This window comes from Bradyrhizobium sp. 17 (assembly GCF_023073515.1).
In the GTDB taxonomy this organism is placed as follows: domain Bacteria; phylum Pseudomonadota; class Alphaproteobacteria; order Rhizobiales; family Xanthobacteraceae; genus Bradyrhizobium; species Bradyrhizobium canariense_D.
On sequence record NZ_JADPJQ010000106.1, the window covers coordinates 86780 to 178378 of the forward strand.

85 protein-coding genes and 1 pseudogene (1 of these 86 running past the window's edge) are annotated in these 91599 nt (G+C 64.9%); 42 read left to right on the forward strand and 44 right to left on the reverse strand.

Going from position 1 to position 91599, the window contains the following annotated elements; genetic code table 11:
• Positions 1 to 654, reverse strand: partial view of a lytic murein transglycosylase gene (locus IVB13_RS21280; RefSeq protein WP_247490331.1) — the 5' portion only. 648 nt of this gene lie to the left of the window's left edge; only the first 654 of its 1302 coding nucleotides appear in the window; it begins with the start codon at positions 652 to 654; its stop codon lies off the left edge, out of view.
• A gap of 186 nt (positions 655 to 840) precedes the next feature.
• Here IVB13_RS21280 and htpX point away from each other — a divergent pair, with 186 nt between their 5' ends.
• Together htpX and IVB13_RS21290 are read left to right on the forward strand one after the other, a co-directional pair.
• Positions 841 to 1773: a zinc metalloprotease HtpX gene (gene htpX / locus IVB13_RS21285; protein WP_247490332.1), complete on the forward strand. Its 933-nt coding sequence runs from the start codon at positions 841 to 843 to the stop codon at positions 1771 to 1773.
• 134 nt (positions 1774 to 1907) lie between these two features.
• Complete coding sequence (locus IVB13_RS21290) at positions 1908 to 2549, forward strand: tetratricopeptide repeat protein (protein WP_026232851.1); 642 nt, start codon at positions 1908 to 1910, stop codon at positions 2547 to 2549.
• Positions 2550 to 2743: 194 nt separating this feature from the next.
• On the opposite strand, the gene IVB13_RS21295 is transcribed toward IVB13_RS21290, so the two are convergent.
• Positions 2744 to 3085, reverse strand: coding sequence for a hypothetical protein (locus tag IVB13_RS21295; RefSeq protein WP_018454971.1), 342 nt, complete (start codon positions 3083 to 3085; stop codon positions 2744 to 2746).
• A 164-nt stretch (positions 3086 to 3249) separates the two neighbouring features.
• Positions 3250 to 4056 (reverse strand): hypothetical protein, encoded by an 807-nt coding sequence (locus IVB13_RS21300; protein WP_247490334.1) that lies wholly within the window; start codon positions 4054 to 4056, stop codon positions 3250 to 3252.
• A gap of 229 nt (positions 4057 to 4285) precedes the next feature.
• Between IVB13_RS21300 and IVB13_RS21305 the strand changes: the two genes are divergently transcribed.
• The gene (locus IVB13_RS21305; RefSeq protein ID WP_247475148.1) at positions 4286 to 4579 is read left to right on the forward strand and encodes an antibiotic biosynthesis monooxygenase; all 294 of its coding nucleotides are present in this window, start codon (positions 4286 to 4288) and stop codon (positions 4577 to 4579) included.
• Positions 4580 to 4717: 138 nt separating this feature from the next.
• Here the strand turns inward: IVB13_RS21305 and IVB13_RS21310 are convergent, their stop codons facing one another.
• The gene (locus tag IVB13_RS21310; protein WP_018454969.1) at positions 4718 to 6163 is read right to left on the reverse strand and encodes a short-chain fatty acyl-CoA regulator family protein; all 1446 of its coding nucleotides are present in this window, start codon (positions 6161 to 6163) and stop codon (positions 4718 to 4720) included.
• A 222-nt stretch (positions 6164 to 6385) separates the two neighbouring features.
• Here IVB13_RS21310 and IVB13_RS21315 point away from each other — a divergent pair, with 222 nt between their 5' ends.
• The 3 genes from IVB13_RS21315 to IVB13_RS21325 all read left to right on the forward strand — a co-directional run bounded on the left by IVB13_RS21315 (position 6386) and on the right by IVB13_RS21325 (position 9008).
• Complete coding sequence (locus IVB13_RS21315; RefSeq protein ID WP_247490336.1) at positions 6386 to 8017, forward strand: isocitrate lyase; 1632 nt, start codon at positions 6386 to 6388, stop codon at positions 8015 to 8017.
• A gap of 30 nt (positions 8018 to 8047) precedes the next feature.
• Positions 8048 to 8254: a hypothetical protein gene (locus tag IVB13_RS21320; RefSeq protein ID WP_007595122.1), complete on the forward strand. Its 207-nt coding sequence runs from the start codon at positions 8048 to 8050 to the stop codon at positions 8252 to 8254.
• Positions 8255 to 8453: 199 nt separating this feature from the next.
• Positions 8454 to 9008 carry a hypothetical protein gene (locus IVB13_RS21325; protein WP_247490339.1) on the forward strand — a complete coding sequence of 185 codons (555 nt, stop codon included), beginning with the start codon at positions 8454 to 8456 and terminating at the stop codon, positions 9006 to 9008.
• A gap of 39 nt (positions 9009 to 9047) precedes the next feature.
• Here the strand turns inward: IVB13_RS21325 and IVB13_RS21330 are convergent, their stop codons facing one another.
• Positions 9048 to 9929, reverse strand: coding sequence for a metallophosphoesterase (locus IVB13_RS21330; RefSeq protein WP_247490340.1), 882 nt, complete (start codon positions 9927 to 9929; stop codon positions 9048 to 9050).
• An 80-nt stretch (positions 9930 to 10009) separates the two neighbouring features.
• Between IVB13_RS21330 and IVB13_RS21335 the strand changes: the two genes are divergently transcribed.
• From IVB13_RS21335 to IVB13_RS21355, 5 genes are all read left to right on the forward strand, one after another.
• Positions 10010 to 10501, forward strand: a complete 492-nt coding sequence (locus tag IVB13_RS21335; protein ID WP_085352656.1) for an NUDIX domain-containing protein — start codon at positions 10010 to 10012, stop codon at positions 10499 to 10501.
• 62 nt (positions 10502 to 10563) lie between these two features.
• Entirely contained in the window at positions 10564 to 11511 is a 948-nt protein-coding gene (locus IVB13_RS21340; protein ID WP_085352655.1) for a glycosyltransferase family 2 protein, read from the forward strand.
• Positions 11512 to 11577: 66 nt separating this feature from the next.
• Entirely contained in the window at positions 11578 to 12093 is a 516-nt protein-coding gene (locus IVB13_RS21345) for an N-acetyltransferase (protein ID WP_018454963.1), read from the forward strand.
• Positions 12094 to 12130: 37 nt separating this feature from the next.
• Positions 12131 to 12832: a methyltransferase domain-containing protein gene (locus tag IVB13_RS21350; protein ID WP_247490343.1), complete on the forward strand. Its 702-nt coding sequence runs from the start codon at positions 12131 to 12133 to the stop codon at positions 12830 to 12832.
• Between the two features lie 30 nt (positions 12833 to 12862).
• Positions 12863 to 14020 (forward strand): hypothetical protein, encoded by a 1158-nt coding sequence (locus IVB13_RS21355; RefSeq protein ID WP_240543335.1) that lies wholly within the window; start codon positions 12863 to 12865, stop codon positions 14018 to 14020.
• A gap of 22 nt (positions 14021 to 14042) precedes the next feature.
• Here IVB13_RS21355 and IVB13_RS21360 read toward each other — a convergent pair whose 3' ends face one another.
• The 7 genes from IVB13_RS21360 to IVB13_RS21390 all read right to left on the reverse strand — a co-directional run bounded on the left by IVB13_RS21360 (position 14043) and on the right by IVB13_RS21390 (position 25271).
• Entirely contained in the window at positions 14043 to 16400 is a 2358-nt protein-coding gene (locus tag IVB13_RS21360; protein WP_247490345.1) for a TonB-dependent receptor, read from the reverse strand.
• A gap of 147 nt (positions 16401 to 16547) precedes the next feature.
• The gene (locus IVB13_RS21365; RefSeq protein WP_247490347.1) at positions 16548 to 16952 is read right to left on the reverse strand and encodes a DUF2946 family protein; all 405 of its coding nucleotides are present in this window, start codon (positions 16950 to 16952) and stop codon (positions 16548 to 16550) included.
• A gap of 221 nt (positions 16953 to 17173) precedes the next feature.
• Positions 17174 to 18187 carry an alpha/beta hydrolase gene (locus IVB13_RS21370; protein ID WP_247490349.1) on the reverse strand — a complete coding sequence of 338 codons (1014 nt, stop codon included), beginning with the start codon at positions 18185 to 18187 and terminating at the stop codon, positions 17174 to 17176.
• 260 nt (positions 18188 to 18447) lie between these two features.
• Positions 18448 to 20511 carry a hypothetical protein gene (locus tag IVB13_RS21375; RefSeq protein ID WP_247490350.1) on the reverse strand — a complete coding sequence of 688 codons (2064 nt, stop codon included), beginning with the start codon at positions 20509 to 20511 and terminating at the stop codon, positions 18448 to 18450.
• Positions 20512 to 20518: 7 nt separating this feature from the next.
• A complete protein-coding gene (locus IVB13_RS21380; RefSeq protein WP_247490351.1) occupies positions 20519 to 23332 on the reverse strand; it encodes a DUF4159 domain-containing protein in 2814 nt (937 codons plus the stop codon).
• Positions 23329 to 24273 (reverse strand): DUF58 domain-containing protein, encoded by a 945-nt coding sequence (locus IVB13_RS21385; RefSeq protein ID WP_018454955.1) that lies wholly within the window; start codon positions 24271 to 24273, stop codon positions 23329 to 23331. Before IVB13_RS21385 ends, IVB13_RS21380 begins: the two co-directional genes overlap by 4 nt.
• Positions 24273 to 25271: a MoxR family ATPase gene (locus IVB13_RS21390; RefSeq protein ID WP_018454954.1), complete on the reverse strand. Its 999-nt coding sequence runs from the start codon at positions 25269 to 25271 to the stop codon at positions 24273 to 24275. The genes IVB13_RS21385 and IVB13_RS21390 overlap by 1 nt, the downstream gene beginning before the upstream one ends.
• A 280-nt stretch (positions 25272 to 25551) precedes the next feature.
• Between IVB13_RS21390 and IVB13_RS21395 the strand changes: the two genes are divergently transcribed.
• From IVB13_RS21395 to IVB13_RS21415, 5 genes are read left to right on the forward strand one after another with little or no spacing between them, the layout of a single operon-like run.
• The gene (locus tag IVB13_RS21395) at positions 25552 to 26163 is read left to right on the forward strand and encodes a DUF1285 domain-containing protein (RefSeq protein WP_247490353.1); all 612 of its coding nucleotides are present in this window, start codon (positions 25552 to 25554) and stop codon (positions 26161 to 26163) included.
• Complete coding sequence (locus IVB13_RS21400; RefSeq protein ID WP_027568565.1) at positions 26160 to 26831, forward strand: CoA pyrophosphatase; 672 nt, start codon at positions 26160 to 26162, stop codon at positions 26829 to 26831. The genes IVB13_RS21395 and IVB13_RS21400 overlap by 4 nt, the downstream gene beginning before the upstream one ends.
• The gene (locus IVB13_RS21405; RefSeq protein ID WP_018454951.1) at positions 26828 to 27091 is read left to right on the forward strand and encodes a DUF6111 family protein; all 264 of its coding nucleotides are present in this window, start codon (positions 26828 to 26830) and stop codon (positions 27089 to 27091) included. The genes IVB13_RS21400 and IVB13_RS21405 overlap by 4 nt, the downstream gene beginning before the upstream one ends.
• 9 nt (positions 27092 to 27100) lie before the next feature.
• Entirely contained in the window at positions 27101 to 28357 is a 1257-nt protein-coding gene (locus IVB13_RS21410; protein ID WP_085352647.1) for a CCA tRNA nucleotidyltransferase, read from the forward strand.
• Positions 28354 to 29121, forward strand: coding sequence for a sulfite exporter TauE/SafE family protein (locus IVB13_RS21415; RefSeq protein WP_247299576.1), 768 nt, complete (start codon positions 28354 to 28356; stop codon positions 29119 to 29121). Before IVB13_RS21410 ends, IVB13_RS21415 begins: the two co-directional genes overlap by 4 nt.
• Before the next feature lie 50 nt (positions 29122 to 29171).
• On the opposite strand, the gene IVB13_RS21420 is transcribed toward IVB13_RS21415, so the two are convergent.
• A complete protein-coding gene (locus tag IVB13_RS21420; RefSeq protein ID WP_240543334.1) occupies positions 29172 to 29591 on the reverse strand; it encodes a nuclear transport factor 2 family protein in 420 nt (139 codons plus the stop codon).
• A 41-nt stretch (positions 29592 to 29632) separates the two neighbouring features.
• Between IVB13_RS21420 and IVB13_RS21425 the strand changes: the two genes are divergently transcribed.
• Positions 29633 to 33382, forward strand: a complete 3750-nt coding sequence (locus IVB13_RS21425; protein WP_247490355.1) for a LuxR C-terminal-related transcriptional regulator — start codon at positions 29633 to 29635, stop codon at positions 33380 to 33382.
• 99 nt (positions 33383 to 33481) lie between these two features.
• Here the strand turns inward: IVB13_RS21425 and IVB13_RS21430 are convergent, their stop codons facing one another.
• Complete coding sequence (locus tag IVB13_RS21430) at positions 33482 to 33697, reverse strand: hypothetical protein (RefSeq protein WP_018454947.1); 216 nt, start codon at positions 33695 to 33697, stop codon at positions 33482 to 33484.
• A gap of 471 nt (positions 33698 to 34168) precedes the next feature.
• On the opposite strand from IVB13_RS21430, the pseudogene IVB13_RS40050 reads away from it, so the two are divergent.
• Together IVB13_RS40050 and IVB13_RS40055 are read left to right on the forward strand one after the other, a co-directional pair.
• Positions 34169 to 34519 (forward strand): annotated as a pseudogene (locus IVB13_RS40050) (TauD/TfdA family dioxygenase); the annotation flags it as partial.
• Positions 34520 to 34590: 71 nt separating this feature from the next.
• Complete coding sequence (locus IVB13_RS40055; RefSeq protein WP_253075498.1) at positions 34591 to 35160, forward strand: TauD/TfdA family dioxygenase; 570 nt, start codon at positions 34591 to 34593, stop codon at positions 35158 to 35160.
• A gap of 112 nt (positions 35161 to 35272) precedes the next feature.
• Here IVB13_RS40055 and IVB13_RS21440 read toward each other — a convergent pair whose 3' ends face one another.
• From IVB13_RS21440 to IVB13_RS21465, 6 genes are all read right to left on the reverse strand, one after another.
• Positions 35273 to 35479 carry a DUF2158 domain-containing protein gene (locus IVB13_RS21440; protein WP_018454945.1) on the reverse strand — a complete coding sequence of 69 codons (207 nt, stop codon included), beginning with the start codon at positions 35477 to 35479 and terminating at the stop codon, positions 35273 to 35275.
• A gap of 371 nt (positions 35480 to 35850) precedes the next feature.
• Positions 35851 to 36603 carry an HAD family hydrolase gene (locus IVB13_RS21445; protein ID WP_085352642.1) on the reverse strand — a complete coding sequence of 251 codons (753 nt, stop codon included), beginning with the start codon at positions 36601 to 36603 and terminating at the stop codon, positions 35851 to 35853.
• Entirely contained in the window at positions 36594 to 37493 is a 900-nt protein-coding gene (hemF, locus tag IVB13_RS21450) for an oxygen-dependent coproporphyrinogen oxidase (RefSeq protein ID WP_204513834.1), read from the reverse strand. Before hemF ends, IVB13_RS21445 begins: the two co-directional genes overlap by 10 nt.
• A gap of 4 nt (positions 37494 to 37497) precedes the next feature.
• A complete protein-coding gene (locus IVB13_RS21455; protein WP_085352700.1) occupies positions 37498 to 37863 on the reverse strand; it encodes a 6-carboxytetrahydropterin synthase in 366 nt (121 codons plus the stop codon).
• A gap of 17 nt (positions 37864 to 37880) precedes the next feature.
• Positions 37881 to 38513, reverse strand: coding sequence for a 7-carboxy-7-deazaguanine synthase (gene queE / locus IVB13_RS21460; protein ID WP_085352640.1), 633 nt, complete (start codon positions 38511 to 38513; stop codon positions 37881 to 37883).
• A gap of 18 nt (positions 38514 to 38531) precedes the next feature.
• Positions 38532 to 38990, reverse strand: a complete 459-nt coding sequence (locus IVB13_RS21465) for a tRNA (cytidine(34)-2'-O)-methyltransferase (RefSeq protein ID WP_018454940.1) — start codon at positions 38988 to 38990, stop codon at positions 38532 to 38534.
• A gap of 278 nt (positions 38991 to 39268) precedes the next feature.
• Between IVB13_RS21465 and petA the strand changes: the two genes are divergently transcribed.
• The 5 genes from petA (at position 39269) to IVB13_RS21490 (ending at position 45782) form a co-directional block, all read left to right on the forward strand.
• A complete protein-coding gene (gene petA, locus IVB13_RS21470) occupies positions 39269 to 39799 on the forward strand; it encodes a ubiquinol-cytochrome c reductase iron-sulfur subunit (protein ID WP_026232845.1) in 531 nt (176 codons plus the stop codon).
• A 62-nt stretch (positions 39800 to 39861) separates the two neighbouring features.
• Entirely contained in the window at positions 39862 to 41934 is a 2073-nt protein-coding gene (gene fbcH, locus IVB13_RS21475) for a cytochrome b/c1 (RefSeq protein ID WP_247490357.1), read from the forward strand.
• A 144-nt stretch (positions 41935 to 42078) separates the two neighbouring features.
• Entirely contained in the window at positions 42079 to 42753 is a 675-nt protein-coding gene (locus IVB13_RS21480) for a dienelactone hydrolase family protein (RefSeq protein WP_008134159.1), read from the forward strand.
• A gap of 314 nt (positions 42754 to 43067) precedes the next feature.
• Positions 43068 to 45230 (forward strand): anthranilate synthase component I, encoded by a 2163-nt coding sequence (locus tag IVB13_RS21485; protein WP_018454937.1) that lies wholly within the window; start codon positions 43068 to 43070, stop codon positions 45228 to 45230.
• A gap of 12 nt (positions 45231 to 45242) precedes the next feature.
• Positions 45243 to 45782 (forward strand): adenine phosphoribosyltransferase, encoded by a 540-nt coding sequence (locus tag IVB13_RS21490; protein ID WP_007595035.1) that lies wholly within the window; start codon positions 45243 to 45245, stop codon positions 45780 to 45782.
• 24 nt (positions 45783 to 45806) lie between these two features.
• Here the strand turns inward: IVB13_RS21490 and IVB13_RS21495 are convergent, their stop codons facing one another.
• From IVB13_RS21495 to IVB13_RS21535, 9 genes are all read right to left on the reverse strand, one after another.
• Positions 45807 to 46139, reverse strand: a complete 333-nt coding sequence (locus IVB13_RS21495) for a GIY-YIG nuclease family protein (RefSeq protein WP_247490359.1) — start codon at positions 46137 to 46139, stop codon at positions 45807 to 45809.
• Between the two features lie 83 nt (positions 46140 to 46222).
• Complete coding sequence (locus IVB13_RS21500; RefSeq protein WP_247490361.1) at positions 46223 to 46891, reverse strand: hypothetical protein; 669 nt, start codon at positions 46889 to 46891, stop codon at positions 46223 to 46225.
• A gap of 60 nt (positions 46892 to 46951) precedes the next feature.
• Entirely contained in the window at positions 46952 to 47707 is a 756-nt protein-coding gene (locus IVB13_RS21505) for a hypothetical protein (protein WP_106945140.1), read from the reverse strand.
• A gap of 205 nt (positions 47708 to 47912) precedes the next feature.
• The gene (locus IVB13_RS21510) at positions 47913 to 49157 is read right to left on the reverse strand and encodes a M48 family metallopeptidase (protein ID WP_247490363.1); all 1245 of its coding nucleotides are present in this window, start codon (positions 49155 to 49157) and stop codon (positions 47913 to 47915) included.
• A 32-nt stretch (positions 49158 to 49189) separates the two neighbouring features.
• Positions 49190 to 49750 carry a LemA family protein gene (locus tag IVB13_RS21515; protein ID WP_085352637.1) on the reverse strand — a complete coding sequence of 187 codons (561 nt, stop codon included), beginning with the start codon at positions 49748 to 49750 and terminating at the stop codon, positions 49190 to 49192.
• 138 nt (positions 49751 to 49888) lie between these two features.
• The gene (locus tag IVB13_RS21520) at positions 49889 to 50869 is read right to left on the reverse strand and encodes a small ribosomal subunit Rsm22 family protein (protein WP_247490365.1); all 981 of its coding nucleotides are present in this window, start codon (positions 50867 to 50869) and stop codon (positions 49889 to 49891) included.
• Positions 50870 to 50929: 60 nt separating this feature from the next.
• Positions 50930 to 54394, reverse strand: a complete 3465-nt coding sequence (smc, locus tag IVB13_RS21525) for a chromosome segregation protein SMC (RefSeq protein ID WP_204513841.1) — start codon at positions 54392 to 54394, stop codon at positions 50930 to 50932.
• A 217-nt stretch (positions 54395 to 54611) separates the two neighbouring features.
• Positions 54612 to 55286, reverse strand: coding sequence for a DsbA family protein (locus IVB13_RS21530; RefSeq protein WP_018454930.1), 675 nt, complete (start codon positions 55284 to 55286; stop codon positions 54612 to 54614).
• Positions 55287 to 55412: 126 nt separating this feature from the next.
• Positions 55413 to 55907, reverse strand: coding sequence for a DciA family protein (locus tag IVB13_RS21535; RefSeq protein ID WP_247475161.1), 495 nt, complete (start codon positions 55905 to 55907; stop codon positions 55413 to 55415).
• A gap of 122 nt (positions 55908 to 56029) precedes the next feature.
• Here IVB13_RS21535 and mutY point away from each other — a divergent pair, with 122 nt between their 5' ends.
• Both mutY and IVB13_RS21545 read left to right on the forward strand, forming a co-directional pair.
• Positions 56030 to 57145, forward strand: a complete 1116-nt coding sequence (gene mutY / locus IVB13_RS21540; protein ID WP_094183442.1) for an A/G-specific adenine glycosylase — start codon at positions 56030 to 56032, stop codon at positions 57143 to 57145.
• A 52-nt stretch (positions 57146 to 57197) separates the two neighbouring features.
• Entirely contained in the window at positions 57198 to 57620 is a 423-nt protein-coding gene (locus IVB13_RS21545) for a PaaI family thioesterase (protein WP_085352631.1), read from the forward strand.
• A 206-nt stretch (positions 57621 to 57826) separates the two neighbouring features.
• On the opposite strand, the gene IVB13_RS21550 is transcribed toward IVB13_RS21545, so the two are convergent.
• A complete protein-coding gene (locus IVB13_RS21550; RefSeq protein ID WP_204513843.1) occupies positions 57827 to 59104 on the reverse strand; it encodes a flavin-dependent oxidoreductase in 1278 nt (425 codons plus the stop codon).
• 128 nt (positions 59105 to 59232) lie between these two features.
• On the opposite strand from IVB13_RS21550, the gene IVB13_RS21555 reads away from it, so the two are divergent.
• Positions 59233 to 59853, forward strand: coding sequence for a glutathione S-transferase family protein (locus IVB13_RS21555; RefSeq protein ID WP_026232844.1), 621 nt, complete (start codon positions 59233 to 59235; stop codon positions 59851 to 59853).
• A gap of 125 nt (positions 59854 to 59978) precedes the next feature.
• Here IVB13_RS21555 and IVB13_RS21560 read toward each other — a convergent pair whose 3' ends face one another.
• Positions 59979 to 60896 (reverse strand): LysR family transcriptional regulator, encoded by a 918-nt coding sequence (locus IVB13_RS21560; RefSeq protein WP_247490367.1) that lies wholly within the window; start codon positions 60894 to 60896, stop codon positions 59979 to 59981.
• 90 nt (positions 60897 to 60986) lie between these two features.
• Between IVB13_RS21560 and IVB13_RS21565 the strand changes: the two genes are divergently transcribed.
• Positions 60987 to 61430, forward strand: coding sequence for a nuclear transport factor 2 family protein (locus tag IVB13_RS21565; protein ID WP_018454923.1), 444 nt, complete (start codon positions 60987 to 60989; stop codon positions 61428 to 61430).
• Positions 61431 to 61770: 340 nt separating this feature from the next.
• Positions 61771 to 63780 (forward strand): methyl-accepting chemotaxis protein, encoded by a 2010-nt coding sequence (locus IVB13_RS21570; RefSeq protein WP_247490369.1) that lies wholly within the window; start codon positions 61771 to 61773, stop codon positions 63778 to 63780.
• Positions 63781 to 63839: 59 nt separating this feature from the next.
• Here the strand turns inward: IVB13_RS21570 and IVB13_RS21575 are convergent, their stop codons facing one another.
• From IVB13_RS21575 to IVB13_RS21585, 3 genes are all read right to left on the reverse strand, one after another.
• Positions 63840 to 64526 (reverse strand): glutathione S-transferase family protein, encoded by a 687-nt coding sequence (locus tag IVB13_RS21575; protein ID WP_085352625.1) that lies wholly within the window; start codon positions 64524 to 64526, stop codon positions 63840 to 63842.
• Between the two features lie 132 nt (positions 64527 to 64658).
• Complete coding sequence (locus IVB13_RS21580; RefSeq protein WP_018454920.1) at positions 64659 to 64985, reverse strand: hypothetical protein; 327 nt, start codon at positions 64983 to 64985, stop codon at positions 64659 to 64661.
• Positions 64986 to 65106: 121 nt separating this feature from the next.
• Entirely contained in the window at positions 65107 to 66237 is a 1131-nt protein-coding gene (locus tag IVB13_RS21585; RefSeq protein WP_085352624.1) for a site-specific DNA-methyltransferase, read from the reverse strand.
• Positions 66238 to 66637: 400 nt separating this feature from the next.
• Here IVB13_RS21585 and IVB13_RS21590 point away from each other — a divergent pair, with 400 nt between their 5' ends.
• Positions 66638 to 67573 carry a neutral zinc metallopeptidase gene (locus IVB13_RS21590; protein WP_085352623.1) on the forward strand — a complete coding sequence of 312 codons (936 nt, stop codon included), beginning with the start codon at positions 66638 to 66640 and terminating at the stop codon, positions 67571 to 67573.
• A gap of 134 nt (positions 67574 to 67707) precedes the next feature.
• Positions 67708 to 68271 carry a molybdenum cofactor biosynthesis protein B gene (gene moaB, locus IVB13_RS21595; protein ID WP_018454917.1) on the forward strand — a complete coding sequence of 188 codons (564 nt, stop codon included), beginning with the start codon at positions 67708 to 67710 and terminating at the stop codon, positions 68269 to 68271.
• 244 nt (positions 68272 to 68515) lie between these two features.
• Here moaB and IVB13_RS21600 read toward each other — a convergent pair whose 3' ends face one another.
• The 4 genes from IVB13_RS21600 to IVB13_RS21615 all read right to left on the reverse strand — a co-directional run bounded on the left by IVB13_RS21600 (position 68516) and on the right by IVB13_RS21615 (position 74027).
• On the reverse strand, positions 68516 to 69442 hold the full coding sequence (locus tag IVB13_RS21600) for a helix-turn-helix domain-containing GNAT family N-acetyltransferase (RefSeq protein WP_085352622.1): 927 nt from the start codon (positions 69440 to 69442) through the stop codon (positions 68516 to 68518).
• A gap of 63 nt (positions 69443 to 69505) precedes the next feature.
• Complete coding sequence (locus tag IVB13_RS21605) at positions 69506 to 70081, reverse strand: glycosyl transferase (RefSeq protein WP_204513849.1); 576 nt, start codon at positions 70079 to 70081, stop codon at positions 69506 to 69508.
• Between the two features lie 338 nt (positions 70082 to 70419).
• Positions 70420 to 71604: an acetate/propionate family kinase gene (locus IVB13_RS21610; protein ID WP_018454914.1), complete on the reverse strand. Its 1185-nt coding sequence runs from the start codon at positions 71602 to 71604 to the stop codon at positions 70420 to 70422.
• A gap of 8 nt (positions 71605 to 71612) precedes the next feature.
• Positions 71613 to 74027: a phosphoketolase family protein gene (locus IVB13_RS21615; protein ID WP_247490451.1), complete on the reverse strand. Its 2415-nt coding sequence runs from the start codon at positions 74025 to 74027 to the stop codon at positions 71613 to 71615.
• A 211-nt stretch (positions 74028 to 74238) separates the two neighbouring features.
• Between IVB13_RS21615 and IVB13_RS21620 the strand changes: the two genes are divergently transcribed.
• From IVB13_RS21620 to IVB13_RS21635, 4 genes are all read left to right on the forward strand, one after another.
• Entirely contained in the window at positions 74239 to 75402 is a 1164-nt protein-coding gene (locus IVB13_RS21620) for a PA0069 family radical SAM protein (RefSeq protein WP_018454912.1), read from the forward strand.
• A gap of 23 nt (positions 75403 to 75425) precedes the next feature.
• Positions 75426 to 75881, forward strand: a complete 456-nt coding sequence (locus IVB13_RS21625; RefSeq protein ID WP_018454911.1) for a VOC family protein — start codon at positions 75426 to 75428, stop codon at positions 75879 to 75881.
• A 77-nt stretch (positions 75882 to 75958) separates the two neighbouring features.
• On the forward strand, positions 75959 to 76816 hold the full coding sequence (locus tag IVB13_RS21630; protein WP_204513850.1) for a ribonuclease HII: 858 nt from the start codon (positions 75959 to 75961) through the stop codon (positions 76814 to 76816).
• A gap of 98 nt (positions 76817 to 76914) precedes the next feature.
• Positions 76915 to 78423, forward strand: a complete 1509-nt coding sequence (locus IVB13_RS21635; protein ID WP_018454909.1) for a glycosyltransferase family 39 protein — start codon at positions 76915 to 76917, stop codon at positions 78421 to 78423.
• A 124-nt stretch (positions 78424 to 78547) separates the two neighbouring features.
• On the opposite strand, the gene IVB13_RS21640 is transcribed toward IVB13_RS21635, so the two are convergent.
• Entirely contained in the window at positions 78548 to 79357 is an 810-nt protein-coding gene (locus IVB13_RS21640; RefSeq protein ID WP_018454908.1) for a uracil-DNA glycosylase, read from the reverse strand.
• Between the two features lie 135 nt (positions 79358 to 79492).
• Here IVB13_RS21640 and IVB13_RS21645 point away from each other — a divergent pair, with 135 nt between their 5' ends.
• From IVB13_RS21645 to IVB13_RS21655, 3 genes are all read left to right on the forward strand, one after another.
• The gene (locus tag IVB13_RS21645; protein ID WP_018454907.1) at positions 79493 to 81154 is read left to right on the forward strand and encodes an electron transfer flavoprotein-ubiquinone oxidoreductase; all 1662 of its coding nucleotides are present in this window, start codon (positions 79493 to 79495) and stop codon (positions 81152 to 81154) included.
• Between the two features lie 331 nt (positions 81155 to 81485).
• On the forward strand, positions 81486 to 83288 hold the full coding sequence (locus IVB13_RS21650) for a tetratricopeptide repeat protein (protein ID WP_026232840.1): 1803 nt from the start codon (positions 81486 to 81488) through the stop codon (positions 83286 to 83288).
• A gap of 28 nt (positions 83289 to 83316) precedes the next feature.
• Positions 83317 to 84201 (forward strand): 4-(cytidine 5'-diphospho)-2-C-methyl-D-erythritol kinase, encoded by an 885-nt coding sequence (locus tag IVB13_RS21655; RefSeq protein WP_018454905.1) that lies wholly within the window; start codon positions 83317 to 83319, stop codon positions 84199 to 84201.
• 27 nt (positions 84202 to 84228) lie between these two features.
• Here the strand turns inward: IVB13_RS21655 and IVB13_RS21660 are convergent, their stop codons facing one another.
• The 5 genes from IVB13_RS21660 to IVB13_RS21680 form a co-directional block, all read right to left on the reverse strand.
• Entirely contained in the window at positions 84229 to 85104 is an 876-nt protein-coding gene (locus IVB13_RS21660) for an alpha/beta hydrolase (RefSeq protein ID WP_247299542.1), read from the reverse strand.
• 7 nt (positions 85105 to 85111) lie between these two features.
• Positions 85112 to 85744 (reverse strand): LysE family translocator, encoded by a 633-nt coding sequence (locus IVB13_RS21665; protein ID WP_247490371.1) that lies wholly within the window; start codon positions 85742 to 85744, stop codon positions 85112 to 85114.
• A gap of 58 nt (positions 85745 to 85802) precedes the next feature.
• On the reverse strand, positions 85803 to 87059 hold the full coding sequence (gene fabF, locus IVB13_RS21670; protein WP_247490373.1) for a beta-ketoacyl-ACP synthase II: 1257 nt from the start codon (positions 87057 to 87059) through the stop codon (positions 85803 to 85805).
• Position 87060: 1 nt separating this feature from the next.
• The gene (locus tag IVB13_RS21675; RefSeq protein WP_018454901.1) at positions 87061 to 87576 is read right to left on the reverse strand and encodes a helix-turn-helix domain-containing protein; all 516 of its coding nucleotides are present in this window, start codon (positions 87574 to 87576) and stop codon (positions 87061 to 87063) included.
• Between the two features lie 411 nt (positions 87577 to 87987).
• Positions 87988 to 88995: a polyprenyl synthetase family protein gene (locus IVB13_RS21680; RefSeq protein ID WP_007594965.1), complete on the reverse strand. Its 1008-nt coding sequence runs from the start codon at positions 88993 to 88995 to the stop codon at positions 87988 to 87990.
• Positions 88996 to 89126: 131 nt separating this feature from the next.
• On the opposite strand from IVB13_RS21680, the gene IVB13_RS21685 reads away from it, so the two are divergent.
• The 4 genes from IVB13_RS21685 to IVB13_RS21700 all read left to right on the forward strand — a co-directional run bounded on the left by IVB13_RS21685 (position 89127) and on the right by IVB13_RS21700 (position 91540).
• On the forward strand, positions 89127 to 89354 hold the full coding sequence (locus IVB13_RS21685; RefSeq protein WP_007607161.1) for a DUF2007 domain-containing protein: 228 nt from the start codon (positions 89127 to 89129) through the stop codon (positions 89352 to 89354).
• Positions 89347 to 90117 (forward strand): methyltransferase, encoded by a 771-nt coding sequence (locus IVB13_RS21690; RefSeq protein ID WP_247490375.1) that lies wholly within the window; start codon positions 89347 to 89349, stop codon positions 90115 to 90117. The genes IVB13_RS21685 and IVB13_RS21690 overlap by 8 nt, the downstream gene beginning before the upstream one ends.
• A 204-nt stretch (positions 90118 to 90321) precedes the next feature.
• Entirely contained in the window at positions 90322 to 91230 is a 909-nt protein-coding gene (locus tag IVB13_RS21695; RefSeq protein ID WP_247490378.1) for a S49 family peptidase, read from the forward strand.
• A 118-nt stretch (positions 91231 to 91348) separates the two neighbouring features.
• Complete coding sequence (locus IVB13_RS21700; protein WP_085352613.1) at positions 91349 to 91540, forward strand: hypothetical protein; 192 nt, start codon at positions 91349 to 91351, stop codon at positions 91538 to 91540.
• Positions 91541 to 91599: the final 59 nt, after the last annotated feature.

Below are 91599 nucleotides of genomic sequence, written 5' to 3' on the forward strand. Positions count from 1 at the left end.
GTTGACGTAATGCACGGGCAGGAACTGGGTCTGACCGAGCTCGCCGGCCCAGGAGCCGACCATCTCGTCCGGATGCAGGTCGCCCCGGTCGATGATCTTCAGCGCGGCGATGGTCTCGTTCACGAACATCTCCGAGCGGCGGCAATCATAGGCCAGCGACACCAGCGATTTCAGTGTCGGCAGATTACCCATGTTGACGCCGAAATCGCTCTCCAGTCCCCAGAACGCGGCGATCACTGCCGGCGGCACACCGTATTCCTTTTCCGCGCGCGCGAACGCGGCCGCATGTTGCTTGATATGTTGCTGGGCGTTCTGCATGCGATAGGGCGCGGCCATGCGGCCGGCAAATTCGGTGAAGAGCTGGCCGAACACGCGCTGGCCGCGGTCGCGATTGACGATGCCCTGGTCGTAGACGAGGTAAGGCGAGGCCGCCGCGATCGTCCGCTGCGACACGCCGGCGGCAACGGCCTGCTGTTTCACGTCGACCAGGAAGCGATCGAAGTTCGCCCCGTTATGGCACGACGCCGCGCGCGGCGAGGGCCCAGTGGCCCTGGGAGCCGCGGGCTTTGCCGGCGGCGGCGCGAACTGGGCAGAGGCGGGAAGGGCGAGCGTGAGCAGGGCGGCGGCCGCGATCGCAAATCGGGTCTGGAGCATGAGGTTTCCGCAAGGGGAGGAGACGCTTGGATTCTCGGCCAAGCTTAATGGAACGATTGACCTCAAACCAGTGCCGCGGCTCCGCGACGCACCTTGAAACCTTGCGGGCGGGCCGGGGTCATCCCTACCTCATGCTCGCCGGCCCGCAACGCCTCCAGCGGCTACGGCCGGCCTCGGGAGACGGCCATGAATTATCTTCGTACCGCAATGCTGCTCGCAGGCCTCACCGCCCTGTTCATGGGCGTCGGCTATCTGATCGGCGGTGCCGGCGGCGCCATGATTGCGCTCGTCATTGCCGCGGCGATCAATCTCTTCACCTACTGGAACTCCGACCGGATGGTGCTGTCCATGTATGGCGCCCATGAGGTCGACCGCAGCAGCGCACCGGAGCTGGTCGGGCTCGTGGCCGAGCTAGCGGCCCGCGCCGGCTTGCCGACGCCGCGCGTGTTCCTGATGGACGAGCCGCAGCCCAACGCGTTTGCGACCGGTCGCAATCCCGAGAATGCCGCGGTTGCGGTCACCACCGGGTTGATGCACCAGCTCAGCCGCGAGGAGCTTGCGGGCGTGATCGCGCACGAGCTCGCTCATATCAAGCACCACGACACGCTACTGATGACTGTGACCGCGACCATTGCCGGTGCGATCTCGATGCTGGCGCAGTTCGGCATGTTCTTCGGCGGCAACCGCGACAACAACGGCCCGGGCATCGTCGGCTCGATCCTGATGATGATCCTCGCCCCGATCGGCGCCATGCTGGTGCAGATGGCGATCAGCCGCACCCGCGAATACGCCGCGGACAATCTCGGCGCACGCATCGCCGGTCAGCCGATGTGGCTGGCATCGGCGCTGGTGAAGATCGAAGGCGCGGCGCATCAGGTCCCGAACGCCGAGGCGGAACGAAATCCCGCCACCGCGCACATGTTCATCATCAACCCGCTGTCGGGCCACGGCGTGGACAATCTGTTTGCCACCCATCCCTCGACGCAGAATCGCATCGCGGCGCTTCAGGAGCTCGCAGCCGAGCTCGGTGCGCAGGCGTCGCCGTCGGTCGGCGCCAATGAGAACTATCCGCCGCGGAGCCCGTGGGGCCGCTCCTCCTCGCGCGGGCCTTGGGGCTGACGCAGCAGCGGCTCTAATTTGCACGCTTTGTGACCTGTCGCACACAGGACGGTCCCGGCCGGTGTTAACACCCTGCCGTGAGAGTTCCTGCGAAAGGGGATGCGTGGCCGGCCCTCTGCCTGCCACCGTCGAAGATGACCAAAGCTGCAGTACCATTGTTGATCGTCGTGGGCGTGCTGATTGGCCTGTCCACGCACACCGTCGTCAATTGCGGAGACGAGGACGAGCCCGACATCTGTTCGGCTGTGATCGGCTTCTCGCCGCTGCGCGGCTCGCTGATCGCGTTCGCCTATGAGGGGCGCGGACGGATCGCGCTGCGCCACGGCGACTGGCGGCGGGCGATCGCGGATTTCGACGAGGCCATCCATCTCAATCCCAACCGTGCCTCGCTCTATCGCGATCGGGCGTTGGCGCGCCGGCAGAACGGCGACCTCGAACTTGCCATCGAGGATTACGACGAGGCGATCGCGCATGATCCCAGGCACGCCGCGCCCTATCACCAGCGCGGTCTCGCGCTCGCGGCCGCCGGCGATCTCGATCGCGCGATCCTGAGCTACAACACCGCGGTCCGCCTCGACCCCTCCGATGCGCAGCCTCGGCTCGATCGCGGCCTCGCCTTCCTGGCGCGTGGCCAGGCGAATGAAGCGCGCGCCGATTTCGAAGCCGCGCTGGCGCTGCCCGCCGGCAAGGATGCCCGCACCCGCGACGCGGCACGCGCAAAACTCGCTGAACTCGCGAGCGCCGAGCCGACCCGGCTCGCCGCGCCAGGGCGGTAGAGATATCTAGAGCTGCGTGCGCCGCTGCAACCCTCTCCCCTTGTGGGAGAGGGTGGCTCGCCGCGAAGCGGCGAGACGGGTGAGCGGTATCTCTCCGCGCGTGAGTCTGCTGCAGTTGAATTCGCGGAAACAACCCCTCATCCGGCGCTTCACGCCACCTTCTCCCACAAGGGGAGAAGGAAGAAAGTGCGCTCCTACTTCTTGGTTTTGGCCTTCTTCGCCTTCTTCACCGGCTTTTCCTTGGGCGCCTTCTTCTCCACCTTCACCGCGACCGGTGTGCTGGCGGCGATCCGCATCGACCGCGCGTAGCTGTCGGCGACGTTGTCGGCGGACATCTGCAGGCGCTTGGCGGCGGCAACGGCCTGCTCCATGGTGGCCTTGGCCATCATCTTGAAGCGGTCGCCGGTCTCCTTGCCCTTGGCCTTGGCCGCAAGGCCGTTGAATCGATCCCGGCGCTCCTTGGCGCGGGTCATCAGGCCCGTATGCAGCTGTCTGGCCAGTTGCCGGATCACGACATCCAGGTCGGCGTCCGCCATGTTGTTCTATCCTCTTCGAAAACGGTATCGATGCGGGCGGGACTATGCAGATCGGGCCCCACCTTGGCAATTCCCGGCCGCGCGTCATCCGCAGCTTCCGGTGACCAAAACAAAAAAGCCGCGCTGTGCGCGCGGCTCTCTGCCTTGGTTTTGCGCTGTCTGTCTTACTTCAGCGAGGCGACCGGGCCGCTCGCAGCTGCCGGATCGGGGTCGAAGCCGAACACCCCCACCAGATACTTGTAATAGTCCGGCAACTTCTCCTTGAGCGCCTCGCGCGACTTCGGGTCGTGGAATTCGCTCTTCCCGGCCAGGAAGATGCTGGCGGTCACCGCAAAGAATTCCATGTGATTCTTCAGCGCATAGGATTCCTTGGGCAGGAGATCCTTGGACTTGGCGTAGGCGTAATAGCCGATCACGCCCTTGTTGGCGTAGCCGTCCGGCAACAGCCGCGCATGGTAGGCGTGCAGCAGTTCGTGCAGCAGCACCGCTTCCTTTTCGTAACGCATCATGTCCGGCCGCAGCATGATCACGCCGAGGCCGGAATCGACCGCGAGGTCGACGGCGTTCGGATTGCTCCAGCGCTGCTTGTTGGGGTCCCAGACCGTCAGCGTGCGGGGAGCGGTGCGCTGGATGTCAGGCGTGACCCGGCCGTAGCACGCGGTCGCGGCGCCTTCGTCGAGGCAGGCCAGCTCGCTGGCGATGATCGGGACGGTGCGGAAGAAGCGCAGCACGCGCGGCGAGAGGCCGGCAGCCTCGACCACGTCGATCTGGCTCTTCACATTGTCGGTGAGCTTGTCGACATCCTTGCGGTCGGAATTCTCCGACAGGTCGAACATGTAGCCGCGGTAGCTCTGGAAGCCCGGCGGTAACGCCTGCGCTGCGCCGGAGGACGCATCCAGCGGTCCGGCATGGGATGGATTGGCAAAGAGCGCGCCGACAACGGTCGCGGTCAGCAGCAACGCAATGCGCATGATGAACCCCCTGATGTCACTTCACGCGGCAGAATAAGCCGCCGTTGTTTGCGAAAAGTGAGTGGGGCGAGACTAAGGCAGCGATGTTGAGGCGTGCTTAATCGATCGTTGCGGATCGCGGAACTGAATTAGCGCCGAGTTAACCAAGCGTGGATTGCCCGCGTGCTTCGGCGTAGCATGCGGTCCGGGCACCAAGCCCTCAAACCAGATAGCCGGAAGCGAGGATGCCATGTATGCCGCCATCCGTCAGGCCAAGGCAAAAAGCGGGAGCGCCGAAGAGCTGGCGCGCCGTATCAAGGAAGGCGCCGTTCCGATCATCAGCGACGTCGACGGCTTCCGCGCCTATTACGTCGTCTATGCCGGTGACGACACGGTCACGGCGATTTCGATCTTCGACAAATTCGAGCAGGCGGAGGAGGCGAACAGGCGTGCGATCGCCTGGATCGAGAAGGATCTGGGCCCGCTGCTTGCAGGCGACGCCCGCGCCGCCGCCGGGCCGGTGATCGTGCATACGCTGGCGTAGGGATTGGGTGCAGCCGCACATTCAACTGTCATCGCCCGGCTTGACCGGGCGTCCAGTACTCCGAGACGGCAGGGATTGAACCGATAGGCCGCGGCGTACTGGATGCCCCGCCTTCGCGGGGCATGACAGCGGTGTGCTTTACAGCTCCCTCGCATTCGAGAATGCAAAGCTCGACACCCGCCGCGTCGTCTCGTCCAGGATCAGGGTGCGCGTGATCGGCGGCTCGGCGCGCTGGGCGCAGTTTTCGCGCTCGCAGAGACGGCAGTTGACGCCGATCGGCGTGCCCTCCGTTTTCTCCAGATCGATGCCGGCAGCGTAGACGAGGCGCGCGGCGTGACGGATCTCGCAGCCGAGGCCAATGGCGAAGCGCGGCTGTGGCAGCGGGTGCGGCGCGACGGGGCGGCGCACCATCTGCGCGATCGAGAAATAGCGCGTACCGTCCGGCAGCTCGATCACCTGCTTCAGCAGGCGGTCAGGCGTGTCGAAGGTCGAGTGCACGTTCCACAACGGACACGTGCCGCCGAATTTCGAGAACGGGAACGTGCCCGACGAAAATCGCTTCGAGACATTGCCTGCATTGTCGACGCGCAAGAGGAAGAACGGGATGCCGCGCGCGTTCGGCCGCTGCAGGGTGGTGAGCCGATGGCAGACCTGCTCGAAGCCGGAATTGAAGCGCTGCGCCAGCAGATGGATGTCGTAGTTCAACGCTTCTGCCGCGGCCAGGAAGGCCGGGTAGGGCATCATCACCGCGGCCGCAAAGTAGTTGCCGAGCGTGATCCGGAATAGGCGGCGCGGTGTGTCGTCGAGCGCGCCGGCGCGGCCGATGATGGTCTCCAGATGCTGCGCGCATTCAACGAGGCCGAGCTGAAAGGCGAGCTGGAACGCGCGGCCGGGCGGGTCGACCAGTTCGGAGATCAGGAGCTGGCGCCGATGGCGGTCGAAGCGCCTCAGCGTCTCGCGCATCACGTCCACCGGCATGATGCGGGTCTGGATCGAATGCTTTTCGCGCAGCCGTGCCGCCAGTGCCGCATAAAGCTCTTCGGCCGGCACGTTCAGTCCGTCGCGCAGAGTCTCCGCGGCCTGCTCGAGTTCCGGAAAGTAGTTGCGGTTGGCCTCGATCAGCTCGCGGACGCGCTCGACCGGATTGGCCTCATAGCGGGTGCCGACGTCGCGGTCGGCCATTTGCGCCGCGGCCAGCGTCTCGCCCTGGCGGGCCTCGGTATAGGCGGCATAGAGCCGTTGCAGCGCATGGGTGACGCCGGGGCAAAGCTCGGCCAGATCGCGCAGTTCCTGCTTGGGAACGTCGATCTGGCGGAACAGCGGGTCGGAGAAGATCTCGTTGAGTTCGGCGAAGAAGCGGTCCTCGTCGGCGGTCGCGAGGTCGCGCAGGTCGAGGTCGTAGGTTTCGGCCAGCCGTAGCAGGATCTGCGCAGTCACCGGACGCTGGTTGCGCTCGATCAAGTTGACATAGCTCGGCGAGATCCCGAGCCCCTCGGCGATCTGAGTCTGCGACAGCCCCAATTGCTGCCGGATCCGCCGGAAGCGCGGGCCGACGAAGAGCTTCTTACCGGATCCGGCGGGCATTCTCAGGTCTCCAAAGTCGTAAGGCAGTCTTACTGACCTATATTCTTTACAAGTTTTACAAAGTGACATTTATTACAATCACCTATGTTACATGACATCACCATTCAAATACAAGACTACTATACGAGCTAGGCTTTCTCGCGTTTAGCTTCTGACACGCATCTCGCAATGCATTGTCAAGAATGTCGATGGCGGTGCCATCGTCGTGAAAGGATCAGGCACATGAATTACCAGCCCCGCGGCATCAGCACCTTCCAGGCCCCTGCCTCGTATCAGAGTGAGGTCGAGGCGGCCCGGTCGCTCCTTGAGACCCAGCCGACCTGGAACGGGGTGTCGGCCGAGGCCGTCGCCCGCATGCGCCTGCAGAATCGCTTCAAGACCGGCCTCGACGTCGCTCGCTACACCGCGGCGCTGATGCGGGCCGACATGGCCGCCTACGACGGCGACCCCACCAAGTACACGCAGTCGTTGGGCTGCTGGCACGGCTTCATCGCCCAGCAGAAGCTGATCTCGGTCAAGAAGCACTTTGGCAAGACCGATCGCACCTATCTGTACCTGTCCGGCTGGATGATCGCGGCGCTGCGCTCCGAGTTCGGCCCGCTGCCGGACCAGTCGATGCACGAGAAGACCTCGGTGCCGGCGCTGATCGAAGAGCTCTACACCTTCCTGCGTCAGGCCGATTCGCGCGAGCTGAACGATATCTTCCGCAACCTCGATAAGGCCCGCAAGGAAGGCGACAAGACCAGAGAGAAGGAGCTGATCGAGAAGATCGATAACTTCCAGACCCATGTCGTGCCCGTCATCGCCGACATCGACGCCGGCTTCGGCAATGCGGAGGCCACCTATCTGCTCGCCAAGAAGATGATCGAGGCGGGTGCCTGCGCGCTCCAGATCGAGAACCAGGTCTCGGACGAAAAGCAGTGCGGCCACCAGGACGGCAAGGTCACCGTGCCGCACGAGGTGTTCCTGGCCAAGATCCGGGCCTGCCGCCACGCCTTCCTCGAACTCGGCGTTGAAGACGGCATCGTCGTGACCCGCACCGACTCGCTCGGTGCCGGCCTGACCCAGCAGATCGCGGTCAGCCACAAGCCCGGCGACCTCGGCGACCAGTACAACAGCTTCCTGGATTGCGAGGAAGTGACGGCGGAGAACGCCCGCAACGGCGACGTCATCATCAACCGTAACGGCAAGTTGATGCGTCCGAAGCGCCTGCCCTCCAATCTCTATCAGTTCCGCCCGGGCACCGGCGAAGACCGCTGCGTGCTGGATTGCATCACCTCGCTGCAGAACGGCGCCGACCTGCTCTGGATCGAAACCGAGAAGCCGCATATCGAGCAGATCGCCAAGATGGTCGACCGGATCCGCAAGGTGGTTCCGAACGCGAAGCTGGCCTACAACAACTCGCCCTCGTTCAACTGGACCCTCAACTTCCGTTGGCAGGTCTACGACGCCATGAAGGAAGCCGGGAAGGACGTCAGCAAGTACAATCGTGCCGAGCTGATGAAGCCGGAATACGACGATACGCCGCTGGGGAAGGAAGCCGACGAGCGCATCCGTACCTTCCAGGCGGATTCGGCCAAGCGTGCCGGCATCTTCCACCACCTGATCACGTTGCCGACCTATCACACGGCGGCGCTATCGACGGACAATCTGGCGAAGGAATATTTCGGCGACCAGGGAATGCTCGGCTATGTCAAGAACGTCCAGCGCGCCGAGATCCGTCAGGGTATCGCGTGCGCCAAGCATCAGAACATGGCCGGCTCCGACATCGGCGACGACCACAAGGAATACTTCGCCGGCGAGGCTGCCCTGAAGGCGGGCGGTGCCCACAACACGATGAACCAGTTCGGCTAACGCATCACGCTAATCGACAGGAGACTGACAATGACCAACAGCAATTTCTGGGTGATCGGCGGCGAGTTCGGTTCGATGAACTTCCACAAGCTCGTGGAAGGTTCGGCCCAGGTGCAGGGTCCGTTCAAGACCCGCAAGGAGGCCGAGGACGCCTGGCGCTCGGTCTCGGAAGAGAACCGCCACAAGGCGGGCGTCCGCTTCTCGATCGTGGAAGAGCCGTCGCGAGTCTCGGCGTGACAATCTGAACTTGCATGCCAATCTGAATAAGAAGACGTCCAAGGACGGAGGGTCCCATCCGGCGCAAGCCGGGTGGGACCGTCTGTTTTTGGCACAGGTGAAAGATTTGTGGGCGTCGTAAGTCACTGGAATTGTAGGCCCTTTGCGGACACTTTGGTTGCTGATAGGTTAATCCCGCCAAGTGAGGACGAGGCCGCCAATGTCAGAGCCCGAGACCAGCGGGATCCATCCCGGCCAGCCGCGCCCGGTGCGGCTGCGTGATGCGTTGTTGCGAGCGCGAATCGAGGCCGCCGACCGGACCGGCGTCGTCGTCGATTTGCGCGATGCCGAGGTGGCGCGGCTCGAGATCCTCAACGATTCGCTCGATCCCCTGTTCGCGCAGGTGCCCGATCAGATCGACCTGTTCGACCGTGGCATCAGCCAGGGCGACACGCCCAGGCTCTGGATCGACGTCGTCGCGCATATCTTGATGGGGCGTGACAAGCGAATGTACCGCTTCGTGCAGGACACCCGCTTCGGCCGCATCGTGCTCGCCGAATCGCACGACACCGCTGTCATCGTCGAGGCCGTGACTGATTATGTCGCCCGCCGCATGATCGAACGCGAGCATGCGATGGTGGTCCCGCCCGAGCCGAAGCCCGAGCTAGCGCCGACGCGGCGCCGCTCGCGCGTCTGGCCGTTCGTGTTCGGATTTGTGCTCGGCGCCGCCGCGCTGTTCGGTGTTGCCGTGCTCGCGGCGCTGCGGAGCTGGTGAGACGTTCGCCGTCGTCATTGCGAGCAATGACGGGCGGCCTCAAATCAATCTCACATGCTTGATCTGTCCGATCTGGAGTCCAACCCCCAGGCTCCGCACCGTCTGCTCGCAACGCCAGCCGGCGTTGTCCTTCTCGATCGTGAACAGATTGTAGGCCGCAGCCGGGGTGCGGCCGTGCGCGAGCGCGGAGGCCGACGGCACGCCGAGGGCCGGAATATTGCCGTTGGGTCCCTCGAACCACATCGTCGAATGAATGTGGTCGTGTCCATGCAGGATCAACTCGACGCCGTGGCGTTTCAAAAGCGTCAGCAGCCCGGCGGAGTCAGTCATGCGCTTGTGGCGCGCGCCGGACTTCAGGGGATGATGCACCAGCAGCACGCGAAAGACGTCCTCGGTTGCGAGCCGCTCGAGCACCTCTTCGAGCGCCGCGAGCTGTTCGCGTCCGAGCGCGCCTGTCGCCATCAACGGCAAGGTGGGCACCGCCGTGGACAGGCTGATCAGTGCGAGCGGCCCGCGCCGGCGCAGGCTCGGAAAGCCGATACGGCCATCGTCGCCCGCAAGATAGGGCGCGAAGGTTTCGCCGAAGCGATGAAAGGTAGCGCGGACATAAGCGTCGTGATTGCCGGGAATCGTGGTGACGCGGTCGGGCGGACCGACGCCGTCGAGCCAGGCGCGCGCCGGCGCGAACTCCGCCTCCAGCGCCAGATTGACGAGATCGCCTGTGACCGCGATGTGGTCGGGACCTTGCGCCTTCACGTCGGCGACAAGGGCGTCGAGCACCTCGCGGCGCTGGTATTTGTGACGGTTGCGCGTCCAGTTGACATAGCCGAACCCGCGCTTGCCGGCGAGCTCGATCAGCCGCGGCTTCGGCAGCGGCGGCAGATGCGGGTCGGACAGATGGGCGAGCGTGAAGGGAGCCATGGGGGGCGATTGCCTCGCTATTCGTCCGCTGTAATGGCAAGGTCGCAGGCTAGGTGCAAGCGGGGCATCAAGGGAGCCCGATGGGGGAACGTCTGAACAGCGTCCGACGGAAATTCGAGCCGCTGCTGCGGCGAATCTTCCACGCCTATTTCCTGCTGGTCCGCGGGATGACGCTCGGCGTCCGCGCCGTGGTGGTGGATGCCGACACCAGGGTGTTCCTGGTCAGGCACAGCTACGTCACGGGCTGGTATCTGCCCGGCGGCGGCGTCGATCTCGGCGAGACCATGGAGCACGCGATGCGCCGCGAGCTCAAGGAGGAGGGGGATATCGATCTCACCGGCGACGCCGTGCTGCACGGCATCTTCCTCAACAGCCACGTCTCCCGCCGCGACCATGTCGCGGTCTACGTCGTCAGGCAGTTCAAGCAGGATCGCCTGCCCGCGCCCAACCGCGAGATCGCGGAGTGCGGATTCTTCGCGGTCACTGCGCTGCCCGAGGGGACCACGCCGGGCACGCGGTTGCGGATCGCCGAAGTCCTGCACGACAGGCCGCGGATTGCGACGTGGCGATGATGGCTGCCCGTGCTAGTAGATCGCCGCGCCTGCGGTGTCGGCGCATGGACGAGGGATGAAGATTGTCTGAATCGACGACGTCATGGCCATTTCGGGTCGCCGTGCTGGTGCCCTGCTACAATGAGGAAGCCGCCGTCGCGACGGTCGTCGCCGATTTCCGCAAGGCCCTGCCTGCGGCCGAGGTCTACGTGTACGACAACAATTCGACCGACCGTACCGCGGCGGTCGCGCGCGAGGCGGGAGCGATCGTGCGCAGCGAACGGCGCCAGGGCAAAGGCCACGTCGTTCGCCGCATGTTCGCAGACATCGAAGCCGACATCTACGTGCTCGTCGATGGCGATGCGACCTACGACGCGCCGAGCGCGTCGCGCATGATCGACCAGCTCCTCGACGAGCATCTGGATATGGTTGTCGGCCTGCGTGTCGATCAATCGCAAGCGGCCTACCGGCGCGGTCATCGCATCGGCAACCAGCTCTTCACTGGCTTCCTGGCATCGACCTTCGGTCACGCCTTCAAGGACATCTTGTCCGGTTACCGCGTGTTCTCCCGCCGCTTCGTCAAATCCTTTCCCGTCCTGTCCGGCGGTTTCGAGATCGAGACCGAGTTCGCGGTCTATGCGCTGGAATTGTCGCTGCCGGTCGCCGAGGTGGAGACGCCCTATTATGCGCGCCCGGAAGGCTCCTTCTCCAAGCTCAATACCTGGCAGGATGGGTTGCGCATCTTCAACACGATGCTGAAGCTCAACCGGTTGGAGCGGCCGCTGCGCTTCTTTTCGGCGATCGGCATCCTCTTCGCGCTGCTGTCGATCGCTTTCGGATTGCCCGTGGTGATCACCTTCCTCGAAACCGGCCTGGTACCGCGCCTGCCGACCGCCGTCCTCTCCATGGGCCTGATGATCATGGCGCTGCTTTCGGCTTCGTCGGGGCTCGTGCTCGACACCGTGACGCGTGGGCGGCGGGAAATGAAGATGCTCGCCTACCTGTCCCAACCACCGCTCGGGAGGAGCTGAAATGCCTCGGGGGCCGGGCGCAATCGTATAGACCGCTGCCCTCCAAGGTGATATCCCGCCGACGCGATGAACGATCTTTCCCTCACCATCCGGTCGGAAGCCGTCGGCGATGCTCAGGCGATCGAGCGGCTGCACGAACGCACCTTCGGACCGGGCCGCTTCGTGCTCAGCGCGTACCGCATCCGCGAGCACGTGGACCATGTGCTCGATCTATCCTTCACCGCCCGCGTCGGTACGTTGCTGGTCGGATCCGTCCGGCAATTGCCGATTTGCGTCGGCGACACGCCGGCGTTGCTGCTCGGGCCCCTGACGGTCGAGCCTCCGTTCCGCAGCCGCGGCGTCGGCCGGCTGCTGCTCGAGCGCGCGCTGAAGGATGCCAAGGCGCAGGGCCATCGCCTGGTGCTGCTGGTCGGCGACGAACCCTATTACAGCCGCGTCGGCTTCAAGCAAGTCCCCAAGGGACGCGTCACCATGCCGGGCCCGGTCGATTACAGCCGGCTCCTCGTCATCGAGCTGGTCGAGGGCGCGTTCGAAGGCGTATCGGGGCCGGTCGGTCCCGACTGGAGCAAGACGCGAACCTGACGCGCCCTCGCTTCGAAGCTCACATGAAGGTAGGGCAGTGCCGGTCGATCAGCAATATTACCGGGAAGTGGCGTCCGGGAGCACGGCGGAAAAGCTGCTGATCGCGGCGCGCGACCGCATCTACCAGGATTTCATCGCCCAGATGCAGCCGTGCGCGGCGGACGAGATCCTGGATGTCGGCGTGTCCGACGTGATCAACGACGGCGCCAACGTGCTGGAGCGAAGCTACCCGCATCAGCACAAGATCACGGCCTGCGGGCTCGGCGAAGGTATCGGATTCAAGGCGGCTTTTCCGCTTTGCCGTTACGTGCAGATTGAACCGAATACACGGCTGCCGTTTGACGACAATGCGTTCGACGTCGCGACGTCCAATGCCGTGCTCGAGCATGCCGGCAGCCATGAAAACCAAGTGCTCCTGGTCGAGGAGCTTGGCCGCGTCGCGCGGCGGGTCTTCATCACGGTGCCCAACAGGTTCTTTCCGGTCGAGCACCACACGGCCATCCCGCTGGCGCACTATCTGGACGGCACCTTCAGGATCGCCTGCATGATCGCCGGCAAGTCGGAATGGACCGAGGAGCAGAATCTGATCCTGATGACGCGAAAACGGCTGCTGGGGCTCGCCGCGCTGGTTGCCGAGTCTGCGAGTGCCAAGTCGTCCAACCCCATGTCCGCGGCTGTGGGCTACACCGGTTTGTCGCTCGGCCCGCTATCGTCCAATCTCTATCTTGCATTCCGCTGAAGCAGCGCCTCCCGCCCCAGCATGATCCCGATGAAGAAGATCCACACCAGCAAAGCCTTCTTCGTCGTGTTGTTTCTCGCGGTGCTGGTCGGCCATTTCTGGACCATGATGCGATGGAACGAGGCGCGCGGCGTCTATGACGACATCTGCTACCTGCGGCAGGCGCATCTGTTCCAGAGATTCGGGCTGGTGGAGGGATTCGACACCAGCCTCACCCGCGACGACGATGGCTATCAGAAAGCAAAGCTGAAGGAGATCGGCTACCCCGACTGGAACGATACGACCGCGGCGCCATGTCACAATCTGATGCCGGCCACGGGGAAGGTCGTCATTCAATACCCGCCGGGCGTCGGCCTCGTGTTGGCGTTGTTTCCGCCAGGGCACCAGGTCGCGCCCATGTACATGCTGGCGACCATTGTCGTCCTGGGCTTTGCGCTGTTTGCGCTTTCTCTCGCGCGCAGCATGAGGTTGGTCCTGATGGCCGGGACGTTCGGCTGTCTTGCGATCTACCTGATGGTCAATCCGGTCAAGGCGAGCTATTCGATGGCCCCGACGGTCGTCGTGTGCGCGCTCGTAGGATGTCTCACGGCGCGATGGCTGGCGGGCCCGCGATCTCAACCGAATATCTGGCTGCTGGCGCCAATCGGTTTCCTGCTCGGATTGACCGTCGACTTTCGATTGGCCAACCTTTTCCTGGCGTCGGGCTATGGTCTCTTTCTCCTCGTCGCGTTTCTTGCGAAGCGGACGATGTCCCGGTTCTTGCAGGGGCTTGTGTTCGGCGTCGCGTTGCTGGCCGGCGTGATCCCGACCATCGTCTCTTACGCCGTCAACGCCGGCAGTCCGTTCGCATCGACCTACGGCAACAATCCCGATGTCAGGCCACTGGATTTTTCGTTCGCGGTGGTCCGGGACTATCTGGCCGATCCGCTCCAGACCTTGCTGATCGTCATCGGAATCGCAGGCTCGATCTGGCTGTTGCGGCAGGCGAACGGCATTCGCCGCGTCGCGCTGCTCACGATCGCCAATCTGGCGCTCAACCTCGCCTTCTTCTTCACCTATCCGATCGCGACACCGTACTACACGATCCCTATTTCTCTCCTGACATTATGGACCCTGCTGTTTGCCGTGCTGTTTCAGGAGGCATCAGAGGGGGCCCCCGAAGCGGCCGCCTCAGCCACAGCACGATGAAGTCCGGCTAGCAATCGCGCTTTCAGAACTTGAAGTTCGCGAACGCCCGTACCCCGATGCCGGGCATCAACACCTCGTCCTTGGTGTAGGACACCGAGTTGCGGATGTTTTCGTTCAACAGATTGTTGCCGACGAGGCCGAGCAGCATCTCGCGCGCGCCGAATGCATTCGGGTTGAGCTTGGTCTTGTAGCTCACCTCGGCCTTCAAGAGATTGTAGCCCGGCGTCGGCGTCTCCGCGATCACCGCGACGTTGTTCTGAGCGAAGGCGTGCAACAGATTAACGCGCATCAGCCAGTTGTCGTCGCGCCAGAACACGCCGCCGCCCAGTCTCACCGGCGGAATGCGCGGCACATTGGTGCCGTCGGTGAAGGTGGCCCGGACCACGTCGAACTGGTTCTCGATGCCCCAGATGCCGCCCTGGAATGCACCGACGTCGAGCTGCGACTGGAATTCGCCGCCGCGGAAGTTCGCGTCCCGCTGCGAATAGACCGCCTGGTTCACCTCGGCGCCGGGCGTGCCGCACGAGGCAAAGTCGTCGTCGCACATCACGCCGGTGAGACGGCGATAGATGAAGTTGTTGAAATGCGTGTAGTAGACCGTCGCCTCGAAGCGGAACGGCCCCGTTGCCTTGCGCAGGCCGACCTCCACGGATTTCGCGGTCTCGATGGTGAGGTTGGGGTTGCCGATGTCGAAGGTCGCGGTCGCATCATGTGCGCCGCGCGAGAACAGCTCGGCGGCCTTCGGCGCGCGCTCGACATATTGCGCGGTGATGCTGCCGACCATGCCGCCTGGCAGGTCCTGCAACAGGCCGATGCTGCCGCTCTTCGGCGTGAAGGACGGATTACGGCCGATGCCCGCCTGCGGCGTGCCGTCGGGCAGGAAGTCCGCGGGAAAATCCGGCGTCGTCCCGTGCAGCTCGACATGCTCGATGCGGCCGGCGATCTGCGCCCGCGTCGCGTCCGTGAACTTGAACTCGTTGAACGCGTAACCGGCAACGCGCGTGCTGTTGTTCGGGTCCCACAGGCCGTTGAACAGCGTGCCCGGATTGTCCGGGCTCGGCGCGCTCAATTCCTGATGGCCGACCTGGAAGCCCAGCGCCGTCGTCACCTCGGCGAAGCGCGCGTTGAACGGCATCAGCTGCACCTCGGTGCGGATCTCTTGCTCCTTGTTGGTGAAGGTCTGCCGCACGCCGTCCGTGTTGGAATCGGCGGGATCGGCAAGCCCGATCTCGTTGTGCCGGTAATCGGTCGCGCCGGCCCAGAAGCGAACGACGTCGATCGCCGTAGCGTCGGGATGGTACTCGCCCTTGACGTTGATCTTGGTCTGATGGGCGTCGATCCGCGTGTTGTGGTCGGCGCCGTCGATGCCGGGGATGTGGTACAGGGAGTCGTTCTGCGTGATCGCCGCGCCGATATAGCCGCCCTGGAAAAAGTAGGAGCCGCCGATCGAGGCGCCGTCTGAGCGCGTCGCCGAGTTGGGCTGGCGTCCGTTGGCGACGGGCCGGGTCTGGTCGGCGAGGTACGGGTAGCTCGGGATGCTGTAGTCGGTGGTGTTGCGCCCGTAGACGTCGGCATGGAAGGCAAAATTGCCGCCGCCCGTGTCGAGCAGCACGCCGCTTTCGACGCCGCGGTCGACCGAACTGAACGCGCTGCGCGTCTGGGCGGTGACGCAAGGCGAAGTCGCGGCCGCTGCGAGCGGTGCCTTCGTCGGCATGCCGTAGGTCTGGAACGACGGAGCGCAGGTCGGCAGCGCGTCGGGAATCCGGTTGTTGGTGGCGCTGACGACGCCGCCGATCGAGGTCGAGCCATAGCGCAGCGCAGCCGGCCCGCGTACCACCTCGACCTGGTTGGTCGCGAGCGGATCAATTGGAACGAAGTGATCCTCGCCGAGATCGGAGGCGCCGCCGGCATTGGTGCCGTTCTCGACGATGCCGATGCGGTTGACGTCGAGTCCCCGGATGATCGGCCGGCTGGAGGCGCCGGGCGCGAAGCTCGATCCGGTGATGCCGGGTTTCGAGAACAGAAGGTCGCCGAGCTGGCCACCGCCCTCGCGGCGGATCTCTTCGTTCGGCACCACCGTGACCGTCGCGAACTGGTTGGTCACGATGGGCAGCACGCCCTGCTGAGGTGCGGCCGGCGTGGAGGTTGCCGGCGTGGCGTCCGCAGCGCGTTGGTGGCTGCGTGCCCGCGCGGTTCGGGTGGGACGACCGGGGTTGCGGGTCGGCACCACCGCCCTGCGCACGATGGGGCTCGGAGCCGTCACGGTGACGGCGGGGATCTCGGTCGATGACTTATCCTCGGCCAGCGCCGAGGTGGCGGCGCCGAGCAGGAGCAGGCTTGCTCCGCCAAGGCGCTGCGCGCGCCGCAATTTGAATGACATGGTCCTGATTCCAGTCAGGCGCCGTCCGCATGTTCGTCTGCTGATCGGAGGCGGCCTGCCGTCGCTGCGCGACGGAATTCGACTTCAGCTGCTCCCGGGAATGCGCCTGAAAGCGGCGAGCCCGGGCGTGATCAAGCGTTGTGGAAGTCAGGACGCGGGAGGGGCGCGGGGCTGGAATGCCGTACCGGCCGATTTCAGGTGGACGAATTCGGCGTCGGTGGTGCGGTAGAGCAGGTCGATCGCCTGCGGCAGCAGCAACACAGGCGGCGCCGCGAACAAGACGGTGCCCGCCATCGCGACCAATGCGCAGATCGCGCAATTGTCCTCGCCCGGTTGCTCCCTGTCGGGAGCCAATGGCGATTGCCTCTCGACCGCGGAACGGTCGATCCAAGCGGGAGCTTGGGCGCCGTCGGTCTGCTGCAGCGAGGACTGGGCGAGGGGAGCCGCCTGGGCGAACCAATGGCTGTGGCCGAACGTCAGCGCGAACTGCACCAGCATCGCGAAGATCGCGAGCCGGGCGCCGTGCCTGATATTCGACCGGAACCACTTCATCTGGAAACGCCACCCCACATCGCGAGGTATCATCCCCTGATCCCGCGATGTTATAATGTAACATCGCGCAATCCGTCAGCGGATGTCAACCGCTGTCGAGCCGACCCGAGCGGGCCGGCTCCTTGCCGTGTCGTGCAGGCAACTGAAAGCCTAGGCTGAGGACCTGTCAAACGGCTTACGCGGACGGCGATTGGACTCAGTGTCAGCGCGAGCAGGTGGCATCAGAGCTTTTTGCTCCGGAGCCAGGTGCGGATGGCCTCGATGTGTTCTGCCTTGCGCTCCAGCGGCAGCCAATGCCCTGCGGGCATGCTCGTTACGGTCAGGTCCGGGCAGGTGGCGCGCATCGGGTCACCTTGGCGATTTCCGGTGATGCTGCAGATCTGATCAAAGTCGCCGTTAACGAACAGCACCGGCTGCGACAGGCGGCCGCCATTGAGTGCCTTGCGCGCATAGGCGATGTTGGCGTCGTCGTTCATGTACCACGCGCAGGATGGGCGGAAGCCATGAGCCTTGAACGTCTGCACCAGCACGTCGAAGTCCGCCGGCGGCCAGAGAGCCGAATCGGGCTCAGTCGGCGGAGCGCGGTGCGCGGCGCCAAAGCGCCCTCCATTGCGCGTGACCATCGCATTCGGCGAAACCTTGCCGATGCCGGCGGGGTCGCCTGGCCGAAAGATCGACGCCAGCGATGCTGCCAAGTCTGCATCGAGGTCGGCGACTGCCGCCTCGAAGCGCGTGTTGTAGTAACGGTAGTAATCCCATTGGCCATCCGGATATTGGTCGACCGGATAAATCGTCCGGTCGACCAGCGGGACGACTGTGCGCAGGGCGTGCCCGTCGGGTTGATATGCCAGCGAGGTCAGCACGACTCCGCGGCTGCGCTTTGGCTGATGCGCGACCAACTCACCGACCACAACACAGCCCCAGTCGTGGCCAACCCAGATCGCAGGCTTGCCGCCCAGGTGATCATGGAGTTCGGCCATGTCCGTCACGATTTCCTCGATGGTATAGGCGTCGTTGGCTGCAGGCGTGGAAGAGCCGCCGTAGCCGCGCAGATCGGGAGCGACGCAGTGCCAACCGTCGGCGGCAAACGCTTCCATCTGCGCGCGCCACATCAAACTGATGCTCGGCCAGCCATGGACGAAAATCATCAACGGTCTGTCGACCGGCCCGCACTCGATATAGCGCGTTGTCTGACGAGGCGAGCTGAACGTGCGCTGGTGAAGTGGGTCTGTCATGGTCGAGTAACTCCGCTCTCATCGAACGCTCGCACTGTTTAAGTGCTGCGAAGGGCTGCGTTCAGAACTGCTCTTGTCCGCTGCGGGCGATGCCTGGACAGGGACACGCCTGCCCAGGGTCGAGGAAGAACCGCCTCCAGATTTCACAACGTGCTACATGCGACCGAGTTCGGGGTCGAAGGCGTTATGGAGCTTCCGGCGAAGAAGTGACGATGGGATTTATCCGACTAACGGGAAGCGAAGGGACGCGCGTAAGCCGCCTAGCGCCCCTCGCGCATCCACGTCGCAGCAAACGCGCCGAGCAGCAGCAACAGCCCGATCAGGCCGGCGAAGATCGGCAGCACGCCGACGCCCTTCACCACGCTGGCGTCGCGCATCCGCACGCCCATCCAGCCGTCGCCATGGAAGACGCTCGCCGAGCGGACCGGCAGGATGCGCGGCAGCTCGACGCTGGCGCCGTCGACCACGCGCACGGCGTCACCGCCGGTCGCCTGGGTCAGCGGCTTCAACGTTTCGGTGGTGGAGGTGACTTCCGAAAACTCCTTCGGATTGGTCGGGCCGACATTGATCAGCGCCTTCAGCGTGCCGTCGGTGGCCTGCCACAGCCCGAGCTCGCTCGCCGGCAGGCTGGCGCGCCATTCGCCGGGATCTCCGGCTGCAAGCGTCAGGTCGCGCGACACGCCCGACGGCGAGGTCACACTCACCGGCTGGACGCTGTCCGCCATGGTCTGGCGCACCACCACGAGATTCTTGCCCTGCACCTGCAGGCGCAACGCTTCCTCGTCCAGATCAGGCTGCTTCATCAGCCAGTGCGACATCCGCCGCAACAGGTCGAGATGCGGACCGCCGCCTTCATAGCCGCGCGCCCACAGCCAGATGTGGTCGGAGAGCAGCAGCGCGACGCGGCCCTCGCCGAAACGCGACAGGAACAGCAGCGGCTTGCCGTCGACGCCCGTCATGACGGGCGGGTTGACCGCATTGCGGGTATCGACGGTGCGGAAGAACCTGCTCCAGCGCGGCGGCTCGGAGGCGGAGCCCTCGAGGCCACGCGTGACGGGATGGCGTTTGCCGACGTCGGACAGATGCGCGTAGAACGGCTTTTCCGTCACCCCGACCGGTTCGGCGGGCAGCACCGAATCCAGCGGCGTGCGCCAGATGCTGGTGTTGGAGGCGTAGTCGGGGCCGGCCGAGACCAGCACCGCGCCGCCGGAACGCACGTAGCGTGCGATGTTGTCGAAATAAGCGATCGGCAGCACGCCTTGGCGGGCATAGCGGTCAAAGATGATCAGCTGGAATTCGTTGATCTTCTGCTGGAACAGCTCGCGGGTCGGAAACGCGATCAGCGACAATTCATTGATCGGTGTGCCGTCCTGCTTCTCCGGCGGCCGCAGAATGGTGAAGTGGACGAGATCGACGCTGGCATCGGACTTGAGCAGATTGCGCCAGGTGCGCTCGCCGGAATGCGGCTCGCCTGAGACCAGCAGCACGCGCAGCTTGTCGCGCACACCGTCGATGGCGACGACGGCGCGGTTGTTCACCGGCGTCAATTCCCGCTCGAGCGGCGAGGCCTCGATCTCGACGATGTTCGGCCCGGAATGCTTGATGTCGACGTCGACGCTTGCGGCTTGGCCGCTCGAAAGCGTGCGCTCGTTGATGACCTCGCCGTCCCTGCGGACGGTGACCTTGGCGCGCTCGCCGCTGACGCCCTGGTCGTCGAGGCGGTAGGTGATGGTCTGGGGCTGCCCGACGATGCCGAAGCGCGGCGCGGCGATGACCGCAATACGGCGGTCGCGCTCGTCCTTCTGCCCCGTGATCAGCGCGTGCACCGGCGCCTGGAAGCCGAGCCCGGCGGCGTTGGCCGGAATGTCGTGGACGCGGCCGTCGGTGATCAGGAACGCACCGGCGACGCGGTCGACCGGCACGTCCGACAAGGCCGAAGCCAGCGCCCCGAAAAGCTTGGTGCCGTCGGTCTCGCCGTCGGCCTGTCCGGCATCGACGACGCGGACCTCGAGTCCCTTGATCTTCTTCAGGCTGTCGACCAGCGCTTCGTGCGCCGTCGCTGCCTCGCGATTGCGGTTGCCGAAATTCTGGCTCGGGCTCTTGTCGACGACGATTGCGGCGACCGAGGTGAGGGGATCGCGGTCCTCGCGGGTAAAGGAGGGATTGGCGAGCGCCAGCAGGAACAGCGCCAGCGCGGCCACGCGCACGGCAGCGCCGCGCGCCCGCGCCAGCAGCAGCACGAGCGCGATGACGGCGATCGCGGCCAGCGCGAGCCACAGGACGATCGTGGGAACAAGCGGCGTGAATGCGATGCCGTAATTCATATCGATCCTACTGCCCCAGCCGTTCGATCAGGGCCGGTGCGTGCACCTGGTCGGCCTTGTAGTTGCCGGTCAGCGTGTACATCACGATGTTGGCGCCGGCGCGGTAGGCGAATTCGCGCTGGCGGGGGTCGGCGCCGATCACCGGCAGCATGGACTGGCCGTCGGGCCGCACGGCCCAGGCGCCGGCCAGGTCGTTCGAGGTGATGATGATCGGCGAGACGCCGTCGCCGCCGCGTGCCGGCCGCTGCGCGCTGTCCTCGTCGTCTTCGCGCGGCAAGGTCTCGACCCAGGTCTGGCCGGTGCTGAAGCGGCCGGGGAAGTCGCGCAACAGATAGAAGGTCTTGGTCAGCACGTGCTCCCGCGGCACCGGCTCCAGCTCGGGCACGTCGAGCGAGGACAGGATCTCGCGGAGCGTCTGCATGGCCGGGGTCTGCGCGGCGCCGTTCGCGCCGGGTGGCGCTTCGACCGCGTCGCGGGTGTCGAACAGCACGGTGCCGCCCTGCTTCATATAGGCGTCGATCTTGTTGATGGCGTCCCGCGACGGCTTGGGCGCGCCCGGCACGATCGGCCAGTAGATCAGCGGGAAGAAAGCGAGTTCGTCGCGCGCCGGGTCGATGCCGACGGGATCGCCGGCCTCGAGCGCGGTGCGCTGCGCCAGGAACAGCGTCAGTCCGGATAGCCCGGCCCTGACGATGGAATCGACGTCGGCATTGCCGGTCACGACATAGGCGAGGCGGGTCTGCGACACCGCCTTCATCGCGAACTCGTCGGACGCGCTGTCCGCATGCGACGGCGTCGGCACGAACGAGGCGAGACCTGCGAGCACCAGCCCAAAGACGATCATCGCGGGCGCGGCGCGGCGGCGCACCAGCGCGGCAAGGCCGCCGCCGAGTACCGCGACGATGATGGCGTCGATCAGGAACAGCGCGAGCGCCGTCGATAGCAGCCAACCGCGCAAGTCCTGCGGCTCGGCGTTGGTGTAGGTGGCATGCCGGGCGCGCAGGCTCGCGGTGTTCAGGGCTGCGATACGGTCGGCGCTGGCAAGCGTGTTCACGGCGAGCGGTCCTTCTGCCGGACCATAGAAGCCCGGCGGATGATCGGGTGTGGCGCGGTCGCGATAATCCGCGGGCAGCGGCTTTGCGGCGGCCGGCGGCGGGCCGAAGGCGCCAAAGCCATCGAGGATGTGCAACGGCGCCACCGTTTCGGCGCTCGCCTCAGTGGCAACGCCTGGGCCCGGCTTGGCGGTATAGCCGGACATGTCGACGACACGTCGCAGGATTTCGACAAAGGTCCCCGACATCGGCAGATCCGACCAGCGCATGTCGGCGCTGACGTGGAACAGGCTGACGACGCCCTTGCCGCGATGCTCGCCTGTTACCAGCGGCGTGCCGTCTTCCAGCGACGCCCAGCTTTTGGTGGCGAGCACGGCGTCGGGCTCGGCCAGCACCTGGCGGCTTATGGTGACGTCCTTGGGGACCACGACGCCGGCAAACGGACCATCGGCGGCAAAGGAGGCAAGATGTTGCGGCTTTTCCCAGGTCAGGCTGCCGCCGAGCGTCCGGCCGCCCTTGCGCAGCTTGACCGGGACGAGATCGTCCTCGGCCTGCGCCAGCCGCGGACCGGCGAACCGCACCAGCACGCCGCCCTGGTCGATCCAGGCATTGAGACGCTCGCGGATTTCAGGGGCGATGGTGCCGACATCGGCAAGGATGATCATCGGCAGCTTCTGATCGAGGAACTGCGTGATGCCCTGCTGCGGCGAGCCCTTGTCGGCAAGCCGCACGTCGGCGAACGGCGCCAGCGCACGGGTGAGATAGAAGGTCGGCGCCAGCAGCGGCTGCGCGGTCTCGCTGGTCGAGCCCGAGACGATGCCGATGGCGCGGCGGCGCCAGCGCTTGTCGAGCAGCTGCACTGCGCCGGCGGAGCGCTCACCGGCAATTTCCAGCCGCGTGATGTCGTTGCGCAGCTCGACCGGCAGATCGAACGACGCTTCGGTTTCCTTGTCCTGCGGGCCGAACGAATAACGCGCCTCGCCGATCGGCGAGGCCTTCTGGTCCAGCGCGCGCACGGTGCCGATGGCGATGCCGCCGTCGGTGCGCAGCACCTTCACCGTCATCCTGGCTGCGGCGTTCTCGGCCGCGACCAGGGCTAGGGCTGAGGAGGTGCCGCCTTCGAACACGGTCAGGCTGCGATCGCCGATGGTCTTGCCGAGGCCCGCCACGAATTCCTCGCCGCGACCGGTATCGACGCTGTCGGAGAGCCAGACGATCTCGCAGTCGCCGGTCGCCTTCAGGAAGCGATCGATTGCGGTCAGGGTCTCGACGCGCTCGATCGAATACGGCTTTGGCGTCAGCTGCCGCAGCGCGACGCGCGCGGCGCCCGCCGGCATCAGGGTGATATCGCGGTTCGGCTCGGACAGCGGCACCAGCGCGATCGCACGGCGGTCGTTCTCGGCACTGGCGATCAATTCGTCGGCGGCCCTGATCCGGATGTCCCAGTTCGAGGCCGCGCTCCAGCCGTCGTCGAACATGATCATCAGCGGCGCCTTGCTGGCGGCCGCGCCTGTTTGCGGATTCCAGATCGGACCGGCGGCGGCGAAAATGACCAGTGCCGCAGCCAGCAGCCGCAATGCGGTCAACCACCACGGCGTTCGCGACGGGGTCTCTTCGCGCGGTGCGATGTCGAACAGCAGGCGCGTCGGCGGAAACTCGATCCGGCGCGGCCGCGGCGGCATCACGCGCAACAGCCACCACAGCACCGGCAGGCTGACGAGGCCGATCAGGAGCAGCGGTTCGGTGAAGGCGAGCGGCAGTCCCATCATGCTGCCGGCCCCGCCTTGATCGTTGTGGTGCGCGCGCCCGATTTGCTCACCTGCATGCCGGCATGCAGGAACAGCAAGAGCTCGGCGGCCGAGCGGTCGGTCGCATGCGTCGTGAACAGCCAGTCGAGCTTGTTGGTCTCGGCGCGGATCTGATCGCGGTGCAGCGCGAGCCGGGCGGTGTAATCCTGCGCCCAGCTCTCGGCGCGGCCGGCGGTGATCACGCCGAACCCCTCGGGCTCGACGAACTCGACGCGGCCGGAATAGGGGAATGATTCCTCGGCGGGATCGACGACCTGCACCAGCGTGCCATGCGCGCCGGAGCCGGACAGGCCGGCGAGCGTGGTCCTGATCTCGGAGAGCGGCGACCAGAAGTCCGACAGCACGATCGTCTCGGCCAGCGCCGCGGGCACAAAGGAGGGCGGCAGGCTCAAGCGGTCGGCATCGTCATGCAGCATCGCCTGCGCCATCTTGTCGATGACGCTGCGGCTGGCGGTCGGTGCCATCAAACCGGGGATGCCGACGCGCTCGCCGCCGGAGACCAGCAGCTCGGCCAGCGCGAAGGCGACGATCAGCGTCCGCTCGAGCTTGGATTCACGCGCCTGCTTTGACGCGAACGCCATCGAGGGCGAACGATCGGGCCAGATCCAGACCGTATGCGAGGCTTCCCATTCGAGCTCGCGGACATAGAGGAGATCGTCGCGCGCCGAGCGCCGCCAGTCGACATTCTGCGACGGTTCGCCGGAGACGAAACGGCGGTATTGCCAGAAATTTTCGCCGGAGCCGGCGCGACGGCGACCGTGCAGGCCGTGGATGACGTTGGCGGCGATACGGCGGGCCTCGAGCACCAGGCGCGGCAGCGAAGCGGCGAGCGTGCGGCTTTCGCCATCGGCACGTCGGATCGCGATGACCTCCTTTGCTGTGTGCCCGTTCTCCGCCGCCATCAACCGATCCGTGTCTTCAATTGCCGGATCACGTCCGGAATCGTGCGGCCTTCGGCGCGCGCCTGGAACGTCAGCGCCATGCGGTGCTTCAGCACGGGCTCGGCGAGGTCGAGCACGTCGTCGATTGAGGGCGCGAGGCGGCCGTCGATCAGCGCGCGAGCGCGCACCGCGAGCATCAGCGATTGGCTGGCGCGCGGGCCCGGTCCCCAGGCGATGAACTTGCTGGTGTCGCCGCCGTCCGGACCCGGACGGGCCGAGCGCACCAGCGACAGGATCGCCTCGACCACGGAATCGCCGACCGGCAGGCGCCGGATCAGTCGCTGCGCGGTGATGAGTGCATCAGGTGTCATCGAGCCCTTCGCCAGCGTCTCGTCGGCGCCGGTGGTCTCGAACAGGATGCGGCGCTCGGCGTCGCGGTCGGGATAGTCGACGTCGATCTCCATCAGGAAACGGTCGAGCTGGGCTTCAGGCAGCGGATAGGTGCCTTCCTGCTCCAGCGGGTTTTGCGTGGCGAGCACGTGGAACGGCTTCGGCAGATCGTGACGCGCGCCGGCAACGGTGATGTGCTGCTCCTGCATCGCCTGCAGCAGCGCCGACTGCGTGCGCGGGCTGGCGCGGTTGATCTCGTCGGCCATCAGCAGTTGCGCGAACACGGGGCCGGAGATGAAGCGGAAGGCACGCTTGCCGGAGGTGCTCTCGTCCAGCACTTCGGCGCCGAGAATGTCCGACGGCATCAGATCGGGCGTGAACTGGATGCGCTTGGCATCGAGGCCGAGGGTGATGCCGAGCGTCTCGACCAGCTTGGTCTTGGCCAGACCGGGGACACCGATCAACAGCGCATGGCCGCCGGAGAGGATGGTGACCAGCGTGTTCTCGATCACGCGATCCTGGCCGAAGATGACGGACGCGATCGCATCCTTTGCCGCGCGAATCTGGCTCGACACCTGCTCGGCCGAACGGACTATCCCGTCTTCGAGCTTCTCGACACTCTCCGCCATCCGTTAGCTCCTTCAGCCTGCCATGCAGCTCGCTTGCGTCGTCATGTCATCACGTCCTCAACTCAAGACGTGGGCCCTATGCTAGACTTGCAGGAAGGCCATGTATTCGTTGAATTAACCTATCCCCACCTTATCGGCTTAGGGATATGTAGGGCATCACGAAGTGGCGACCTCCACACCGGATGGAAGCGGGGTGGAACCGAGTACCCGGATACAACGTAAACCTGCACCAATCGTGCCAAATGACCGATCGTGCCAAATGACAAAGTCAGGGCAAACCATGGCGAACCAAGGGCAGAGCGCCGATCGCGGTCTTGAGGGGCTGACTGCCGCTGCCAAAACTGCTGCCGATGCCGAAGGCGTCAAAAAGGGCCTGCCTCCGGTGCATTTGTGGAATCCGCCGTTTTGCGGCGATCTCGACATTCGAATCGCGTCGGATGGTACTTGGTTCTATTTGGGGACGCCAATCGGCCGTCATGCCTTGGTTCGCCTGTTCTCGACCATCCTCAAGCGCGAAGGCGACAAGCATTTCCTCGTCACGCCGGTGGAGAAGTTCGGCATTCGCGTCGACGACGCGCCGTTCATGGCGGTCGAGATGCAGAAGGACGGCGATGCCAACCATCGCGTGCTCCGCTTCCGCACCAATGTCGACGACTGGGTCACCTGCGATGCGGCGCACCGGCTGCGCTTCGAGCAGGCCAAGGACGGCGGGCTGACGCCCTATCTGCATATCCGCGCCGAGCTCTGGGCCAAGGTCACCCGCGCGCTCTATTACGATCTGGTTGACATGGGTGAGGAGCGGATGGTCGATGGCCAGCCGATGTTCGGTGTCGAGTCGGCCGGCGAGTTCTTCGCCATGGCCGATGCGGAGCAGGTGAGGGCCGCGCTTTGAACAAGCCTATCTCCAGGAACGATCCCGCCGTGATCGGTGCGGCGGATTTCTTCGCCCGCTCCGCCGCGCGGCTCGGCTTCGACGTTCCGCCCGGCCTCTACGATCCCAACATCATTCCGGCCTCGGGCGATCCCGGCACCGACAAGATGCTCGAGATCATCGCGCGCGAGCAGCCGGTGCGGCCGGCGGCGGTCTTGATCGCGGTGGTCGATCATCCCGAGCCGACCATTCTGCTGACGCAGCGTTCGGCGCATCTGAACGACCATGCCGGCCAGATCGCATTCCCCGGCGGCAAGATCGACGCAACCGACCGCTCGCCGCTCGATGCGGCGCTGCGCGAGGCCGAGGAGGAGGTCGGGCTGTCGCGCGACTTCGTCGAGCCGATCGGCTATCTCGATCTCTACGGCACCGGCTTCGGCTTCCGCATCCTGCCGACGGTGGCCAGGGTGCGCCCGGGCTTTGAGCTGACGATCAACCATTCCGAGGTTGATGATGCGTTCGAAGTGCCGCTATCCTTCCTGATGAACCCGGCCAACCACCAGGTGCACAGCAAGGAATTCCGCGGCATGGAGCGGTCCTACTACGCGATGCCGTTTGCCGAACGCTACATCTGGGGCGCGACGGCCGGCATGCTCCGTGTGCTCTATGAGCGGATCTATTCGTCATGATTCGGCCGATCCTGACCGAGATCGGAATCTTCCTCGTTCCCTTTGCCGTCTATGCGCTGTTCCTGGCCGCCACGCGTTCCGGCCTGTTCGTGCAATCGTCCTGGCCGATCACCATCGTCGCGCGTCTCATGCTGGCGGCGCTCGTGCTGGTGATCGCCGGGCTGATCGGCTTTGCGCATTTCTCCGGCGCCGCACCGGATTCGACCTATGTCCCCGCCCATGTCGAGAACGGCAAGCTCGTGCCGGGCGTGGAAAGATAGGGCCGGCCGATGAGCGCGGTGCCCATGCTCGCCGATGCGCCCTGGCTGATTTCGGGTGGCACCGCGCGCGTCCTGCAATTGCTCAATGCGGATGGCGAGGAGGCGCGGGTTGTCGGCGGCGCCGTGCGCAACGCGCTGCTCGGCCTCGTCCCCGGCGACATCGACATCGCGACCACGGCGCTCCCGCACGAGGTGATGCGGCGCGCCAAAGCTGCCGGCATCAAGGCTGTGCCGACCGGCATCGACCACGGCACCGTCACCCTCGTCATCGACGGGCAACCTTACGAAGTCACGACGTTGCGCGAGGATACCGAGACCTTCGGCCGCAAGGCCAAGGTCGCGTTCGGCCGCGACTGGGTGAAGGACGCCGAGCGCCGCGACTTCACGATGAACGGGCTCTCTGTCGATGCCGACGGCGTCGTCCACGATTACGTCGGAGGCATCGCGGATGCGGCCGCGCGGCGCGTGCGCTTCATCGGTGATCCCGACCAGCGCATCGCCGAGGATTTCCTGCGCATCCTGCGCTTCTTCCGCATCCACGCCGCCTTCGGCGCCGGCGATCCCGACCGCGACGGCTATCTCGCCTGCATCCGGGGACGCGCCGGCCTCGCGAGCCTCTCGGCCGAGCGGCTGCGCATGGAGACGCTGAAGCTTCTGGTCGCTCCCGGCGCGTCCGCCGCCGCGCTTGCGATGGCCGATGGCGGATTGCTGCAGGCGCTGACCGGCGGCGTGGTCTACACCGGACCGCTCGCGGCGATGATCGTGATCGAGCGCGAGCTCGGCCTCACCGCAAGCAGCACGCGGCGCCTCGCCGCGCTGGCGATCGCGGTGACTGAAGACGCCAAGCGCGTCGCCACGCGCCTGAGGCTCTCCAATGCGGAAACCAAGGCGCTGGATTCGATGGGGCACCGCTGGTGGCGCTTGGCCACCAAGGACGAAGCCGATGCGCGGCGGCTGCTCTACCGGCTCGGTGCGGATCGCTATCACGATCGCGTGTTGCTGGGCTGGGCGAGAGCCGGCGGTGACGTCGGCTCGTCGCGATGGCGTGCGCTCGCCGAGCTGCCGCAGCGCTGGACTGCGCCGAAATTTCCGCTTCGCGCCGCCGACTTCATCGCGCGCGGCATGGCGGAAGGACCCTCGCTCGGACATGTGTTGACGCTCGCGGAGGACGCTTGGCTTGCGGCGGATTTTCCCCTAGAGGAAGCCGCACTCGCTTCCATCGCCGATCAAGCTGCGGCACGCGTCAGCCGCGATGAGAGAACGTGACCATCGTCTCAGGCTTCGCCGACATCTCGATCTTTCAGCTCCTGCTGGTCGCGTTGATGGCGTTGTTTGCTTCGATTATCGGTGGTCTCGCCGGCTACGGCACCGGCGCCTTGATGCCGCTGGTGCTGGTGCCTCTCGTCGGCGCCGAACCGGTGGTGCCGATCATCGCGATCTCCGCGATCTTCACCAATTCCAGCCGCGCGCTCGCCTATCTCCGCTATGCCGATCGCCGCCGCGCGCTGATCGTGCTGGCCTGTGCCGCACTGACGACAGCGCTTGGTGCCTACGGCTACACACGGCTGACCAATGCGGGCGCGGCGCTGGTGATCGGCTCCATGCTGATCCTGAGCGTGCCGCCGCGCCGTGTGCTCCGCCGCCGCCAGGTCAAGATCGGCGACACTGGGCTTGCGGCCGGCTCGGTCGGCTATGGCGTGCTGGTCGGCGGCACCTCCGGCTCCGGCGTGATCCTGCTGTCGCTGCTGATGGCCGCGGGCCTGGAAGGCGCGGCCGTGATCGCGACCGATGCCATGATCTCGCTCGGCACCGGCCTCATCAAGATCTCGGTGTTCGGCCTCGCCGGCGCCGTGACCGCACAGGTGCTCGCCTTTGCGCTGCTGATCGGAGCAATCGCAATCCCCGGCGCGTTCCTGGCAAAAGCCTTCGTCGAGCGGATGCCGGTGCACATCCACACCGCGATCCTCGACGTCGCGGTGATCACCGGCGGCGTAGTGATGATCTCGGCTGCGGCGAGGCAGCTCATCTAATCAATCGGATGTGGCGCTGTCCCGCTGCCAGTTTGGTTCACGCCGCGGGTCTAGTGTGAGGGACTGCAGTCCAGTTCCTTGATCCTGCCGGCGGCGTCAAATGCCAAAAGTGCACTCATGACGCCAGCACTGGTGAGGTACGAGATAATGGTGCCGTCGTTGCGCCAGGGATTGAGATCATCCAACGTGCCTGCCGGATATTTCCGGAGGTGATCGACCCAATAGGCACGAAGTGCTTCGCGGCCGGTGATGGTTTGGCTGCCGGCGCAGCCGCAGTGGACCACGGCGTCCTCGGCATGAAGTTCCAAAATCGCTTCGATATCGCCCGCGCGATAGGCATCAAGCCAGTCGACCGCAACGGCCATCGGGTCAAAGGACATATTTTTCACTCGCATCGCGTCCAAATCTGGGTCAGGCTCTGGAACCGCCAGGCCTTTTTTGATTTTAATATCCCACCCGGGCACGGCCATATGGCGAACGACATAGGGGACCGGGCCGAGGGCCAAAGTCGATGTTGGACACGTCCGCCAGGCAGGGGATACTCAAGCCCATCCGGCTCGTGATCGTCGATCCACAGCCGATCGTTCTGCAGGGACTGAGGTCGGTCCTCGGGACGCAGCCGGACTTCGACGTTGTCGCATCGTCCAGCGATCGGACAAGCTGCCTCGAAGCAATTCGGAAGCTGACACCTGACGTCGCGCTTCTTGCCGACAAGGTGCCGGATCTGACGGTCTCCGAGATCCTCGCGATTGTGAAGGCGGAGAAGCTCTCCACGCGCCTGGTGTTCTTCACCGAGTCCGATACCGACCACGATCTGACTTCAGCCATCGCAGCCGGCGCCTGCAGCGCAATTTCGAAGTATGCCTCTCCCGCCACGATGCTGCGATCGCTGCGGCTGATGACGAAGAGCGGCGTGGCACTGGAGAAGTCCGATCTCTCCGCACCCGGCAAGGAGGCGGACGGCGATAGCAAAGTCGAAGGGATGCTGGAGCTGTTGACGCAACGGGAACGTCAAATCGCACGACTCGTGGCGGAAGGAATGTCGAACAAGGAGATCGCGCGTCAGCTCAACGTTTCCGACGGGACGGTCAAGGTCCACCTGTACAATATTTTCCAGAAGCTTGAGATCACCAACAGAACTGTGCTCGCGACCATCGCATTGCTGCAACGGCCCTCCGGCCTGGCCGCGCTCTCCCTGGCATTTCTGGCGCTCGCAATTGCGGACGAACTCAAGGCGTCGGAAGCGAACGACATCTTCCCGGATGAGAACGGCGTCGGCCACGTGGACGAGCACGCGGGGTACGAGCCCTGGAAAAAAGGGATTCTCCGGCACCTCGTCGTCTGGGAATCCGGCGAGCCGCCCACGCAGGCCCAGAGAGACTTGTTCGCCAAGGCCGCCCAAATCACCAACCCGGCGGCGGCAATGGAAGCGCTACGCGCGGCCGAGCAATCCGGGGGCGCGAAAGCGTGGACGCACCACGCTCCTGCTGGATCGGGCGCGCCCGATCTTCCCGTGCCCTTACTGCGAGGAGCAAACGACATACAGGTCGGAGTTGACCCGGCCCCGGAACATCAATTCCCGCGGCTTCTTTCCAATGCGATGTCGATGCATGGAGGGTATGGCAACTTTGCTATTCTCACCGGTGCGTTGATCTACGCACTGGAGGATCCCCATCTCGCCGCCCACGCGCATGACCTTCGTCAAGCGTCGATCGACAGCATCCTGGCCGTCACTGAAGAGAGTGCGACCACAAAACTGGCCGCGATCACCCATGCTGCCGCCAATCATGCCGACAATTCAGCCCCGGGTTTCCTTTCGCACGATGTCCGCCTGTCTTTCGCCGCTGTGACCACTGGAAACGGCAACCTCGCTGAAGGTGCTCTGGGCGAAAAGGGCCCGGGCGATGCGGGTGACAATCTCCATAAATTTGTTGGCGCGGACCCTGGTCACGATGCCGGTGTCGGCGGGGGCGGCGACGTTGAAAAAATTGTTTATCGCTCCCCGATTGACTCCGAGTCTAACCAGTTCAAGTCGACCTCTTCCGACGCCGTGTTCGATTTCGCATCTGGGCCGGGCAGGATCAATCTTGCGGCTTTCGGAGCGCTTGCCTGGCTGCACATGACGGCGGCAACCAAGTCTATACCGCCACATACACTCGCCTGGGTCTACGACTCCGCAAGCAACGAGACGATCGTCTATGTGAATGCGACCGATCATATCCTTGATATCGGCGATCGCGGCCTGCTGGAAATCCATCTCGAGGGGATCGTGGCCGTTGCGGAGGCGGATGTCGGCTCCGAGCCAGATGGCGCGGCTGTTGCGACCACCTTGGAGCAGCTCGAAGCCGCGCTGATACCGGCGATCGCAACCGATGAGGCCGCTCTGACGAAGGATCATGTCCAAACCAGTATCGAGGGGAGCGAGAGCTCGCTCGGGACGGCCGGAGCCTGGGCCCTTCTGGCCAACAACGGCTCGGGTTTCCATTTCGGGCAGACCCGGACCGGCTTGGGAGCGCCGACGAGGCTCAGAAGCTCCAGCGACGCGTCGGCGGATGCAACGGAAGAGAGCGATGCTGCATCTGCCGCGTCGGCTCACGCATCATCCATCGAGCTTGCTCATAGCGCGACGGCGCCGACAGTCGCAAATGTCGCATCGAACAGTGGTCCGATCAATGCGGGCAACGGCGTTTCGCCGACGGGGCCCAACGAGATCGGCCAACCCAGCGTCGTAACCGCCGACAGCGCGGGGCACGGCAACTCGCAGCACGCTTCGGACCCATCGACTGAAGCTGGCTCCAAACCGGACAACGGCGTCGGCCATGACGCCGAGCATCACGATAAGGCCTCGGACGCTCCAGGAGGGTCAGCGAAGAACGCAGAACCAGACGGCGCGGAACACGGCAAAGCCGGGCACTCAAATGCTGCAAAAGCACCGGACGCAGCCGAGACCGATCCGGACGTCGCAACGGCCGCCGACGCGGGTCACGGCAACTCGAAGCACGCTTCGGAGCCGGGGTCTGCAAAGGCGGCAGCCGACGAATCGACTGAAGCTGGCTCCAAAGCGGGCCACGGCGTCGGCAATGGCGCCGAGCATCACGCTTCAGCTTCGGAAGCTCCGGGAGGGCCAGCGAAGAAGGCCGACCCAGTCGGCGCCGAACACGGCAAATCCGGGCACTCCGCCGCCCCAAACGCACCAGACGCAGGCGAGATCGATCCGGGCGCCGCGATAGCCGCCGGTGCAGGCCACGGCAACCCGCAGCACGCATCGGAGCCAGGGTCCGCAAAGGCCGCAGCCACCGAATCGACTGAAGCTGGCTCCAAACCAGGCCACGGCGTCGGCAATGACGCCGAGCATCACGCTTCGGCTTCTGACGCTGCGCACGGACCAGCGAAGACGGCAGAACCAGGCGGCGCGGAACACGGCAAATCCGGACACTCAGCCGCCCCAAACGCACCGGCCGCAGCCGAGATCGATCAGGGCGCCGCAACGGTCGCCGGCGCGGGCCACGACAACCCGCAGCACGCATCGGAGCCAGGATCCGCAAAGGCGGCAAGCACGGGATCGACGGAAGATGGGGGCAAACCGGGCAACGGCGCCGGCGATGGCGCCGAGCATCACGCTTCGGCTTCGGAAGCTCCGGGAGGGTCAGCGCAGAAGGCAGAACCAGACGGCGCGGAACACGGAAAATCCGGGCACTCAGCCGCTGCAAGCCCGCCGGACGGAGCAGCGATCGATCCGGCCGCCGCAACGCCCGCCAGCGCGGGCCACGGCAACTCGCAACGCGCTTCGGAGCCAGGATCTGCAAAGGCGGCAAGCACGGAATCGACGGAACATGGAGGCAAACCGGGCAACGGCGCCGGCGATGGCGCCGAGCATCCCTCTTCGGCTTCGCAGGCTGCGGGGACCGTGAAGACAGCAGAACCAGCCACCGTGGACCACGGTAACTCGCAGCACGCTGCGCAATCTGCAGCAATCGCAGACGACGCACACACGGCCAAGGCTGCGTTCGAAACCGGCGGCGCAGACCAGGGACCGGTATTCCGGTTCGATAGCGGCGTAGCTCCTTCTGCTTTCGTCGAGATAGTCGGACTGAAAGAGTTCAATCATCCGCTGGATGCGCACGTTCCGCCCGGTCAGGAAGAAGGCCTCGGGTTCAACGTCAAGCTCGTCCCTCATGCACTGAACGGACACGCGGACGATCACGGCACCAACAGCCCGCACCAAGCGATTCTACCTGCGCATCATGATTTGCTGATCTGAACCGCTGCATCGTCATTGACCGAAAATGGCAACTGTCACCGTAGCCACGGCTCAGGAACGCGACGCCTTTGGCGGATCAGCCTGATGGGGAGCAGTTGTTCAGGGTTGCAGCCGTGAGAGCAGACGTTGCCGATCCTGATCGCGACCTCGCTGCTCCATGCGCATCCGTTCAAGTTCGCCTTCAGCTTTGGTTGTGTCCTCGTTCTGGCGCTTCATTTCGATGATCAGCGCCTCCTGCTCGGCGAGCCGGCGTTCTCCTTCGACGACGTCGCGCTCGATCTGCCTCAGCTCATCGTATATCGCCGTCGTGTACATCCCGATCCTCGCGCGGCCGTGCTGCGAAGCACGCCGCAGAGTAGGTTTCGCTTCGTGCAGGGCCTTTATCGGGCGCGCGGTGCGGCTATGACCACAGCGCGACGCGTATGGCTTTTAACTCAGCCAGCTTCGCGAACGTTCCGGCTGATGCCATTTTTTCCCGGGCTTTGATCGATCGCACGAGAGGCCATGTTGTTAACCGATCCCCTTGGCGGAAGCGGATCGCCAACTGCCCGGAACGGATCTCGTCAAGCGAGCGCACCCGTTGTCGGCGACAGTGCACTCGGCCCAGGGCTGCGCGTCAGCCAAGTTGCAAACAAGCGGTCGGCACAATATCGTCGATCGTCCGCGCCGATGTCTGACGTTCAATCTCCCTCAGGAACCAACCCTATGAATGTGGTCTCACTGCCCAGCGGGATCCATCGCCCTCCAGGGAAGGTCGATATCCCATCCGCCTGGGAGGGGGCTGAGATGAAAGCCAATCCTGATCGATGGTTGATATCGCTTGCTGCCGGCGAAATCGCCGAACTCGAGGGCGTGGCTGAAACATATCTTGGCAGAAACAAAAAAATCGCCGAGATCACGAAGGAAAGCTTTCCGCTTCCCCATCTCGGCGCGCACCTGGAAGATCTCAAGAAGAAGCTCCTGGTAGGCATTGGCTTCGAAGTGATCCGCGGCCTCCCGGTGGCAAAATACAGTCAGGAGTTTGCCGCTACGATCTTTTGCGGAGTGGGCGCCCATCTTGGATCGGCGCGGTCTCAGAATGCAGCGGGCCACATTCTCGGTCACGTCCGTGACACCGGCGCCGATGCTAAGGATCCGAACACCCGAATTTATCAAACCTCGGAACGGCAAACATTCCACACGGATTCGTCCGACGTGGTTGGATTGTTATGCATTCGCGAGGCGAGGAGGGAGGGGATTCTCTCCTTGTCAGTACGACGACAATCTACAACGAGATGTTTGACAGACGTCCCGACCTTGCCGCTCTCTTGTTTGATCCGATCGCGACGGACCGACGAGGCGAGGTGCCGGAGAACGAAAAGCCATATCTTGAAATCCCGGTGCTGAATTGGCATGCGGGGTTCCTGACCGGGTTTTATCAGCGCCAATATATCGATAGTGCGCAGCGCTTTCCCGATGCGCCGAGACTGACGCCGGCTCACGTCGAGGCGCTCGATCTTTTTGACGCGCTCGCAAATGATCCCGCGCTGCATTTCGGCATGCGGCTTCAGCCGGGCGACATGCAGTTCGTTTACAATCATGCCTTGCTGCATGACCGGACCGGATTCCGCGATTGGCCCGATGCAGGCCAGAAGCGTCATTTATTGCGCCTTTGGCTCAGCATGGAAGGCGACCGGCCGTTGCCCGATTGCTTCAAGCAGCGCTATGGCTCGATCGAGATCGGTAACCGTGGCGGCATCATCACCAAAGGGACCAGTTTGAACGTTCCGTTGGATTGACGTTCGAGCATCCAGCGATGTCCGCTCTCGTGCCGATATGGACAGAGGAGCGGACACCAAGTTGGGCGGAGCCGAGCACCCCGACCTAATGAGGACGCGGCCTCAGCCGCGCTTACTCCTCGTCTTCGTCGTCTTCATCCTCGTCTTCGTCGTCGAGCTCTTCCAGGTGCTCGAGCACCGCAAGCGGGAGCGTCTCGCGAAACAGATCGCCCTCCGCGCCCATCCAGAGACAGATCACGTCGTCGCCCTTCACGTCCGCGACGGTGAGCGGCTGCCCGCCGGATTTCAGCATGACGATATCGCCGGCTTTTAGTTCCATGGATGGTCCTTTCGGGTTGATTGACGGCGAAGCTAGCAAACCGGCATGACATGCCGATCACGGGCTACTCGGTCAGTGGATGTGTTGCGGTAGCGCGCATCCGCCGGCCAGACTGCTGAAACGTCGATCAGAGAGCTTTAGGCCGGAGCGATCCCATCACGAGAGGCAATGGTGCCTGTTCGATGGATGGCACAAGGGCTCTTCCGTCCCGTGCGTCGCGACCATGACACCATGCGCCTGTTTTGCCCGACGGCGCAAATGATTTCGTCAGATCCGCAGTTTGCGCTTGCCGCAAGTCCTTGATTTTGCTGCGGCCGTCTACTGTGCATGGGGTTGTTTTCGACGTTTTTGTTTGCGCACCCCGATTGCAGTCAGTCCGGCACCAGTTCTGTCAGCGAGCGGATGATGCGGTCGGGCTTGACGATCGTGCCTTCGGGCAGGCCGTCGCCATGCACGTCGATCCAGATCGCATAGATGCCGAGACGCTGCGGCGTCACGACTTCCCATTCCAGATTGTCGCCGATCATCCATGTGTCCTTGGCGGTGACGCCGAGCGCCTCCATCGCGTGCAGATAGGCACGCTCCTCGGGCTTGCCGAAACCGTGCTCGCCCTCGATCTGGATGTGGTGGAAGCGGTGCGCCAGCTCGAAGCGTTCGACCTTGGCGCGCTGGGTGTCCGCGGCGCCGTTGGTCACCAATGCGAGCTTGATGCCGAGCGCCTTGAGCCTGTCGATAGCGTCATGCGCGCCGGGGAAGACGAACATCTCCTCCTCGCGATAGGCGGTGAAGCGGTCGGCCAGGCGAATGGCGAGGTCGTCGGGCAGGGCGCGATGACCGGCGGCCGCGAGCGCGGTGAAACCGCCCTTGACGGTGAGATGCCGGGCCTCGGCGAGCTTCATCCGCCAGGAAGCGTCCGCATTGGCCCAGAAATTCTTCGCGAAGGCCAGGACGGTGCTCGCGACCAGTTGCGGCGGCAGCGGCGCGAGTTCCTCGGCGAACTCCGCTGTGATCGTGTTCCAGGCGATCTCGGGCCGCGCATAGGCCGACAGGATGGTGTCGTCCATGTCGATCAGCATGGCGCGCGGCAGCGGTCTCATCGCGGGCTTCATCGTCGTCATGGCCATTTCACCACCGGTGGCAGCGACGACAGGATCGAATCCACATTGCCGCCGGTCTTGAGACCGAAGATGGTGCCGCGGTCGTAGAGCAGGTTGAACTCGACATAGCGGCCGCGCCGGATCAATTGCTCCTCGCGATCCTCCGCGGTCCAGCTTGTCGCGAAATTGCGCCGCACGATGTCGGGATAGACCTTCAGGAAGGCGCGGCCGACATCCCGGGTGAAGGCGAGGTCGGCGTCCCAGTCGCCGCTGTCGTGCCAGTCGTAGAAGATGCCGCCGATGCCGCGCGCCTCTTTGCGGTGCGGCAGGTGGAAATACTCGTCGCACCACTTCTTGTACTTGTCGTAATCGGCGATGCCGTTCGGCTGCGTGCAGGCCTGTTTCATTGCGGCGTGGAAGGCGATGCTATCGGCATCGTCCTGCGTGCGCCGGCGGTCGAGCACCGGCGTAAGATCGGCGCCGCCGCCGAACCAGGCTTTGGTGGTGACGACGAAGCGCGTGTTCATGTGCACCGCCGGCACGTGCGGATTGCGCAGATGCGCAATCAGCGAGATGCCGGAGGCCCAGAACTTCGGGTCGTCCGCCGCGCCCGGAATTTGCGCGCGAAACTCTGGCGCGAATTCGCCGTGCACGGTGGAGCAATGCACGCCGACCTTCTCGAACAGGCGGCCTGACATCATCGACATCACGCCGCCGCCGCCGGCCGCGCCGGTATGATCGGTGCGCTGCCAGGGTGTGCGTTTGAAGCGGCCGGCCTCACCGGGATAAAGGCTCTCGGGGGCATCGTCCTCCAGCCGCTCGAAGCTCGCGCAGATGTCGTCGCGCAAGGCTTCGAACCAGGCGCGTGCGCGCGTCTTGCGGTCTTCGATCGAGCTCGGGTCCAATGTGGATGTCATTCCGTCAGCCCTGCGGACCGTAATAGGTGCAGCTCTCGTTGCAACTGTCGCGATGGATGCTGACGCGGGTGAGCTTGCCGATAGGGGCCAGCCGCTCCCAGACGAAGCGCGAGAGGTTTTCCAGCGTCGGTGTGCCCAGCGCCTCGATCTTGTTGAGGTACTTGTGATCAAGCGTCATCCGCACGTCATCGATGGCTCGCTGGACCAGGCCGAGATCGACCACCATGCCGGTTTTGGGATCGGGCGTGCCGCGCAGCGTCACCTCGGCGCGGAAGGAGTGGCCGTGGATCTCTTCGCTGGCCGCGCCGAACGTCGTTCCCGACAATGAGTGCGCCGCCTCGAAGCGAAACGATTTCGTCAATTCCCACATCTGTTCGAAAACCAATCCTATCTGATACCGAGCGACTTATGCGTCTGCACGCTGAGCCGCCATTGCGGATGATTGAGGCAATAGTCGATGGCGCCCGCGGTGTTTTGGGCGACCTCGGGCCCGTCCATCGGCTGCAACGAGAAGCGCTCGAAGGCGAGATCCGCGAAGGCCTCCGGCATGGCGAGCGGTTGTGGATAGACCAGCTTCAGCTCGTGGCCGCGCCGGATCACCAGATCGCTGCCGCCCTTTGGGCTGACGCAGATCCAGTCGAGCCCCTCGGGCGGGGCGATGGTGCCGTTGGTCTCGACGCCGATCTCGAAGCCGCGGGCATGGAGCGCGTCGACCAGCGCGGTATCGACCTGGAGCAGCGGCTCGCCGCCGGTGAGCACCACATAGCGGTTGTCGGTGGAGGCTGTCCATTGCGCGGCGATGGTGTCTGCGAGTTCCGCGGCCGAGCCATAGCGACCGCCGAGGGTGCCGTTGGTGCCGACGAAATCGGTGTCGCAGAATTTGCAAGTGGCCTCCTGACGGTCGGCCTCGCGCCCGCTCCAGAGATTGCAGCCGGCAAAACGGCAAAACACGGACGCGCGCCCGGCATGGGCGCCTTCGCCTTGCAAGGTCAGGAAGATTTCCTTGACCGCGTAACTCAACCGTCTCTCCTCAACATCTCAAACTTGCGGGTTCCGGAGCTGCCTTAGCGCTTCGCCTGCGGCCATCGCCGCGGTCATGGCGACATTGAGCGACCTCAGCCCCGGAGCGATCGGGATCACCAGCCGCGCGTCCGCCGCCTCGACCACCGCCTCGGTGACGCCGGCGCTCTCGCGCCCGAATAGCAGGATGTCCGCCGTCTGGTAACGGAAATCGCGGTAGTCGGTCGCCCCCTTGGTGGTGAACAGCAGCAGGCGAGCGCCTTGCGCCGCCCGCCATTGCTCGAACTTTGACCAGGAGTCATGCCTGACGATGCTGACCTGATCGAGGTAGTCCATTCCCGCCCTGCGGAAATGCCGGTCGGAGACCGGGAAGCCCGCCGGTTCGATGATATGGGCGGCCATGCCCAGACAGGCGCAGAGCCTGAGAATCGTGCCGGTGTTCTGGGGGATGTCGGGTTGGAAAAGCGCTATCTGCATGGGCGGTGCCGGGTTCGGTGCGGGCCGGAAATGTCTCAATAAAACATCGCTGGCCGCGGAATTCGTGCATTGCACGCTCCCGCGCCGATAGCGGGCTTGCGCTCGCCCGGCAAGGGTGCCAATAGAACGATTCTGGACTGCTGTTTTCGCCTTGTTTTGGTGGGGGCACGCGAAGTTCTGCCGCCGCGGGGGGCCGCGGGCGCCGGCAGGCTGTTCCGGGGACCTTGGGGGCTCCCGGAGCGGTTCCGCCGGCTGCATAAGAAGAAAGGGTTGGAATCGTGACGACAGCGTCTTCGGCGGACCATCCGACACGCCGTGATTTCTTATTCGTTGCAACGGGGGCAGCTGCAGCAGTAGGGGGCGCAGCCGCGCTCTGGCCCTTTATCTCCCAAATGAATCCTGATGCGTCGACCATCGCCGCTGGTGCGCCGATCGAGGTCGATCTCAGCCCGGTTGCCGAGGGGCAGGACATCAAGGTGTTCTGGCGCGGTAAGCCGATCTATATCAGCCACCGCACCAAGAAGCAGATCGACGAGGCGCGCGCCGTCAACGTGGCGAGCCTGCCCGATCCGCAGTCCGACGAGGCCCGGGTCAAGTCCGGCCATGAGCAGTGGCTGGTCGTGATCGGCATCTGCACCCATCTCGGCTGCATCCCGATCGCCCATGAAGGCAATTACGACGGGTTCTTCTGCCCCTGCCATGGTTCGCAGTACGATTCGTCCGGCCGCATCCGCCAGGGGCCCGCGCCCGCGAACCTGCCGGTGCCGCCGTACCAGTTCGTTTCCGACACCAAAATCCAGATCGGCTGAGCTTCGGGCCCTCGCCCGAAGCTTCGCGCCGTCTCGTCGTATTATTTCCTCAGGATCGCATCATGAGCGGACCATCCGACTACCAGCCGAGCAATCCGGCCCTGCAATGGATCGAGCGACGTCTGCCGATCCTCGGCCTCATGCACTCCTCCTTCGTGGTCTATCCCACCCCGCGCAACCTGAACTATTGGTGGACCTTCGGCGCCATCCTCTCCTTCATGCTGGGGATCCAGATCCTGACCGGCGTGATCCTGGCGATGCACTACACGCCGCATGCCGACCTCGCCTTCAAGTCGGTCGAGCTGCTCGTCCGTGACGTCAATTACGGCTGGCTGCTGCGCAACATGCATGCCGTCGGCGCCTCGATGTTCTTCGTCGCTGTCTACGTCCACATGCTGCGCGGCCTCTATTACGGCTCCTACAAGGAGCCGCGCGAGGTGCTGTGGATCCTTGGCGTCATCATCTACCTCCTGATGATGGCGACGGGCTTCATGGGCTACGTGCTGCCGTGGGGCCAGATGAGCTTCTGGGGCGCCACCGTCATCACCAATCTGTTCTCCGCCATCCCCTATGTCGGCGAGAGCATCGTGACGCTCTTGTGGGGCGGCTATTCGGTCGGCAACCCGACGCTGAACCGCTTCTTCTCGCTGCACTATCTACTGCCGTTCCTGATCGCGGGCGTCGTCGTGCTCCACGTCTGGGCGCTGCATGTCTCCGGCCAGAACAACCCTGATGGCGTCGAGCCCAAGACGGAAAAGGACACTGTTCCGTTCACGCCGCATGCAACCATCAAGGATATGTTCGGCGTCTCCTGCTTCATGCTGCTCTACGCCTGGTTCATCTTCTACATGCCGAATTATCTCGGCGACGCCGACAATTACATTCCGGCGAACCCGGGCGTGACGCCGCCGCACATCGTGCCGGAATGGTATTACCTGCCTTTCTACGCGATCCTGCGCTCGATCCCGAACAAGCTCGCGGGCGTGATCGGGATGTTCTCGGCGATCATCATCCTGTGCTTCCTGCCCTGGCTCGACGCCGCCAGGACGAAGTCGTCGAAGTACCGTCCGCTGGCCAAGCAGTTCTTCTGGATCTTCGTCGCGGTCTGCATCCTGCTCGGCTATCTCGGCGCGCAGCCGCCGGAAGGCATCTATGTGATCGCCGGCCGGGTCCTGACGTTCTGCTATTTCGCCTACTTCCTGATCGTGCTGCCGCTGCTCTCGCGGATCGAGAAGCCGCGTCCGGTGCCGAACTCGATCTCGGATGCCGTCCTGGCCAAAACCGGGAGCAGGTCGACGCCGATGGTGTCGAGCGCGATCGTGCTTGCGCTGGCGGGCGCGTTGTTTGCGGGCTCAGCCGACAGCGCGCGCGCCTCCGAAGGCAGCGACAAGCCGCCGGGCAACAAATGGTCGTTCGCCGGTCCGTTCGGCAAGTACGATCGCGGCGCATTGCAACGCGGCCTGAAGGTCTACAAGGAAGTCTGCGCCAACTGTCACGGCCTGTCCTACGTCGCCTTCCGCAATCTCGCGGAAGCCGGCGGTCCCGGCTATTCGGTCGCGCAGGCTGCAGCCTTCGCCTCCGACTACAAGGTCAAGGATGGTCCGAACGACGCCGGCGACATGTTCGAACGCGCGGGCCGGCCGGCGGATTATTTCCCCTCGCCATTCCCGAACGAGCAGGCGGCGCGTGCGGCGAACGGCGGCGCGGCGCCGCCGGATCTGTCGCTGATCACCAAGGCGCGTTCCTACGGCCGCGGCTTCCCGATCTTCATCGTCGACTTCTTCACCCAGTATCAGGAGCAGGGTCCGGACTACGTCTCGGCGCTGCTCCAGGGCTTTGAGGACAAGGCGCCCGAAGGTGTGACCATCCCGGAGGGCTCCTACTACAACAAGTACTTCCCGGGCCACGCCATCAAGATGCCGAAGCCGCTCAGCGACGGCCAGGTCACCTATGACGACGGCTCGCCGACCACGGTCGCGCAGTATTCCAAGGACGTCACCACGTTCCTGATGTGGACCGCCGAACCGCATATGGAAGCGCGCAAGCGCCTCGGTTTCCAGGTGTTCATCTTCCTGATCATCTTCGCCGGCCTGATGTACTTCACCAAGAAGAAGGTCTGGGCAGACTCGCACTGAGGGGCCCGAGGCGAGAATGAAGAGGCCCCCGCAAGGGGGCTTTTTTGTTGGGCACGAGAGTGTGTTGTCAGGCGCGATTGCCTATCGCCCGCTCAAACGCCAAAATGCCGCCAACCGCTCCCCAAAAACTCGTCGGAGGACACCATGGGAACCGCCATCACCTTCAAGCGCCCGGACGGCAAGGACGCATCGGGCTATCTCGCCAATGCCGCGCGCGGCAACGCGCCGGGCGTGGTGGTCATCCAGGAATGGTGGGGCCTGTCGGACCAAATCAAAGGCCTGTGCGATCGCTTCGCGCTCGCCGGTTTCGATGCGCTGGCGCCCGATCTCTACAAGGGCAAGGTGGTGCCGTATCACGACACCGACGCGGCTGGCAAAGAAATGAATTCGCTCGACTTCATGGACGCCACCACGCAGACCGTGCGCGGCGCCACGCAGTATCTGTCGCGCAACGGCGCCAAGGTGGGCCTGACTGGCTTCTGCCTCGGCGGCGCCGTCACCATCATCGGCGCGGTGCATGTGCCGGAGCTCGCCGCCGGTGTCGTGTTCTACGGCATTCCGCCAGAGCAGGCCGCCAAGCCGGCCGACGTCAAGATCCCGCTCCAGGCCCATTTCGCCAACAAGGACGATTGGTGCACGCCGGAGCTGGTCAACGGTTTCGAAAAGGCCATGAAGGCCGCCGGCAAGTCGCTGGAGCTGTTCCGCTATGACGCCGAGCACGCTTTCGTCAACGAGCAGCGCCAGGCCGTGCACGACCGGGAAGCCGCCGAGCTCGCCTGGGGCAGGGCGACGGAGTTTTTCAGGAAGCATCTGGGGTAGGTGTGCTGCGCCAGTCGCGCTACCATTTCAGTGTCGCCCCGGCCTGGTGCGCAATTGCCCGGCCTTCGCCGGGACGACTGTGGTGATCGGCGTTGAGCAGCCAGCCCAGCCAGCCTTGACGTCGTCCCCGCGCCATGGTGAGTATCCGCCCATGAGCACCGCCGTCCGCCCATCCCGTCTTTGGTGGCGCACCTCCTGAGAGGTGGCCGGTGCGATTTATTCTCCCAAAATCGTCTGAGGTCGCCCACGCAGTGCGGCGGCCTGATCGTTTGTCCTGTGTGGCGTTCCCTCGACAAGTTTCGTAAGAGGACCCCATGAACAGGACCGTCTTTGCCCTTCCGGCTCGAAGCGACTACGTGACCCGCGCAGGGCTTGCGATCACGCGCGTGGCGGAACAGTTTTCCGGCGGCGCCAACCGGCTCGACGATCTCGTCAGCCTGCTCGACCGTCGCCGCGGCGTGGTGCTGTCGTCGGGGACGACCGTGCCCGGCCGCTACGAGAGTTTTGACCTCGGCTTCTCCGATCCGCCGCTCAAGCTCGAGACCACCGGCGTCAATTTCAAGCTGGAAGCGCTGAACGCGCGCGGGGAGGTCCTGATCGCCTTCCTTGCGGATGTCTTGCGCGAGCCCTGCGTCGTGATCTCCGAGAAGACGCCCACGCGCCTTGCGGGTCATATCGTCCGCGGCGAAGCCCCGATCGACGAAGACCAGCGCACGCGGCGCGCCAGCGTGATGTCGCTGGTGCGCGATCTCGTCGCCGCTTTCTCCGCCAATGACGACGGCGTGCTCGGCCTGTTCGGCGCCTTCGCCTACGACCTCGTGTTCCAGATCGAGGACCTCGTGCAGAAGCGCGCGCGCGAGAGCGACCAGCGCGACATCGTGCTCTACGTCCCCGATCGCCTGCTCGCCTATGACCGCGCCACCGGCCGCGGCGTCGTGCTCACATACGATTTCGCGTGGAAGGGCAAGTCCACCGCGGGCCTGCCGCACGAGACCGCCGAGAGCCCCTACCTCAAGACACCGCGCCAGGGTTTTGCCGATCACGCCCCCGGCGAATATCAGGCCACTGTCGAGACCGCGCGCGCTGCCTTTGCGCGTGGCGATCTGTTCGAGGCGGTGCCGGGGCAGCTCTTCGCCGAGCCCTGCGACCGCTCGCCGGCGGAAGTGTTCCAGCGGCTCTGTGTCATCAATCCGTCGCCCTACGGCGCGCTGATGAATCTCGGCGAGGGCGAATTTCTCGTCTCGGCCTCTCCGGAAATGTTCGTGCGCTCGGACGGACGCCGGGTCGAGACCTGCCCGATCTCGGGGACGATCGCGCGCGGTACCGATGCGATCGGCGATGCCGAGCAGATCCGCCAGCTCCTGAACTCCGAGAAGGACGAGTTCGAGCTCAACATGTGCACCGACGTCGACCGCAACGACAAGGCGCGCGTCTGCGTTCCCGGCACCATCAAGGTGCTGGCGCGCCGGCAGATCGAGACCTATTCAAAACTGTTCCACACCGTCGACCATGTCGAAGGCATGCTGCGTCCCGGCTTCGATGCGCTCGACGCCTTTCTCACCCACGCCTGGGCCGTCACCGTCACTGGCGCACCAAAACTCTGGGCGATGCAGTTCGTCGAGGATCACGAGCGCTCGCCCCGCCGCTGGTATGCCGGCGCGATCGGGGCGGTGAATTTCGACGGCAGCATCAACACCGGCCTCACCATCCGGACCATCCGGATGAAGGAGGGCCTCGCGGAAGTGCGTGTCGGCGCCACCTGTCTGTTCGACTCCGATCCCGCCGCCGAGGACCGCGAATGCCAGGTCAAGGCCGCCGCCCTATTCCAGGCGCTGCGCGGTGATCCGCCGAAGCCGCTGTCGGCCTTTGCGCCCGATGCGACCGGAAGCGGCAAGAGGGTGCTGCTGATCGACCATGACGACAGCTTCGTCCATATGCTGGCCGATTACTTCCGCCAGGTCGGCGCCGACGTCACCGTGGTCCGCCATGTGCATGCGCTCGACATGCTCAAGCAGAAGCGGTGGGATTTGCTGGTGCTGTCGCCAGGGCCGGGCAGGCCCGAGGATTTTGGGATCAAGAAGACCATCGACGCGGCGCTGGAGGACAAGCTGCCGGTGTTCGGCGTCTGCCTCGGCGTCCAGGCGATCGGCGAGTATTTCGGCGGCGAGCTCGGGCAGCTCACGCATCCCGCCCATGGCCGGCCCTCGCGGGTTCAGGTACGTGGCGGGCGGCTGATGCGCAATCTGCCGAACGAGATCGTCATCGGCCGCTATCACTCGCTGTATGTCGAGCGCGACAGCATGCCGGAGGTGCTATCCGTCACCGCCAGCACCGAGGACGGCGTCGCCATGGCGCTCGAGCACAAGACCCTGCCGGTCGCCGGCGTGCAATTCCATCCGGAATCGCTGATGTCGCTGAGCGGCGAGGTGGGCTTACGAATTGTCGAGAACGCGTTCCGCCTGGATGCGTCGCGCTGATTGAGAGGCACCATGACTTTTGACCATGATCTGAAGGCGAGCGTCCGCACCATCCCGGACTATCCGAAACCCGGGATCTTGTTCCGCGACATCACCACGTTGCTCGCAGATGCGCGTGCGTTCCGCCGTGCGGTCGACGAACTCGTCAATCCCTGGGCCGGCAACAAGATCGACAAGGTCGCTGGCATGGAAGCGCGGGGCTTCATCATCGGTGGCGCGGTGGCGCACCAGGTTTCGGCCGGCTTCGTGCCGATCCGGAAAAAAGGCAAGCTGCCGCACACCACCGTGCGGATCGCTTACTCTCTCGAATACGGCATCGACGAGATGGAGATGCATGTCGACGCCATCCAGCCGGGTGAGCGCGTGATCCTGGTCGACGACCTCATCGCCACCGGCGGCACCGCGGAAGGCGCGGTGAAGCTGCTGCGCCAGATCGGCGCCAATGTGGTCGCCGCCTGCTTCATCATCGACCTGCCCGATCTCGGTGGCGCCGCCAAGCTGCGCGCGATGGACGTGCCGGTGCGCACGCTGATGACGTTCGAGGGGCACTGAGGGCAACGGCGCGGCTGGCGACGTTCAGATCGGCTCGGCCTTTAGCTCCGACAGCCAATGCAGCATGCGCTCTTTGAGGAGCGCATTCCGGACATAGTCGCTCGCCTCATCTTTCAGCCGCTCGCATTCGCCGAGCGTCAGGCCTGCCTCGCCATGCGTGTTCCACGCAGCCTGGAGGCTGCGGCAGGTGTGGCTACCCTGGCGCAGCGAGAACCAGATGCGGTTCTGGATCGTCTCGAGGTTCGGGGCTTGGCCGACCCAGGCCCCGCCCGTGGCCGCGCAGCGGACGACGTAGATGCCGGCAACGGTCTTCCGGTCCTTGTAGGCGGCGATCGCTGCTTTCCGGTCGATGGTCACGTGAGGGGCCTTGCTGAGGAACGCTTTGCGTGGACTCAGTAACCGCTGGGCCGCTCCGGGTCAATATCATCCGGGTAAAATATTCAGGACCGTTGCAGGATCAGGCTGAGCTCGAGCTCGCGGAAGGCGAGGTAATTGCGCCGGGTCCACTGGTGCAGCTCGGTCGAGGCATCCTTCTCCTGGCGCAGATAGCCGGTGAAGGAGAAGTTCAGGCGGCCGATATAGGTCTTCAGGAAGCCGGGCAGCGCCGGCAGGCGCAGCAGCCGGCCACCGGCCATCGCTTCCGGCAGCTCGCCGCGCACGATGTGCTCGTTGTCCACCGTGATCAGGTTGATCCGCGGGATCTGCTCGCGCAGCATCTCGTGGGCCCGGGCCGAGACGCGGTCGGTGTCAGCGACGAACAGGATCATCGGCGCGACGTGGCGGCGCGCCGCCTCTTTCAAGAGGCCGATCTCCTCGGTCATCTTGAAGAACTCGTCGAAGGCGTGGAAGCCGAGGTCGATCACCTTGGCAAGCCCGTCATCGACGATGACGCGATCCATCAGCTGCATCTTGCCATAGGTGTCGATCACGTCGGCGGTCTCGGTGATCGTTGGCAGATAGTCGAGCAGCGACGGCTCTTTGAGGTTGACGTCGAATGCCACGACGTTGCCGTTCTTGAGCAGCAAAAATTCGCTCAAAAGCCGCGCCAGCAGGGTCTTGCCGACCTGCGGGCGGGGCGAGCAAATGATGTAGAGGGGCGTCGCGGACATCGCTAGCTATATCAGTCGAACTTGGCGACCAATCCAGCCGTATCCGCCCGGCTTGCGCAACTATTTTTCGCTGTTGCGGGCTCCGGATTTCGTCGAGCCGACGATATCGGTCAGCCGGATCCGGTCGAATTCGCTCCAGACGTTCGCCAGCCAATGCCGGACATAACCGCGCAGCACGAAGGAGTAGTTGGCGGCTTCGTCGTTGACGCCCTTGTTGGCGACGAATTTCAGGAACGGGACGGAGGACACCTCGACCTGCTCATAGGCCATTTCGTTGAGCTTGGGGATGGTCAGCTCAGTCGCGTCCTTGATGCGGTTGAAATACGATTGGTAAGTCGCCTGATCCCACTGGAAGAACTGAGTATCGTTGATGAAGTTCTTCACCAGGAAATATTTCGCGCCGCCCATGAAGCCCGCGGTCTCGGCGATCTCGTCCAGCGAGGCGATCGAGGGTCCGAGGATGTGGAACACGGCGAAGGTGATCTGGCCGGCCTTGGCGGCGTCGAGGAATCCGATGTCGCGCAAGGAGGCGAGCGCCGGCGAGAGCAGGCCGGCCCGGACGTCGATCACGGTGACCGACGGGCTCGTCGCGTTGAGCGTATCGAAGATCTTCATCTGATCCGACGTCGTCGTCATGTCGACGATCTCGGTGATGTCAGGATGGAAGCGCTTCAGGGTTCCGCGCGGAGATTCGGTGTCGAAGGCGCGCGTCGGCACGTTGTTGGCGGAAAAATAATCGAGCAGGGTGCGCGACACCGTGGTCTTGCCGACCCCACCCTTGTCCGCGCCCACCACAACCACTGCCGGCTTTGCCATTGCTGTCCCCTAACGCGCGCCCCCGATCGCGAGGTTGCAATCGGACGGGCCCCAAATCGATGTCGCAGACATGTCCCAAGTCTGCTGTTGGGCGCGAACATGGCAGAAACAAGGGAGAATTCAATTCCGCAGGGCCCAGTTACGGCAATTCCCGACGTTTTTCCCAAGCACGACGAATCCTGCCGGGCATGGCGTCAAATCACGCTCAATGGCGGCCCCAAGGACCCAAGGAATTGCCCAAGGGATTGCTTCCTCGATTGCCTATCGGGTTGCTGCTGGCGGTTCCGGCGGAGCTGGGTGCGGGCAGGGGCGGCGGACTGGCCGCGCCGCCTACGTCGTTCCAGGGCCCCTGGCGCGGTGGCGGTCGGACGCCCTGCTGGTCGGCTTGCGTGTCTGGCTCCTCGGCCTCGTCGGCGGAAAGCGGCAGCGGGCCGGGATCATGGCCGCCGGCGAACTTGACCAACGCGTCGACCCGCGACTGCACCGAGGGGTGGGTCGCGAACAAATCGGCAAAACCCTCGCGCGGATTGTCGACGCAGAGCTCCATCACTGCCGAGGTTGCGCCCGGCAGCTCGCCGCGGTTCTCGATCTTGCGCAGTGCCGAGATCATGGCGTCCGGGTTTTTCGTCAGCTCGACGGAGCCTGCGTCCGCGAGATATTCGCGCGAGCGCGACAGCGCGAGCTTCACCACCTGAGACAACAGCCAGGCCACCACGATCAGCACGACCGCGATGATGATGACGATCACCGCGCCGCCGCCCGAACTCTTGCTGTCGCTCGACGACGAGGACGATCGTGACGAGGAGGAGCCCGACGACCACGAGCCGCCGGAGCCGGAGCTCCAGCTGAAATTCGTGAACAGGCGGAAGAACAGTTCGCCGAAGAATCCGACCACGCCCGCAATGATGACGGCGACCACCATGAGCTGCACGTCGCCGTTCTTGATATGGGTCAGCTCGTGACCCAGCACCGCCTCGATTTCCTGGTCGTCCAGCGCATTGAGGAGACCGGTGGTGACGGTGACCGAATATTGCCGCGGGTTGAGGCCGGTCGCGAACGCGTTCAGCGCCGGGCTTTCCATGATCTTCAGCTTCGGCATCGTGATGCCGCGCGAGATGCAGAGATTTTCAAGCAGATTATAGAGCCGCGGCTGCTCCTGCCGGGTGACGTCGTGGCCGCCGGTCACCGCATCGATCATCGACTGGTGGAAGAAATAGGCGATCACGATCCAGGTCGCTGCCACGACGGTCGCAACCGGTGCGGCGACTTTCAGATCATAGAAGGCGCGTCTCAGATAATGGAGGACGGTCTCGTCGCCATTGATGACGACTTCGGCGATCAGCGCGCCGGCATAGACCAGCACGTAGACCAGCGCGAACAGACCGGCGAGCAGGAGCATCGAACGAAACTTGTTCGAGGCGATGTGCGTGTAGAGACCATACGCGGCCATGACGCGATGCCCTGCCGGCCTATCGGCTCAACTCAGAATTTCACCTGCGGCGTGGCCTCGACCTCGGTGCGGCTGGCGCCGAGATCGAAGAAGTCCTTTTTGGTGAAGCCGAACATGCCGGCGAACAAGGCTGCCGGCATCTGCTGGATGCCGGTGTTGTATTCCTGGACCGCGCTGTTGAAGAAGCGTCGGCTGGCCGCGATCTTGTTCTCGAGATCGGACAGCTCGCTGGCGAGCTGCTGGAAATTGGCGTTGGCCTTGAGGTCGGGATAGGCCTCCGACAGCGCGATCAGTCGGCCGAGCGCGCCGGAGAGCTGGGTCTCGGCCGCGGACACCTGCGCCGGTCCCTGCGCCGACATCGCCGAATTGCGCGCCTTGATGACGTCGTCGAGCGTGCCGCGCTCATGCGAGGCATAGCCCTTCACCGTCTCGACCAGGTTCGGGATCAGATCGTGGCGCTGCTTGAGCTGCACGTCGACGTCGGCAAAGGCCTGGCCGACGCGCTGGCCCAGCGCCACCAGCCGATTGTAGGCGGCGAAGGCAAAGAACACGAGGACGACGATAACGCCGAGAACGATCCAGCCGGTCGACATGGAGAACTCCTGAAGGGGGAAGAAGGCGGGCGCTAGGGTAGACCAAATTGGCGCCGAGCGAGAGCCCGGTACAGAAGAGAGGTAAGACTTGGTCGGATGAGGGACTATCCGAGTTCAAGGCGAAAGCGCCGGAGCAGGTTAACTTTCGGACAGGATGGCATCACCCCAGCGCCAGCGGCGGGCGCTTGCATAGGCGACCTTGTCCCGCCGTGGGACCTTGGCGAGTTCGACGCCTTGCTCGGTGCAGAGCTTTGCCGTGATCTCGGCCTTGCCGAGATCCGGCGGCGCCAACACGCGCGCGGCGCGGGTGGCGGGAGGCCTACGGGTTAGCGCCACGTAGATGAATCGCTCGTCCTCGAACGGCACCTCGGCGCCCTTGATTTGGCGGTGAGCCTGCGAGCGCGGCAAGCGCTGGGAGAAATGGCACCAGTCGGGCGCCGTCAGCGGACACGGCTTTTCGTGCGGGCAGGGTGCGGCGACATAGGCGCCCGCCGCGATCAGTTGCTGGCGCAAGGTGAGGATGCGGGCGTAGCCGGCGGGCGTGCCGGGCTCGATCACGACCAGCACGTGGCGCGCTTTCGCCCACATCGCTTCCGCGAGCTTGCGTTGATCGCCCTCGCTGAGCTCGCCGATGACATAGCTCGCGACGACGAGATCGGCTTGCGAAACCTCAGCGAGGTTCGCGCCGGCATCGCCCGGCAGATAGCGGCAATTCGCCAGACGCGTGCTGTCGCGCGCCAGTTCGAGCGCGAGACGGCTCAGCGTGGCGTTGGCATCGAGCAGGGTGAAGGATTGCAGCGACGGAAAAGCTTCCGCAGCGGCCCAGCTCGCGGTGCCCGGACCTGCGCCGACGTCGAGCAGCGTTTCCGGACCGAGGTCCGGTGCGACCTCGGTCAGCGCATTCAGACTTGCCGCCACCGCAGCGTAGGTCGCCGGCATCCTCGCGAGCGCATAGGCGAGCGCATCGGCCTCGGATTTGATCGTGCCGGAGCCGCCCCCTGCACGATAGGTGGTCGAGATTTTCTGCGATCGCTGCGCAGCGTCGGCGCGCGAGAACCCCTGGAGCTTGCCGTCGAGGGCCGCTTTCAGTTCGGCGGGGAGGGTGGGTGAGATCATCATTCGTGGTCATCATCCGCTTGCGCGGATGACGACGTCAATAGGTGCGTGACGGGAGCGGACTCACGCCACGTTCTGGTCGAGAATGTCCACCGCCTCTTGCAGGTTCACCGACACCAGTTGCGAGACCCCGCGTTCGGCCATGGTGACGCCGAACAGGCGGTTCATCCGCGCCATCGTGATCGGGTTGTGGGTGATGATGATGAAGCGCGTGTCGGTCGAGGCGGTCATCTCGTGCAACAGGTTGCAATAGCGCTCGACGTTGTGGTCGTCGAGCGGCGCGTCGACTTCGTCCAGCACGCAGATCGGCGAGGGATTGGTGAGGAACACCGCGAAGATCAGCGCCATCGCGGTCAGCGCCTGCTCACCGCCGGAGAGCAGCGATAGCGTCTGCGGCTTCTTGCCCGGCGGCTTGGCGATGATTTCGAGGCCGGCTTCGAGCGGATCGTCGCTTTCGATCAAATGCAGCGCGGCTTCGCCGCCGCCGAACAGCTCGACGAACAGGCGCTTGAAGTGGTTGTTGACGACCTCGAACGAGGTGAGGAGCCGCTCGCGGGCCTCCTTGTTGAGGCTCTGGATGCCCTGGCGCAGCCGCTTGATGGCTTCGACGAGGTCATCGCGCTCGGTGACCAGACCGTTGTGCTGGGTCTCGACCTCGCGCAGCTCCTCTTCGGCGCGCAGGTTGACCGCACCCAGGCGCTCGCGGTCGCGGCGCATCTTTTCGAGGTCTTCCTCGATGTCGTGCAGCGGCGGCAACTCGGCGCCGGGCTCGATCTCGGCGAGCCCGGCAACGGCCTGCGGTTCGACTTCGAGCATGTCGCGGATCTCGCGCTCGATGTCATCGAGTCGGCGCCGCGCGCTTTCCATGCGCTCCTCGGCGCGGGCGGTGGCCTCGCGCGAGCTGGAGAGCGCCTCGAGCGTCAGCTTGGCGACGCGATCGGTTTCGGCCATCGCGGTTTCCGCGCTGGCGAGCGCATCGGCGGCCATGCGGCGGTCGTTTTCGGCGTATTCGATCTCGGTGATCAGCGCGCTGCGCTTCTCTGCGAACACGGCTGGCGCGTTCTCGAGATCGCTGCGCTCGATCGAGACTTCGGCGATACGGGCCTGGATGGTGTCGATGTGGGAGGCCGCGCTCTCCTTGCGGTTCTGCCACTCGGTTCGTTCGGCGAGGATCGCCTGCACGCGGCGGTCGGCCAGCTCGGCTTCGCGCGCCAGCGCCTGTGCCTCGGCGCGGACCTGAGCGGCCATGCGGCGATGGCCTTCGATGTCGCTGCGGACGGCGGCGAGACGGGTTTCGGTGTCCTCGCTCGACGGCAGCTCGGAGATCCCCGCTTCGGCGTATTCGTAGGCGGCTTCGGCCTCGGCGCGGTCGGCGGCCAGACGGCTGTGCGCTTCCGACAGCGTCGCCTTGCGCGCGGCATGGCGGCTGATCTCGCGTTCGACCGTAGCATGGCGTTCGCGCGCGACGTTGAGCTCGCGTTGCGCGGCGCGCCAGGCTTCGCGGCTCGCACCTTCGGTGCTGGCGGCCATCTGCAGCTCGGCCTCGGCGTTCTCCAGCGCCTGGCGCTTGATCTGCGCGTCGATGCGGGCCTGCTCCAGGTCGTTTTCGATATCGATGAGGCGGGCGCGCTCGGCAAGCCGCCGTGCTGCGCCGGTCGGCGCGTGGGCGGCTGCGACAAAACCATCCCAGCGCCAGACGTCGCCTTCGGGCGAGACCAGCCGCTGGCCGGTCTTGAGATGCGAGACCAACTCGGCGCCGCGCTCGCGCGGCACCACGCCGATCTGCGCCAGGCGGCGAGTCAGCTCGGCCGGGGCCTGCACGTGGTTGGCGAGCGGCACCACGCCTTCGGGCAGTTCCGGATCGCCGTCGGTGACGCCGGAATTGGTCCAGCGCATCGGCGCGGACGGATCGACCGGGGCGTCGAGATCGTCGCCGAGGGCTGCGCCGATCGCTTTTTCGAATCCCTTGTCGACGGTGATGCCGTCGATGATCGGCGGCCACAGATTCTTGGTCTCGCCGTTCAGGATCTTGGAGATCGTGCGCGCCTCGGTATCGAGCCGCTGCACGCGCTTGTCGGCTTCGACGAGCGGCGAGCGCGAGGATTCCAGCGTCTGCCGCGCGGCGACGTGCGCGGCTTCACTGGCCTGAGCGGCGGCTTCCGAGGCCGCCAGCGTCTGCTCGGCGCTCTCGACCGTCGCGGTCAGCTCGTCGAGATCGCCGAAGCCGCCGGTCTCCTCGGTGAGCTTCTGCTCTTCCGCCGCGACGTTCGAAATCTCCTGGTCGAGCCGGGCGAGCTTGTCGCGGTGGGTGCGAACGTTGGCTTCGAGTTGGTTGCGCTTGGCGGTGAGGTCTGCGAGCGCGGTGGTGAGCTCGGCGAACTGCTGCTCGGTTTCGGTCAGCACCGCCTCGGCTTCGGCGACACGCTCGTCGACGCCGGAGCGCTTCTCAACGCGCGACTTGATCTCTTCCTTCAGCTCGGCATCTTCGGCGTCGAGGCGCTGCAGCGCGATATCGGCGTCCATGGTCTGCTGCTGGGCGCGCGAGATGTCGCCTTCGAACTGCGCGAGGCGCCGCTCGAGTTCCGCGACGCGCTCCTTGGCGCGCTCTTCCTCGCGATCGAGCAGCTCGCGGGCGTTGGTCAGGCGCTGCAGCCCCGCTGCGGCGCGCGCTTCGGCATCGCGCAGCGCCGGCATTTCGGCGGCGCGAATCGCCTGGATGCGAGCGGCCTCGGCCTGGTGCTGGGTCCGCTCGGCCATCTCGCGAACCGCGAGATCGTGGGTCTGGCCGGATTCGTTGACGTCGGCATGGGCGCCGATCCAGCGCAGATGGAACAGGGTTGCCTCGGCCTTGCGGACCTTGGCCGCAACTTCGCGATAGCGCACGGCCTGGCGGGCCTGCTTCTTGAGGCCTTCCATTTGCCCCGCGAGCTGGCCGATCACGTCCTCGACGCGGGTGAGGTTTGTTTCAGCCGCTTTGAGCCGCAGCTCGGCTTCGTGGCGGCGGGCGTGCAGGCCGGCGACGCCGGCGGCGTCTTCCAGCACGCGGCGGCGCTGCTCGGGCTTGGCCTGAATGATCTCGCCGATCTTGCCCTGGTGGACCAGGGCCGGCGAGCGCGCGCCGGTGGCGGCGTCGGCGAACAGAATCTGCACGTCGCGGGCGCGCACGTCGCGGCCGTTGATGCGGTAGACCGAACCGGCTTCGCGCTCGATGCGGCGGGAAATTTCCAGAAGCTGGCTGTCGTTCATCGCCGCCGGCGCTGTGCGATCGGAATTGTCGATCGTCATCGTCACTTCGGCGTGGTTGCGCGCGGGGCGATTGCCGGAGCCGGCGAAGATCACCGCGTCCATGTCGGCGGCGCGCAGCGACTTGTAGGAGGTCTCGCCCATCGCCCAGCGCAGCGCCTCGACCAGATTCGACTTGCCGCAGCCGTTGGGCCCGACCACGCCGGTCAGGCCGGGCTCGATGACGAAGTCGGTGGCCTCAACGAAGGACTTGAAGCCGTGAAGGCGCAGGCGGGTGATTTTCATAAGCACGCATCTCTGTTGGCAGGCGCGAATCCCCCTGCCGGGACAATACCATGGAAGGCAATGTCGGTATCCGGGCGAGTCGCGCGAAGCGCCTCATGCGGCTGGACAATGGCCGCGGTGCGCTGCGAGGGCAACCGGCGAAAGCCTCTTTTCCCAAGGGATTTGTGCCGGGAAAGATACGGCTATCGAGATGCGAATCAGGATTGTGCCGTGCGAATCAGCTCTTCAGCAGCGGATTGATCTTCTTGGCGAATTCCTCGAACGAGGTCTCGCCCTTGATCTTCTCGCCGTTGACGAAGAACGTCGGCGTCGAATCGACCTTCAGAACGTCGCTGGCATATTTCTGGTCGGCGGCGATCTTGTCGAGCAGGGCCTGGTCCTTCAGGCAGGCCTCGACCTGCTGCTGCGTGAGACCGGCCTGCTTGCCGATCCGGGTCAGGGTCTCCGTGGTGTTCTTCACCACCCAATCGTTCTGCTGGCGGAACAGCATGTCGGTGACGGCAAAGTATTTCGGCGCGTCGCCATTGGCGATGCAGCGCGACAGCATCGAACCGGCGGCGGCTTTGATGTCGAGCGGGAACTCGCGGAAGACGTAACGCACCTTGCCGGTGTCGATGTATTCCGACTTGATCTTGGGAAACACTTGCTCATTGAAGGCCGCGCAATGCGGGCAGGTCATCGAGGCGTATTCGGTGATGGTGACGGCGGCGTCCTTCGGGCCCAGCGCCATGTCGGGCAGCGACACCGGTTTGGCCACGTCACCAGCCGCTGCCTGCGCCATGGCTTCAGGGATCATGGCATCGGAGATGAATCGCAGCGGAGAGAACCCGGCGAGCGCGGCAAGCCCGGTCAGCGACAGCATCGAGGTGAAGGCGCGGCGGGTGATGATCAAGGTCGGCTCCCGGATTGGCGTGGTCTCGCCCGAATTCCCATTCAGACGGCCTGTCGCTAGCTTGAAACGTCGTTTGAGGCAATGGCGAGCGGCAAGGACAGGTTCAGTTTGGCCGCAGAATAAGGCTCAATTTCGCTTGATGGCGGCCCCGAGGCGCGCCAGCGCCGACTTCAATTGTTCATCTTCGATATCGCCCAGGCGCTCAGCCACCTCGGCCACCAATTTGGCGTCCGGCGGGCCGGGCCGGGTCGGCCGGCGGGCGCGCGATAGCGGAGCCTGGCGGAAGGCCAGCTTGCCGACCGCGCTCCAGCCGAAGAAGCGATTGACCCGCTGCAGGATCACATCGGCGGAGTGCTGGATCTCGAGCGCCATCGGCCCCTCGACCCGCAGCACCAGCGTCGCCGGCTCCTGCGGCTGGCCCTCGACCGGCCGCGGCCATTGCATCTTCAGTGGCTCGGCGTGGGCCGCGATCTCCGGTCCGGCAATCTGCGCCCACCGCGTCACCAGCTCGCGCGCGGCAAAGCCCTGCTTGGCATAGGCCTCGGCGAAGACGTCGTTGAGCAGGAGCGACAGCGGCTTGGCGCTGAGGGGACCGGGTTTGATGGGGCGAAGCTTGGACATGGGACCTTATAGCACTCCGGGGCGTCGGCCGCAGGCTCTTCACCGCGAAGAAAAACGTGGATGCCCGCGACAAGCGTGGGCACGACGTGGAGAGATCGACGCATTGCCGTTACAGTGCGGACATGAGCCCCAAATCCGCCCTCAAGGCGAAATCGGAACCAGTTCCGCCGGAGACCCCATCGCGTCCGCTCGCGCTGCTCCAATGGTATGACCGCCACCGCCGCCGATTACCCTGGCGGGCTCCGCCCGGCGAAGCATCCGACCCTTACCGCGTCTGGCTGTCCGAGATCATGCTGCAGCAGACCACAGTGAAGGCGGTCGGGCCCTATTTCGAAAAATTCGTCTCGCGCTGGCCCGATGTCACCGCGCTCGGACGGGCCTCGCAGGAGGACGTGCTGCGGATGTGGGCCGGGCTGGGCTATTATTCTCGCGCCCGTAATCTCCATGCCTGCGCGGTCGGGGTGACGCGCGAGCATGGCGGCACCTTTCCCGACACCGAAGTAGGTCTGCGCGCGCTGCCGGGCGTCGGGCCCTATACGGCGGCAGCGATCGCGGCGATAGCGTTCGATCGACGCACCATGCCGGTCGACGGCAATATCGAGCGCGTGGTCTCGCGGCTCTTTGCAGTTGAGGAAGAGCTCCCGCAGGCCAAGCCGCTGATTCAGGAGTTGGCTGCGACGCTGCTTGCCGATTCTCGCGCCGGTGATAGCGCGCAGGCGCTGATGGATCTGGGCGCCTCGATCTGCACGCCGAAAAAGCCGGCCTGCTCGCTATGCCCGCTGAACGAGGGCTGCACGGCGCGCGCGCTGGGAACGCAGGACACGTTTCCGCGCAAGGCCGCGAAGAAGAGCGGCGCGCTACGGCGCGGCGCCGCTTTCGTTGTCACGCGCGGCGACGAGCTTCTCGTCCGCACCCGTCCCGAAAAGGGGTTGCTCGGCGGCATGACCGAAGTACCGGGGTCGGACTGGCTGGCCGGGCAGGACGACGCCAAGGCAAAACGGCAGGCGCCCGAGTTGAAGGGGCTGTCGCGCTGGCAGCGCAAGGTCGGCGTGGTCACCCACGTCTTCACGCATTTTCCGCTGGAACTGGTGGTCTACACGGCGAGGGTGGAAGCGCGGACGCGGGCACCCGCCAGCATGCGCTGGGTGCCAATCGCCACGCTCGCCGATGAAGCATTGCCCAACGTCATGCGCAAGGTGATTGCGCATGGATTGGACCCTAGCAGCCCATCCTGCTGACAAAATGCTGGCAGCAGGCCTGCGTTAGCTGTGGTAGGCAACGGAGGCTCGCATGATCAAGACCGCGCTCGACAACTTTCCCAGGCCGCCCTGTGCCGAGCTATTGGGGTGGCGCCTGCTCGATGCCCGACCCAGGGAAGGCTGGATCAAGCTCGCCTTCGACGGCAAGCCGGAGTTCTGCAATCCAGCCGGCTTCATCCAGGGCGGCATGCTCTCGGCCATGCTCGACGACACGATGGGCCCCGCCGTGCTGGTGATGAGCGAGGGCCGGCTCTACACCACCACCATCAGCATGACTGTGAATTTCCTGGCGCCCGCGAAGCCCGGACCGATCATCGGCGAGGCCAAGGTGACGCAGCTCGGCAGGACGATTGCGTTCGTCGAGGCAAGGCTGACGGCAGAGGACGGAACGCTGCTGGCGACGGCGACGGCGAGCGAGCGGTTGCTGGAGGCGGCGAGGGTGGTGGGCAAATAGCTGCCGCGCAGTCTTTTTTCCTTCTCCCCTTGCGGGAGAAGGTGGCGCGAAGCGCCGGATGAGGGGTTTGTCTCGGCGAGTTCAAATGAGAGTTAGACTCGCGGAGACAGACCCCTCACCCGAGTGAGCTTGCGTCTACCGGCGTCGCTGCCCTCTCCCGCAAGGGGCGAGGGCGCATCAACGTGCGTCTCGCTTCGTGCGAATACTCATTTCGTCGCGCGCGCGTCCTTGCTCACGATCGGCGGCTTCGCATTCAGCGCTTCCACCTGGAAGCCGGCGACGCGCTTGTAATTGGCGGCAACATCCTCGAGCTCCTGTTGCGACAGCACGTCAGTGACGACCTTGTAGCCGTCGGGCGCGCGCTCCTCGACCAGCTGCATCACCTGCTCCGGGCCGTTCTTGCGGTTGAGCAGGACGAGACTGGTGGTTGCGGGCCGCCGCTCGGCCTCATAGGCGAGCAGGGCCGCCTGCGTCGGGCCGTGCGCCAGGATCTCGCGCGTGATGGTGCGGGCATCGAGGATCGCCTGCGAGGCGCCGTTGGATCCGATCGGGTACATTGGATGTGCGGCGTCGCCCATCAGCGTGACGCGGCCGAAAGTCCATTGCGACACCGGATCGCGGTCGACCAGCGGATATTCATAGGCGTGCGGGCAGTTCTTGATCAGGCCGGGCACGTCGAGCCAGTCGAACTGCCAGCTCTCGAACCAGGGTAAGAACTCCTCCAGCCGCGCGGTGCGGTTATAGTCCTCGCGCCGCCATTGATAGGTCGGCGGCATGTGGCGCTCGGCAACCCAGTTGATCAGATGGTTGCCCGCGGCGTCCGGTTCCTTCGAGATCGGATAGCAGACGAATTTCAGGATCTCGTGACCGGCCATGATCATGGTGCGGCCGCTGAGGAAGGCTTTTGCGGGCGTGACGCCGCGCCAGAGGATGCGGCCGTTCCAGATCGGCGGGCCTTCGTCGGGATAGAGTTTTTCTCGCGCGGCGGAATGGATGCCGTCCGCGGCGATCAGGATCGTGCCGTCGTAAGTCCCCGCGGCCTTGCCGGTGGCCTTGTCGACGAAATCGGCGCGCACGCCGTCGGCGGTTTCGCTCCAGCCGGTAAGATGATGGCTGGTGAGGATGTTGTCGCGGCCGAGGCGCTCGATGGCGGTGTCGAGCAGCAATTGCTGGAGCGTGCCGCGATGGATCGAAAACTGCGGCCATTTATAGCCGGCCTCCAGCCCGCGCGGCTCGCTCCAGATCGGCTTGCCGTGCTTGGAGAAATAGGCAAGCTCGCGGGTGCGCACGCCGCTGGCATCGAGCTTGTCCATCAACCCGAGCTCGATCAGCTCGCGCACCGCATGCGGCAGCACGTTGATGCCGACGCCGAGCGGCCGCAGTTCGGCGACGCTCTCGAACACTTTTACGGGAATGCCGATTCCGTGCAGGCTGAGTGCAAGCGTCAGCCCGCCGATGCCGCCACCGGCGATGAGTACGGTCATGGGAAAGCCCCTCCAACTCGGGGCGTCTTGGCACAGCCGGGCGCCGGTGGGCAACTGCGAAGAGAGGTTCGTGCTATGGACCTCGGGGCCCGCAGCCGTTACCTTCCGGCTTTCCGATGAGGTCCGACATGCTCAAGCTCTACTACGCCACCGGCACCTGCGCGCTCGCCACCTACATCACCCTGGAAGAAGCCGGCGCCGACTACGCGGCGGAGCGGCTGAGCTTCAAGGACAACCAGCAGAACAGCGTGGAGTACCTCGCGATCAACCCGAAAGGCCGCGTGCCCGCGCTGGTGACCGATCGCGGCGTTTTGACCGAGACCCCGGCGATGCTCGCCTATCTCGCGCAGACCTTCCCCAAGGCGAAGCTCGCGCCGCTCGACGATCCCTTCGACTTCGCCCAGGTCCAGTCGTTCAACTCCTACCTCTGCTCGACCGTGCACATCAACCATGCCCACAAGATGCGCGGCGCACGCTGGGCGAGCGAAGAGAGCTCGTTCGCCGATATGAAGGCGATGATCCCGAAGACCATGGGCGCCTGCTTCGCCCTGATCGAGCAGAAGATGTACAAGGGCCCCTGGGTGATGGGTGAGCAATACACGATCTGCGATCCCTATCTTTACACCCTGTCGACCTGGCTCGAAGGCGACAGCGTCGACATCAACGCGACGCCCAAGATCGCCGACCATTTCAAGCGCATGTCCGACCGCCCCGCCGTGCGCAAGGTGATGGACGCGCAGAAGGCGTAGGGCTCTTCTTGTAGGGCGGGCAAAGGCGCGAAGCGCCGTGCCCATCATCTTCACTTCAAAAGGAGTGGTGGGCACGCTTCCGCCTTCGCTCTTCGAGCTACGGCGGACAAGTCGCTTTGCCCACCCTACGAAGCCTTCCGCTTCTCCAATTCCCGTCCCGTCTCCAGCATTAGCCGCCGCAACCAGATCGAGCCCGGATCCATCTGGGCGCGGGTCGGGTAGAACATGAACTGCTCGTCGATGCCGGGGTCGAGCGGCGGCGTCACCGTGACGAGACCGAGCTGCTTGGACAGCGCCGCGATCAGCCGGCGCGGCACGAAGGCGACGAGGTCGGTGCGGGCGGCGACGTGCATCGCTTCGAGATAACCCGGGACGACCAGAGCGATGTGCCGGTCGATGCCCTTGCTGCGCAGCCAAGTGTCGATCAGGTCCTCCGGCTGGCCCCGGATGATCACGCCGACATGGCGCGCGGCCAGGAACGTCTCGCGCCGCCTCAGCTTCGTGGCCATCGGATGGCCGCGCCGCACCGCCAGCGCGTCGCTGTCGGTGTAGAGCAACTGGCGGTGAAATCCCTTGAAGGCGTTGCCGATCGAGATCACGAGATCGATGGTGCGGGCGAACTCGGCGTGGAAAATCGCCGGTCCTCGCCACGGCACCACGTCGATGCGGACGTTGGGGGCGGCCTGCGTCACCTTTTCCATCAAGGGCGGCATCAACAGCTCGACCGCGAGGTCCGGCATCATCAGTCGGAATTGCCGCTCGCTGCGCGCCGCATCGAATTCATCCGATACGAACAGCCCGCGCACCTGGTCGAGCGCCTGCGCCAGCGGCGCGCGCAAGGCTTGCGCCCGCGGCGTCAACTCCATCCGCGCGCCTGTGCGTACCAAGAGCGGATCGCCAAGGATGTCGCGCAGACGCTGGAGCGCATGACTCGCCGCCGGCTGCGACAGCCCGATCCGCAATGCGGCGCGGCTGACGCTGGCCTCGCGCAGCAGCGCGTCGAGCGCGGTCAGGAGATTGAGGTCGAGCGAATTCAAATTCATGAGGCGAATAGATATCATATCCACTATCGATTTGAAGAATTTAGCACCGGCGGCGATGATTTCCGTGTTCTCACCAAAGGAGATGCCGCCATGAGCGCGAGCGCCAACAAGAAACTGATGCAGGATATCTTTGCAGCCGCCGCCAGCCCCGATCCGGCTGCGCGCGACCGTGGCTTGTTCACCGAAAGTCTTGCCGACGACGCCAAATGGATCGTGACCGGCCAGTATTCCTGGTCGCGCACCTTTTCGGGCAAACAGGCGATCCTCAACGATCTGCACGGCTATGTGCGGACCCGCCTTGTCGACCGGACGCGGACGGTCGCTCATCGCTTCATCGCCGACGGCGATATCGTCGTCATCGAAGCAAAGGGCGACAATGTCACGCCAGAAGGCGTGCGCTACGACAACGACTATTGTCTCGTGTTTCGTCTCGAGGACGGCAAGATCAAGGAGATCCGGGAATATTGCGACTCGGTGCTGACCGAGAAGGCCCTTGGTCCGTTTCCACAAACGGCCGTGAGGGCCGCGAGCTGAGCGGATCGAGCAGCGTCGCCTCCGTCGACCGGTGCCGTCCGCCGCGGTCGGCGAGGGGCGTGTTGGTCTGGCGCAGGCCGGACCAGCTGCAGCGGCCTGCATGCCGCTGCGGGCTTCTCGCTAAAACCTTGCTCACCTGCCGATAAAATCAGCAGATGTTGTACCATCCGACGGATGCGCGCGCGAAAAATTTGAAGGTTCAATTAACGAGTGTCCCCCATTGTGTCGCGGTGCAGCGTGGGTCGCGAACAACGCGACGCGCGGCTGCCAGAGTGGCCGGTGACGATCGCCGGATTAGGCCGGCCGCTCGAATTGACATGCATCTGGGTGGACAGTGGGAATGCCGAGTTTTCGTTTGCGGATCAGGGGACGCCTGTACGCAGGTTTCATGGCCTTGGTGGCGGTTGGTCTTGTGATGGCGGTGGTCGCCATCTGGAATTTGCGATCCGTCCAGGATCAGGTCGCAAAACTCTCCGCGTTGTCGGACAGCACGGCGCGCGTCCTGGAGATATCGACCCATCTTCAGGCCATCCAGCGGGCCAATCTGCGCTACATTTACGACGCCAACGAGCCTGCGATGCGGGAGGCTGCCGAGCGAGAGGCCGCGGCGACCGGGCTGTTGCAGCTGGGAGCAAAGGGCACCCTCTCGGAGGAGCGGCGGAAGCTCTACGACGATCTGATCGCCGACATCGCCAAAATGAAAAGCCTGCGCGACAGTCTCGGCGACGCCGTCAACGAGGCGCGGACCGGCAAGGCGACGCTGTTGCCGAGTGGCGAAGAGCTGACCGTCAAGATGGCCAAGCTGGTCGATGTGGCCCGTGCCGCCGCCGACGACGACACGGTGTCGCTCGTCGCGGACCTCGAGTCCCGGGTCCTGCTGGTTCGAATCGCGAACTGGCGCTTCCTCGCTCTGCGCGACGCCAACGGGCCCACCGCCTTCAGAACCAATGTCGACAGGGCGGTGCAGCGGCTGGCGGCCGTCGAAAGGAGCCCGCAGGCGGCGGACCTTCGCTCGTCTCTGACGCCTGTGAAGACCGCCCTTGGTATCTATAAATCCGCGTTTGAGACGACCTCTGCCGCGATGCTGCGGTCCGACGAGATCTACCACAAGGATCTCGCACCGCTCATCTCCGCGAGCATCGCCAAGCTCAAGGTCACGGAAACCGCCTTGAAGACCGATTACAAGGATTCGCGCACCGCGGCCGATGCTGTGATCGACGGCACGACCTCGCTGCAGGGGATCGCGGGCGGCCTCGCCGTCCTGTTCGGACTGATCGTCGCCTTCCTGACCGCCCGCAGCATCGTGGGGCCGCTGACCTCGATGACGCGTGCAATGGGGCTGCTTGCCGGCGGCAATCTCGCCGTCGAGATCCCCTCGCGCGGCAAGGTCGACGAGATCGGCGACATGGCCAAGGCGATCGACGTCTTCAAGACAAACATGATCGAGACCGAACGGCTGCGCCATGAGCAGACCGCAACCGAGGCCCGGCAGGCCGAGAGCCGCAAGGCCGACATGGCCCGGCTCGCCAGCCAGTTCGAGCAGGCGGTGGGCGAGATCGTCGATACCGTATCCTCGGCATCGCACGAGCTCGAGGGCTCGGCCGGCACCCTGACCGCGACCGCGAGGCGCGCTCAGGATCTCTCCACCGAAGTGCAATCCGCCTCCCAGGAAGCCTCGGCCAATGTGCAGGCGGTCGCCTCCGCGACCGAGGAGTTGTCCTCCTCGGTGACGGAGATCGCGCGCCAGGTGCAGGAATCGGCGCGCATAGCGGGCGAAGCCGTCGGTCAGGTGAGCAAGACCAACGCGCGCGTCAGCGAGCTCTCCAAGGCTGCAGCCCGCATCGGCGACGTGGTCGAGCTGATCAGCACCATCGCCGGCCAGACCAACCTCCTGGCGCTGAACGCCACCATCGAGGCGGCGCGCGCGGGTGAAGCCGGCCGCGGCTTCGCCGTAGTCGCCTCGGAGGTCAAGGCGCTCGCCGAGCAGACCGCGAGGGCCACCGGTGAGATCGCTCAGCAGGTCTCGGGCATCCAGACTGCGACGGAGGAGTCGGTCGGCTCGATCAGGGAAATCAGCGGCACCATCGAGCGGCTGTCGGATATCTCGTCGACGGTCGCCGCCGCCGTGGAGGAGCAGGGTGCGGCGACGCAGGAGATCTCCCGCAACGTCCAGCAGGCGGCCCAAGGCACGCAACTCGTGTCGTCCAACATCGGCGACGTGCAGCGCGGGGCGTCCGAGACCGGCTCGGCGTCTTCGCAGGTGCTCTCGGCGGCACGCTCGCTGTCGGCCGACAGCAATCGCTTGAAGCAGGAAGTCGCCAACTTCCTGAGCTCGGTCCACGCCGCCTGAGCCTCAAGAAGCAAAAGGCCACGCGCATGCGCGTGGCCTCGCATTGTGACCTGAGACGATCAGGCGACTTTCGTCGTCATGTGCTTGAACATGTTGCTGCGCGCCTCGTCGTCCATTTCCGCCTTGAAGGTGAACTTGTCCTTCAGCGCGATCGCGCGCGTCGCCGCAGGCCGCGCCGAGATCTCGTCCACCAGCCGCTTCACGTTCGGGTATCGCGCGAAGGCATCGTCGCCGAGCTTGAACGGCACCATCCGCGCCCACCCCCACAGCGCCATGTCGACGATCGAATAGCTGTCGCCGACCATATAGCGGCGGCCTTTGAGGTGGCCGTCGAGAATCTTGTAATGGCGATCGGTCTCGAACTGATAGCGGTTATGCGCGTAGTCGTGGTTCTGGTCTTTCGGCGCAAAATGCTTGAAGTGCACGGCCTGGCCCGAATACGGCCCGACGCCGGTGGCGACGAACATCAGCCATGACAGCATCTCGCCGCGAACATTGGCGGCCGGCAGGAATTTGCCGGTCTTCTCGGCGAGATACAGCAGGATGGCGTTGGAATCGAACACGATGGTGCCGTTGTCGTCGATCGCCGGCACCTTGCCGTTCGGATTGATCTTCAGGTAGTCCGGCGTGAACTGCTCGCCCGTGCGGGTGTCGATCTTCACCGGCTCGAAGGGCAGGCCGGCCTCTTCGAGATAAAGCGCGACCTTGGTCGGGTTCGGCGAACCGTTGAAATAGAATTTGAGCATCGGGCATCTCCCCTGTGTTTGTTTGCTGAGAGTGGAGTCAGCAACATGTCCGCAAGCTGCCTTGTCTTGCCTGAACCTTATCGGGGAGGGCAACCGGCGAGTTTGCCGGGCGGCGTCTGCGCGTCACGCAGATCAGCCGGCGTAACAAAGGCCGATCGCCGCCGTAATGACCATGGCCGCGCCCACGACCTCCAGGCGCAACCCGAGCCGGGTAGCGATATGCATGTCGGAGGCCCGCGCCGCGCGCTCCGATCCGCGCGCGTAGCCGTGAACGATGACGTCGTGATTGAAGCTGTCGTGGGCCTCGTTGCTGCTGGCGAGCCCGACACAGACCACGAGCACGCCGAACAAGGCGAGGCCGAAAAATCCCAGCAGCGCGATCAGGAACATCGGAAACATGCCGACCAGAAAGATCGGCAGCAGCGGCACCAGCAGCAATGTCTCGGACTGTCGTCGCATGGCTCGACCGGTCAAGACGGGGCGTAGGCGGTCAATCTAGTCCCGCCGGCCGCTGTATTCAACCAGTCTCGTCATTCCGGGGCCGCGCCAGGAGGCGCGCTCCGGGACGACGAAAGGAAGGCTACCCCGCCGCCATGCCGGCGCGGATCTCGGCGCGCAGCTCGTCGATCAGCTTAAGACCCTTCTTGGTCTCGATGTGCCAGAAGGTCCAGCCGTTGCAGGCTTGCGCGCCCTGCGCCACTGCGCCCATGCGGTGGATGGAGCCGACCTTGTCGCCGAACATGATGGCGCCGTCGGCACGCACCAGCGCGCCGAGTTTCTTCTTCGCGTCGAACAGCTTGGTGCCGGGCATGATCATGCCACGCTCGATCAGCTCGGAGAACGCCACACGCGGCGCTTCGCGCGCCGTCATGAACGGGGCGAGGCTTGCCTCCGGAAGCGGCTCGATCGCGGCGATGCGCGCTTCGGCCGCTTTCGCATAGGTCTTGTCGCGCTCGAAGCCGATATAGGAGCGGCCGAGGCGCTTTGCGACCGCGCCGGTGGTGCCGGTGCCATTGAAGGGATCGATCACGAGATCGCCGGGTTTGGAGGACGACAGCAGCACGCGCGCCAGCAGGCCTTCCGGTTTCTGCGTCGGGTGCACTTTCTTGCCGTCGGCGCCCTTGAGGCGCTCCTCGCCGGTGCAAAGCGGGATCAGCCAGTCGGACCGTGCCTGCACGTCCTCGTTGGCGGCCTTCAGCGCCTCGTAGTTGAACGTGTAGCCCTTGGCCTTCTCGTCCCGCGCGGCCCAGATCATGGTCTCGTGCGCATTGGTGAAGCGGCGGCCGCGGAAATTCGGCATCGGGTTGGTCTTGCGCCAGACGATGTCGTTCAGCAGCCAGAAGCCGAGGTCCTGCATGATCGCGCCGACGCGGAAGATGTTGTGATAGGAGCCGATCACCCAGATCGTCGCCGACGGCTTCATCGCGCGGCGGGCGGCGAGCAGCCAGGCGCGGGTGAAATCGTCATAGGCGGAGAACGAATCGAACTTGTCCCAGTCGTCGTCGACCGCATCGACATGAGATTCGTCGGGGCGCTTGAGATCGCCCTTAAGCTGGAGATTGTAGGGTGGATCGGCGAACACCAGGTCGACCGAACCAGCCTGAAGCTTCGACATCTCGGCGACGCAATCGCCGAGGACGATGCTGTGCGAAGGAGACTCAAAATTTGTGCGGGGCGCCCTTGCAGACGCCCCGCGACGCGACTCTACCATGACTCAAGAACTCTGACTCAGGCGACGCTGTCGGCGACGCGGGACCAAACAACCGACTGACCGTTACATTGAAGCGGCAAAGTAAAAATCGACTTAACCCGTGGCTTTCGTGAACAGCCCTCACATCGCGCCTTGCACGCGGCTCGCTCCGCGCATTCTCCATGTTTTGCAGTGTATTTCGCGTTTCTTCGCGTTGCGGCTGTGATCGGAGCGCAAAAAGACTCAAAATTCCTCTCGGAAAAAATTGCTCGATGCCCGGAAAAAATTGCTGGCATTGCCATGCTGTCGCACTAGGCAATAATTGCCGAGCGGGATATTGATTAACGCAACGGAAACGTATGTGGCGCGTTGAGCTTTCGCGCTTTCGCGCCGAATTGAGCTAGGACCGAGGGAAGCCGCCATGCGCTACGATGATTTCCGCCGCAGCGACGACATCGAGGATCGTCGCGACGATGGTGGCGGCGGCGGTGGAGGAGGCGGGTTCGGCCTCCCCATGGGCGGCGGCGGGCTTGGGATCGGTACCATCATCGTGCTCGGCCTGGTCGGCTACGCCTTCGGCATCGATCCGCGCATCCTGATCGGCGGCGCCGAGATACTCACCGGCGGCGGCCAGGCGCCGTCCTACCAGACCGATCGCCAATCGTCGTCCAACGCCAAGCGCGGCGCGCCGACCGACGAGATGGGCAGCATGATCTCCGGCATCCTCGGCGAGATCGACGATCGCTGGAGCGAGATCTTCCAGGCCTCCGGCCAGTCCTTTACCGGTCCAAAGGTCGTGCTGTTCCGCAACGTCACCAATGGCGGGCGCTGCGGCCGGGCGGAGTCGGCGATGGGACCGTTCTATTGTCCGCCCGACAGGACCATCTTCCTCGACACCGGTTTCTTCCGAGAGGTCGAGACGCGTTTTCGCGGCTGCTCCGGCAAGTCGGCCTGTAACTTCACCACCGCCTACATCATCGCCCATGAGGCCGGCCATCACATCCAGAACCTGCTCGGCATCATTCCGCGCGTGACGCGGCTGCAGCAGCAGGCCGGCAGCAAGGCGGAGGCCAATGCGCTGCAGGTGAAGGTCGAATTGCAGGCCGACTGCCTGTCCGGTGTCTGGGTCAATCGCGAGGCGAAGAAGCGGCCGAACTTCCTGGAGCCGGGCGACATCGACGCCGCACTCACCACGGCGAGCGCGATCGGCGACGACACGCTGCAGCGCCAGTCCACAGGCCGCGTCGTGCCCGATTCCTTCACCCACGGCTCGGCGGCGCAACGCAAACAATGGTTCATGACCGGCTACCAGCAGGGCACCGTCCAGGCCTGCAACACGTTTGGGGGCGGACAGTAGGGGTTATCCGTCATCCTGAGGTGCTCGCCAATTGGCGAGCCTCGAAGGATGGCGAGCCCGTGGCCCATCCTTCGAGGGCGCAAGAGCGCGCACCTCAGGATGACGTCTGTGGTCTGTGAAGAAGGTGCGTTGCAATGACCTCCATCGACGAAACAAAACAGTTCGTCCCGCTCAACATCGCGGTGCTCACCGTGTCGGACACGCGCGCGCTGGCGGATGATAAATCCGGCCAGACCCTGGCCGACCGTCTCACCGCTGCCGGCCATCATCTCGCCGCGCGCGAGATCGTCACCGATGACGTCGAGGCGATCCGCACCGTCATCCGCCGCTGGATTGCGGACGCAGGTGTCGACGTCGTCATCACCACCGGCGGCACCGGTTTCACCGGGCGCGACGTCACGCCGGAGGCGATCGAGCCCTTGTTCGAGAAGCGCATGGACGGTTTCTCGATCTCATTCCACATGCTGAGCCACGCCAAGATCGGAACGTCGACGATCCAGAGCCGCGCCACGGCCGGCGTCGCGGGCGCAACCTACATCTTCTGCCTCCCAGGTTCGCCCGGTGCCTGCCGCGACGGCTGGGACGGCATCCTCAAAGCCCAGCTCGACTACCGCACGCGCCCCTGCAATTTCGTCGAGATCATGCCGCGGCTGGACGAGCACCTGCGCCGGCCGAAGGCCCAGGGCGCGACGGTGTAGTTGGACATTTCTTCTCCGCTCATGTCGGCCGAAGCTTTAGCGAAGGCGGATGCGGGAAAGGTGGCATAGGCCGCCTTCGGCCGCCCGTCCTTAAAGAATGCCGAAGCGAAGCTTGGGTATCTATCGGCACGGAGTGCTCGGAGACATACCCCTCGCCCTAGTGAGTGTGCGTCTGGCAGCATCGCTGCCCTCTCCCACAAGGGGCGAGGGCGCATACATGCGCCTCTCGCTCGTTGCGAGAGTTCTACAGATCCCGCTCCCACGTTTCCCCAATCAGATCCTGCCCGAAGCTGTGATGCGGCTCGCTCTTCACGAGCTTGAAGCCTGCGCTTTGATAGATGCCACGCGCGGCGACCAGGATGCTTTGCGTCCACAGCGTCATCTTGCTGTAGCCCCTCTCGCGCGCACCCTGGATGCATTGGTCGACCAGCGCGCGGCCGACACCGAGTCCCCGCGCTTTCTTTTCCACCTGCAACAGGCGCAGCTTGGCGATCTGGTCCGTGGCCTTGACCAGAAAGATAGAGCCGACCGGCTCTCCGCCCACTTCCGCAATCCAGCAGTGCTCGCGGGCGGCGTCATAGTTCTTGATGAACTGTGCGCAGATCTCGGCGACCAGGGCCTCGTAGCTGATATCCCAGTTGTAGTCGGCCGCATAGGCGGCGGCCTGCCGGGAGATGACCCAGCCCATGTCGCCGACGCGATGGCTGCGCAGCATGAAAGCCGCGGGGTGGCTTCGATGCTCCAGCACGGCCTCGATGGTCGCCATAGCCTGCGTGAGCCGCGTTGCATCGCTGGTCGAAAGCTGAGCCAGCATTGCGGCGACCTCATTTTGCGAGCCCAGGTTCAGCTTGGCAAAGGCCTGGCGCCCCTTGGCGGTGAGGCTGAGCTGGTATTGCCTGCGATCCGCGGGCAGGGCCCTGCGGGTGATCAGGCCCTTTTCGTCGAAGCTTTGCACGATCCGGCTGAGATAGCCGGGGTCGAGGCCAAGCTCGTTGCCGATCTCCTTGGCGGCAAGGTCGTCCCGTTGCGCGAGCTCGTAGAGCACGCGGGCCTCGCTGAGCGAGAACGGGCTCTTGCCAAGGTGCTGGTCGAGCACGCCAAGCTTGCGGGTGTAGAAGCGGTTGAAGGCGCGGACCGCTGCGATGTGGTCGTCGGTAGGATTGAACGACATGGGTCACCTCCGATGTTTGCCATTGTCAAATAATTATTTGACCTTGGCAAGTATCGAGGTGCCTCAGCCGACCATGACGATCCGGCTGCGCAGCATGATCCGCGACGAGCGGCCGAGCCGCCGGAGCAGCCGTGCCTCGGAGTGGCGGGCTTGGGGCGGGTAGCCGCCAATGCGGTCGTAGTGATCACGCGCGATCAAAAGTCCCTGATCGCCGAAGGGACCGACGAGCTTGCGCATCAGGGCCCGGAGGATGTGGCGGAAGCCGGCATCGGCGTAGGGCGAGCGCGCATAGCGGAAGACGGCCGCACGATCCCGGCCGCTGGTCGAGACGGACTGGATGAACTGGGTGGTTTCCTCGATCCAGCCGGTTTCCAGCACGGCGCCCGCGGGCAGGAACATCAGCCAGGACGAACGGGCCTGGAGTGCGCCGGCGGCGAGCGCGGCGCCTTGAGTGGATCCTTCGAAGCCGATGAAACGGCAGCCCGCGACGTCGGCAACGCGCTCGATGACGCCATTGCGGGTGCCGTCGACCAGGAGCACTTCCCGGATGACGCCTGCGGCGGCACCGGGTACCAGCGCGGCCAGAGTTGCGACGGCCGTCTGCTCGACGCCTTCGGTCGGAATGATGACGCTCAGCATGATGGAAGCTTCACTGTCCACACTTCGGGAGAAGCGTAGCTCATTATGAGGGCGTCATAAAACATGGCGCTGCCGAGTGCAACTTTCCGGCCGCGCCTCGGCAGACGATGGTAAACCGCTGCAGCCCTCGCATCCAAATATGTCCCGTACGGGGCGGCGATATTGCCGAATGTGTCGCCCCAGCCTGTCCTGTCCGTATTAATCCGGAGGTGAGCCGCAATATTGCGCGGCGCGCCGGCCGTTCGCAATCATGCAAGAGGAGGATGCGATAGCGGACGAGCGCGAGGACGGGAAAACGTGCAACCACGCTGCTGACGAGGGCTTCGAATGAACGCCGGTCAACTCGCTGTTCGCAGCACCGCCGCACAATGTCGTGCGATCATCAGTTCCTCATTCGTTGGAATGACGAAGACATCGACTGCGCTATCGCCATCGTTGATGCGCTCGCGCGCCGCATCATTCGCAGCGGCATCGATGCGCACGCCGAGCCAGTCGAGACGCTCACCGATCGCGCTGCGGATTTCGCTGGCATGCTCGCCGATGCCGCCGGTGAAGACCAGGCAGTCTAGCCCTGCAAGCGTTGTCGCCATCGCCGCCACCTCCTGCGCGGCGCGGAAGGTGAAGAGCTCGACCGCCTCCCGCGCCGCAGCTTCGCGGCTCGCAAGCAGCATGCGCATATCCGACGCGATGCCGGAGACGCCGAGCAGGCCCGATTCGTGGTAGAGCAGGTGCTGGACATCTTCGACCGACATCTTCTCGTGCTGTTGCAGATAGAGCAGCACGCCCGGGTCGAGCCTGCCGCAGCGCGTGCCCATCACCAGCCCGTCGAGCGGCGTCAGTCCCATCGTGGTGTCGATGCTGCGGCCGTCGCGCAAGCCGCACAGGCTCGCGCCGTTGCCGAGATGCGCGATCACAGTGCGCTTCGCCACGAGCTGCGGCGCGATTCGGGCGAGCCGTCCCGCGACATATTCGAACGAGAGGCCATGAAATCCGTAGCGCCGGATGCCGCGCTCTTCATAACGTCGCGGAATGGCGAAGCGGCTGGCGGGCGGCGCAATGCCGTGGTGGAAAGCGGTATCGAAGCAGGCGATCTGCGTCAGGTCGGGCCTGATCGCCGTGATAGTGCGGACCGGAGCCAGGCAGCGCGGCTGGTGCAGGGGCGCCAGCGGCGTCAGCGCTTGCAGCTTTGCGGTGACATCCTCCGTCAGCTCGACCGGAGCGGAATAGTCCGGACCGCCATGGACGACGCGATGGCCGACGGCGCGCAAGCGATGGTCGCCGAAACGATCCTCGATGAAGCCGAGCACGTCGGCGAACAGATGATCGCTGGCCGCATCCGATGCTTCCCTCCGTTTCTCGAACAGGTCTTCGCCCGCGGGACTCTTCACGACGAGCCGCGGCTTCGTCTCGTGCTCGTCAAGCAGGCCCTTGCAGAGCAGGGCGGGCTCGGCCGCCGAGATATCGAACAGGCCGAATTTGATGCTCGACGATCCCGAGTTGAGAACGAGAACCGTGTTCGACATGGCTCTCCTCAGTCGCCTGCCTCTGCCGGCGTGTTGCCGCCGGCGCTGTTCTGCCAGACCCATTCCTGGATTTCCGGCATGTCCTCGCCGTGTTCGCGCACATAGCGCGAATGCTCGATCAGCTTGTCGCGGAATTGCTGCTTCACCTGCGCCGCCCTGGTCGCGAGCCCCGGCACGCGCTCGATCGCCTCGATCGCGAGGTGATAGCGGTCGAGCTCGTTGAGCACGACCATGTCGAACGGCGTCGTCGTGGTGCCTTCCTCGGCAAAGCCGCGGACGTGCATGCCGGCGTGGTTGGTGCGGTTATAGGTCAACCGGTGGATCAGATAAGGATAGCCGTGATAGGCGAAGATCACCGGCTTGTCGCGCGTGAACAGGCCGTCGAAGTCGCGGTCGGACAAGCCGTGCGGGTGCTGCTCCCTGGGTTGCAGCGTCATGAGGTCGACGACGTTGACGACGCGGATCTTCAGCTCGGGCAGCGCCTTGCGCAGCAGGTCGACGGCAGCGAGCGTTTCCAGTGTCGGCACGTCGCCGGCGCAGGCCATCACGACACCGGGCTCGCCATTCGCATCTTCCGTGCCGGCCCAGCTCCAGATGCCGATGCCGGCGGCGCAATGCGTGGCTGCCTCCTGCATCGACAGCCATTGCGGCGCCGGCTGCTTGCCGGCGACGATGACGTTGATGCGGTCATAGGTGCGCAGGCAGTGATCGGCGATCCACAGCAGCGTGTTGGCATCCGGCGGGAAGTAGATGCGGACGATGTCGGCCTTCTTGTTGGCGACGAGATCGACGAAACCGGGATCCTGATGGCTGAAGCCGTTGTGGTCCTGACGCCAGACATGCGAGGTGAGCAGATAGTTGAGCGAGGCGATCGGTCGCCGCCACGGCAGATGCCGGGTCACCTTCAGCCATTTGGCGTGCTGGTTGAACATGGAATCCACGATGTGGATGAACGCCTCGTAGCAGGAGAAGAAGCCGTGCCGGCCCGTGAGCAGGTAACCCTCTAACCAGCCCTGGCAGAGATGCTCGCTCAGGACTTCCATCACGCGTCCGTCCTGGGCGAGATGCACGTCGTAAGGTTTTGTCGGCTCCATCCAGACGCGTTCGGTGGCCTCGAACACCGCATCGAGCCGGTTCGACGCAGTCTCGTCCGGGCCCATGATGCGGAAGTTGCGGGCCTCGGTGTTGAGGCGGATGACGTCGCGCAGGAATTTCCCGAGCTCGCGGGTTGCCTCCGCCACGACGCCGCCCGGCTGCGCTACTTCGACGGCGAAACTGCGGAAGTCCGGCAGCTTCAGCTCCTTCTTCAGAAGGCCGCCATTGGCGTGCGGATTGGCGCCCATGCGGCGATTGCCTTCGGGCGCGAGCGCCTGGAGCTCGGCAATGAGCGCGCCGTTCGCGTCGAACAGCTTTTCCGGCTCGTAGCTGCGCATCCAGTCTTCGAGAATCTTCAGATGCGCCGGGTTCTCGCGACAGTTCGCGACGGGCACCTGATGCGCCCGCCAAAAGCCCTCCACCTTCTTGCCGTCGACTTCCTTGGGGCCGGTCCAGCCCTTCGGGCTGCGCAGCACGATCATCGGCCAGCGCGGACGTTCGACGCTCTTGCGGCCGTCGCGGGCGTGCTGCTGGATCGACCGGATGCTGACGAGCGCGACGTCGAGCGCGTCTGCCATGGCCCGGTGCATCAATTTGGGATCGTCGCCCTCGACGAACAGCGGCTCGTGGCCGAGCCCGCGGAAGAGATCGCGGATCTCGTCGTCGCGCATCCGGCCGAGCACGGTCGGATTGGCAATCTTGTAACCGTTGAGATGCAGGATCGGCAGCACCGCGCCGTCATGCGCAGGATTGAGGAATTTGTTGGAGTGCCAGGACGCGGCGAGCGGGCCGGTCTCGGCCTCGCCGTCACCGACGACACAGGCGACGATCAGGTCGGGATTGTCGAAGGCCGCGCCATAGGCATGCACCAGCGCGTAACCGAGCTCACCGCCTTCGTGGATCGAGCCCGGCGTTTCCGGCGCCGCGTGACTCGGGATGCCGCCGGGGAAGGAGAATTGCCTGAACAGCTTGCGCAACCCCTCGGTATCGCGCGCGATATCGGGATAGAGCTCGCTGTAGCTGCCTTCGAGATAGGTGTTGGCGACCATGCCGGGGCCGCCGTGCCCGGGACCGCAGACATAGATCACGTTCAGGTCCAGCGCGCGGATGACGCGGTTGAGATGGGCATAAATGAAGTTCAAACCGGGCGTCGTGCCCCAATGGCCGAGCAAACGCGGCTTGATGTGCTCGGGCCGTAAGGGCTCGCGCAGCAGCGGATTGTCGAGGAGATAGATTTGCCCAACGGAGAGATAGTTCGCGGCGCGCCAATAGCGGTCGAGCAGATCGAGGTTGCTGCTCGCTGCGGCCAATTGTTGTTGATTTGTCATGTTCTTGCCGACCTTCACCCAACGATCGTCATCAACCATGTTCCGCGACGATCGATCCCTCCCGTGATCAAACGGAATCGTGGTCACGCTGGTGTTGCGTGAAGTCAAAAACCCCCGCCCGAAATTTGGGCAGCTCGACTGTGCATGGGGTTGTTTTCACGTTTTTTGTTTGTGTTCTTGATTTGTTCCTTTGACATGCTATCTTGGCTTCATGAGTCCAGCATCCTCTCATGCTCTCAAGCACCCGCCGGTCACGGCGCCCTCCGAGCCGGCGGGTGCGCCTTCTGACTTCCCTGAGCTGGCGGTCGCCATCGACCGCCAGCGCAGGCGAGGCCGGGGCGCGCAGTCCAACGCCAGCGGCCGGTTTGAGGCCGAGGCGCGCGTCGCATTCGACGATGGCTGGCAGAGCCTTGAAGAACTGCCCCCGTTCAAGACCACGGTCGGGATCGACACCTCGCGCAAGGTGATCACCCGCAACGAATCTCCCGACATCGGCTTCGATCGTTCGATCAATCCCTACCGCGGTTGCGAGCACGGCTGCGTCTATTGCTTCGCGCGGCCGACGCATGCCTATCTTGGCCTGTCGCCGGGGCTCGACTTTGAGTCGAAGCTGTTCGTGAAGCCCGAGGCGCCGGCGTTGCTCGAGAAGGAGCTTGCGGCGCCGGGCTACGAGCCGCGGATGATCGCGATCGGCACCAACACCGATCCCTATCAGCCGATCGAGCGCGAGCGCAAAATCATGCGCGGCATTCTGGAGGTGCTGGAGCGCGCCGGCCATCCCGTCGGGATCGTCACCAAGTCGGCGCTGGTCGTGCGCGACATCGACATTCTCGCGCGAATGGCCAAACGCAACCTCGCCAAGGTCGGGATCTCCGTGACCTCGCTCGATCCGAAACTAGCGCGCACCATGGAGCCGCGGGCGTCCACGCCGCCGAAGCGGCTGGAGGCACTGAAGCAGCTTTCCGAGGCTGGCATTCCGACCACCGTCATGGTCGCGCCCGTGATCCCCGCGCTGAACGATTCCGAGATCGAGCGCATCCTGGATGCCGCCGCCCATGCCGGCGTCAAGGAGGCCTCCTACGTGTTGCTGCGGTTGCCGCTCGAGGTGCGCGATCTCTTTCGGGAATGGCTGATGGCGAACTATCCGGACCGGTATCGCCACGTCTTCACGCTGATCCGCGACATGCGCGGCGGCCGTGACTACGATGCGAAATGGGGCGAGCGCATGAAGGGCACCGGCCCGATGGCCTGGACCATCGGCCGCCGCTTCGAGATCGCTTGCGACAGGCTCGGGCTGAACAAACGGCGCGCCAAGCTGACGACGGATCATTTTGCCAAGCCGAAGCGGAACGGCGATCAGCTCAGCCTGTTCTGAGGGACGAAGTGAGAGAGGCGTCTATGAGTAAGGAACCGCCAGCTCCTATCCCGCGGCTGACCGTCATCACGCTGGGCGTGAACGACATCCGCGCCAGCATTGCCTTTTACGACGCGCTCGGTTTCTCGCGCCGGCTCAAGGTAACCGGCGAGACCGTTGCGTTCTATGACACCGGCGGTCCGGTGCTCGCGTTGTTTCCCTGGGATCAACTCGCGGTCGACGCCAAATTGCCTGATCATCCGAGGCCATCGACGTTCCGCGGCATGACGCTCGCCTGGAATTGCCGCGCGCGTGAGGAGGTGGATGCGGTGCTGGTCTTCGCCGTCAGCAAGGGAGCCGCGTTGCTGAAGGCAGCACATGAGACCGACTACGGCGGCTATTCCGGCTATTTCGCCGATCCTGACGGCCATCCCTGGGAGGTCGTGGTCGCGCCCGGCATCGACGTCGGCGAGGACCGGCGGGTGCATCTGGCGGAATAGGGCGGCTGGCTTGAATAACGGGAATTGTTCGAGGTTCCCGATTGCGCAGGCCATGCCGCTTGCGCACGATCCCGGCCATGATTCGGGATCAATCCGCAAAGAAGCCGGCCAAAGGCGCGCCCAAAAAGGCTGCGCCTAAGAGCGAGAAGGCTGCGCCTGAGAACAAGAAAGCTGCGCCCAAAAAAATCGCCAAGGCGCTGGCCGGCACAAAGAGCGCCATCATCGTTGCCCCAAGCTTCCGCCGTGAGCGCGCGCTGATCAAGCGCGGCGTTTGGCCGGTAGCGGGCTGCGATGAGGCGGGCCGCGGGCCACTGGCCGGTCCGGTGGTGGCGGCGGCGGTGATTCTCGATCCCGACCGCATCCCGCGCGGCATCGACGATTCCAAGCGCCTGACGGCCGAGGAGCGCGAAAGGCTGTTCGGCAAGATCTGCGCGACCGCCCAGGTCTCGGTGGCCGTCGCCTCGCGCTCCCGCATCGACCGCGACAACATCCTGCGCGCCTCGCTGTGGGCGCTGAAGCGCGCCGTGGTGGCGCTGCCCCAGCAGCCGCGGCACGTCTTCGTCGACGGCCGCGACCGGCTCGACACGGAATGCGATTGCGAGGCCGTGATCGGCGGCGACGGCATCGTCCTGTCGATCGCAGCGGCCTCGATCATCGCCAAGGTAACGCGGGACCGCCTGATGTGCGCGTTGGCGCAGGACTGTCCCGGCTACGGTTTCGAGCAGCATAAGGGCTACGCCGTGCCCGAGCACCTCGACGCGCTCAACCGCCTCGGTCCCACCGTCCACCACCGCAGCTTCTTCGCCCCCGTCGCCGCCGCACGCGCCAAGCACATGCCCTGGACGGTCGAGCCGGCGCAGGATCTGTTTGCGGTGACCGAGATCGAGCTGCAGGTGGACGCGAGCCTGGAAGTCGACGCGTCGGCAAATCTCTAGACGAGACTCAGTTGCCACGACGCGTCACGCCCTTTATCAAAACAGTCGTGAGCGAATAGGGCCGGCTTCACGGGTTGGCTGCATCTTTCGGACGTTGCATGCGGTTTACCTCCCTGGTCATCGAGCTCATTCGCGCGCGGCCGCGGCTGATCGTCTGGATCGCCGTGCTGCTCCAGGCCGCGATGTGGCTGTTCGTGGCGCTGGTGTTTTATCGCAGCCCGCCCGGCAGTCTCGCGACCCTGCTGGCCTTCGGCCGCGAATACCAGGTCGGCACCGATCTCGGGCCGCCCTTGCCGGTCTGGCTCGCCGACATCGCCTATCGCGCTGCCGGCGGCCACCTGTTCGGTGTCTACGTGCTGGCCGAGCTCTGCGGGATCGCGACGTTGATCACGCTCTATCATCTGTCCCGCGCGGTGGTCGGCCCCCAGCAGGCAGTGCTGGCCGTGCTGCTGACCATGACGCTGCTGGCCTTCTCCTCGCCCACACTCGACTTCGGCCCTCTGGTGCTGGCGCGACCGCTCTGGGCGCTGCTGCTGCTGCATTCCTGGCAGATCATCGGACAGCGCCGCGGCAACGCCTGGTTTGCCTGGTCGATCGAGGCCGGCCTCTTGCTGTTGACGACGCCGGCTGCGATCTTCCTGCTGCTGCTGATCGTCGTCTTCGCGCTCGCAACCGCGGACGGCCGCCGCACGTTGCGTGCCTTCGACCCGCTGTTTGCGCTGGTGGTCGTCGCCGTGCTGGCATTGCCCTATGCCGTCTGGCTGACGCGCGCCGAGGCGCTCGTCCTGCCGGCCCTGCCTGAGGTCGCCCAGCTCAATGCCCGTGCGCTGCACGCGGCCTGGCTGCTCGGGGGGCTCCTGCTCGGTGCGGCGGCGATCCCGGCGCTGACCGTCCTCAACACCGGCCTGTTCGTGCCCAAGAGCGAGGAGGCGCCGATCATCTACCGCCCGCCGGTCGAGCCGCTCGCACGTAATTTCGTCTATTTCTTCGCGCTGGCGCCGGCGCTCGGCGCGGTGCTGATCTCCGGCCTGCTGGGCCTCGACGCCGTCGTCGGCGGCGCCGGCGTCGTGCTGGTGTTGTCGGGGCTTGCCGTGGTCGTGGGGGCCGGCGATCTCATCGCGATGCGCCGCGCGAGGATGCTGCGGATGGTCTGGGCGGCTGCCGTCGTGGCGCCCGCAATCGGCGTCGTGCTCGCCGTCCTGCTGCTGCCGTGGACCGGTGCCAACGAGATCGCGACCTCGATGCCGGCCCGCGCGATTTCGGACTTCTTCGACGAGAGCTTTGCCCGCCGCACCAATCATCGCCTGCGCGCGGTCGCCGGCGAGACCCAGCTTGCGAGCTTGATCACGCTGCATTCCGGCCGGCCGCATCTCTTCATCGATGCCGAGCCCGCGCGTACACCCTGGATCAATCAAGCCAAATTCAGCGAGACCGGCGGCGTCGTGGTCTGGCGCGCTTCCGATACCGCCGGCACGCCGCCGCCGGACATCCTCGCGCGCTTTCCCGGCATCGTGCCGGAAGTCCCGCGCGCCTTCGAATGGCTGGTGACCGGACGCCAGCAACTCCTGCGCATCGGCTGGGCCATCGTGCGGCCGAAGGGGACTTAGTTGCTCGCTCTTTCGGTGGTCATTGCGAGGAGCCCTTGCGACGAAGCAATCCACAGCCCCTCCGCGGAAAGATTCTGGATTGCTTCGCTGCGCCCGCAATGACGGCGAAAGGCTGTACGGCCCCTCACGCCTCCGCCAGCACCTTCGCGATCGCGCGCAGATCCTGCCAGGCCAGCCGCTTGTACGACGGCGAGCGCAACAGATAGGCGGGATGGAAGGTCGGCAGCGCGCGAATGGTGCGCCCGCCCGTCTCGTAGTCGAACCAGCGGCCGCGGGTACGCATGATGCCTTCGCGGGTCGACAGCAGCGTCTGCGTCGAGGGATTGCCGAGTGTCACCAGCACCTCCGGATTCACCAGCTCGATCTGGCGCTGGATGAACGGCAGGCAGATTTGCGTCTCCTGCGGCGTCGGCGTGCGGTTGCCGGGCGGCCGCCAGGGAATCACGTTGGCGATGTAGGCCGTGGTGCGGTTGAGGCCTATGGCTCCTATCATCAAATCGAGCAGCTTGCCGCTGCGCCCGACGAAGGGCAGCCCCTCGATGTCCTCGTCGCGGCCCGGTGCCTCGCCGACGAACATGATGCGTGCCTGCGGATTGCCGTCGGCGAAAACCAAACGTGTCGCCGTGTGCTTCAGCGCGCAGCCGTCAAAGCTCTGCATCAGCTCGCGCAGCGCCTCCAAGCTTGGCGCGGTGCGTGCGGCCTCGCGCGCCGAGGCGATCGCGATGTCGGGCGCAGGTGCCGCCTCGCCGCGCATCACCGCGGGCGCGGCGACCGGCCGTGGGGCCTCGACTGGAGGTGGCGCGCGCGGGGCCGGAGGTGGAACATCCAATTCCGCCAGGCGGTCGATCGGTTCCTCCGCGAGCGTGCAATCGACTCCGGCCTCCAGATAGAAGGCGAGCAGCTCTCGGACCGTGGGTGCGGGTTCTGGGATCATCGGAAAGTCTGACTATTAGTCCAGTTTGGGGCGCCTTGCACCCCGGCGAAACGCATTTCCGAGGTTGTCCTACCCGGAAAAATCGGAAACAAGAGGGCGCAATCGACCAAGGACCGTCTCAAGGGCTGAGATCAGATGAGCACCGAAGAACTTCCCCCGCGCGAATCCATGGAATTCGACGTCGTCATCGTCGGCGCCGGTCCCTCGGGCCTGGCTGCGGCGATCCGGCTGAAGCAGATCAATGCCGATCTCAATGTCGTGGTGGTGGAGAAGGGCTCCGAGGTCGGTGCGCATATTCTCTCCGGCGCCGTGATCGATCCGGCCGGGCTCGACAAGCTGATCCCGGACTGGCGCGAGGATTCCGATTGTCCGCTCAAGACGCAGGTCAAGGACGACCGCTTCTTCTGGTTCACCGAGACCAGCGCGATCAAGCTGCCGAACTTCATCATGCCGCCGCTGATGGACAATCATCACTGCTATATCGGCTCGCTCGGCAATGTCTGCCGCTGGCTGGCGCGCAAAGCGGAAGCGCTAGGCGTCGAGATCTATCCCGGTTTTGCCGCGGCCGAAGTGCTCTATGACGACAATGGCGCGGTGCGCGGCATCGCCACCGGCGACATGGGGATCGGCCGGGACGGCAAGCCGAAGGACTCCTTTACCCGTGGCATGGAATTGCTCGGCAAGTACACGCTGTTCGCCGAAGGTGCGCGCGGCAGCCTGACCAAGCAGCTGATCTCGAAATACGCGCTCGACACCAAAAGTGAGCCGCCGAAATTTGGCATCGGGCTCAAGGAAGTCTGGCAGATCGATCCGGCCAAGCATCAGAAGGGCCTCGTGCAGCACGCGGTTGGCTGGCCCTTGAACAACAACACCGGCGGCGGCCTGTTCTTCTACCATTATGACGAGAACCTGGTGTCGATCGGTTTCGTCGTTCATCTCAACTACAACGACCCCTATTTGTCGCCATTCGACGAATTCCAGCGCGTCAAGAACCATCCGGCCGTCCGCGCGACGCTTGAAGGCGGCAAGCGGCTGGCTTACGGCGCGCGCGCCATCACCGAAGGCGGGTACCAGTCGGTGCCGCGGCTGAGCTTCCCGGGCGGTGCGCTAATCGGCTGCGCGGCCGGCTTCGTCAACGTGCCCCGGATCAAGGGCGTGCACAATGCCATGGGCACCGGCATGCTCGCGGCCGAACATGTTAACGTGGCTCTCGCTGCGGGCCGCGCCAATGATGAGCTGGTCGAATACGAGAACGGTTGGCGCGATTCCGTCGTCGGTAAGGACCTCTATCCTGTCCGCAATGCCAAGCCGTTGTTGTCGAAGTTCGGCACCTTCATCGGCGCCGGGCTCGGCATCTTCGACATGTGGTGCAACACGCTGTTCGGCGGCTCGCTATTTGGCACCCAGTCGCACGCGAAGCCCGATCGCGCGACGCTCGATCCGGCCAAGACCCACGCGCCGAGAACCTACCCGAAGCCGGACGGCAAGATTTCCTTCGACAAGCTCTCGTCGGTGTTCCTGTCCAATACCAATCATGAGGAGGACCAGCCGGTCCATCTCAAGGTCACGGACATGAACCTCCAGAAGACCTCCGAGCACGACGTGTTTGCCGGTCCCTCGAATCGCTATTGCCCGGCCGGCGTCTATGAGTGGATCGAGGAAGGTTCGGGCCCGCGCTTCCAGATCAATGCCCAGAACTGCGTTCACTGCAAAACCTGCGACGTGAAGGACCCCAACGGCAACATCACCTGGGTTCCCCCGGAGGGCGGCGGCGGTCCGAACTACGAGGCCATGTAGGCTGGGGTCAGCAAGTCACGATCCATGTGACCGAGGCCAATGTGACCAGAGTTGCGTGATCTTCGCCCTGTGACGCACGTTCGCGTGAGAACCCGGCCGCGGTCCCCGTGGTCACGATAAGGCCATACTGGCGGCGTCTTGGGGCGCTCTTGACGGGTCACTTGGCCGGTTTGTGCCGTGCGGAGGGGATCGCCCGGCCCGAATCCTTGCGGTGAAGCGCCAAAAGCGGCATTGTCGGCCTGACGGTTCCGGGTCCCCATGCCACCGGCCGCGTTCGCTTGCGATACGGCCTTCTGCAAACCCAGGCACTACCAACTCAAGGCGAGCCCCGATGCTTTCAAATCGTTTCAACCGTTGGACTGTTGCCGCCATTGCCCTCATGGGCTCAGCGATGGCGACGGTCCCCGGCGCGGTCCGGGCGCAGACGCCGGACCATCCGTCCGACACGGCGGCGCAGTTTCCGACCCGAAACGATCTGAAGGCGCTGACCACCTCCGGCAGCTATCTCGCCGCCCGCCACGCCAGCGTCGAGCGCGACGCGGCCTCCGCCGCTGCATTCTATCGCTCGGCCCTGCGCACCGACCCCAAGAACAACGAGCTGCTCGACCGCGCCTTCATCTCCTCGGTCGCCGACGGTGACATCGACGAGGCTGTCAAGCTCGCCGAGCGCATCCTGACCATCGACAAGACCAACCGCGTTGCACGGCTCGTCGTTGGCGTGCACGATCTCAAGTTCAAGAAGTACGCGACCGCGCAGACCAACATCAACCAGTCGATCCGCGGTCCGATCACCGATCTCGTCGCCACGCTGCTGTCGGGCTGGGCCGCCTATGGTGCGGGGGATGCCAAGGGCGGCGTCGCCACCATCGACAAGCTGGCCGGTCCTGAATGGTATCCGCTGTTCAAGGATCTCCATGCCGGCATGATCCTCGAACTCGCCGGCAAGGAGAAAGACGCTGGCACCCGGTTCGAGCGTGCCTACAAGCTCGACGATTCCATGTTGCGTGTCACCGAGGCCTATGCGCGCTGGCTATCTCGCAACAAGGACTCGGCCGCCGCGACCACGGTCTACCAGGCTTTCGACAAGAAGCTCGCCCGCCATCCGCTGATCGTGGAAGGGTTGCGCGACACCAAGGCCGGCAAGAAGATGCCGCCGCTGGTCGATAGCGCGCAAGCCGGCGCCGCAGAAGCACTCTACGGCATCGGCGCCACACTGACCCGCCGCGGCGGCGAGGATCTGGCGCTGGTCTACCTCCAGCTCTCGCTCTACCTGCAGCCCACCCATCCCCTGGCGCTGCTCTCGCTCGCCGATCTCTATGAATCGGTGAAGCGGCCGCAGATGGCGATCAAGGTCTACGAGCGGGTGCCGTCGTCCTCTCCACTCAAGCGCAACGCCCAAATCCAGCTCGCCATCGATCTGGATTCCGCCGACCGCACCGACGAGGCGATCAAGATCCTCAAGGGCGTCACCACTGAGGATCCCAAGGATCTCGAAGCCATCATGGCGCTCGGCAACATCGAGCGCGGCCGCAAGAAGTTCGGCGAATGCGGCGCGACCTATTCGCAAGGCGTCGACGTGCTGCCGGCCGGCAACGATAAGGCCAACAGCGTCTGGTATTATTATCGCGGCATCTGCGAGGAGCGCTCCAAGCAGTGGGGCAAGGCCGAAGCCGACATGAAGAAGGCGCTCGAGCTGCAACCCGACCAGCCGCACGTCCTCAACTATCTCGGCTATTCCTGGATTGACCAGGGCATCAATCTCGACGAAGGCATGAAGATGATCAAGCGGGCAGTCGAGCAGCGCCCGGATGACGGCTACATCGTCGACTCCCTTGGCTGGGCCTATTACCGCATCGGCAATTACGAGGACGCGGTGAAGAACCTCGAGCGCGCCATTGATCTCAAGCCCGAGGATCCCACTATCAACGATCACCTTGGCGACGCCTATTGGCGCGTCGGCCGCACGCTGGAAGCCAAGTTCCAGTGGGCCCACGCCCGCGATCTCAAGCCCGAAGCGGATGAGCTTCCGAAGATCGAGGCCAAGATTGCAAACGGTATGACCGACGACAATTCGAACTCCTCGGCTGCGCAGGCGGAGAAGGAGAAGAAGAAGGACGACGGCAAGGGCGGCTGAGTGAGTTGAAGTTGGGGGCGTGTCGTCAATGCCGGCGTTGATTGAAGAAGGGCGCGCGAAGGTCAATCTGAGCCTTCGCGTGGTCGGCCGTCGTGCCGACGGCTATCATGATCTCGAAAGCGTGGTCGCCTTTGCCGACTGCGCCGACCGGCTCACGCTGGAGCCCGGCGGCGAGCTGAAGCTCACCACGACGGGGCCGCTCGCCGCGGCCTGCGGCAATATGGCCGACAACCTCGTGTTCAAGGCGGCCAAGCTCCTGGCCGAAGCCGTCCCGAACCTGAAGCTGGGCGCCTTCGCGCTCGACAAGGTGCTCCCGGTCGCCGCCGGCATCGGCGGCGGCTCGGCCGACGCCGCGGCGGCGCTGCGGTTGCTGGCGCGCCTCAACGATCTGTCGCTCGACGACGCCCGCCTCCAGAAGGTTGCGCTTGCGACCGGCGCCGACGTGCCGGTGTGTCTGTTCTCGCGCGCCTGCGACATGACCGGTGTCGGCGAGCAGCTGCTGCCCTTGATGCTGCCGAGCATGCCCTGCGTGATGGTCAATCCACGCGTGCCGGTCGCGACAAAGGACGTGTTCCAGGAGCTGGGCCTGCGCAACGGCGAACTCCTGGTCGGCGCCACGTCCGTCTTCGACGGCCCGGCCTGGCCAGGCGAGGGCGCCTCCATCGCCGACTGGATCGATACTCTCGAGACCGTCGCCAATGATCTCGAAGCGCCTGCGATGCGCATCAAGCCGGTGATTGGCGACGTGCTGGAAGCCTTGCGTGGCTCCGCCGGCGTCAAGCTCGCCCGCATGTCCGGCTCGGGGGCGACGTGCTTTGCGATCTATGGCGCATCTGCCGAGGCGCATGCCGCCGCCGAGAATATCCGCAGGGATCATTCCGGCTGGTGGGTGCACTCGGGAACGCTGAGCTAGACCTGCAATGACGCGGATGTTGCGGAGCTAGCCCGCAGCGTCCTCGCCAAGCCCGAGAAACCGCCGGATCTCACCCAACACCTCCTGCGGCTTGTCATGCTGCAGCCAGTGTCCGGCCCCTGCAATGGTCTCGACGCGCGCCTGCGGAAAGTAGCGCTCCAGCCCCGCGGCCCTCGCGCCAGCCAGAAAGCTTTCGCCGGCATTCAAGAGCAGCGTCGGACAGGTGATGCGCGACCACAGCGCGATGTGATCGTCCGGCCAGAGCCGGTGCGGCGCAGAGGCGCGCTGGTAGGGATCGAACTTCCAGCTATAGGTGCCGTCCTCGTTCTGCCGCGCGCCGTGGGTGGCGAGGTGCAGCGCGAGCTCGCGAGACAGCCGCTTGTTGTGAAGGACCATCTGCGCCGCCGCGTCTTCGAGGGTCGAATAGCGGCGCGGTGCGCGGTCGTGCAACTTGTCGAGCTGACCGATCCACTTGCCGATCCGCTCATGCACCGGCGGTTTTGGTGTATCCGGCAACATCGTCACGCCGTCGAGCACGACCAGCTTCGAGACCTGTTCGGGGAATGCCCCTGTAAAGATCAGGCTGACCATGCCGCCCATAGAATGGCCGATGAGAGTGACTTGAGGCGCCGCGATGGCACGGACGAGCTGGGCCAGATCGTACACATACTCCGTCAGCGCGTAGCTGCCGCCCCTGGTCCAGTCGGAATCGCCGTGACCGCGCAGGTCCGGTGCGAGCACGTGAAAATGCGGCTGCAGCGACCGGGCGATGACGTCCCAGCTCCGGCAGTGATCGCGGCCGCCGTGAACCAGGATGGCGACCGGCGCGCCGTCGTTGCCCCAGTCGGCATAGTGCAGCCGCAGGCCGTGAGACTCGTAAATGCGGCTTTGCGGGGCGGGCATGGTGGCGCTATCCATTCACGGGCCGCCGCGCCAGTGCGAGCGACAGGCCGAGCCCTGCGATGAAGACGCCGGAGCCCTGGGTGAGACGTCGCATCAAATGCGGGCGTCCGATCAACTGCGTACGTGTCGCGGAGGCCATCAGCACCACCACGATATCGGCGAGCGTGTTCAGCGTCACCGAGAGCGCGCCCAACGTGATGAATTGCAGTGTCGGGTTCGATCCCGCCGGGTCAAGGAACTGCGGAATGAAGGCGAGGAAGAAGGCGGCGGTCTTCGGGTTCAGCGCCTCGACCAGCACGCCGTCGCGAAAGGCGCGCTTGTCGCCGACGGGCTTGCTGTCGAATGACGGCGCGCGGCTGGCGCTGCGAAAAGTCCTGATGCCGAGCCAGACGAGATAAAGTGCGCCGACGAATTTCACGGCGGCAAACAGCTCGGCGCTGGCAAGAATGATCGCGGAGATGCCGAAGCTGCCCGCGACCACATGAACCAGCCCGCCGAGTGCGGTGCCCGCGGTCGATGCAAAACCGCTGCCGCGCGCTTCCGATAGGGTCCGTGCCGCGACGTAGAAAATGCCGGGGCCGGGAACGGCGGCGATGAGACAAGCGGCGGCCAGGAACAGCCAGAAATTCGTGTTGATCATCCTGCTTTGGTAGCGATGCTTGCCGCGATTGCAAGGCCCGTCGACTAAGGCCCGTCGTTCAGCCCATCCGGCGGAAGATCACGCTGGCATTCACCCCGCCGAAGCCGAACCCGTTCGAGATCGCGTGCTGCATCGGCATCGGTCGCGCCACACCGGCGACGATGTCGATGCCGTCAGCGGCGGGATCAGGGTTTTCGAGATTGAGCGTCGGCGGCGCGATCTGGTCGCGCAGGGCGAGCGCGGTGAAGACCGCTTCGAGGCCACCGGCGGCGCCGAGCAGATGCCCGGTGGCCGATTTGGTCGCGCTCACCGCGATGCCGCGGTGGCGGCCGAATAGCGCGGCGATGGCGCCAAGCTCGCTCTCGTCGCCGGCCGGCGTCGACGTCGCATGCGCGTTCAGGTGCTGTAAATCCGCGGGCGCAAGCTTGGCCTGCCGGAGCGCGATCTCCATGGCGCGCCGGGCGCCGTCGCCGTCAGGCGGACCCGATGTCATGTGATAGGCGTCCGCGGTCGTACCGTATCCGACGATCTCCGCGATCGGCCTCGCGCCGCGCGCCAATGCATGCTCCAGCTCCTCGATCACCAGGATGCCGGCGCCTTCGCCCATGACAAAACCGTCGCGGTCGCGATCGAACGGGCGCGAGGCGCGGGCGTCATTGAATCCGCTCGACAGTGCGCGGGCCGCCGCAAAGCCGCTGAGGCTGACGATGTCGATGCAGGCTTCCGCGCCGCCGCAGATCGCCACATCAGTCTCGCCCGCGCGGATCATGCGCGCGGCATCGCCGATCGCCTGAACGCCGGCAGCGCAGGCCGTGACCGGTGTGCCCAGCGCTCCCTTGTAGCCGTATTTGATCGAGACGTGGCCGGCGGCGAGATTGGCGAGGAAGGAGGGGATCGTGAACGGCGACAGCCGGCGCGGGCCGCGCTGTTCGGTGATGCGCACCGCCTCCGCCATTGCCGGAAAACCGCCGACGCCGGAGGCGATGATCGTCGCAGTTCGTTCCTGCGCCGCCGCGTCCTGCGGCGTCCAACCGGCCTGCGCAACCGCTTCCGCGGTGGCGAGCAGCGCGAACAGGATGAAGCGGTCCATCTTGCGCTGGTCTTTCGGCGCGGCGGCCTGCGCGGGATCGAAGCCGCCCTCCGCGTCATCGGCCTTGTCGGGCACGAGGCCGGCAATACGTGCGGGCAGCGCCTGCGACCATTCCGGCAGCGGGCGCAGCCCGCTTTGGCCGGCCAGCAGCCGGCGCCACGAAAGTTCGACACCGCAGCCAAGCGGCGACACCGCGCCCATTCCCGTCACGACGATACGACGCATGTCAGTCTCCAGCCGGCGCGACGGCCGGGTTCATGGCTTTGAGCGAGGTCAGCCGTTTACGCATGACACGGCTGGCGCGGGGGCCTGCGACGACGACCGCATTGGTGAGCGTGATCGGCTGCATGTCGGCGGCATCGACCACGACCGGATTGAACGGACGACAATCGTGCCGGTTCGCGAGCAGGATCGCTTCGCCCATCGGTGCGAGATGCTTGTTGCCCCAAGCGAGCAGGGTTGCGACCACGGGGAAGAAGTCCCGGGCCTTGTCCGTCAGCACATATTCGTAGCGCGGCGGCCGTTCATTGTAGCGGCGGCGGACGAACATGCCGCTTTCGGTGAGATGGGCCAACCGCCGCGACAGGATGTTCGGCGCGATCCCGAGGCTTTGCGAAAATTCGTCGAACCTCGTTGCGCCCTGGAATGCATCCCGCAGGATCAAAATGCTCCACCATTCGCCGACCGTCTCCACGGCGCGGCCGACCGGACATTCCTGAATGGAGGGGGATTTGGGCTGCATGAGGGGAAGGTAGGTGAGTAGCTTGCAAAATGCAAGTTAGTAGGCGAACCGTTAGAACACTCCGACGGAGGTGTGCCGCAAGATGGCGCACAGGATTTGAATGCAAGTTGGAAGGCGGCCCTCGCACACCTAGCTCGTCATTGCGAGCGAAGCGAAACAATCTAGAGTCCCTTTGCGGGAAGATTCTGGATTGCTTCGCTGCGCTCGCAATGACGCTGTTAATGCGGTGGTGGCGCGTATCTCAACGATGTCGTCCCGGCGAAGGCCGGGACCCAATAGCCACGACTGTTGTTGTGGTGCACGATGGTTGCTACAGGCGCTAAGACAACGCTGACCGAGGTAATGGGTCCCGGCCTTCGCCGGGACGACACTGAGGGTGTGGCTACCAGCAAGCGCTAAGGATGCAGGTAGCTAATGCGACCGAGCCAGGCAGAACGCCACGACCTGCTCCAGCGCGCTCTTCATCGGCGAGGACGGGAACAGCGCCAGCGCGTCCACGGCCATGGCGCCGTAGTGCTGGGCGCGGCTGCGCGTGTCTTCGAGCGCGCGATGCTTGTTCATCAACCCGATGGCGTGGTCGAGGTCGGTGTCGCCGATCTCACCGCGCTCCAGCGCGCGGATCCAGAAGGCGCGCTCGGTGTCGTTGCCGCGGCGGAAGGCGAGCACGACGGGCAGCGTGATCTTGCCCTCGCGGAAATCGTCGCCGGTGTTCTTGCCGAGCTTGGCGCTCTTGCCGCCATAGTCGAGCACGTCGTCGACGAGCTGGAAGGCGATGCCGAGATTCATGCCGACCGAGCGGCAGGCGGTCTGCTCCGCCTTCGGGCGGTTGGCGATCACGGGCCCGACCTCGCAGGCGGCCGCGAACAGCTCGGCGGTCTTGCCGCGGATTACGGCGAGATATTCGTCTTCGGTGGTCGCGGTGTTCTTGGCGGCGGCAAGCTGCATCACCTCGCCCTCGGCGATGGTGGCGGCGGCCGCGGAGAGAATGTCGAGCGCGCGGAGCGAGCCGACCTCGACCATCATGCGGAAGGCCTGGCCGAGCAGGAAGTCGCCGACCAGCACGCTCGCCTCATTGCCCCAGAGCATGCGCGCCGACAGCTTGCCGCGGCGCATCTCGCTCTCGTCGACGACGTCGTCATGGAGCAGCGTGGCGGTATGCATGAACTCGACGCTGGCGGCGAGTTTGATATGGCCGTCGCCGGTGTAGCCGGCGAGGTTGGCCATGGCCAACGTCAGCATCGGCCGCAGGCGCTTGCCCCCGGAGGAGATCAAATGGTTGGCGACCTCCGGGATCATGGTCACGTCCGAACCGGTCCGCGACAGGATCGTGGCGTTGACGCGCTCCATGTCACCGGCGACAAGGGCAACCAGCTCTTCGATCGACGCGCCGGGAGTTTCGAAAGGTACGATGACGGCCACGCCGGTCTCCAATATTTGCCCCGGAAGGGCTATTCTGATGGAAAGACAATAGAAACTGGACGGGGATGCGGCAAGGGCCGTGGAACCATTGACATTTGGCGCTTAGTCCCCGTTAGGCAGGAGGCTGTGTTTTGCGAGAACTGGTTCGGACCAACGATATGGTGCTGGTGTCGGCGATCGGCGCGCTGCTCGACGGCGCTAACATCCATCATCTGGTGCTGGACCAGAACATGAGCATCATCGAGGGCTCGCTCGGCATTTTGCCGCGGCGGATCCTGGTCCACGAAGACGACGCCATCGAGGCCCGGCAGCTTCTGACCGAGGCCGGCCTTAGCCACGAACTGCGCGGCGATGAGTGAAGCCCTGGCAGACCTCACCGAGGACGCCTTCCTCGGCGGGCAATTGCGGCTGAAGCAGAAGCGGTCTGGCCATCGCGCCGGGCACGATGCCATTCTGCTCGCGGCGGCGACGGAGGCGAGGGCGGGCGACCGCGTGGTCGATCTCGGCGCAGGTATCGGCACGGCCGGGCTTGCGTTGGCGCGGCGCGTTGCCGGGATCAGGCTCGGCCTGGTCGAGATCGATCCCGAGCTGGCGGAGCTTGCGCGCGCCAATGCGGCAGCGAATGCGATTGCCGCCGAGACGATCGTGCTCGACGTCACCGCGGACGCGCAGGCCTTCGCGGCCAGCGGGCTCCCGCCCAACAGCGTCGACGTGGTGCTGATGAACCCGCCCTTCAACGATCCCGCTCGTCATCGCGGTTCGCCCGATCAGGCGCGCCAGATCGCGCATGTGGCGACGGATGAGACGCTGAATGCCTGGGTGCATGCGGCGCGGCGCATCCTCCGATCGCATGGCGCGCTGACATTGATTTGGCGCGCAGATGGGATCGCTGAGGTTTTGGCGGCGCTGTCGCGCGGCTTCGGCAGTCTCGCGATTCTGCCGGTTCACGGTGAAGCCGGGCGGCCCGCGATCCGCGTGCTGGTGCGCGCGGTCAAGGGCGGCAGGGCCCCGGCGCGATTGTTGCCGGGCCTCATGCTCAACGAGGAGTCACGCGTGTCGAAAAAAGAGGTGATGGATATTCTGGAGGGAAGGGCGGTTCTACCCCTGGTGGAACCGTGCTGAGCTATTGCGGAAGCGATTCCGACTGCTGCTCTTGCGGAGCCGTCAGGCGGATCGCCATGAACAGCGCACCGATCAGCAGCATCAGCAGATAGATTTTCATGGTGTTCTCCGCTGGCCATTGCAGCCTCTCAATTCTGCAAAACACGTTCCGGGCCCTTCCAATGACAGTCGCGTGATAAGAAACGGTTAATCAGAGGTAACGGCATGGCCGAAAAATTGAACGATCGTGAGAGTTCCGGCCTGGCCGACAAGCTCATGCAATATCTGCCGGCGCGCTTCCGTCCCGGCACGGCCGTGGTGCCGGTGGTGCGGCTGTCCGGTGTGATCGGCGCAGTGACGCCGCTGCGCCCGGGCATGACGCTCGCGACGGTTTCGCGGGTTCTGGAGCGGGCGTTTTCGACACGCAACGCCAAGGCGGTGGCGCTGGTGATCAATTCGCCCGGCGGCTCGCCGGTGCAGTCGCGCCAGATCTATCTGCGCATCAAGCAGCTTGCGGCGGAGAAGAAGCTGCCGGTGCTGGTGTTCGTCGAGGACGTGGCGGCCTCGGGCGGGTACATGATCGCGTGCGCCGGCGACGAGATCATCTGCGATCCGTCCTCGATCCTCGGCTCGATCGGCGTGGTCGGCGGCAGTTTTGGTTTCCAGGAGGCGATCAAGCGGCTCGGCATCGAGCGGCGCCTCTACACCGCCGGCGCGCACAAGGCGATGCTCGATCCGTTTCTCCCTGAAAACCTCGACGACGTCGCCAAGCTCAAGGCGCTCCAGCGCGAGATCCACCAGATCTTCATCGCGCTGGTGAAGGAGAGCCGCGGCGCGCGGTTGAAGGGCTCCGACGACACCCTGTTCACGGGCGAATACTGGGCCGGCGAGAGTTCGATCGCGCTGGGGCTCGCCGACAGCATCGGCGATCTCCGCTCAACTCTTCGTGCCCGCTATGGCGAGAAGGTTCTCACCCCCGTGATTGCCCAGCCGACCGGTCTGCTCTCCGGCCTTTTGGGCCGGAAATCGCCCGGCGCGGGGCAGCTTTCCGCCATGGAATCAATGGCCAGCCTGCCGGACGACCTGATCTCGGCGGTCGAGACGCGCGCGATCTGGGCGAAATTCGGGTTTTAGACGGAGCCCCTCCGCGCCATTTGGCCCCAAGGAGACTTGAAGCCGTGCCAATTGCGGCGCGGCCCGGTCTGCGCAAGAATGCGCGTGGGGGCTGAGCATTGTGAACAAGGAACGACCGATGCCGCCGTTCGTCGCATTCGCGGGCGTCCTGGGCGGGCTTGCCGTGGTCCGCTGGGCCTACAAGACCGCCGTCAGGATCAACCAGGAGCTGGAGGAGATGCGCCTCTCGCGCGTCGCCGAAGCCGCCCATATGGGGGCCGTCCAGACGCTGAAGCAGGATCCCGTCACCGGAGCCTATCGGCCGGGTTAGTTGCTGCAGACGTCATGGCCGGGCTTGTCCCGGCCATCCACGCCTTGTCTCACCGCACG

What these genes read in the sequence shown, in the direction of transcription:
- IVB13_RS21385 (WP_018454955.1), bottom strand. Translation starts at nt 24,273, where the DNA reads ATGGCGGCGGAGAACGGGCACACAGCAAAGGAGGTCATCGCGATCCGA.
- IVB13_RS21420 (WP_240543334.1), bottom strand. Translation starts at nt 29,591, where the DNA reads ATGGCCGTGCCCGGGTGGGATATTAAAATCAAAAAAGGCCTGGCGGTT.
- IVB13_RS21630 (WP_204513850.1), top strand. Translation starts at nt 75,959, where the DNA reads ATGATTCGGGATCAATCCGCAAAGAAGCCGGCCAAAGGCGCGCCCAAA.
- IVB13_RS21300 (WP_247490334.1), bottom strand. Translation starts at nt 4,056, where the DNA reads ATGCGCATTGCGTTGCTGCTGACCGCGACCGTTGTCGGCGCGCTCTTT.
- IVB13_RS21615 (WP_247490451.1), bottom strand. Translation starts at nt 74,027, where the DNA reads ATGACAAATCAACAACAATTGGCCGCAGCGAGCAGCAACCTCGATCTG.
- IVB13_RS21645 (WP_018454907.1), top strand. Translation starts at nt 79,493, where the DNA reads ATGAGCACCGAAGAACTTCCCCCGCGCGAATCCATGGAATTCGACGTC.
- IVB13_RS21310 (WP_018454969.1), bottom strand. Translation starts at nt 6,163, where the DNA reads ATGCCCGCCGGATCCGGTAAGAAGCTCTTCGTCGGCCCGCGCTTCCGG.
- IVB13_RS21390 (WP_018454954.1), bottom strand. Translation starts at nt 25,271, where the DNA reads ATGGCGGAGAGTGTCGAGAAGCTCGAAGACGGGATAGTCCGTTCGGCC.
- IVB13_RS21570 (WP_247490369.1), top strand. Translation starts at nt 61,771, where the DNA reads ATGCCGAGTTTTCGTTTGCGGATCAGGGGACGCCTGTACGCAGGTTTC.
- IVB13_RS21505 (WP_106945140.1), bottom strand. Translation starts at nt 47,707, where the DNA reads ATGGCAAAGCCGGCAGTGGTTGTGGTGGGCGCGGACAAGGGTGGGGTC.
- IVB13_RS21520 (WP_247490365.1), bottom strand. Translation starts at nt 50,869, where the DNA reads ATGATGATCTCACCCACCCTCCCCGCCGAACTGAAAGCGGCCCTCGAC.
- IVB13_RS21490 (WP_007595035.1), top strand. Translation starts at nt 45,243, where the DNA reads ATGACTTTTGACCATGATCTGAAGGCGAGCGTCCGCACCATCCCGGAC.
- IVB13_RS21305 (WP_247475148.1), top strand. Translation starts at nt 4,286, where the DNA reads ATGTATGCCGCCATCCGTCAGGCCAAGGCAAAAAGCGGGAGCGCCGAA.
- IVB13_RS21315 (WP_247490336.1), top strand. Translation starts at nt 6,386, where the DNA reads ATGAATTACCAGCCCCGCGGCATCAGCACCTTCCAGGCCCCTGCCTCG.
- IVB13_RS21675 (WP_018454901.1), bottom strand. Translation starts at nt 87,576, where the DNA reads ATGCAGCCCAAATCCCCCTCCATTCAGGAATGTCCGGTCGGCCGCGCC.
- IVB13_RS21640 (WP_018454908.1), bottom strand. Translation starts at nt 79,357, where the DNA reads ATGATCCCAGAACCCGCACCCACGGTCCGAGAGCTGCTCGCCTTCTAT.
- fbcH (WP_247490357.1), top strand. Translation starts at nt 39,862, where the DNA reads ATGAGCGGACCATCCGACTACCAGCCGAGCAATCCGGCCCTGCAATGG.
- hemF (WP_204513834.1), bottom strand. Translation starts at nt 37,493, where the DNA reads ATGACATCCACATTGGACCCGAGCTCGATCGAAGACCGCAAGACGCGC.
- IVB13_RS21555 (WP_026232844.1), top strand. Translation starts at nt 59,233, where the DNA reads ATGCTCAAGCTCTACTACGCCACCGGCACCTGCGCGCTCGCCACCTAC.
- IVB13_RS21660 (WP_247299542.1), bottom strand. Translation starts at nt 85,104, where the DNA reads ATGCCCGCCCCGCAAAGCCGCATTTACGAGTCTCACGGCCTGCGGCTG.
- IVB13_RS21395 (WP_247490353.1), top strand. Translation starts at nt 25,552, where the DNA reads ATGGCGAACCAAGGGCAGAGCGCCGATCGCGGTCTTGAGGGGCTGACT.
- IVB13_RS21655 (WP_018454905.1), top strand. Translation starts at nt 83,317, where the DNA reads ATGCCGGCGTTGATTGAAGAAGGGCGCGCGAAGGTCAATCTGAGCCTT.
- IVB13_RS21545 (WP_085352631.1), top strand. Translation starts at nt 57,198, where the DNA reads ATGATCAAGACCGCGCTCGACAACTTTCCCAGGCCGCCCTGTGCCGAG.
- IVB13_RS21575 (WP_085352625.1), bottom strand. Translation starts at nt 64,526, where the DNA reads ATGCTCAAATTCTATTTCAACGGTTCGCCGAACCCGACCAAGGTCGCG.
- IVB13_RS21355 (WP_240543335.1), top strand. Translation starts at nt 12,863, where the DNA reads ATGAAGAAGATCCACACCAGCAAAGCCTTCTTCGTCGTGTTGTTTCTC.
- IVB13_RS21465 (WP_018454940.1), bottom strand. Translation starts at nt 38,990, where the DNA reads ATGCAGATAGCGCTTTTCCAACCCGACATCCCCCAGAACACCGGCACG.
- IVB13_RS21405 (WP_018454951.1), top strand. Translation starts at nt 26,828, where the DNA reads ATGATTCGGCCGATCCTGACCGAGATCGGAATCTTCCTCGTTCCCTTT.
- IVB13_RS40055 (WP_253075498.1), top strand. Translation starts at nt 34,591, where the DNA reads ATGCATTCGCGAGGCGAGGAGGGAGGGGATTCTCTCCTTGTCAGTACG.
- IVB13_RS21410 (WP_085352647.1), top strand. Translation starts at nt 27,101, where the DNA reads ATGAGCGCGGTGCCCATGCTCGCCGATGCGCCCTGGCTGATTTCGGGT.
- IVB13_RS21345 (WP_018454963.1), top strand. Translation starts at nt 11,578, where the DNA reads ATGAACGATCTTTCCCTCACCATCCGGTCGGAAGCCGTCGGCGATGCT.
- IVB13_RS21560 (WP_247490367.1), bottom strand. Translation starts at nt 60,896, where the DNA reads ATGAATTTGAATTCGCTCGACCTCAATCTCCTGACCGCGCTCGACGCG.
- IVB13_RS21695 (WP_247490378.1), top strand. Translation starts at nt 90,322, where the DNA reads ATGGCCGAAAAATTGAACGATCGTGAGAGTTCCGGCCTGGCCGACAAG.
- IVB13_RS21445 (WP_085352642.1), bottom strand. Translation starts at nt 36,603, where the DNA reads ATGGCCATGACGACGATGAAGCCCGCGATGAGACCGCTGCCGCGCGCC.
- IVB13_RS21365 (WP_247490347.1), bottom strand. Translation starts at nt 16,952, where the DNA reads ATGAAGTGGTTCCGGTCGAATATCAGGCACGGCGCCCGGCTCGCGATC.
- IVB13_RS21580 (WP_018454920.1), bottom strand. Translation starts at nt 64,985, where the DNA reads ATGCGACGACAGTCCGAGACATTGCTGCTGGTGCCGCTGCTGCCGATC.
- IVB13_RS21605 (WP_204513849.1), bottom strand. Translation starts at nt 70,081, where the DNA reads ATGCTGAGCGTCATCATTCCGACCGAAGGCGTCGAGCAGACGGCCGTC.
- IVB13_RS21440 (WP_018454945.1), bottom strand. Translation starts at nt 35,479, where the DNA reads ATGGAACTAAAAGCCGGCGATATCGTCATGCTGAAATCCGGCGGGCAG.
- IVB13_RS21600 (WP_085352622.1), bottom strand. Translation starts at nt 69,442, where the DNA reads ATGTCGTTCAATCCTACCGACGACCACATCGCAGCGGTCCGCGCCTTC.
- smc (WP_204513841.1), bottom strand. Translation starts at nt 54,394, where the DNA reads ATGAAAATCACCCGCCTGCGCCTTCACGGCTTCAAGTCCTTCGTTGAG.
- IVB13_RS21610 (WP_018454914.1), bottom strand. Translation starts at nt 71,604, where the DNA reads ATGTCGAACACGGTTCTCGTTCTCAACTCGGGATCGTCGAGCATCAAA.
- IVB13_RS21625 (WP_018454911.1), top strand. Translation starts at nt 75,426, where the DNA reads ATGAGTAAGGAACCGCCAGCTCCTATCCCGCGGCTGACCGTCATCACG.
- IVB13_RS21700 (WP_085352613.1), top strand. Translation starts at nt 91,349, where the DNA reads ATGCCGCCGTTCGTCGCATTCGCGGGCGTCCTGGGCGGGCTTGCCGTG.
- IVB13_RS21500 (WP_247490361.1), bottom strand. Translation starts at nt 46,891, where the DNA reads ATGTCCGCGACGCCCCTCTACATCATTTGCTCGCCCCGCCCGCAGGTC.
- IVB13_RS21290 (WP_026232851.1), top strand. Translation starts at nt 1,908, where the DNA reads ATGACCAAAGCTGCAGTACCATTGTTGATCGTCGTGGGCGTGCTGATT.
- IVB13_RS21535 (WP_247475161.1), bottom strand. Translation starts at nt 55,907, where the DNA reads ATGTCCAAGCTTCGCCCCATCAAACCCGGTCCCCTCAGCGCCAAGCCG.
- IVB13_RS21485 (WP_018454937.1), top strand. Translation starts at nt 43,068, where the DNA reads ATGAACAGGACCGTCTTTGCCCTTCCGGCTCGAAGCGACTACGTGACC.
- mutY (WP_094183442.1), top strand. Translation starts at nt 56,030, where the DNA reads ATGAGCCCCAAATCCGCCCTCAAGGCGAAATCGGAACCAGTTCCGCCG.
- IVB13_RS21620 (WP_018454912.1), top strand. Translation starts at nt 74,239, where the DNA reads ATGAGTCCAGCATCCTCTCATGCTCTCAAGCACCCGCCGGTCACGGCG.
- IVB13_RS21585 (WP_085352624.1), bottom strand. Translation starts at nt 66,237, where the DNA reads ATGGTAGAGTCGCGTCGCGGGGCGTCTGCAAGGGCGCCCCGCACAAAT.
- IVB13_RS21295 (WP_018454971.1), bottom strand. Translation starts at nt 3,085, where the DNA reads ATGGCGGACGCCGACCTGGATGTCGTGATCCGGCAACTGGCCAGACAG.
- IVB13_RS21330 (WP_247490340.1), bottom strand. Translation starts at nt 9,929, where the DNA reads ATGGCTCCCTTCACGCTCGCCCATCTGTCCGACCCGCATCTGCCGCCG.
- IVB13_RS21325 (WP_247490339.1), top strand. Translation starts at nt 8,454, where the DNA reads ATGTCAGAGCCCGAGACCAGCGGGATCCATCCCGGCCAGCCGCGCCCG.
- IVB13_RS21380 (WP_247490351.1), bottom strand. Translation starts at nt 23,332, where the DNA reads ATGATGGGACTGCCGCTCGCCTTCACCGAACCGCTGCTCCTGATCGGC.
- IVB13_RS21635 (WP_018454909.1), top strand. Translation starts at nt 76,915, where the DNA reads ATGCGGTTTACCTCCCTGGTCATCGAGCTCATTCGCGCGCGGCCGCGG.
- IVB13_RS21335 (WP_085352656.1), top strand. Translation starts at nt 10,010, where the DNA reads ATGGGGGAACGTCTGAACAGCGTCCGACGGAAATTCGAGCCGCTGCTG.
- IVB13_RS21375 (WP_247490350.1), bottom strand. Translation starts at nt 20,511, where the DNA reads ATGAATTACGGCATCGCATTCACGCCGCTTGTTCCCACGATCGTCCTG.
- IVB13_RS21650 (WP_026232840.1), top strand. Translation starts at nt 81,486, where the DNA reads ATGCTTTCAAATCGTTTCAACCGTTGGACTGTTGCCGCCATTGCCCTC.
- IVB13_RS21360 (WP_247490345.1), bottom strand. Translation starts at nt 16,400, where the DNA reads ATGTCATTCAAATTGCGGCGCGCGCAGCGCCTTGGCGGAGCAAGCCTG.
- IVB13_RS21425 (WP_247490355.1), top strand. Translation starts at nt 29,633, where the DNA reads ATGTTGGACACGTCCGCCAGGCAGGGGATACTCAAGCCCATCCGGCTC.
- IVB13_RS21590 (WP_085352623.1), top strand. Translation starts at nt 66,638, where the DNA reads ATGCGCTACGATGATTTCCGCCGCAGCGACGACATCGAGGATCGTCGC.
- IVB13_RS21690 (WP_247490375.1), top strand. Translation starts at nt 89,347, where the DNA reads ATGAGTGAAGCCCTGGCAGACCTCACCGAGGACGCCTTCCTCGGCGGG.
- IVB13_RS21430 (WP_018454947.1), bottom strand. Translation starts at nt 33,697, where the DNA reads ATGTACACGACGGCGATATACGATGAGCTGAGGCAGATCGAGCGCGAC.
- fabF (WP_247490373.1), bottom strand. Translation starts at nt 87,059, where the DNA reads ATGCGTCGTATCGTCGTGACGGGAATGGGCGCGGTGTCGCCGCTTGGC.
- IVB13_RS21320 (WP_007595122.1), top strand. Translation starts at nt 8,048, where the DNA reads ATGACCAACAGCAATTTCTGGGTGATCGGCGGCGAGTTCGGTTCGATG.
- IVB13_RS21510 (WP_247490363.1), bottom strand. Translation starts at nt 49,157, where the DNA reads ATGGCCGCGTATGGTCTCTACACGCACATCGCCTCGAACAAGTTTCGT.
- IVB13_RS21515 (WP_085352637.1), bottom strand. Translation starts at nt 49,750, where the DNA reads ATGTCGACCGGCTGGATCGTTCTCGGCGTTATCGTCGTCCTCGTGTTC.
- moaB (WP_018454917.1), top strand. Translation starts at nt 67,708, where the DNA reads ATGACCTCCATCGACGAAACAAAACAGTTCGTCCCGCTCAACATCGCG.
- IVB13_RS21665 (WP_247490371.1), bottom strand. Translation starts at nt 85,744, where the DNA reads ATGATCAACACGAATTTCTGGCTGTTCCTGGCCGCCGCTTGTCTCATC.
- IVB13_RS21480 (WP_008134159.1), top strand. Translation starts at nt 42,079, where the DNA reads ATGGGAACCGCCATCACCTTCAAGCGCCCGGACGGCAAGGACGCATCG.
- IVB13_RS21370 (WP_247490349.1), bottom strand. Translation starts at nt 18,187, where the DNA reads ATGACAGACCCACTTCACCAGCGCACGTTCAGCTCGCCTCGTCAGACA.
- IVB13_RS21455 (WP_085352700.1), bottom strand. Translation starts at nt 37,863, where the DNA reads ATGTGGGAATTGACGAAATCGTTTCGCTTCGAGGCGGCGCACTCATTG.
- htpX (WP_247490332.1), top strand. Translation starts at nt 841, where the DNA reads ATGAATTATCTTCGTACCGCAATGCTGCTCGCAGGCCTCACCGCCCTG.
- IVB13_RS21550 (WP_204513843.1), bottom strand. Translation starts at nt 59,104, where the DNA reads ATGACCGTACTCATCGCCGGTGGCGGCATCGGCGGGCTGACGCTTGCA.
- IVB13_RS21565 (WP_018454923.1), top strand. Translation starts at nt 60,987, where the DNA reads ATGAGCGCGAGCGCCAACAAGAAACTGATGCAGGATATCTTTGCAGCC.